The organism is Pseudomonas sp. S2_A10 (assembly GCF_054668465.1).
On record NZ_CP162773.1, the window covers coordinates 4,500,211 to 4,613,457 of the forward strand.

At 58.9% G+C, this 113,247-nt stretch carries 100 protein-coding genes, 4 tRNA genes, 8 pseudogenes and 2 riboswitches (2 of these 114 cut by a window edge); of the genes and pseudogenes, 59 read left to right on the forward strand and 53 right to left on the reverse strand.

From position 1 onward, the window contains the following. Positions 1–2,047, forward strand: the 3' portion of a protein-coding gene (locus AB4N41_RS20220) for an excinuclease ABC subunit UvrA (protein ID WP_252877988.1). It extends 587 nt beyond the left edge of the window; 2,047 of the gene's 2,634 nt are visible here — the last part of the coding sequence; its start codon lies off the left edge, out of view; its stop codon occupies positions 2,045–2,047. 122 nt (positions 2,048–2,169) lie between these two features. Here AB4N41_RS20220 and AB4N41_RS20225 read toward each other — a convergent pair whose 3' ends face one another. From AB4N41_RS20225 to AB4N41_RS20250, 6 genes are read right to left on the reverse strand one after another with little or no spacing between them, the layout of a single operon-like run. After that, the gene (locus AB4N41_RS20225) at positions 2,170–4,113 is read right to left on the reverse strand and encodes a response regulator (protein WP_041478681.1); all 1,944 of its coding nucleotides are present in this window, start codon (positions 4,111–4,113) and stop codon (positions 2,170–2,172) included. Further along, entirely contained in the window at positions 4,103–4,978 is an 876-nt protein-coding gene (locus tag AB4N41_RS20230) for a sensor histidine kinase (protein ID WP_041478682.1), read from the reverse strand. Before AB4N41_RS20230 ends, AB4N41_RS20225 begins: the two co-directional genes overlap by 11 nt. Continuing rightward, the gene (locus AB4N41_RS20235; RefSeq protein ID WP_252877989.1) at positions 4,971–5,984 is read right to left on the reverse strand and encodes an ATP-binding protein; all 1,014 of its coding nucleotides are present in this window, start codon (positions 5,982–5,984) and stop codon (positions 4,971–4,973) included. Before AB4N41_RS20235 ends, AB4N41_RS20230 begins: the two co-directional genes overlap by 8 nt. Next, positions 5,981–6,385: an anti-sigma regulatory factor gene (locus AB4N41_RS20240; RefSeq protein ID WP_016774465.1), complete on the reverse strand. Its 405-nt coding sequence runs from the start codon at positions 6,383–6,385 to the stop codon at positions 5,981–5,983. The genes AB4N41_RS20235 and AB4N41_RS20240 overlap by 4 nt, the downstream gene beginning before the upstream one ends. Then, positions 6,382–6,744: an STAS domain-containing protein gene (locus AB4N41_RS20245; RefSeq protein ID WP_056785183.1), complete on the reverse strand. Its 363-nt coding sequence runs from the start codon at positions 6,742–6,744 to the stop codon at positions 6,382–6,384. Before AB4N41_RS20245 ends, AB4N41_RS20240 begins: the two co-directional genes overlap by 4 nt. Positions 6,745–6,746: 2 nt before the next feature. Further along, positions 6,747–7,598, reverse strand: a complete 852-nt coding sequence (locus AB4N41_RS20250; RefSeq protein WP_252877990.1) for an STAS domain-containing protein — start codon at positions 7,596–7,598, stop codon at positions 6,747–6,749. Positions 7,599–7,858: 260 nt separating this feature from the next. Here AB4N41_RS20250 and AB4N41_RS20255 point away from each other — a divergent pair, with 260 nt between their 5' ends. Beyond that, the gene (locus AB4N41_RS20255) at positions 7,859–8,122 is read left to right on the forward strand and encodes a hypothetical protein (protein ID WP_110647015.1); all 264 of its coding nucleotides are present in this window, start codon (positions 7,859–7,861) and stop codon (positions 8,120–8,122) included. 56 nt (positions 8,123–8,178) lie between these two features. Here AB4N41_RS20255 and AB4N41_RS20260 read toward each other — a convergent pair whose 3' ends face one another. Beyond that, positions 8,179–8,700 carry a DUF4142 domain-containing protein gene (locus AB4N41_RS20260; protein WP_056785185.1) on the reverse strand — a complete coding sequence of 174 codons (522 nt, stop codon included), beginning with the start codon at positions 8,698–8,700 and terminating at the stop codon, positions 8,179–8,181. A 204-nt stretch (positions 8,701–8,904) separates the two neighbouring features. Here AB4N41_RS20260 and AB4N41_RS20265 point away from each other — a divergent pair, with 204 nt between their 5' ends. Beyond that, positions 8,905–9,159 carry a DUF465 domain-containing protein gene (locus AB4N41_RS20265; RefSeq protein ID WP_041478686.1) on the forward strand — a complete coding sequence of 85 codons (255 nt, stop codon included), beginning with the start codon at positions 8,905–8,907 and terminating at the stop codon, positions 9,157–9,159. A 98-nt stretch (positions 9,160–9,257) separates the two neighbouring features. Further along, positions 9,258–9,422 (forward strand): hypothetical protein, encoded by a 165-nt coding sequence (locus AB4N41_RS20270; protein WP_167351301.1) that lies wholly within the window; start codon positions 9,258–9,260, stop codon positions 9,420–9,422. 131 nt (positions 9,423–9,553) lie between these two features. Here the strand turns inward: AB4N41_RS20270 and AB4N41_RS20275 are convergent, their stop codons facing one another. From AB4N41_RS20275 to AB4N41_RS20285, 3 genes are all read right to left on the reverse strand, one after another. After that, positions 9,554–10,630: an SMP-30/gluconolactonase/LRE family protein gene (locus tag AB4N41_RS20275; protein WP_150635537.1), complete on the reverse strand. Its 1,077-nt coding sequence runs from the start codon at positions 10,628–10,630 to the stop codon at positions 9,554–9,556. Then, positions 10,627–11,772 carry a sterol desaturase/SRPBCC family protein gene (locus tag AB4N41_RS20280; RefSeq protein WP_252877991.1) on the reverse strand — a complete coding sequence of 382 codons (1,146 nt, stop codon included), beginning with the start codon at positions 11,770–11,772 and terminating at the stop codon, positions 10,627–10,629. Before AB4N41_RS20280 ends, AB4N41_RS20275 begins: the two co-directional genes overlap by 4 nt. Positions 11,773–11,883: 111 nt before the next feature. Beyond that, entirely contained in the window at positions 11,884–12,747 is an 864-nt protein-coding gene (locus tag AB4N41_RS20285; RefSeq protein WP_056785192.1) for a LysR family transcriptional regulator, read from the reverse strand. Between the two features lie 350 nt (positions 12,748–13,097). On the opposite strand from AB4N41_RS20285, the gene AB4N41_RS20290 reads away from it, so the two are divergent. Beyond that, positions 13,098–13,574 carry an MbcA/ParS/Xre antitoxin family protein gene (locus AB4N41_RS20290; protein ID WP_041478690.1) on the forward strand — a complete coding sequence of 159 codons (477 nt, stop codon included), beginning with the start codon at positions 13,098–13,100 and terminating at the stop codon, positions 13,572–13,574. Continuing rightward, positions 13,571–14,065: an RES family NAD+ phosphorylase gene (locus AB4N41_RS20295; protein WP_016774476.1), complete on the forward strand. Its 495-nt coding sequence runs from the start codon at positions 13,571–13,573 to the stop codon at positions 14,063–14,065. The genes AB4N41_RS20290 and AB4N41_RS20295 overlap by 4 nt, the downstream gene beginning before the upstream one ends. Positions 14,066–14,170: 105 nt before the next feature. Here the strand turns inward: AB4N41_RS20295 and AB4N41_RS20300 are convergent, their stop codons facing one another. Both AB4N41_RS20300 and AB4N41_RS20305 read right to left on the reverse strand, forming a co-directional pair. Then, positions 14,171–14,488 (reverse strand): SCP2 sterol-binding domain-containing protein, encoded by a 318-nt coding sequence (locus AB4N41_RS20300; protein ID WP_252877992.1) that lies wholly within the window; start codon positions 14,486–14,488, stop codon positions 14,171–14,173. Positions 14,489–14,551: 63 nt separating this feature from the next. Next, a complete protein-coding gene (locus tag AB4N41_RS20305) occupies positions 14,552–15,262 on the reverse strand; it encodes a histidine phosphatase family protein (RefSeq protein WP_252869341.1) in 711 nt (236 codons plus the stop codon). 208 nt (positions 15,263–15,470) lie between these two features. On the opposite strand from AB4N41_RS20305, the gene sohB reads away from it, so the two are divergent. Then, on the forward strand, positions 15,471–16,499 hold the full coding sequence (sohB, locus tag AB4N41_RS20310; protein ID WP_460138416.1) for a protease SohB: 1,029 nt from the start codon (positions 15,471–15,473) through the stop codon (positions 16,497–16,499). 65 nt (positions 16,500–16,564) lie between these two features. On the opposite strand, the gene AB4N41_RS20315 is transcribed toward sohB, so the two are convergent. From AB4N41_RS20315 to AB4N41_RS20325, 3 genes are all read right to left on the reverse strand, one after another. Beyond that, positions 16,565–17,059, reverse strand: coding sequence for a DUF934 domain-containing protein (locus tag AB4N41_RS20315; protein ID WP_041478697.1), 495 nt, complete (start codon positions 17,057–17,059; stop codon positions 16,565–16,567). Next, a complete protein-coding gene (locus AB4N41_RS20320; RefSeq protein ID WP_236168998.1) occupies positions 17,043–18,701 on the reverse strand; it encodes a nitrite/sulfite reductase in 1,659 nt (552 codons plus the stop codon). Before AB4N41_RS20320 ends, AB4N41_RS20315 begins: the two co-directional genes overlap by 17 nt. Positions 18,702–19,172: 471 nt before the next feature. Further along, positions 19,173–19,391 (reverse strand): DUF2970 domain-containing protein, encoded by a 219-nt coding sequence (locus AB4N41_RS20325; protein ID WP_016774481.1) that lies wholly within the window; start codon positions 19,389–19,391, stop codon positions 19,173–19,175. Between the two features lie 181 nt (positions 19,392–19,572). Between AB4N41_RS20325 and AB4N41_RS20330 the strand changes: the two genes are divergently transcribed. Beyond that, positions 19,573–26,865, forward strand: coding sequence for an NEL-type E3 ubiquitin ligase domain-containing protein (locus AB4N41_RS20330; protein ID WP_252877993.1), 7,293 nt, complete (start codon positions 19,573–19,575; stop codon positions 26,863–26,865). A 54-nt stretch (positions 26,866–26,919) separates the two neighbouring features. Here AB4N41_RS20330 and metH read toward each other — a convergent pair whose 3' ends face one another. Beyond that, positions 26,920–30,630, reverse strand: a complete 3,711-nt coding sequence (metH, locus tag AB4N41_RS20335; RefSeq protein ID WP_252877994.1) for a methionine synthase — start codon at positions 30,628–30,630, stop codon at positions 26,920–26,922. A gap of 155 nt (positions 30,631–30,785) precedes the next feature. On the opposite strand from metH, the gene AB4N41_RS20340 reads away from it, so the two are divergent. Further along, positions 30,786–33,080, forward strand: a complete 2,295-nt coding sequence (locus tag AB4N41_RS20340) for a fatty acid cis/trans isomerase (RefSeq protein ID WP_252877995.1) — start codon at positions 30,786–30,788, stop codon at positions 33,078–33,080. Between the two features lie 103 nt (positions 33,081–33,183). Beyond that, positions 33,184–33,768, forward strand: coding sequence for a Fe-S biogenesis protein NfuA (gene nfuA, locus AB4N41_RS20345; protein ID WP_003225494.1), 585 nt, complete (start codon positions 33,184–33,186; stop codon positions 33,766–33,768). Positions 33,769–33,912: 144 nt separating this feature from the next. Here nfuA and cobM read toward each other — a convergent pair whose 3' ends face one another. The 4 genes from cobM to AB4N41_RS20365 all read right to left on the reverse strand — a co-directional run bounded on the left by cobM (position 33,913) and on the right by AB4N41_RS20365 (position 36,058). Continuing rightward, the gene (gene cobM, locus AB4N41_RS20350; RefSeq protein ID WP_252877996.1) at positions 33,913–34,659 is read right to left on the reverse strand and encodes a precorrin-4 C(11)-methyltransferase; all 747 of its coding nucleotides are present in this window, start codon (positions 34,657–34,659) and stop codon (positions 33,913–33,915) included. Between the two features lie 78 nt (positions 34,660–34,737). Next, positions 34,738–35,151, reverse strand: coding sequence for a cobalamin biosynthesis protein (locus AB4N41_RS20355; RefSeq protein WP_056785220.1), 414 nt, complete (start codon positions 35,149–35,151; stop codon positions 34,738–34,740). Next, positions 35,148–35,849, reverse strand: coding sequence for a CbtA family protein (locus tag AB4N41_RS20360; RefSeq protein WP_122751413.1), 702 nt, complete (start codon positions 35,847–35,849; stop codon positions 35,148–35,150). Before AB4N41_RS20360 ends, AB4N41_RS20355 begins: the two co-directional genes overlap by 4 nt. A gap of 11 nt (positions 35,850–35,860) precedes the next feature. Beyond that, complete coding sequence (locus AB4N41_RS20365) at positions 35,861–36,058, reverse strand: CbtB domain-containing protein (RefSeq protein WP_016774486.1); 198 nt, start codon at positions 36,056–36,058, stop codon at positions 35,861–35,863. 123 nt (positions 36,059–36,181) lie between these two features. Then, a riboswitch (cobalamin riboswitch) is annotated at positions 36,182–36,400 on the reverse strand. Between the two features lie 874 nt (positions 36,401–37,274). After that, positions 37,275–37,486: riboswitch (cobalamin riboswitch) on the forward strand. Positions 37,487–37,585: 99 nt separating this feature from the next. Between AB4N41_RS20365 and cobW the strand changes: the two genes are divergently transcribed. The 5 genes from cobW (at position 37,586) to AB4N41_RS20390 (ending at position 46,310) form a co-directional block, all read left to right on the forward strand. Beyond that, positions 37,586–38,650, forward strand: coding sequence for a cobalamin biosynthesis protein CobW (gene cobW, locus AB4N41_RS20370; protein WP_225930814.1), 1,065 nt, complete (start codon positions 37,586–37,588; stop codon positions 38,648–38,650). A 3-nt stretch (positions 38,651–38,653) separates the two neighbouring features. Further along, on the forward strand, positions 38,654–42,502 hold the full coding sequence (gene cobN / locus AB4N41_RS20375; RefSeq protein WP_252877998.1) for a cobaltochelatase subunit CobN: 3,849 nt from the start codon (positions 38,654–38,656) through the stop codon (positions 42,500–42,502). Between the two features lie 216 nt (positions 42,503–42,718). Continuing rightward, positions 42,719–43,729 carry an ATP-binding protein gene (locus tag AB4N41_RS20380; protein ID WP_252877999.1) on the forward strand — a complete coding sequence of 337 codons (1,011 nt, stop codon included), beginning with the start codon at positions 42,719–42,721 and terminating at the stop codon, positions 43,727–43,729. Beyond that, the gene (locus AB4N41_RS20385) at positions 43,702–44,394 is read left to right on the forward strand and encodes a vWA domain-containing protein (RefSeq protein WP_252878174.1); all 693 of its coding nucleotides are present in this window, start codon (positions 43,702–43,704) and stop codon (positions 44,392–44,394) included. Before AB4N41_RS20380 ends, AB4N41_RS20385 begins: the two co-directional genes overlap by 28 nt. A gap of 356 nt (positions 44,395–44,750) precedes the next feature. Then, positions 44,751–46,310, forward strand: a complete 1,560-nt coding sequence (locus tag AB4N41_RS20390) for a TerC family protein (RefSeq protein WP_252878000.1) — start codon at positions 44,751–44,753, stop codon at positions 46,308–46,310. 136 nt (positions 46,311–46,446) lie between these two features. Here AB4N41_RS20390 and AB4N41_RS20395 read toward each other — a convergent pair whose 3' ends face one another. Continuing rightward, a complete protein-coding gene (locus AB4N41_RS20395) occupies positions 46,447–46,878 on the reverse strand; it encodes a thioredoxin family protein (protein ID WP_095179748.1) in 432 nt (143 codons plus the stop codon). 458 nt (positions 46,879–47,336) lie between these two features. On the opposite strand from AB4N41_RS20395, the gene AB4N41_RS20400 reads away from it, so the two are divergent. The 8 genes from AB4N41_RS20400 (at position 47,337) to kdgK (ending at position 54,032) form a co-directional block, all read left to right on the forward strand. Then, complete coding sequence (locus AB4N41_RS20400) at positions 47,337–48,185, forward strand: transporter substrate-binding domain-containing protein (protein WP_252878001.1); 849 nt, start codon at positions 47,337–47,339, stop codon at positions 48,183–48,185. Between the two features lie 51 nt (positions 48,186–48,236). Then, positions 48,237–48,899, forward strand: a complete 663-nt coding sequence (locus AB4N41_RS20405) for an amino acid ABC transporter permease (protein ID WP_024012746.1) — start codon at positions 48,237–48,239, stop codon at positions 48,897–48,899. Positions 48,900–48,908: 9 nt separating this feature from the next. Then, the gene (locus AB4N41_RS20410) at positions 48,909–49,571 is read left to right on the forward strand and encodes an amino acid ABC transporter permease (RefSeq protein WP_041478712.1); all 663 of its coding nucleotides are present in this window, start codon (positions 48,909–48,911) and stop codon (positions 49,569–49,571) included. Further along, positions 49,568–50,359 carry an amino acid ABC transporter ATP-binding protein gene (locus AB4N41_RS20415; RefSeq protein WP_041478713.1) on the forward strand — a complete coding sequence of 264 codons (792 nt, stop codon included), beginning with the start codon at positions 49,568–49,570 and terminating at the stop codon, positions 50,357–50,359. Before AB4N41_RS20410 ends, AB4N41_RS20415 begins: the two co-directional genes overlap by 4 nt. A 31-nt stretch (positions 50,360–50,390) precedes the next feature. Beyond that, positions 50,391–50,780, forward strand: a complete 390-nt coding sequence (locus AB4N41_RS20420; protein WP_016774497.1) for a RidA family protein — start codon at positions 50,391–50,393, stop codon at positions 50,778–50,780. Positions 50,781–50,927: 147 nt separating this feature from the next. Next, positions 50,928–51,692: an IclR family transcriptional regulator gene (locus AB4N41_RS20425; RefSeq protein WP_041478714.1), complete on the forward strand. Its 765-nt coding sequence runs from the start codon at positions 50,928–50,930 to the stop codon at positions 51,690–51,692. Between the two features lie 38 nt (positions 51,693–51,730). After that, complete coding sequence (locus AB4N41_RS20430; RefSeq protein WP_460137924.1) at positions 51,731–52,945, forward strand: amino acid deaminase; 1,215 nt, start codon at positions 51,731–51,733, stop codon at positions 52,943–52,945. 154 nt (positions 52,946–53,099) lie between these two features. Continuing rightward, positions 53,100–54,032, forward strand: coding sequence for a 2-dehydro-3-deoxygluconokinase (kdgK, locus tag AB4N41_RS20435; RefSeq protein ID WP_252878003.1), 933 nt, complete (start codon positions 53,100–53,102; stop codon positions 54,030–54,032). Between the two features lie 116 nt (positions 54,033–54,148). Here the strand turns inward: kdgK and AB4N41_RS20440 are convergent, their stop codons facing one another. Together AB4N41_RS20440 and AB4N41_RS20445 are read right to left on the reverse strand one after the other, a co-directional pair. Continuing rightward, positions 54,149–54,424, reverse strand: a complete 276-nt coding sequence (locus AB4N41_RS20440) for a peptidylprolyl isomerase (protein WP_007912322.1) — start codon at positions 54,422–54,424, stop codon at positions 54,149–54,151. Positions 54,425–54,476: 52 nt separating this feature from the next. Continuing rightward, entirely contained in the window at positions 54,477–57,014 is a 2,538-nt protein-coding gene (locus tag AB4N41_RS20445) for a hybrid sensor histidine kinase/response regulator (protein ID WP_460137925.1), read from the reverse strand. Positions 57,015–57,123: 109 nt separating this feature from the next. Between AB4N41_RS20445 and AB4N41_RS20450 the strand changes: the two genes are divergently transcribed. Together AB4N41_RS20450 and AB4N41_RS20455 are read left to right on the forward strand one after the other, a co-directional pair. Next, positions 57,124–58,233, forward strand: a complete 1,110-nt coding sequence (locus AB4N41_RS20450) for a PilT/PilU family type 4a pilus ATPase (RefSeq protein WP_095179759.1) — start codon at positions 57,124–57,126, stop codon at positions 58,231–58,233. 142 nt (positions 58,234–58,375) lie between these two features. Further along, positions 58,376–62,065 carry a hypothetical protein gene (locus AB4N41_RS20455; RefSeq protein ID WP_252878004.1) on the forward strand — a complete coding sequence of 1,230 codons (3,690 nt, stop codon included), beginning with the start codon at positions 58,376–58,378 and terminating at the stop codon, positions 62,063–62,065. Between the two features lie 18 nt (positions 62,066–62,083). Here the strand turns inward: AB4N41_RS20455 and AB4N41_RS20460 are convergent, their stop codons facing one another. The 10 genes from AB4N41_RS20460 to AB4N41_RS20505 all read right to left on the reverse strand — a co-directional run bounded on the left by AB4N41_RS20460 (position 62,084) and on the right by AB4N41_RS20505 (position 75,032). Continuing rightward, entirely contained in the window at positions 62,084–64,057 is a 1,974-nt protein-coding gene (locus AB4N41_RS20460) for an acetoacetate--CoA ligase (RefSeq protein WP_252878005.1), read from the reverse strand. A gap of 64 nt (positions 64,058–64,121) precedes the next feature. Next, complete coding sequence (hbdH, locus tag AB4N41_RS20465; protein WP_071172267.1) at positions 64,122–64,895, reverse strand: 3-hydroxybutyrate dehydrogenase; 774 nt, start codon at positions 64,893–64,895, stop codon at positions 64,122–64,124. A gap of 7 nt (positions 64,896–64,902) precedes the next feature. After that, the gene (locus AB4N41_RS20470) at positions 64,903–66,294 is read right to left on the reverse strand and encodes a GntP family permease (RefSeq protein ID WP_016774505.1); all 1,392 of its coding nucleotides are present in this window, start codon (positions 66,292–66,294) and stop codon (positions 64,903–64,905) included. Positions 66,295–66,569: 275 nt separating this feature from the next. Next, a complete protein-coding gene (locus AB4N41_RS20475; RefSeq protein WP_056785262.1) occupies positions 66,570–67,985 on the reverse strand; it encodes a sigma-54 interaction domain-containing protein in 1,416 nt (471 codons plus the stop codon). Between the two features lie 133 nt (positions 67,986–68,118). Further along, positions 68,119–69,693, reverse strand: a complete 1,575-nt coding sequence (locus AB4N41_RS20480; protein WP_252878006.1) for an ABC transporter ATP-binding protein — start codon at positions 69,691–69,693, stop codon at positions 68,119–68,121. Between the two features lie 9 nt (positions 69,694–69,702). Further along, entirely contained in the window at positions 69,703–70,725 is a 1,023-nt protein-coding gene (locus AB4N41_RS20485) for an ABC transporter permease (RefSeq protein WP_460137926.1), read from the reverse strand. Then, entirely contained in the window at positions 70,725–71,786 is a 1,062-nt protein-coding gene (locus tag AB4N41_RS20490) for a microcin C ABC transporter permease YejB (RefSeq protein ID WP_056785267.1), read from the reverse strand. The genes AB4N41_RS20485 and AB4N41_RS20490 overlap by 1 nt, the downstream gene beginning before the upstream one ends. Then, positions 71,786–73,654, reverse strand: coding sequence for an extracellular solute-binding protein (locus tag AB4N41_RS20495; protein ID WP_252878007.1), 1,869 nt, complete (start codon positions 73,652–73,654; stop codon positions 71,786–71,788). The genes AB4N41_RS20490 and AB4N41_RS20495 overlap by 1 nt, the downstream gene beginning before the upstream one ends. 131 nt (positions 73,655–73,785) lie before the next feature. After that, the gene (locus tag AB4N41_RS20500; RefSeq protein ID WP_041478733.1) at positions 73,786–74,067 is read right to left on the reverse strand and encodes a peptidylprolyl isomerase; all 282 of its coding nucleotides are present in this window, start codon (positions 74,065–74,067) and stop codon (positions 73,786–73,788) included. A 95-nt stretch (positions 74,068–74,162) separates the two neighbouring features. Beyond that, a complete protein-coding gene (locus tag AB4N41_RS20505) occupies positions 74,163–75,032 on the reverse strand; it encodes an esterase/lipase family protein (protein ID WP_252878175.1) in 870 nt (289 codons plus the stop codon). Positions 75,033–75,366: 334 nt separating this feature from the next. Here AB4N41_RS20505 and AB4N41_RS20510 point away from each other — a divergent pair, with 334 nt between their 5' ends. Then, entirely contained in the window at positions 75,367–76,446 is a 1,080-nt protein-coding gene (locus AB4N41_RS20510; RefSeq protein ID WP_252878008.1) for a hypothetical protein, read from the forward strand. Positions 76,447–76,500: 54 nt separating this feature from the next. On the opposite strand, the gene AB4N41_RS20515 is transcribed toward AB4N41_RS20510, so the two are convergent. After that, complete coding sequence (locus tag AB4N41_RS20515; protein WP_056785275.1) at positions 76,501–77,574, reverse strand: 3-deoxy-7-phosphoheptulonate synthase; 1,074 nt, start codon at positions 77,572–77,574, stop codon at positions 76,501–76,503. A 605-nt stretch (positions 77,575–78,179) separates the two neighbouring features. Here AB4N41_RS20515 and AB4N41_RS20520 point away from each other — a divergent pair. From AB4N41_RS20520 to AB4N41_RS20545, 6 genes are all read left to right on the forward strand, one after another. After that, entirely contained in the window at positions 78,180–78,623 is a 444-nt protein-coding gene (locus AB4N41_RS20520) for a GNAT family N-acetyltransferase (protein WP_252878009.1), read from the forward strand. Positions 78,624–78,750: 127 nt separating this feature from the next. Then, positions 78,751–79,392: a response regulator transcription factor GacA gene (gene gacA / locus AB4N41_RS20525; protein WP_024012761.1), complete on the forward strand. Its 642-nt coding sequence runs from the start codon at positions 78,751–78,753 to the stop codon at positions 79,390–79,392. 2 nt (positions 79,393–79,394) lie between these two features. Next, positions 79,395–81,218: an excinuclease ABC subunit UvrC gene (gene uvrC / locus AB4N41_RS20530; RefSeq protein ID WP_056785282.1), complete on the forward strand. Its 1,824-nt coding sequence runs from the start codon at positions 79,395–79,397 to the stop codon at positions 81,216–81,218. Between the two features lie 32 nt (positions 81,219–81,250). Then, positions 81,251–81,811 carry a CDP-diacylglycerol--glycerol-3-phosphate 3-phosphatidyltransferase gene (gene pgsA, locus AB4N41_RS20535; RefSeq protein WP_056785283.1) on the forward strand — a complete coding sequence of 187 codons (561 nt, stop codon included), beginning with the start codon at positions 81,251–81,253 and terminating at the stop codon, positions 81,809–81,811. A gap of 60 nt (positions 81,812–81,871) precedes the next feature. Continuing rightward, positions 81,872–81,947, forward strand: a tRNA-Gly gene (locus tag AB4N41_RS20540). A 46-nt stretch (positions 81,948–81,993) separates the two neighbouring features. After that, positions 81,994–82,067 (forward strand) — tRNA-Cys (locus AB4N41_RS20545). An 86-nt stretch (positions 82,068–82,153) separates the two neighbouring features. On the opposite strand, the gene AB4N41_RS20550 is transcribed toward AB4N41_RS20545, so the two are convergent. Next, positions 82,154–82,687, reverse strand: a complete 534-nt coding sequence (locus AB4N41_RS20550; RefSeq protein WP_164488345.1) for a GAF domain-containing protein — start codon at positions 82,685–82,687, stop codon at positions 82,154–82,156. A gap of 490 nt (positions 82,688–83,177) precedes the next feature. Between AB4N41_RS20550 and AB4N41_RS20555 the strand changes: the two genes are divergently transcribed. After that, a tRNA-Leu gene (locus AB4N41_RS20555) sits at positions 83,178–83,264 on the forward strand. An 82-nt stretch (positions 83,265–83,346) separates the two neighbouring features. Here the strand turns inward: AB4N41_RS20555 and AB4N41_RS20560 are convergent. Then, positions 83,347–83,769 (reverse strand): annotated as a pseudogene (locus AB4N41_RS20560) (tyrosine-type recombinase/integrase); the annotation flags it as partial. Between AB4N41_RS20560 and AB4N41_RS20565 the strand changes: the two are divergent. Beyond that, positions 83,759–84,397, forward strand: a pseudogene (locus AB4N41_RS20565) (phage minor tail protein L); the annotation flags it as partial. The pseudogenes AB4N41_RS20560 and AB4N41_RS20565 sit on opposite strands and share 11 nt — an antisense overlap. 1 nt (position 84,398) lies before the next feature. Next, positions 84,399–85,163, forward strand: a complete 765-nt coding sequence (locus AB4N41_RS20570; protein WP_460137927.1) for a C40 family peptidase — start codon at positions 84,399–84,401, stop codon at positions 85,161–85,163. A 139-nt stretch (positions 85,164–85,302) separates the two neighbouring features. Here AB4N41_RS20570 and AB4N41_RS20575 read toward each other — a convergent pair whose 3' ends face one another. Further along, positions 85,303–85,533, reverse strand: a complete 231-nt coding sequence (locus AB4N41_RS20575) for a hypothetical protein (protein ID WP_460137928.1) — start codon at positions 85,531–85,533, stop codon at positions 85,303–85,305. Positions 85,534–85,621: 88 nt separating this feature from the next. Further along, a complete protein-coding gene (locus tag AB4N41_RS20580) occupies positions 85,622–85,843 on the reverse strand; it encodes a hypothetical protein (RefSeq protein WP_460137929.1) in 222 nt (73 codons plus the stop codon). 233 nt (positions 85,844–86,076) lie between these two features. On the opposite strand from AB4N41_RS20580, the gene AB4N41_RS20585 reads away from it, so the two are divergent. The 10 genes and pseudogenes from AB4N41_RS20585 (at position 86,077) to AB4N41_RS20630 (ending at position 91,570) form a co-directional block, all read left to right on the forward strand. Further along, positions 86,077–86,709 (forward strand): AbiU2 domain-containing protein, encoded by a 633-nt coding sequence (locus AB4N41_RS20585; RefSeq protein WP_460137930.1) that lies wholly within the window; start codon positions 86,077–86,079, stop codon positions 86,707–86,709. A gap of 84 nt (positions 86,710–86,793) precedes the next feature. Continuing rightward, positions 86,794–87,138: a hypothetical protein gene (locus tag AB4N41_RS20590; protein WP_460137931.1), complete on the forward strand. Its 345-nt coding sequence runs from the start codon at positions 86,794–86,796 to the stop codon at positions 87,136–87,138. A 79-nt stretch (positions 87,139–87,217) separates the two neighbouring features. Further along, on the forward strand, positions 87,218–87,781 hold the full coding sequence (locus AB4N41_RS20595; protein WP_460137932.1) for a tail assembly protein: 564 nt from the start codon (positions 87,218–87,220) through the stop codon (positions 87,779–87,781). Between the two features lie 58 nt (positions 87,782–87,839). Then, positions 87,840–88,100 (forward strand): annotated as a pseudogene (locus AB4N41_RS20600) (hypothetical protein); the annotation flags it as partial. Between the two features lie 5 nt (positions 88,101–88,105). After that, positions 88,106–88,339, forward strand: a pseudogene (locus tag AB4N41_RS20605) (phage tail tip fiber protein); the annotation flags it as partial. 15 nt (positions 88,340–88,354) lie between these two features. Continuing rightward, positions 88,355–88,666 carry a hypothetical protein gene (locus AB4N41_RS20610; RefSeq protein WP_460138417.1) on the forward strand — a complete coding sequence of 104 codons (312 nt, stop codon included), beginning with the start codon at positions 88,355–88,357 and terminating at the stop codon, positions 88,664–88,666. Then, positions 88,666–89,346 (forward strand): annotated as a pseudogene (locus tag AB4N41_RS20615) (hypothetical protein). The gene AB4N41_RS20610 and the pseudogene AB4N41_RS20615 overlap by 1 nt, the downstream one beginning before the upstream one ends. A gap of 20 nt (positions 89,347–89,366) precedes the next feature. Beyond that, the gene (locus AB4N41_RS20620; RefSeq protein WP_460137933.1) at positions 89,367–90,629 is read left to right on the forward strand and encodes a hypothetical protein; all 1,263 of its coding nucleotides are present in this window, start codon (positions 89,367–89,369) and stop codon (positions 90,627–90,629) included. A gap of 5 nt (positions 90,630–90,634) precedes the next feature. Further along, a complete protein-coding gene (locus AB4N41_RS20625; protein WP_460137934.1) occupies positions 90,635–90,991 on the forward strand; it encodes a hypothetical protein in 357 nt (118 codons plus the stop codon). Between the two features lie 30 nt (positions 90,992–91,021). Then, the gene (locus AB4N41_RS20630; protein WP_460137936.1) at positions 91,022–91,570 is read left to right on the forward strand and encodes a glycoside hydrolase family 19 protein; all 549 of its coding nucleotides are present in this window, start codon (positions 91,022–91,024) and stop codon (positions 91,568–91,570) included. On the opposite strand, the gene AB4N41_RS20635 is transcribed toward AB4N41_RS20630, so the two are convergent. Beyond that, complete coding sequence (locus tag AB4N41_RS20635; protein WP_095179796.1) at positions 91,571–91,873, reverse strand: hypothetical protein; 303 nt, start codon at positions 91,871–91,873, stop codon at positions 91,571–91,573. A 67-nt stretch (positions 91,874–91,940) separates the two neighbouring features. On the opposite strand from AB4N41_RS20635, the pseudogene AB4N41_RS20640 reads away from it, so the two are divergent. Beyond that, positions 91,941–92,425 (forward strand): annotated as a pseudogene (locus AB4N41_RS20640) (lysis system i-spanin subunit Rz); the annotation flags it as partial. A 204-nt stretch (positions 92,426–92,629) separates the two neighbouring features. Then, complete coding sequence (locus tag AB4N41_RS20645) at positions 92,630–92,845, forward strand: hypothetical protein (protein WP_225930817.1); 216 nt, start codon at positions 92,630–92,632, stop codon at positions 92,843–92,845. Between the two features lies 1 nt (position 92,846). Here the strand turns inward: AB4N41_RS20645 and AB4N41_RS20650 are convergent, their stop codons facing one another. Next, positions 92,847–93,527: an SOS response-associated peptidase family protein gene (locus tag AB4N41_RS20650; RefSeq protein WP_460137937.1), complete on the reverse strand. Its 681-nt coding sequence runs from the start codon at positions 93,525–93,527 to the stop codon at positions 92,847–92,849. A 158-nt stretch (positions 93,528–93,685) separates the two neighbouring features. On the opposite strand from AB4N41_RS20650, the gene AB4N41_RS20655 reads away from it, so the two are divergent. From AB4N41_RS20655 to AB4N41_RS20675, 5 genes and pseudogenes are all read left to right on the forward strand, one after another. Continuing rightward, positions 93,686–94,066: a tail fiber domain-containing protein gene (locus AB4N41_RS20655; RefSeq protein WP_217850439.1), complete on the forward strand. Its 381-nt coding sequence runs from the start codon at positions 93,686–93,688 to the stop codon at positions 94,064–94,066. A 173-nt stretch (positions 94,067–94,239) separates the two neighbouring features. Further along, positions 94,240–95,268 (forward strand): acyltransferase, encoded by a 1,029-nt coding sequence (locus AB4N41_RS20660; protein WP_460137939.1) that lies wholly within the window; start codon positions 94,240–94,242, stop codon positions 95,266–95,268. 62 nt (positions 95,269–95,330) lie between these two features. Beyond that, a complete protein-coding gene (locus AB4N41_RS20665; protein WP_460138418.1) occupies positions 95,331–95,756 on the forward strand; it encodes a cell wall hydrolase in 426 nt (141 codons plus the stop codon). A gap of 18 nt (positions 95,757–95,774) precedes the next feature. Next, a pseudogene (locus tag AB4N41_RS20670) lies at positions 95,775–95,908 on the forward strand (lysis protein); the annotation flags it as partial. A 10-nt stretch (positions 95,909–95,918) separates the two neighbouring features. Then, positions 95,919–96,632, forward strand: a complete 714-nt coding sequence (locus AB4N41_RS20675) for a hypothetical protein (protein WP_460137940.1) — start codon at positions 95,919–95,921, stop codon at positions 96,630–96,632. Between the two features lie 241 nt (positions 96,633–96,873). Here AB4N41_RS20675 and AB4N41_RS20680 read toward each other — a convergent pair. Then, positions 96,874–97,083 (reverse strand): annotated as a pseudogene (locus tag AB4N41_RS20680) (hypothetical protein). Between the two features lie 194 nt (positions 97,084–97,277). Here AB4N41_RS20680 and AB4N41_RS20685 point away from each other — a divergent pair. Next, positions 97,278–97,413, forward strand: a tRNA-Leu gene (locus AB4N41_RS20685). Positions 97,414–97,557: 144 nt separating this feature from the next. Here the strand turns inward: AB4N41_RS20685 and AB4N41_RS20690 are convergent. After that, positions 97,558–98,484, reverse strand: coding sequence for a universal stress protein (locus tag AB4N41_RS20690; protein WP_406228987.1), 927 nt, complete (start codon positions 98,482–98,484; stop codon positions 97,558–97,560). A 255-nt stretch (positions 98,485–98,739) separates the two neighbouring features. Here AB4N41_RS20690 and AB4N41_RS20695 point away from each other — a divergent pair, with 255 nt between their 5' ends. The 4 genes from AB4N41_RS20695 (at position 98,740) to AB4N41_RS20710 (ending at position 102,385) form a co-directional block, all read left to right on the forward strand. Further along, positions 98,740–99,813, forward strand: coding sequence for an NAD(P)-dependent alcohol dehydrogenase (locus tag AB4N41_RS20695; RefSeq protein WP_252880042.1), 1,074 nt, complete (start codon positions 98,740–98,742; stop codon positions 99,811–99,813). A gap of 34 nt (positions 99,814–99,847) precedes the next feature. Continuing rightward, a complete protein-coding gene (locus AB4N41_RS20700) occupies positions 99,848–100,072 on the forward strand; it encodes a hypothetical protein (RefSeq protein ID WP_236168978.1) in 225 nt (74 codons plus the stop codon). 47 nt (positions 100,073–100,119) lie between these two features. Continuing rightward, positions 100,120–101,361, forward strand: a complete 1,242-nt coding sequence (locus tag AB4N41_RS20705) for an MgtC/SapB family protein (protein WP_460137941.1) — start codon at positions 100,120–100,122, stop codon at positions 101,359–101,361. Between the two features lie 100 nt (positions 101,362–101,461). Then, complete coding sequence (locus tag AB4N41_RS20710; RefSeq protein ID WP_460137942.1) at positions 101,462–102,385, forward strand: universal stress protein; 924 nt, start codon at positions 101,462–101,464, stop codon at positions 102,383–102,385. A gap of 53 nt (positions 102,386–102,438) precedes the next feature. Here AB4N41_RS20710 and AB4N41_RS20715 read toward each other — a convergent pair whose 3' ends face one another. Continuing rightward, positions 102,439–103,002 (reverse strand): GNAT family N-acetyltransferase, encoded by a 564-nt coding sequence (locus tag AB4N41_RS20715; protein WP_041478749.1) that lies wholly within the window; start codon positions 103,000–103,002, stop codon positions 102,439–102,441. A 223-nt stretch (positions 103,003–103,225) separates the two neighbouring features. On the opposite strand from AB4N41_RS20715, the gene AB4N41_RS20720 reads away from it, so the two are divergent. Beyond that, on the forward strand, positions 103,226–104,137 hold the full coding sequence (locus tag AB4N41_RS20720) for a universal stress protein (RefSeq protein ID WP_236168974.1): 912 nt from the start codon (positions 103,226–103,228) through the stop codon (positions 104,135–104,137). A 41-nt stretch (positions 104,138–104,178) separates the two neighbouring features. Here AB4N41_RS20720 and AB4N41_RS20725 read toward each other — a convergent pair whose 3' ends face one another. The 3 genes from AB4N41_RS20725 to fnr form a co-directional block, all read right to left on the reverse strand. Continuing rightward, a complete protein-coding gene (locus AB4N41_RS20725) occupies positions 104,179–105,084 on the reverse strand; it encodes an amino acid ABC transporter substrate-binding protein (RefSeq protein WP_460137943.1) in 906 nt (301 codons plus the stop codon). A 49-nt stretch (positions 105,085–105,133) separates the two neighbouring features. After that, positions 105,134–106,474 (reverse strand): putrescine-ornithine antiporter, encoded by a 1,341-nt coding sequence (gene potE, locus AB4N41_RS20730; RefSeq protein ID WP_056785572.1) that lies wholly within the window; start codon positions 106,472–106,474, stop codon positions 105,134–105,136. Between the two features lie 202 nt (positions 106,475–106,676). Further along, on the reverse strand, positions 106,677–107,417 hold the full coding sequence (gene fnr, locus AB4N41_RS20735; protein WP_130900925.1) for a fumarate/nitrate reduction transcriptional regulator Fnr: 741 nt from the start codon (positions 107,415–107,417) through the stop codon (positions 106,677–106,679). 233 nt (positions 107,418–107,650) lie between these two features. Between fnr and AB4N41_RS20740 the strand changes: the two genes are divergently transcribed. Further along, a complete protein-coding gene (locus AB4N41_RS20740) occupies positions 107,651–108,622 on the forward strand; it encodes a universal stress protein (protein WP_236168972.1) in 972 nt (323 codons plus the stop codon). Here AB4N41_RS20740 and AB4N41_RS20745 read toward each other — a convergent pair. The 7 genes from AB4N41_RS20745 to AB4N41_RS20775 all read right to left on the reverse strand — a co-directional run. Next, positions 108,616–108,828: a hypothetical protein gene (locus AB4N41_RS20745; RefSeq protein WP_224787233.1), complete on the reverse strand. Its 213-nt coding sequence runs from the start codon at positions 108,826–108,828 to the stop codon at positions 108,616–108,618. The two genes, AB4N41_RS20740 and AB4N41_RS20745, sit on opposite strands and share 7 nt — an antisense overlap. Positions 108,829–109,170: 342 nt before the next feature. Beyond that, complete coding sequence (locus AB4N41_RS20750; RefSeq protein ID WP_056785583.1) at positions 109,171–109,374, reverse strand: hypothetical protein; 204 nt, start codon at positions 109,372–109,374, stop codon at positions 109,171–109,173. 8 nt (positions 109,375–109,382) lie between these two features. Next, entirely contained in the window at positions 109,383–110,753 is a 1,371-nt protein-coding gene (locus AB4N41_RS20755; protein WP_460137944.1) for an ATP-binding protein, read from the reverse strand. Then, a complete protein-coding gene (locus AB4N41_RS20760) occupies positions 110,750–111,412 on the reverse strand; it encodes a response regulator (protein WP_016774538.1) in 663 nt (220 codons plus the stop codon). The genes AB4N41_RS20755 and AB4N41_RS20760 overlap by 4 nt, the downstream gene beginning before the upstream one ends. Before the next feature lie 11 nt (positions 111,413–111,423). Beyond that, positions 111,424–112,068 (reverse strand): tetratricopeptide repeat protein, encoded by a 645-nt coding sequence (locus tag AB4N41_RS20765; RefSeq protein ID WP_041478760.1) that lies wholly within the window; start codon positions 112,066–112,068, stop codon positions 111,424–111,426. Beyond that, positions 112,065–112,874: an SDR family oxidoreductase gene (locus AB4N41_RS20770; RefSeq protein ID WP_095179828.1), complete on the reverse strand. Its 810-nt coding sequence runs from the start codon at positions 112,872–112,874 to the stop codon at positions 112,065–112,067. The genes AB4N41_RS20765 and AB4N41_RS20770 overlap by 4 nt, the downstream gene beginning before the upstream one ends. Next, positions 112,861–113,247 carry the 3' portion of a TenA family transcriptional regulator gene (locus AB4N41_RS20775; RefSeq protein ID WP_460137945.1) on the reverse strand. Its footprint extends 288 nt past the window's final position, so the window shows 387 of its 675 coding nt (coding positions 289–675); the start codon falls outside the window, past its right edge; its stop codon occupies positions 112,861–112,863. The genes AB4N41_RS20770 and AB4N41_RS20775 overlap by 14 nt, the downstream gene beginning before the upstream one ends.

Genomic DNA, 113,247 nt, shown 5'->3' on the forward strand with positions numbered 1-113,247 from the left:
GACCATGGGCATCGATGTCGACATTCCGTGGAAAAAACTGCCGAAAAAGCAGCGCGACTGGATTCTCTTCACTGAAGAGACGCCGACGGTGCCGGTGTACGCCGGGCTGACCCCGGAGGAAACCCGCGTCGCCCTCAAACGCAAGATGGAACCGAGTTATCAGGGCACCTTCACCGGCGCCCGGCGCTACATCCTGCACACCTTCACTCACTCGCAAAGTGCGCTGATGAAGAAGCGTGTTTCACAGTTCATGCGCGGTAGCCCGTGCCCATTGTGCGAGGGCAAACGGCTCAAGCGCGAGGCGTTGTCGGTGACCTTTGCCGGCTACGACATTGGCGAGTTGTCGCAGATGCCGTTGCTGCAAGTGGCCGAAGTGCTGCGGCCTGTAGCGGCGGCGAATTATCTGGAACAGGCCGAGGAGAGCGGCGACACCCTCAGCCATGCGCAAACCCGCGAGGCGCGTCAGCAGCGGGTTGCCCATGGGGCCAGCGGTCACGCCAGCGCGCCGGACGTGCGCCATACGCCGAACCTGTCGCTGGAAAAGCGTCTGGCGGCGCAGCGCATCGCTGAGGATTTGCTGGAGCGGGTCAGCACCCTGACCGATCTCGGCCTGGGTTATCTGGCGCTGGAACGCAGTACGCCGACCTTGTCGTCGGGCGAGTTGCAGCGTTTGCGCCTGGCCACGCAATTGGGTTCGCAGCTGTTCGGGGTGATTTATGTCCTGGACGAGCCGTCTGCCGGTCTGCATCCGGCGGATGGTGAGGCGCTGTTCGAAGCGTTGCAGCGCTTGAAGGCGGACGGCAACACGCTGTTTGTAGTCGAGCATGATGTCGAAACCATGCGCCGTGCCGACTGGCTGATCGACGTCGGCCCAGCGGCGGGCGAGAAGGGCGGGCGCGTGCTGTACAGCGGTCCGCCTGCGGGACTTGCTGATATTGCAGATTCGCAGACCCGCGCTTATCTGTTTGCCGAAAACCAACGCCCTGAGCGCGCCGCGCGCAAGCCGAGCGGCTGGCTGAAGCTCGACGGCGTGACGCGCAATAACCTGAATAATCTTAGCGCCGAATTCCCTTTGGGCTGTTTCACCTCGGTGACCGGCGTATCGGGATCTGGCAAATCGAGTCTGGTCAGTCAGGCCTTGCTCGAACTGGTCGGCGCGCAGTTGGGCCGTCCGGTGGCCGAGGCCGAGTCAGAAGAGCCGAGCCTGGAAGATGACACTCCGCCGCCCAGCACCGGGCAGATCAGCGCCGGCCTGGAGTCGATCAAACGGCTGGTGCAGGTTGATCAGAAACCCATCGGACGCACGCCGCGCTCCAATCTGGCGACTTACACCGGGTTGTTCGACAACGTGCGCAAGCTGTTTGCCGCGACACCTGAGGCACAAGCGGCGGGCTATGATGCCGGGCAGTTTTCTTTCAACGTCGCCAAGGGCCGTTGCGCCACGTGTGAGGGCGAAGGTTTTGTCAGTGTGGAATTGCTGTTCATGCCCAGCGTGTATGCGCCGTGCCCAACTTGCCACGGAGCGCGATATAACCCGCAGACATTGGCGATTCTCTGGCAGGGCTTGAGCATCGCCCAAGTCCTGCAACTGACAGTCGATGAAGCGGTAGCGGTGTTTGCCGAGCAGGCGGGGATTCGTCGTTCGCTGGAAGTGCTGCGCGATATCGGCCTGGGTTATCTGCGCCTGGGACAACCGGCCACGGAGCTCTCCGGTGGTGAAGCGCAGCGGATCAAACTGGCGACCGAGTTGCAGCGCAGCCAGCGTGGCGCGACCTTGTATGTACTGGATGAACCGACCACGGGATTGCACCCGAGAGATGTCGATCGGTTGCTGGAACAACTCGATACGCTGGTAACGGCGGGGCACACGGTGATTGTGGTCGAACACGAAATGCGTGTCGTCGCGCAGAGCGACTGGGTGATCGACATCGGCCCCGGCGCCGGTGATCAGGGCGGCAGGATCGTCGCCGCCGGCACACCACAGAAAGTCGCCGCCAGCAAGAAGAGCAAGACCGCGCCGTTTCTTGCCCGTGCTTTAAGCCGATAACTGCAGCGCCTTGCTGGCCGCCATCGCTGGCAAGCCAGCTCCCACAGAAATTCAAGTTGTTGCCGAAAATCTGCGCACACTGATGCCCCTGTGGGAGCTGGCTTGCCAGCGATGGCGCCAGTTCAGGCGCCATCCAGCGTGCGGCGGACCTTGTCGAGCAGTTCGCTGATCTGGAACGGTTTGACCAGCATGTCCATGCCTGTACCGAGGAAGACCTGGCGGTTGAGCGCGGTTTCGGCGTAGCCGGTCATGAACAGGATCGGCAGCCCTTCGTGCCAGCCACGGGCAACATCCGCCAACTCCCGCCCGCTCATGCGCGGCAGGCCGACGTCGGTCAGCAGCAGGTCGATCGACGGGTCGTTCTGCAAGCGCTCCAGCGCCGATTCGATATCCGCCGCTTGCGTGCAGCGATAGCCGGCATCCTCCAGCACTTCGGTGACGAACAAGCGCACCGTGGCCATGTCCTCGACGATCAGCACATGCTCGCCACTGCCTTTCGCGTCAGGCACGGGCACAGGTGCGTCGGCCCCGGTCGGGTCGTTGGTGCCGGGCAGCATGATCGTCACTTCGGTGCCACGGCGGGCAACGCTGCGAATGTGCGCGTCACCGCCGGATTGGCGGGCGAAGCCGTAAATCGTCGACAGACCGAGCCCGGTGCCCTGGCCCAGCGGCTTGGTAGTGAAGAACGGCTCGAACACCTTGTCGATCACGTTGTGTTCGATGCCGGTGCCGTCGTCGCGTACCGACAATGCCACGTACGCGCCATCGGCCAGATTCGGATCGCCGTGGGAATAAGCGGCGTAAGTATTGACCCAGATATTGCCGCCGGAGGGCAGGGCATCGCGGGCGTTGATCACCAGGTTGAGCACCGCGCTTTCCAGCTGCACCGGGTCGACCAACGCAATCGCCGGTTTGTTGGTCAATTCCAGCTTGAGGGTGATGCGCTCACCGATGGTGCGCACCAGCAATTCTTCCAGCGAGCGGACATGCTCGTTGATGTCCACCGGCCGTGTATCGAGCGGCTGCTGGCGGGCAAATGCCAGCAGACGATGGGTCAATGAGGCCGCGCTCATGGCTGAGTTCAGCGCTGCTTCGGTATAGAACTGCACCTTGTCCAGACGCTCATCGGCCACGCGTTTCTGGATCAGTTCCAGGCTGGTGATGATCCCGGTCAGCAGGTTGTTGAAGTCGTGGGCGATACCGCCGGTGAGCTTGCCCAGCGCATCCATTTTCTGCACTTGCAGCAATTGCGCTTCGGCGTGCACGCGCTCGGCGACTTCCTTGGCCAGCTGCGTGGTGGTGTCATCCAGCCGCGCCAGATGCGAGCGCTCGCGATGGCGGTGCTCGGTGACGTCTTCAACAAACACCAGGCTCAGCTCTGGCGTGCGATATGGCGAAATCTGCCATTGCGTCTCGCGAATCTCGCCCTGCACGCGCATGTTCAGCGTGCCTTTCCAGCGCTCGCCGTCGACCAGACGCAGACGCAGTTCATCGAGGATCGAGCATTGATCTTCGGCGAAGCATTCACGCAGCGCCTGCGGATCGCGGTTATCGACGATCAATTGGGCGAATGCGTGATTGCATTCATGCACTTTCAGATTGGCATCGAGCACGGCGATCGGTGCCGAGACGTTGGCGAAAATCTCGCGGAAACGCGCCTCGCTTTCGCGCAGGGCATTTTCCGTGTCGCGCACCCGCAGCAGGGTACGCAGGGTCGCCAAGAGCACATCGGGGTCGACCGGGTGAATCAGATAAGCATCGGCACCCGCGTTGAGACCAGTGATGATATCGCCGGTCTGGATCGACGCCGCTGACACATGAATCACTGGCAGCAGCGCGGTGCCCGGGTCGGCGCGCAGCAGGCGGACGATGTCGAAACCGCTCATGTCCGGCAGGTTGACGTCGAGGATCAACGCATCGAGGGCTTCGCCCTCGATCAGGGCCAGGCCGTCGCTGCCGGTGCCGGCTTCGAGCACCGTGTAGCCATGGCGCTCCAGGCGCCGGCGCAGGGCGTAACGGGTGGCGACGTTGTCATCGACGATCAACAGGCGGATGTCACGATTCATCGACGTTCTCCAGAGCGATTGCCAGCGGGATGATGACAAAGAACGTCGAGCCGACGCCCGGCGTACTGTCTACCCCGACTTCACCGCCGAGCAGGGCGGCGAAACGCTTGCACAGTGACAGACCCAGACCGGTGCCGCGCAGACGTTTCTGCAATGGCGAATCGACTTGGGAGAAGTCTTCGAACAGCGTGTCATGCAGTTCGGCCGCGATGCCGATGCCGGTGTCGCTGACGGCAAAGCGCACTTTGTCTTCACCTTCCATTCGCGCCGATACCCGCACTTCGCCACGGGTGGTGAATTTCAGTGAGTTGGAAATGAAGTTGCGCAGGATCTGCCCGAGCTTCTTGTCATCGGTATACAGGCGCGGCAGGCCCAGCGGCTCTTCGAAGATCAGATCCACCGCCGAGGCGTCGACGATTGGCCGGAACATCCCGCGCAGGGCGGAGAACAGGTCGAACATGTCGAACCAGGCCGGGGAAATGCTGATGCGCCCGGCTTCGATCTTCGCCAGATCGAGCAGGTCATCAACCATGTCGCTGAGCTCGCGGGCAGCGGTGCTGACGAAGGCTACCTGCTTGTGCTGTTCAGGGCTGAGCGGACCGTCGAGTTCGTCAGCGAGCAGACTGTTGATGCTCAGTATCGAGCCCAGCGGCGTGCGGAATTCATGGCTCATGTACGACAGGAAGCGGCTCTTGAGATCCGATGCCTGACGCAGTTCTTCGGCCTGATTGTCGAGCTCGGCGTACAGCGCCAGAACACCCTGGTTGGTTTCATCGAGTTCTTCGCGCAGGGCAGTGGTTTCGCGCTGCAACTGAGCGATGAGCGCCGCCTGTTCGGCGTGGCTCAAGTGAGTCGATTCAGCCATGGGCGGCCTCCAGAGCCACGACCAGCACCGTCACGTCATCGCGACCACGGCAAAAGTCGCGGTGCAGGACGCTGGCTATCACGGCAGGATGGCGATGCACCAGGCCGGGGTAGTCTGCAAGATTCCAACGGGACTGTAGGCCGTCGCTGTACATGATCAATAAATGTCCGTTCACGTGAGCATAGTCAAAGGGTTTGGCTTTACGGTACTGGCCGCCAACGATACCGGGGTGTGAGGCCAGGCCGCGGGATTTGCCAGGCTCCAGTAGACTGGCGCCGATGTTACCGACACCGGCGAACGTCAGGCCGTCGCGCTGGCTGTCAAACTGCGCGAACGCCACGGCGCCACCGCGCGTGCCGAGCATTTCCTGATGCAGGTCTTCCATCAATACCACAGGATCGGCAAACGGTGCCCGGGCGAATGCCCGGGCACCGGCCAGGCCGGCACGTTCGGCGTCTTCGCCATGGCCGAGGCCATCGACCACCAGCGCGCTGATCCGCGAGCCTTCATACGCCAGATGCCAGACATCGCCGCAGGCTGGATCGGCATGCAGCGAATGCTGGCTGACGCCGAAGCGGATATCGGCCTGACGATCGCTGCGCGGAAAAATTCGCGCCAGCAACACCGCGCCACGGTGGTCGGCGTAGACATCGAAGACACTGGTCTGCCGCGATACGGCGCCGAGGCCGATGCCCTGCGTACCGCCAGTGGAAAAGCCATCCGCCAGACAGGCATCCAGGTCAAAGCCCTGGGCCCGATCCACGGTCTGCATTTCGATGCCGAAACCGCTATCCGGCCGAGCCAGTACACGCAGGTGAAATTCACCACGCTGGGCATGCTTGAGCACGTTGCTGGCCAGTTCGGTCGCGACCAGCGCCACGCGGCCGGCATCGTTTTCGTCGAAGCCATGCTGCTCGGCGAGTTTCTGCGCGGTGCGCCGCGCGTGGCCGATCTGGCTGCTGTCCTCGATCGGCAGAACCTGGGTCAACGACCCGGTGATATTCATGTCCATCGTGTGATCGTAATGCGCGTGCCTTTGCCGGGCTCAGTGTCGAGTTCGAATTCATTGACCAGGCGCTTGGCGCCAGTCAGGCCAAGGCCCAACCCGCTGCCGGAGGTCCAGCCGTCGGTCATCGCCAGTTTGATGTCGGGGATGCCAGGGCCTTCGTCGCGGAAGGTGATACGCAAACCGACCCGGCCGTTTTCCTCGAGAATCTGCCAGTCCATGTCGCCGCCGCCGCCATAGACCATGGTGTTACGCGCCAGCTCACTGACAGCGGTCACCAGTTTGGTCAGGTCGATCAGGCGCATGCCACATTCGGTGGCGAGCTTGCGCGTGGTCTGGCGGGCCAGCACTACGTCCTGTTCAATGAGAATGGGTTGCGTACCGCTACTGCGCACGGTCATTGTGCAAGTACTCGTTCCCGCAGCAGTTTCATCCCGCGTTCGACGTTCAGGGCGGTGCTCACGTCTGGCAAAGTCATGCCCAGCTCAACGAGCGTGATCGCCACTGCCGGCTGCATGCCGACCAGCACGGTTTTGGCGTCCATGATTTTCGACAGCCCGGAAATGTCGCCGATCATGCGCCCGATGAACGAATCGACCATGTCCAGCGCCGTGATGTCGATCAGCACGCCCCGGGCGGATGTCCGGCTGATGCGCTCGGACAGATCGTCCTGCAGGGTCAGGGCGAGTTGGTCATGCATGTCGACCTGAATGGTCACCAGCAAGATATCGCCCATTTGAAGAATCGGAATACGTTCCATGGTCAAGCCGTCTTGACGAGGCTGACACCCAAGCGGGTCAGGGCCAGTTTCAATGCGTCGGCCAGGTTGGCCTTGGTCACTACGCCTTGCAGATCCAGACCCAGGTGCACGATGGTTTGCGCAATCTGCGGACGCACGCCGCTGATGATGCAATCGGCGCCCATCAGACGGATTGCGGTCACGGTTTTCAGCAGGTGCTGGGCGACCAGGGTGTCAACGGTCGGCACGCCGGTGATGTCGATGATGGCGATTTCCGAACCGGTGTCGACGATACGTTGCAGCAGCGATTCCATTACCACTTGGGTGCGCTGCGAATCGAGGGTGCCGATCATTGGCAGGGCGAGGACGCCATCCCACAGCTTGACCACCGGAGTCGACAGTTCCAGCAGCTCTTCCTGCTGACGCTTGATCACCGCTTCACGGGATTTCTGGAAGGTGCCGATGGTGTGCATACCGACGGTGTCGAGCAATTCGGAGACTTCCAGCAATTGCTCGGCCAGCAGTGCCGGCTGGTCCTGATAATGGTTTTGCAGCAGGGCGAACAACGGGCCTTTCAGGGCAAAGATGAAATTGGCGGTTTGCTGGGAATCCTGGCCGAGCAGGGCGCGGCTCTGCGACAGCTTTTCAAGGAACTGACGGGTATCCTCCCAACCCGCAGCGGCAATCTTGCTGCCGTTGCCGTTTTCCAGACCCGCCAGGAGCAGGCCCAGCAAGTCGCGGGTTTGCTGAGCGACGTCGTGTTCCTTGAGGTTGCGTGTGGCGCCGCTGGCTTCGAGGCGTTTGGTCCACTCGCTCAACAGCTGAGTCTGGTTGTTCTTGATTGCTTCAACTGTGCTGTTCTGCAGTGCTGCCATGTGCGTGTCGCTCCGTTACGTATATGGGCCGGCTCGGCGAAATGACCGGCGCGATTTGACTGACATTTACCGCTTGAAATAGTTGTTCAGCTAGCGATGAATTTTTCTGCCTGCCGCGTCGAACGCCCCGCTAACTCTAGTCGGCGTGGCGGCAGGCAACGATCTTTTGAACGAATCTACGGCGTCAGGCTTCGAATCTGCATGCCCGACGTTTTCCAGTCGTGCTGGAAGAAGGAGGCAGGACTATGAATGAGGTGGATATGAACGAGCAAGCGCCGCAACAGCAAAATCAGTCCTCAGAGTCAATTAACCGCAACGACCCGGCCATCGACCCGCAAACGCCGGGGCAAAATACTCCCGCGCCGGTTGAAGAAGGGCAGGCGGACAGCGCGGCTGCCGAGGTCGATCAAAAGCAGCATCACAACGACAACAGCAACGACTTCAGCCCCGGCTTCAAGCCTGACCCTGACCGTCCTGAACCGGGCGAAAGCACCGACGCCGATATTGACACCGATGGCGGTTGATCGCTGAAACGCAAAAAGGCCGCATCGAAGGATGCGGCCTTTTTATTGCCGGCCGGTTACTTGCTCGGATGTTTGGCTTGCAGCTCTTTGGCGTGGGCCAGGTGTTTTTCCAGCGCTGGCAACATCTTCTGCGCAAACGCTTTCAGTTCAGTAGCGCCCTTGGCCTTGTCATCGGTCACGGTGTTCGCCTGCTTCTTGAACAGCTCGATGGTCTCTTCGTGAGCCTTGACCTGGTTGTTGGCGTAGGCCGCATCGAAGGATTCATCGCGCATGTCGAGAATCTTTTCCTTGGCCTGCTTGACCAGGGTGGTGTCGTCAGGGACTTCGATGTCATTGGTGGTCGCGATCTTCTTCAGCTCTTCATTGGCCTTGGTGTGATCAGCGATCATTTGGTTAGCGAAGGCTTTGATGTCGGCTGACTGGCTTTTTTCCAGTGCCAGCTTGCTGGTTTCGATTTCGGCGATGCCACCAGCGGCGGCATTGTCGACAAAGTCGTTGTCGGTTGCGGCAAAGGCGCTGCCCATGCCGGCAGACAGTGCAACAGCCAGAGCGAGATGACGCAGGTTGAATCCGTCCATTGGGTATCTCCACGCAGGTTTTTGTGAGCGTTATCCAATGGAGCGAGCGCAGACGCCAAAGGTTTTATCGCATTTACGACAGGGCGACGAACGGCAACCGCTGGTCTGACAGGGAGTCGACAGAAGTCATCGGGCAAGGCCATGCTGATAATGAGTCAGCGCATCGGTCGCGCTGGTTGTCGATCAAATTGATGGAGGTGTTTCATGCCGGTTTCACATGATCTGTATCAGGACCTGGGCTGCAAGAAGGAAGAGATCGAGCAAAAACGCTCCGAGGATCCGAAGCTGGATTCGCTGCTCAACAAATATTTCGACGTGGATAAAGCCGTGGTCGAAGCCGAGAACGCCCAGTCAGACGCCCCCACTGACGACGAATTGAAAAAGCTCAAAGAGAAGCGCGTGATCGTCAAGGAACAGATCGTTGCTCAACTCGCCGGGCAGCCGCTGACGGGACAGTAGTCCCCCGACCCGTGGTCATTTTTGAAGGGAACGGCTACGGCCAATGGCACCTCCAATGTGCAGAGTCTGCAAACCATCGACTCGTTGCGAGGTGCCATATGAACGACCCCAAATTCCCCAGTGAAGAGCAGGGTGGTTTCGACCCGATTCCTACCCGTCCTGAACCGAACAGCCCGGCGCATACCACTGCGCATCCGGAAAAAACCGTGAAGGAACTGCCGGAGGATGAAGATCCGGACAAGTTCGACCGGTCCGGCAACTGACAGACCGCTATCGCTGGCAAGCCAGCTCCCACAGGTTCATCTGGTGAACACATATTTGGAGTTCACACGGACACTGTGGGAGCTGGCTTGCCAGCGATATCGTCGGTCCATACGGTGAAAATTTTTCTGTTTTACTTAAGCGCCGCATCCAACCCCATTCGCCCCATATGCATGGCCTTCAACGAGCCGAAATACAACCACTGCCCATACTCGCGCACCGTGGTAATCGGCGAATAATTGCCTTCGCTCGCGTCCTGCAGATTGGCAATCACCTTGCCGTCCAGATCCAGTCCCAGCACAAACCCACGCTTTTCGACAGGCTTGGGTAAAACCGTCAAAGCCCGCACGATCATCTTGCGCACGAACGGGTGTTCAGCGGTGCCATCGAGCAAGGCATTGCGCGGCGCATACAGCGCTACCCAAAAGCGATTGCTGCCATTGAACGAGAGGTTGTCCGGAAGCCCCGGCAAGTTGTCGATGAACACATCATGGGTACCGGCCTTCGGCCCGCTCAGCCAGTAGCGACTGATGCGGTAAGCACCGGTCTCGTTGACCAGCACATAGGCCTCGTCCGGACCAAGAGTGACGCCATTGGCAAACTGCAACTTGTCGAGCAAGACGCTGGTCTTGCCGGTTTGAAAGTCGTAGCGCAGCAGACGTCCGTCGGCGCCGTGCTCAATGATCGCCTCGCCGTCATGACCATAGCCCCAACGGCTCGAGGCATCGCTGAAGTAGGCGTAGTGGCCTGACTTGTCGACCGCTACATCATCGGTAAATCCAAATGGCACGCCGTTGGCCTCGGTGGTCAACGGAATCACGCGGCCCTGCGCATCCAGCGACAGCAAGCCTTTGACCGCATCGGCAACTACCAGCATGCCGTTCGGATGACGGGCCAGGCCAAGTGGACGGCCACCGGTGTCGGCCAGGACCTTGCGCTGCGTACCGTCGAGGCTGCTACGGATGAGCCTGCCGTCATGCAATCCGGTGATGAGGAATTCGTCTTCCAGTAGCAACGCCTCAGGCCCTTCAATGTCGCTCGGCCCGACCTTCGCCACAGCTTTGAGGCGCTGGTTGTCCGCGTAGATGCCGTCTTTCAATGACGGCGCCAGTGGCGGCGTCCAGGCGACCGGTTCGACCTTGGTCGGCAGCAACAACAAGAAGGCGATCACGAGAACGATCAGCAGGCACAGCACATAACGTAATTTCACGCGCTGGCCCTCGCCGCGCCGATAAATTGCGCAGCCATGTCGCGCAGGGCGAGCATGGACGCGGCAGATTCCCGCTCGATGCGCCGCTTGAGCAACAGGCGATTGGCAAGACGCATGAGCAAACCGTCAAAGCGATATTCCAGCGTGCGCGAGAAACGCGTGCCGCCAGCCTCCACTGAGCACTCGTAAGTCAACCGCAGGGACAAGCCCTGATCACTTTGCGCGCGTGCGCACCAGCGCCGGCCCGGCAGATATTCAGTAACCTCCCAGCGCAAGTGACCGGCACGTCCGCCGGCATGGATGTCCTCTTCGAAACGTGCACCGGCATGCAGTGGACCTTGCGGACCGTCAATCTTCAATGAGGAGGGATGCCAGTCCGGCCAATGACTGACGCTGGCGGCATAAGCCAGCACGGCGACCGGTTCGCCGGCGATATCGATCTGGTGCTGCATGCGCGTCATGGGCATTTTTGAATAACTCAAAGGGGCGGGTTCCGGCTCGCGGTACAGCGTGCCGAACAGGTAGTCCATCAAGGGCAGAACGATGTTGAAATTGCGCTCCTGCATACGCTCGCGGCGGTGATGCAGTTCGTGCAGACGGCGCATCTGGCGAATCCACGGCAAACAAGTCAACGGATTCTGCGGTGGCAGATGTTGACAGGCATGGAATACCTCATAGAGCAGATAACCGAGCACCATGCACCCGGCAAACAGCCCGGCGACATTGGCGTTGACCTGCGCGAGCAGCCACCAGAGGGGCAGGGTGATCAATAGCGTATGAATGACGATCAGCCAGGCTGGAAACAGAATCACTCGCCAGTCCCGCGCGCTGTCGTAGGTCATATGGCCGGGGGTGAAAAAGCTGTGATGGTCGCCGGCATGTCGTGCGTAGAACATCTTTGCGAAAGCTTTTTTGCGATGGCCCAGATGACGATGGACCATGTACACGCCGAAGTTGAACAACAACAGGCTCAGCGGCACTGTCAGCCATTCCAGCCAGCTCACTGAATGCACCGTGCGCCAGAACGCAGCGACGGTGAAAATGCCGAACAGCAACACGAACGCGCCATGCAACCACGGATTGTATAAAGGATGAATGGCCGCACGGTAGCGGCTGCGGAATGCCTCGGTGGTCTGCCTCAACGCTTTCACCTGCGGGTATTGTTGTTATACCCGGCAGATTAGCCGATCCGCTGACTTGTGCAGGGCGAACCTTGCGGCCTTAAGCGCCATGCTCTGGACTGAAGCCGCCCGTCAGCTCAACGGGTTCCAGCGCTGCGACCAGTCATCATCGGTGCGGATCACCTCGCGCAACAGATCGAAGGCCTGTTGCAGCACTGCCGAGTCGCGATCGCGGGAATACACCAGATAGGTCGGATAACCGAATTCCGGGGCTTTGGTGACGGCTTCCAGCGCGCCGGTCTCCAGATAAGTGCGCACGACCCGGGTACGGAAATAACCGCTGCCACCATGTTCGAGGATGTATTGCAGGGCCAGTGGGCCAAGGTTGAAGCTCAGCGCGGCTTTGGCTTTTTCCGGCAGGGCGGCGTCGTGCTGACGACGAAAGTCCGGTCCCCAATCGATGTAGACGTAAGGCTCCGGACGCTCGGGCGCGCGCACCAGAATCAGTTTTTCCTCCAGCACTTGCTCGACCTGCAATCCCGGCCAGTATTCCGGTTGATAAACCAGCGCCGCATCGAGCACACCGAGTTCGAGCTGACGCAAAAGATTTTCGCCGTCGCGAATTTCCATGCGCAGTGCGTGGCCGGGGATTTTCTCCCGCAGTTCCGCCGCCCAACTGAGCATCAGCGGGTTGCACAGGCTGACCTCACCGCCAATGTGCAGAACGTTGTGATAACCCTCGGGCAGCGGCAAGTCGCGGCGCGCGGCTTCCCAGGTCTGCACCAGTTGATTGGCGTAGACCACGAACGCTTCGCCATTGGCCGTCAACTTCGCCCCGGCGCGATTGCGCACGAACAGCGTACTGCCCAGCTGGCCTTCGAGTTTCTGCACCCGTGCGGTGATCGCCGTTTGTGTGACGAACAGCTTCTGCGCGGCGGCGGCAAGACTGCCGTGGCGGACGATTTCGAGGAAAGTGCGGGCGAGGTCGATGTCCATGGGGCAGGGCCGATATCTGAAGGTGGGGCGCATTGTAAGTCAAAAGTCCCTCTCCCCAACTTGAAAGCAGCAATGGACTGAACCGCTGAAAATTGCGTTTCAGTCCTACGGAAACAGGAGCGTTTTGATCAGATGAGGGGATATTTCTGACGACTTTTTCAGGTTGGTCGTCGGACGCCGGATCTATAGGATCAGTCCTGACATTGAAGTCATCGAGCGCACAGATCGCTCTGGACCTGGACAAAGGATGGACTATGCGAATCCCACTGATTGAAAGCCATACGCCTGCTTACTCGCCTCGCCATTACTGGCGCGACGACCGCGCGAGATGCCCCTCGGAGGACGTTGCCATGCCGAGCGCCAAAGTGCCCCGGCTCACGGGCTTGAAGAGGCTTGAGGGCAAGCCTCTGGAATTGCTGTTGCGAGGGCAGGACACCGGCGACGATCCGATGCTCATCCTGCGCTGCACAAGCGAAGGATTTGAGCTGCTCGATGTGGTGAACATGATCGCAACCTCCGAGCTGTACCAACAGGGAGAGATGGTCAAACGTATCACCGGCAAATCTGTGAGAACCGTGCGACGTCTGCTCAAGGAAGGCGCGTCGGTGCGCCTGGACACGCCGCAGAGCATCATCGCCTACCAATATGCGGCAGCGCTGGAACTGGCCATCGAGGTGTTCGGGCGACAGGCCAAGGCCGAATCATGGCTGGAGCAACGCGCCACTTACTTCTACGGTTATGTGCCGCTCGATCTGGTTGGAAATGCGTTGGGCTTCAGGATGGTGGAGGAGTATCTGAACCAGATCAAATACGGGGTTTATCAATGAATCCCTTGCCCTGGGATGATCGCTGGTACGCGTGGCGGCTGGATCGCGAGGTGTACAGCGAGACCTGGGACAGCGGCCTGGGGTCGAAACGGGACGGCGGTCGCTGGAATACGCCCGGCCGCAGAGTCGTTTATGCGTCGGTCGACCCCTCCACGGCGATACTGGAGGTGGCCGCCCATGGCAGCTTCGATGCACTTGATCAGGAGCCCTACGTATTGACCTGTTTTGAAATCACCCACGACGCCAGCGTCAGAATCGTGCAACCGGAAGATGTGCCCAATCCGCATTGGCTCACCCCGATAAAAACCTCGCCCAACCAGCGAAAGTTTGCCGACGCACTGCTGGCTGAACATCCATTTGTTCTGGTGCCATCGGTGGCCACCCGACACTCGTGGAATTTGCTGGTGAGTTGCGATCTGGCGGAAGGTCAGTTCAGGATGGTTTCGCAAGAGCGGTTTGGGCTGGATACGCGGTTGTTGCAGGAGGGTTGATCGTACCTACGCGAACGGAGAGCGAAGCCGAGGCCTGCGCTGATCCCCTTGCATGAACGACAAATCCCGCCAAAAGGGCGGGATTTGTTTGAACCAGGCTGCTTCTTACGCAGGGAACAGCTCGGACAGTTTCATCGACAGCATCATGTCGCCTTCAACGCGCAGCTTGCCGCTCATGAAGGCCTGCATGCCGTCGGTCTCGCCGCTGACGATACCTTTCAGGGTTTCGCTATCCAGCACCAGCGTGCAGTTGGCGTCCGGGTTTTCGCCTTCCTGAATGTTGCAGGTGCCGTCTTTGACGATCAGTGCGTATTGCTTGTCTTCGTCGGTGATTTTGAAACCGAAGACCAGATCCAGACCGGCAGCGGCGGCTGGGTTGAACTTGGCTTGCATTGCTTTTACGGCATCAGCTACGGAGGTCATGGTTCGATCCTTTCTTGGTCATGGGAGCTGGGTGGTTACAGCCAGGGTCACAGTAAGCCGGACTCAGCGAAAAGTGATGAGTTCCGGGGCCTTCAGCAGTTGCAGGTGTGCGTGACTGTTGAAGGAAGCCAGAGCCACCTCGCGACCACGAAACTTCAGTTGGTTGAGCGAGGTGTTGACGATTTGCCAGTTCAATTCAAAGGCCTGTCTGGCAGGCATTTGCGTAATCAGGTGGAGCAGGGCAGTGATGGTGCCGCCGGAGGTAAACACGGCGATTTTCTGGTTCTTTTCTGCCAGATCGAGGATGCGGTGCAGCCCGGCCTGAACCCGTTCGACGAAACCCAGCCAGCTTTCCAGTCCGGGTGTGTCGTAGGTGCCGGCAAGCCAGCGCTCGACGATCAGGGCGAAGATGCGCTGGAATTCACCGCGGTTCTGCGCGGCGTTGCGCAGGATGTCGAGGGCTTCCGGCTCTTCCGGCAGCATGGCCGGGAGCAGGGCGCGGATCACCGCGTCGGCGTCAAATTCGTTGAAGGCGGAATCGGTTTCGAGGACTGGAACCGGCAGGCCTCTGGCGCTGAATTGCTCCAGTGCACTGGTGGCCGTGTGCTGTTGGCGACGCAGGTCACCGGCAAGGCAACGATCGAAGCTGATATCAAGGTCGGCGAGGTGCTGGCCGAGAATTTCTGCCTGACGCACACCGGTCGGCGACAGGACATCGTAATCGTCTGCACCAAAGGAGGCCTGGCCATGTCGTATCAAGTAGATGCTGCCCACGTCCGCGTCGTCCCGGTACGTTGAAGGTCAGGCGAGGTTATGAGGATGGCGTAAGGCTGTCAATGAAAAAACATACGCTTGTTTGAAATGCCCGTTACAGGCGTGTTGCCAGAGGTTTCACGGCTGGCCGACGAGCCGACGCATGGGTATGCTGGAGCCATTCCGCGTGTAATACACCGTCACGCATTGCTTTGAGGAGTCTCTGTGGATTTTTTTCACCGAATACGCCAGCTTCCTGGCCAAGACCGTCACACTGGTGATCGCCATTCTGGTGGTGCTCGCCAGTTTCGCCGCGTTGCGCAGCAAGGGCCGGCGCAAATCGGCAGGGCAGTTGCAGGTCAGCAAGCTCAACGATTTCTACAAGGGGCTGCGTGAACGCCTTGAGCAGACCTTGCTCGACAAGGATCAGCTCAAGGCATTGCGCAAGGGCGAGGCAAAAACGGAAAAAAGCGCGAAAAAACAGAAGAACAAGCCTGAGACCAAATCCCGGGTGTTCGTGCTCGACTTCGACGGCGATATCAAGGCTTCCGCCACCGAGAGCCTGCGCCACGAGATCACCGCACTGCTGACCCTGGCCACGCCGAAGGACGAAGTAGTCCTGCGTCTGGAAAGTGGCGGCGGCATGGTGCACAGCTACGGTCTGGCGTCTTCTCAACTTGCGCGAATCCGTGATGCGGGCGTGCCACTGACAGTTTGTATCGACAAGGTCGCGGCCAGCGGCGGTTACATGATGGCCTGCATCGGCGACAAGATCATCAGTGCACCGTTCGCCATCCTCGGTTCGATCGGCGTGGTCGCGCAATTGCCTAACGTCAATCGCCTGCTGAAAAAGCACGACATCGACTTTGAAGTGCTGACCGCAGGTGAATACAAACGCACACTGACCGTGTTTGGCGAAAACACCGAAAAGGGCCGCGAGAAGTTCCAGGAAGACCTCGACATCACTCATCGCTTGTTCAAAAACTTCGTGGCGCGGTACCGCCCGCAACTGGCGATCGATGAAGTGGCTACCGGTGAGGTGTGGCTCGGTATCGCTGCGCTGGAAAACCAACTGGTGGATGAGCTCAAGACCAGCGATGAATACCTGGCGCAGAAAGCCAAACAGGCTGAGGTTTATCACCTGCACTACGCCGAGCGTAAAAGCCTGCAGGAACGCATCGGCATGGCCGCCAGCGGTTCGGTAGACCGCGTGCTGTTGAGCTGGTGGAGTCGTCTTACTCAGCAACGTTTCTGGTAAACACCAGGCATAAAAAAACGCCGGTCAATGACCGGCGTTTTTGTGTCCGCAATAAACCCGCTGGCTTAGCGCCGACGGAACAGCGGCAGCGGTTCGTCACTGGCGGCCTGGTAGGTCACCGAGAAGTCCTTGAGACCTTCCAGTGCTTCGTACGGGTCTTTATCCGCGCGAATGGCAAAGGCGTCGAAGCCACAGCGGTGCATGTAGAACAGCTGGTCCCGCAGCACGTCGCCAATCGCGCGCAGCTCGCCTTTGAAACCATAACGGTCACGCAGCAGACGGGCATTGGAGTAACTGCGGCCATCGGTGAACGCCGGGAAATTCAGCGCGATTACCTGGAACTCACCGACGTCTTCACCGATTTCTTCGGCTTCCTCGTCAGCATCCAGCCACACGCCCAGACCGCCGTCGCGGGCCTTGAGCATGCGGCTGTGCTCGCGCCACAACTGCAGAGGAACGATCAGATCGTCGCAGTTGCTGATCTCATCGATGTTGAAATCCTTCGGCAACAGGTGCCAGGTTTCGTCGACGACTTCGTTGTTCTTAATGATTCGCTGCATAGACGCGTTCCTTGAAGAGGTCGATGCCAATACGCTGATAAGTGTCGATGAAGCGCTCGTCTTCGGTACGTTGTTCAACGTACACGTCGATCAGCTTCGAGATCACGTCAGGCATGGCTTCCTGTGCGAAGGACGGGCCGAGGATCTTGCCCAGGCTCGCATCACGGCTGGCGCTGCCGCCGAGGGAAACCTGGTAGAACTCTTCGCCTTTCTTGTCCACACCGAGGATGCCGATGTGGCCAACGTGGTGGTGACCGCAGGCGTTCATGCAGCCGGAGATGTTCAGGTCCAGTTCGCCAATGTCGAACAGGTAATCCAGGTCATCGAAACGGCGCTGGATCGATTCGGCAATCGGGATCGATTTGGCGTTGGCCAGCGAGCAGAAGTCACCACCGGGGCAGCAGATGATGTCAGTCAGCAGGCCGATGTTCGGCGTGGCGAAACCGCTTTCACGCAACTCGCCCCAGAGGGTGAACAACTGGCTCTGCTCGACATCGGCGAGAATGATGTTCTGCTCGTGGGAGGTGCGCAGTTGACCGAAGCTGTAGCGCTCGGCCAGATCGGCGACGGCGTCGAGCTGCTTGTCGGTAATGTCGCCCGGGGCAACGCCGGTCGGCTTCAACGACAGCGTCACAGCGACATAGCCCGGTTTTTTGTGCGCCAGGGTGTTGCGGCTGCGCCAGCGGGCGAAACCCGGATGCTCTTTGTCCAGATCGGCCAGTTGCGCGGTCTGGTTGTCGAGGGTCTTGTAGTCCGGATCGACGAAGTGCTTGGCGACGCGATGCAGTTCAGCCTCGGTCAGCGTGGTCTGGCCACCGCGCAGGTGCTCCATTTCCGCGTCGACTTTCTGCGCGAACACCTCAGGGGTGAGCGCCTTGACGAGGATCTTGATCCGCGCCTTGTATTTGTTGTCGCGACGGCCGTAGCGGTTGTACACCCGCAGGATGGCGTCGAGATAGCTCAGCAGGTCTTGCCACGGCAGGAATTCATTGATGAATGCGCCAACCACCGGCGTACGACCGAGGCCGCCGCCAACCAGCACGCGGAAGCCCAGCTCGCCAGCAGCGTTATGGACAGGTTCCAGACCGATATCGTGGACTTCAATGGCAGCGCGGTCACTGGTCGAACCGTTGACGGCGATCTTGAATTTGCGCGGCAGGTAGGCGAACTCCGGGTGGAACGTGGTCCACTGACGGACGATTTCGCACCATGGACGCGGGTCGATCACTTCATCGGCGGCGACGCCGGCAAACTGGTCGGTGGTGACGTTGCGCAGGCAGTTGCCGCTGGTCTGAATGGCGTGCATCTGCACGGTCGCGAGTTCAGCGAGGATGTCCGGGATGTCTTCAACCGCCGGCCAGTTGAACTGCACGTTCTGCCGCGTACTGATGTGGGCATAGCCCTTGTCGTAGTCGCGGGCGATCTTCGCCATCATGCGCACCTGACGCGAAGTCAGCTGGCCGTAAGGCACGGCCACGCGCAACATCGGCGCGAAACGCTGGATATACAGGCCATTTTGCAGGCGCAGGGGGCGGAATTCTTCTTCGCTCAGCTCACCTGCCAGATAGCGTCGGGTCTGATCACGGAACTGCTTGACGCGGTCCTCGATGATCCGCTGATCGTACTCGTCGTATACGTACATATAAGTCCTGTTCTCAGGCTTGGGCTTCTCGGAAAACGCTGCGTTTTCGCTTGCTGGAGTCCGATGTTGCCTCTGCAATTCTGCGCGCACGGCCGCGCACTCCGTCACGGAGCCGGGGCAATATACCCGTTTGCAGTTATGCGCAAAAGTGATGTTTGAGTATATGTAAAGAACCAAATCGCCTAACGCGAATGCCGGTCATCTAATCCACATTTGTCGTGCGGACAATCATCGTCTTAACTGTGATCGAGTCTTTGTGCAATCACCGATAAAACCGACAAGAGGCGATGCAATGAGCAACCCGACCAAAGCCAGAAAAAGCGACAGCAGTGTCGACGCGTGGGCCATTTTGTTCCTGATCATTCTCGTAGTAGGAACAGCGGTCTTCTGGGTCAGTCACCAGTAACATCCGCGCTCCGGGCCGTTCTCCCAAGGCCCGGATAACCTGTGGCAGATGCCTGTTCAGTGCCATCACACCCCGGCCAGATACAGCACCAGCTTGACGATGGCAAACAGCGTCAGGCCGAACACCGCCGTGAACAAAACTCCCAGAATCACAAAGTGACTGGGTTTGCCGTGGGTGAAATCCCTTTCCCGGTTCTTGCCGCTCTGAACCCCGAACGCCGCCGCCATGACGCTGTGCAGCATCTGCCAGAAACTCGGCGGTTTGTTGTCGACTGGATCGTCCATAAATCCCTCTGCGAAAAGTCATCCTCCTGAAGCATAGCCAATCCGCTGGGTCCGGGATGCCATCGAAGCGGCCCGGACAACTCTGAGCGACACCCGGCCGTCTCCTCTGAGCGATACCCGGATAACGCAGAAGCACTAACGCGACATGGTTTGCTGATCGCTCCATGAAAAAGGAGTGACCATGAACGTTATCCCGCCCAAACCAGTGTCGGCGCTGCCTGCGTCGACCGCTCAGCCGGCAGACCCCGGTCGGTCAGTAAAGCTCATTGCAACGCAAAGCCTGCACGGCGAGTTTCTCGAGACATCGATCCCGCAGTGGTTGACCAACGCTTTGCCGCATCGGCGCGAGGCGCTCAAGGCGGTTCCGACCGCGTTACCGGCCTGGTATCAGAATGCGACGCCGGCCCAGCGCAAAACCCTCGATGACACTTTCAAGGCCAGTGTCATTGCCCAGAACAGTCTCGACAAAAGCATGGCGAAATTCGTGGATGTCGAAACATTCGCCAGGCCGTTATTGATCAAAGCCTTGAAGGGCCAATACGCGCTGGAAATCGATGTAGACAAAACTCTGTTATGTCTGCGGCGCCCGGTCGAAATGGGTATTCAGAGAACCGTATTGGCCTCGTTCGAGGTTCTCAAGATCACGCTGCTGGAAGCCTCGCTGCACAACTTCGAAGCTGACGAATGCGAGGGGACCTATCATTCGAGCTCCGGTTTTGTTGTGGCGACGCCTGCTGTGGACACATTCAAGCACGTCGACACAGGCCTCACGGTCAGCCAGTTTTTGCACCTTTGCCGCAATCTGGATATCGGCCAGCAATACCAGACATACCTGGAGGGTTTTTTTCATCCGGGGGACGCGGTGGCAGAGGCGGTGCTCAGCGAACGCTTCATCGCCAGCCAGAAGGCAGCGATGCGCGCCGCAGCCGAACAGGCGCTATTGCGCAATGACATCGAGGCGGCAGATCACGCGATGATCCTCTCGGTCATCGACGGCGAAATGCACCCGTGGATGGGGCGCAAGCAAGTCTGGTTCCAGGACCTCGGCCTGATGAAAAAAAGGCTGACCGGGTGCGTGGCTTTCGTCATCTGCGAAAAATATCGTTACACCGATGAACTGATCCTTTACATCCCCAACGACCCGGAACATCCGCTCAAGCGCTACACGTTCGAGCAAATGCGCGAAGAGCTCGAGCGCTTGCTCACCGCACGTGATGCGTCGCAACAGACCAGCGCAGAGCCCACCGCCTACCAGCGTTTTTTCAGTCAGTTCCTGCCCTATGATCAGCGCCCCTATTATTTCAGCCAGTTCAGGCAAAAGGCAGCCGACTCACCTGGCGATGCCTGGGACGTTCTGCGTTCCCCTTGGCTGGCCTTCGTACAGGGTTTTACCAGTGGTTCTACATTCACCACCATCGAACAGATTCCGCCCGAACGCACGGTCAAGTGGGAGCCGGCGGTTGATCCGTACATCGCGCCTTCGACAGTCGAACGCAAGGGCAGGGGGCTTTGGGCGCCCAACGAGGACTTGTGGCAATACCTTTATGCGCAGAATCGCGCCAAGGTGTTGGCCGACGCGCGAAGCCACGCGGTACCCACTGCCGATGTCGATGCGAACGCACGAGATGCCAAACTGGCCCATCTGATGCAGATCGGCATGCTGGGCTTGAATCTGGTGTCTATGTTCGTGCCTGTGCTGGGCGAAACAATGATGGTCGTGATGGCGGGACAACTGCTGTATGAAACCCTTGAAGGCGCTATCGAGTGGAGTGAAGGTGATCGCAGGGCCGCCAGGGATCACCTGGTCGACGTGGCCGAGAATCTCGCTCAGGTTGCCGTGATGGCGGGTGTTGGAGCAGGTGTAAGGAAGTTCTCGGCCGCCAGGGCTGTACCGGTCATCGAACAGTTGAGTCCGGTCACGTTACCCAATGGCGAAACCCGCCTGTGGAAACCTGATCTCAGCGGCTACGAGGCCGCTGTTGTCCTTGACGCACACCTGACCCCGAATCCTTCCGGGCAGTATGCGGTGGATGGCAAAACCTGGATCCGTCAGGACAACAAGGTGTATGAGCAGGTCTTCGACGACTCGATCAACCAGTGGCGCATCAAGCACCCGACCGATCCTGCAGCCTATCAACCTGTTCTGCAAAGTAATGGCCATGGAGCGTGGCGCCATACCCTGGAACGTCCTCTGGAATGGGATCGTCTGACGCTGTTGCGGCGCATGGGCCACATCTGCGAGCCGCTATCCGCTACGGAGCTGCTCAACGCGATGGATATCAGCGGCGTCAGCGACGATATGTTGCGCAAGATGCACCTCGACCATGGAGTGCCGCCACCGGAGCTGATTCAGGCCATGCGCTTGTTGAAAACCGATGCACAAGCCGCGCAAGTCATTGAGCAACTGGAGGGTGGGGCGCCGGTCGATGACAAGTATCTGTATGCCCTGCCACTGGTCACTGACATGCCGCGCTGGCCGGCCAATCGCGTACTGGAAGTCTTTGAGGGGACGCAACTGACCGGCAGATCCGTCAAGTATGGCGGCGGATATCGGGTGCGGGGTGTCGGGGGCAAGGCACCGATCCGGATTTCCCGGGCGGACGTCCTCAGCGGCGACCTGCCGCAGCTTGTTCTGGGCGGACTGGATGAATCGGAAATCGTCCACCTGCTCGGAGGTGAAGGTGCGCGGGTTCGAGAAGCGAGACCTGCAGAACTCGCCAAGCAAATTGCGGCCTATGCCCAAACCCGCCAATCGGCCATTTACGACAGTATTTATCAGGGCACCGAGCCTGTCGCCGATCAGGTCAGGCAATTGCAGAACGCCTGTCCGGGACTCAGTGAGTCAGCTGCACAGCAAGTGCTGGCGCAGGCGCGGCCGGATGAACTGCAACGGCTCGGCTCAACTCGTCCCATACCGCTGCGCATGCTGGAGGAAGCTCGCTGGTATGCGCGCCGCAGCCGGCAGGTGCGGGCATATGCGGGGCTGCGCAGCGAGAATATTGCCTCGGCGGACAGTCGATGCCTGGCGTTGCACACGCTTGAACGGTTGCCCGGCTGGCCGGACAACTTGCGCCTTGAAATACGCGAGGGCAGCGACAGCGGTCCGTTGCTTGAGAGCATTGGCAGCCAGACGGCCTTCGAGAGAAAGTACCTGATCAAAAGCGGCCAGCAATTTCAGGCATTCAACGACCGAGGCGAAACGCTCAACAGCCTGCCACGCCACGGCGACAACTTTTATGCCTCTCTCATGCACGCTCTGCCGGATCACGCGCGGCGCGCCCTGGGGGTGCCCGAGGTCAGTCAGTCGGCCGAACTGCAAAAGAAAATCATCGCCCACGCTGACCAGCACCACGGCATGGCGGCCGCATTGCTGGAACAGCCAGTGCAGTGGATGAGACCGCCGGTACGGGTAAACGAAGCGTTGATCGGCTATCCCGCCAGCGGAAGAGCGGGTTGGCTGGAGCGCAATCTGGTTGCCGACCTGCGCGACCTCTACCCGGGCCTCACCGATCAGCAGGCCAGTGGATTGATCCTTGAGCAGGTGCGTGCGGGCAGAAACAACCGGGAGATTTTTCGGTGGTTGCAGTCGCGACGCGAAGAGTGGCAACAACTTGAGGCAACACTGGACGAGTGGGCGGGGACCAACGCGATGGCTCCCTGGGAACCTTCCGGTACTGTTCAGAATCTGCTGGTCGCGCAAGCGCTTAAAACCAGTTGGCGCAATGCCCTTTTGGTCGATGAAGTGCCCAATGCGGATCAACTGCGCCTGGTGACTTACGATGCTTTGCCCGCGCTGACAGCAGACTTTTCCCACGTGCGTAAATTATCCCTTCGCGGAGATGGCATTACTGATGGCAATGCCGACGCTTTTCTTGCCCTGTTTCCCGGCCTGGAAAAACTCTCGCTGGGTGAGCGCGAGAGTTATTTTGATTTGGGTATGCACCAGCAGTCGCTGTCCTCTCTGCCCGCAAGCTTAGCCAGGATGCCTGCATTGAAAACGCTCAAGCTGAGGACCTCGGCCCCGGCAATGGCCACAGATTTCCCTCAGCGGGTGAAAATGTTGACCTCGCTCGAAGCCCTTGAACTCGATTTTCAAGGATTCATTGACGAGAACCCGCCGGCACTGGAACTGGCCGCGCTCAAACACCTGAAACGACTCAAGATCGAAGCCCCCGGCATGACGCAATGGCCAGCATTCGTACAAGCGCTTCCCGAGCTGCAGAGGCTGGATCTGTTTCGGACGTCAATCGCTTCCATTCCTCCAGCGCTCTATACCGGCCATGAAAAACTGTGGGCGGGCCTGTCACTGAATTGGTCGAACTTCTCCCATGAGGCATTCAAACCTGCATTCGAGTACGTCAAAAATTATTCGGGGTCCATGGGGCATCTGATGGACCTGAACTTGATGGTCCGCCAGTACTGCCTCGGTGAACTGAAATTCCTGACGGGTGAAGGCCGCTTTCTCGATCCGTTGCCTGAGCACATCATGACTGTCTGGAATACCCCGGAAACCCGGTTGAAAGCGATCGAACTGCTGCGCCTGGAACACGCCGGGATCTTCCGTCGGTTTTATCAACCGACGACGTCCGATGGCCTGCGTGGCGCTGCACGCGAGCCGCGCTGGCAGTCGCCGCCGAACAGCGCGGTGGTGCGTGAGCTTGAGGAAAACTGGCGCGCGAGCGTACGCAAACGCTATCGCCTGCTCGACCTGGGGGACGATTCTCTGGTATTCGAGCTGTCTGACACAGACGGTTTGAACCATGGCGCGGCCATCAGCGAGCTTGTGCCATTGCCGGCCGGTACATTTTCCCATGTGCAGACCTTACGTCTGGATCGGTTGAACGTGCCGGCTGGACAGATTCAGGCTTTTCTGCAAGCGTTCAGCGGCGTGCGGACACTGCAAATCACTGGCTGCGGATTGACCGAGTTGCCGGTGAAACCGGCGGATTTTGCGCAGCTGACGCGGCTGGACCTGTCCAGCAACCAGATCACCTCTACGGGGGAAATTCAAAGCCAGTTCGCCGAGCTCAAGGCGCTTGAGTTTCTGAACTTGCGGCGCAACCGTTTGACGGCGCTGGACGTGACGGCCATGCCGAAGCTCGAAGTGCTGGATTTGAGTGGCAATAGCCTTCAAACGTGGCCAGCGGGGGCGGAAAATCTGTCCGGGTTGAAGTGGCTGGATCTGCGAGACAACAGCCTCGATTCGCTGCCCGAGCGCGTTCTTGCCATCGACAGCGTATTGCTCAAGAGCCATCTGACCGGGAACCCGTTCAGCGCTGAGGCAGAGGCAGCTCTGACGGCGGCGCGCGGGCGTATCGAGGCGAGCAACGGTTTGCCTCGAGGTGCATTGAAAAGCTATGAAAGTCAGCCGGCCGGCTACCTGGTCGCTGCGAACACCTCGGTGCCAGGCACCGCGTTTTCCCGGATCCACGAGTTTCTGTTACCACTGCGTACTGCGTCATCTGCGGCTGAAGGTAGCGCAGGTCTGGTCAGGCGGTTGCGGGAATTGAATCCGGACCTTTCCCAGGAACAGGCCCAGCACTGTATTGCGCGGTTGGGCGGCGCAGGGTTGGATGAAGCGCAGATTGATGCCCGGATCAAGGACTGGCGAGAGAGTGACGAGGCGCTGACGCGTCAGTTGAACGGTTGGATCTTCAAGCCGGCGGCCGCGAGGGTTTCGACGCAAGACAGAGTCTTCACGGCGATGAGAATCCGTGATTGCTGGGTCGATGGACTGACCCGTCATACCGAAGAAGCGGGTCGCAAGCTCGACCTCAGCGGCTTGCACATTGTTGAGTTGCCGCCTCTGTCGAACGCGTTTACGCAAGTACGAACGCTCGACCTGACTTCGGTAGGGTTTTCCTTGCAGAGCCTGAATGATTTTTGCAGCGCTTTCCCTGAACTGACCACGCTGGTGCTTAACTCCAACAATCTGGAGGGGCTACCGGAGGCTGTCGGTACATTGCACAGGCTGGAGCATCTGGAGCTACGCATTAACCATTTTGCTGAAGCGCCTGGCGTTTTGCAGCAAATGGGCAATCGCCTGCGTTCGCTGGATCTGAGTCATAACCAACTGAGCCAATTCAACGCCAGCGCACTCACCCGGATCGAGCGCCTGAATCTGTCTCTCAATTCGATAAGCCACTGGCCTGATGGGGTACAGGCACTGGAGCATTTGCAAACTCTCAATCTTCTTGGCAACCGTATTTCCCTATTTCCCGACACGCTGCTGGATGGCAACCATGAGCGACTGGTGGCAGGCACCGACCTGCGCGGAAACCGACTGCCTCTCGAGAGTCTGGAACAGCTCAGGGACTACAGTGCGGCTAACGCGAACCGTGGCGTCATGGGGTATTCGTTTGCCTCTCTCGAGCGCGCAATTACCGAGTATGAAACGACGTCCGAAAGCGAGCCCGATACGCCTTTTGATTCCGACAGTAGCGATAGCGATGACAGTAATGCCGGCGGTGCCGGACGCGTGGACAGGCATGAAGCCGTAGAAGCAGACGAAATCATCGCCAATCCGCAGCAAGACGTAGATGAGCAGGCAATGAACACCTGGCTCAATTACACCCGGACCCAGACGCGCGAAACGCGGCAAGCGCTATGGCTGCAATTGGCGCGCGAACCCAACCATGAGGCGTTCTTTCACCTGCTGTCGATGTTGCACGACACTGCCGATTTCAGTGTGTCGGGCGCTGATCTGACGCAACGGGTATGGCGGGTGATAGAAGCGGCAAGCGAAAACACGGAGTTGCGCGAGTTGCTCTTCTTCAACTCCGCGACTCACGGCACCTGCCCCGATGGCCGAATACTGTCGTTCAGTGAGCTGGAAACGCGGGTCTATGAATACACCGCATTGCGCGACATCCCACGCCATCTGCCTGATCAGCGCGGCATGGCGTTGGTCGAGCTGACGCGGCGCCTGTTCCGACTGGAAAGGGTCGACAGGCTGGCGGAAGCAGCTGGCAGGTTCCAGGATCGGGCCGAAATCCGTCTGCAGTACCGAATCGGCATGACGCGCGGCTGGCCCGACGGGTTAGAGCTGCCTGCGCAACCGGATCACATGTTGTACAGGACACCGATCGAGGGACAACTGCTGAGCGAGGCACGCGCTTCTGTGCTGGCCGACGAAGCGTCAGACCTGTTCCTCGAGGACTTGATTGCCCGCGATTACTGGATTCGCTACATGCGCGACCGACACGCCGCCATCTTCGATGAGCTTGAACGCAGCGCCACACACCGTCAGGAAGAAGTCGAGGATGCGCATCCAGACAAGTGGAACGACGAGGACTCGCGAAGACTGTACGTGGAAGCGATGAGCCAGTTGGAAATCGAGCTGGCGCAGGCACGCACCGACAAACTCAAGGAGCTGTCTCGCCAGGAACTGGTAAACCTTGCGCGGGTCGCTGCGGGGGATTCGCAGACACGCCCGGCGTCACCGCAACCGGGGCCGTCCTCGCGTCGGGACTGAGGAGCTGACCCGATCCGGGAATCGCAAACTCCCGGATCGGCTTTGCAACAAGCCTCAGCTGTCGTAACCCAGATTCGGCGCCAGCCAACGCTCGGTCACGCTCAGATCCTGTCCCTTGCGTGCGGTGTAGCTTTGCACCTGATCCTTGTCGATCTTGCCCACCGCAAAGTATTGCGCTTGCGGATGGGCGAAGTACCAGCCGCTGACCGCTGCGGCGGGGAACATCGCGTAGTGTTCGGTGAGGAACACGCCACTGCGCCCGGCGCGCATTTCCGTAGCCTCTGGATCGAGCAGGGTGAACAGTGCCGCTTTCTCGGTGTGATCCGGGCAGGCCGGGTAGCCGGGAGCGGGGCGGATGCCACGGTATTGCTCTTTGATCAGTGCATCGTTGTCGAGGGTTTCATCCTTGGCGTAACCCCAGTGTTCTTTACGCACTTGCTGGTGCAGCCATTCGGCGCAGGCCTCGGCCAAGCGGTCGGCGAGGGCCTTGACCATGATCGAGTTGTAGTCGTCGCCAGCGTCCTGATAAGCCTTGGCCACTTCTTCGGCGCCGATGCCGGCGGTGGTAATGAAGCCGCCGACGTAGTCGGTGACTTCGCTGTCTTTGGGCGCAACGAAGTCGGCGAGGCAGAAGTTCGGCTTGCCGTCGGTCTTGATGATCTGCTGGCGCAAGTGATGCAGCTTGGCCAACGGCTTGCCGTTATCGTCGTACAGCTCGATGTCGTCTTCGTTGACCTGATTGGCCGGCCAGAAACCGAACACCGCACGGGCGCTGATCAGCTTTTCGTCGATCAGCTTGGTGAGCATTTCCCGGGCGTCCTTGTACAGCGCAGTGGCGGCCTCACCGACCACTTCATCTTCGAGGATGCGCGGGAACTTGCCGGCCAGGTCCCAGGAAATGAAGAAAGGCGTCCAGTCGATGTACTCGGCCAGCACGTTCAAATCGATATTGTCGAGCACCTTGCTGCCGGTGAAGGTCGGTTTCACTGGCTGATAATTGGCCCAGTCGAATTGCGGCTTCTTGGCGATGGCGGCGGCATAGCTCAGGCGTTCGGTGCGGGCGCTGCGATTGGAAGTGCGCTCGCGCACGTCGATGTATTCCAGGCGGGTCTTCTCGACGAAACCGGCCTTGAGTTCCTTGGACAACAATTGTGTCGCCACGCCGACGGCGCGCGAGGCGTCGGTCACGTAGACCACGGCATCGTTGCTGTACTTCGGCTCGATCTTCACCGCAGTGTGCGCCTTGGAGGTGGTCGCGCCACCGATCATCAGTGGCAGGTGGAAGTCCTGACGCTGCATTTCGCGGGCAACGTGGACCATTTCATCCAGCGACGGAGTGATCAGGCCGGAGAGGCCGATGATGTCGCACTTTTCTTCTTTGGCGACCTGCAGGATTTTCTCGGCCGGGACCATCACGCCAAGGTCGACGATGTCATAGCCGTTGCAACCGAGCACCACGCCAACGATGTTCTTGCCGATGTCGTGCACGTCGCCCTTGACCGTGGCCATGAGGATCTTGCCCTTGGCTTCCGGCTTGTCGCCTTTCTCCAGTTCGATGAACGGGATCAAGTGCGCCACGGCCTGCTTCATCACGCGGGCGGATTTCACCACTTGCGGGAGGAACATTTTGCCGGCGCCGAACAGGTCGCCGACGATGTTCATGCCGGACATCAGCGGGCCTTCGATCACTTCGATCGGCCGCGCAAACGACTGGCGGGATTCTTCGGTGTCTTCGACGATGTGCGTCGTAATGCCCTTGACCAGCGCATGTTCCAGACGTTTGTTGACGTCCCAGTTACGCCACTCTTCGGTCTCGGCTTCCTTGACGCTACCGTCGCCCTTGTACTTGTCAGCGATGGCGAGGAGGGCGTCGGTGCCGTCCGGGGTGCGATTGAGGATCACGTCTTCGACCGCGTCGCGCAGCTCGACCGGGATCTGATCGTAGATCTCCAGTTGACCGGCGTTGACGATGCCCATGGTCAGCCCGGCGCGGATCGCGTAGAGCAGGAACACCGAGTGAATCGCCTCACGCACCGGGTTGTTGCCACGGAACGAGAACGACACGTTGGACACGCCGCCGGAGCTCAGCGCATACGGCAGTTCGTCGCGGATGTAGGCGCAGGCGTTGATGAAATCGACTGCGTAGTTGTTGTGTTCTTCGATGCCGGTGGCGACGGCGAAGATGTTCGGGTCGAAGATGATGTCTTCCGGCGGGAAGCCGACTTCGTTGACCAGAATGTCGTAGGAGCGTTTGCAGATCTCTTTCTTGCGCGCTTCGGTGTCGGCCTGGCCGGCTTCGTCGAAGGCCATCACCACCACCGCAGCGCCGTAGCGCTTGCACAGCTTGGCGTGATGGATGAATTGCTCGACGCCTTCTTTCATGCTGATCGAGTTGACGATGCCCTTGCCCTGAATGCACTTGAGGCCGGCTTCGATGACTTCCCATTTCGACGAGTCGATCATGATCGGCACGCGCGAGATATCCGGTTCGCCGGCGATCAGATTGAGGAAGGTGACCATGGCCTTCTTCGAATCGAGCATGCCCTCGTCCATGTTGATGTCGATGATCTGCGCGCCGGCCTCGACCTGCTGCAGCGCGACTTCGAGGGCTTCGGTGTAGTTGTCTTCACGGATCAGGCGGGCGAATTTTGCCGAACCGGTGATGTTGGTGCGCTCGCCGACGTTGACGAACAGCGAGCTGCGATCGATGGTGAACGGCTCCAGACCGGAGAGGCGGCAGGCCTTGGGAATGTCCGGAATCTGACGTGGCGCGTAACCGGCCACGGCTTTGGCGATGGCTTCGATGTGCCCCGGCGTGGTGCCGCAGCAGCCGCCGACGATGTTGAGGAAACCGCTCTGGGCGAACTCTTCGATGACTTTCGCGGTTTGCGAGGGCAGTTCATCGTACTCGCCGAACTCGTTCGGCAGGCCGGCGTTGGGGTGCGCGGATACGTGGGTGCTGGCCTTGTTCGACAGCTCTTCCAGGTACGGGCGCAGTTCGCTGGCGCCGAGGGCACAGTTCAGGCCTACGGAAATCGGCTTGGCGTGCGCTACCGAGTTCCAGAACGCTTCGGTAGTCTGCCCCGACAGGGTTCGGCCGGAGGCGTCGGTGATGGTCCCGGAAATCATGATCGGCAATTCGACGTGCAGCTCTTCGAACACACCTTGTACGGCGAAGATCGCCGCTTTGGCGTTGAGGGTGTCGAAAATGGTTTCGATCAGGATCAGGTCGGCGCCGCCCTCGATCAGGCCTTTGGTGGCTTCGGTGTAGTTTTCCACCAGCTCATCGAAGGTGACGTTGCGGTAGCCGGGGTTGTTGACGTCGGGCGACAGTGAGCAGGTACGGCTGGTCGGGCCGAGCACGCCGGCAACGAAGCGCGGCTTGGCCGGGTTTTCGGCGGTCTTGGCGTCGGCAATCTTGCGCGCCAGACGTGCGCCTTCTACGTTTAACTCGTACGCCAGCTCTTCCATACCGTAATCGGCCATGGAAATGCGCGTGGCGTTGAAAGTGTTGGTTTCGAGAATGTCGGCGCCGGCGTCCAGGTAGGCTTTTTCGATGCCGCCGATCACGTCCGGACGGGTGATCACCAGCAGGTCGTTGTTGCCCTTGACGTCGCTCGGCCAGTCCGCGAAGCGTTTGCCGCGATAATCCTGCTCTTCGAGCTTGTAGCTCTGGATCATCGTGCCCATCCCGCCGTCGAGAATCAGGATGCGCTCTTTGAGGGCTTGCTTGAGAGCTTGAAGGCGGACGCTGCGATCGGACATGTGGACTACTCGGAAAGGCCATTACGAAGGAGCGCGATCATAGCAAACCTGTGCGCTTTTGGAGCATGTGCAGCTTTTGCATGAATATCGCTCATGTTGGTACGAGCGTCAAAACGGTAGAATCGCAGCCTTTTTTTACCATCGAGATCAGCAGCATGCCGCACCGCTTCATCAGTTTATGGTTGCTGGTCCTGAGCGGGAGCGTTGCGGCGCAAGATTCCGCCATTTCTTCTTCCATCTCCTACACCCGGGATATCCAACCGATCTTCACCGAGAAGTGCGTAGCCTGCCATGCGTGCTATGACTCGGCCTGTCAGCTCAATCTCGGCAGTGGCGAAGGCGCCGCCCGTGGTGCGAGCAAGATGCCGGTGTACGACGGCGAACGCACCCAGGCGGCACCGACCACGCGCTTGTTTTACGACGCGTTCGGCAAGCGCGCCTGGCAGCAGAAAGACTTCTATTCGGTGCTCGATGCCCAGGGCAGTCAGGCCGCGCTGATGGCACGCATGCTTGAACTCGGCCACAAGACGCCGCTGACGCCGAACGCCAAACTGCCGGAAGACATTGTTCTAGGGCTCAATCGCAACAATCTATGCGCAATGCCTGCGGAGTTCGACGGATATGCCGGCGCGCACCCGAAAGAGGGCATGCCGCTGGCGGTCACTGGCCTAACCGACCAGCAATACCAGACCCTGCAGCGCTGGCTGGCGTCTGGCGCGCCGATTGACGAGCAGAGCCTGGCGCCGAGTGCCAAAGAGGCCATGCAGATCCTGCAGTGGGAAAACCTGCTCAACGCCCCCGGTGCGCGGCAAAGTCTGGTCGGGCGCTGGCTGTTCGAGCACTGGTATCTGGCGCACATCTATTTCAAGGACGGCGAGCCGGGGCATTATTTCCAGTGGGTACGTTCGCGCACGCCGAGCGGCCAGCCGATCGACCTGATCGCCACGCGCCGCCCCAACGACGACCCGGGCACGCAGGTGTATTACCGCTTGTGGCCGGTGCAGGGGGTGATCGTGCACAAGACGCACATCACTTATCCGCTGAGCGCAGCCAAAATGGCGCGGATCAAGAGCCTGTTCTACAACGGCAACTGGCAGGTCAATGCGCTGCCGGGTTACGGCCCGCAAAGCCGTGCCAATCCGTTTGCCACTTTCGAAGCGATTCCGGCGCAGGCGCGCTATCAGTTCATGCTCGATAACGCTGAATACTTCGTCCGCACCTTCATTCGCGGGCCGGTGTGCCGTGGGCAGATCGCGACCGACGTGATCCGCGACAACTTCTGGGCGCTGTTCCAGGCGCCGGAACATGATCTCTACATCACCGACCCGAACTACCGTGGCCAGGCTACGCCGCTGCTGGCGATGCCGGGGCAGAACGACGATGTCGGCAGCGTGCTGAGCCTGTGGCGCAACTACCGCGACAAGCGCAACGAATACGAGGCACTGCGCCGCGACAGCTATGCCGATCTGCCGGCGCCGAGCTGGTCGACGCTGTGGGCCGGCAACGACAACGCCTTGCTGAGCATTTTCCGCCATTTCGACAGTGCTTCGGTGACCAAGGGGCTGATCGGTGAGGTGCCGCAAACCATGTGGCTGTTCGATTATCCGCTGCTGGAGCGCACCTATTACCAGCTCGCGGTCAATTTCGACGTGTTCGGCAACGTCTCCCATCAGGCGCAGACCCGTCTGTATTTCGACCTGATCCGTAACGGCGCCGAGCAGAACTTCCTGCGCCTGATGCCCGCTGACTCGCGCGAGGATTACCTCAACGATTGGTACCAGGACGGCGGCCAGTTCAAGATGTGGCTCGATTACGAGGCCATCGATGACGACAAACCGACCGCGCTCAAACTCGACGAAAAAGACCCGAAACACGATTTCGCCATGCAGTTGCTGGCGCGCTACGGTGATCTGAACGCGCGGCCGGACCCGATCAATCGCTGCGACGGCGCTTATTGCTCGCGACCGAATATCGATCCGGCGTTGCAGAACGCCGAGCAGGCCCTGAGCCGTCTGGCCTCGCGACCGGCCGCAGGGTTGAAAGTCATCGACCAGTTGCCCGAAGCGACCTTGCTGCGCGTCGAAACCGCCAGCGGCAAGCGCGAGGTCTACAGCGTGCTGCGCAACCGCGCGCACAGCAACGTGGCGTTTTTGCTCGGTGAGTCGCTGCGCTATCAACCGGGCCTCGACACATTGACGATCTCTCCGGGCGTGCTCAGCAGTTACCCGAACTTCATCTTCAACGTACCGGCCGAGCAGGTGCCGGCGTTCGTCGATGCGATGGAGAATGCCAAGGATGCCAATCGGTTCGACAAGATCGTCGAACGCTGGGGCATTCGTCGCAGTCATCCGCAGTTCTGGCTGTATTTCCACGATCTGAGCCAGTACATACACGAAACCGATCCGGTGGAAGAGGGTGTGCTGGATATGAACCGGTACGAGAACCTTTGAGCATTCGCAGGCATATGCCGGGATTCTTTCCCGACAAAAATACTAGGACTTTGTCAGCCGCGCCGATTGGCGTAAACTGCGCCCAAGCCTGCGAGGAGTTTTTATGACCGCTATTACCATTACCGACGCCGCCCATGATTACCTGGCCGATCTGCTCTCCAAGCAGAACACCCCGGGCATCGGCATCCGTGTCTTTATCACCCAGCCTGGCACCCAGTACGCCGAAACCTGCATTGCCTACTGCAAGCCGGGCGAAGAGAAACCTGAAGATACCGCGCTGGGGCTGAAAAGCTTCACCGCTTACATCGATTCCTTCAGCGAAGCGTTTCTTGACGACGCCGTTGTCGACTATGCCACCGACCGTATGGGCGGCCAGCTGACCATCAAGGCGCCGAATGCCAAAGTGCCGATGGTCAATGCCGACAGCCCGGTCAACGAGCGCATCAACTACTACCTGCAAACCGAAATCAACCCGGGGCTGGCCAGCCACGGCGGTCAGGTCAGCCTGATCGATGTGGTCGAGGACGGCATCGCTGTTTTGCAGTTTGGTGGCGGTTGCCAGGGCTGCGGCCAGGCCGACGTGACCTTGAAGGAAGGCATCGAGCGCACTCTGCTCGAGCGCATCCCGGAGCTCAAGGGCGTTCGCGACGTGACCGACCACACGCAGAAAGAAAACGCCTACTACTAAGGCGTTCGCTGCGAACATGAAAAACGGCGCCCCGTGAGCGCCGTTTTTTTATGGGTAACTTTTGCCGCCCCCATTCGCGAGCAGGCTCGCTCTCACAATTAAATGCAATCACCTGTGGGAGCGAGCCTGCTCGCGAAGGCGTCTTCAAGGGCGATAAAGATGCGCATGCCCGGCGCGATACAACGATGATTCGCCAAACACCTCGCTGCCCAGCACCCTGCCAACCAGAATCAGCGCCGTACGCCGAAAGCCTTTGGCCTCGACCTTGTCGGCAATGTCCGCCAATGTACCTACCACCCAGTCCTGATCCGGCCATGTCGCGCGGTGAATAACGGCAATCGGGCAGTCCGCGCCGTAATGCGGCAGCAGTTCGACCAGTATCTTTTCCAGATGATTGACCCCCAGATGAATGGCCATGGTCGCGCCGTGCTGCGCCAGGCTCGCCAGTTCTTCGCCGGCGGGCATCGCGGTCTTGTCGGCGTAACGGGTCAGGATCACGCTTTGCGAAATGTCCGGCAGGGTCAACTCGGCGCCCAGCAGCGCTGCGCATGCCGCTGTGGCGGTCACGCCCGGAATGATCTCGAAAGGAATGTTCAGCTCACGCAAGTAGCGAATCTGCTCACCAATCGCGCCGTACAGACCTGGATCCCCCGAATGCACACGGGCAACATCCTGGCCTTGGGCATGGGCAGTCCTGATCAAATCGATGATCTGTTCCAGATGCAGTTCAGCGCTGTTGACCACGGTTTCGGCTTGATGACCTTCCAGCACCGCTGCGGGTACCAGCGAGCCGGCATAAATGATCACCGGGCAGCTGCGAATCAGCCGTTGGCCTTTGACGGTGATGAGTTCCGGGTCGCCTGGGCCGGCGCCGATGAAGTAGACGGTCATCGTTGAATCCTTGTGAAGAGGCGCAGGCACACTGCAGATGAAGCGTGCTCATGATCAATGGCGGGGATTATCGGGATTTTATGCAGCGCCGGCCAATGCCAGCGTGGCCTGCGCATATTTCTGCCGGGGAATCAGCAGTTTCGCCGGCGCCTGAATCAACTGCTCGGCCAGCGCCAGCGCGGCGCTTTCCGCCACGCCGTAGCAGCCGGTGCGCTCAAAGGCGATTTGCGATTGATGGCTGAGGCGCTGCTGATAGGGCGCCAGCTCGGCACTGTTGAAATACTGCAGCGGCAGATTCAATTGTGTGGCCAGTTCCAGCAACCCCGGTTCGTCGCGCTTGAGATCGATACTCGCCAGAGCCTTGACCGCTCGCAGCTCGATGCGGTGCGCCTGCAATGCTTGATCAAGTAACGCACGCAGCGTACTGGCCGGACAGCCGCGCTGGCAGCCAAGGCCGACCACGAAGGTCGGCGCTGCGCGGTCATCGGTCATGCCTGATATGGGCCTGCGCTTTTGCGGCGGAACAACCAGGCACTGATCAGGCCCAGAGCCAGCCAGAACGCGACGTTGGTCAGCTGCGAAGCGATTTTGAACTGGGTTTCCAGTGCCTCTGGAGCGAGCATCGAATGCACCTGCGGTTGCGGCGCGCCGATCACATGCGGCACGGCGAGAATCGCTACACCAAGAAGCTTCATCAGCCAGTGACGACTGAAGGCGATCAGTGCCAGGCCGACGGCGGTCGAAGCGGCAGTGCCGATCCACCAGATCTGCCGCGATGCCAGATCGGCAGCCGCAGTGCCCGGCAATTCAGGTGGCAGGCCCAAGGTCGGCGCGAGAACGAACGTGGCGTAACCGGCCAGACCCCAGAGCAGCCCTTGCGAGGTCTTGGTCGGCGCGCGCAAGGTGTACAGGCCGGCGAGCATCAAGGCGAAACCCACTGCCACCACCAGATTACCGCCAGTGGTCGAGACCACGCGCTGCCAGCCGTCTTCCGGCTCCCAGGCTTCGCCATCATGGCTGTGGGCGGCGGTGCCGGCGGCGTGTTCGTGGACTTGCGCGACCGGTTCGGATTTCTCGAAGGATTCGGCCTGCAGAATCAACGGTGATACCCAGAAACTCTGCAGCAGGGTCAGCAGCAGGGCGGCCAGCAAGCCGGTGAAGCCTGCGGTTTGCGCGATACGCTTGATCATTTCGGCAGGCCTCAGTGGCACGGGAACGCGGCGCTGTGGCGGGTATCGTGGGCGGCGTTGTGCACCGCTTCGATGTGCGAGAAACCGGCGAACCAGACCAGGCTGGCACCGAGGATCGAGGCGAAGAGGGCGGCGGCGACGCGTTGGCCGAGTGTGGTGCTGCTGGAGATGTGGTCAGTGTGGCTGACGGTGTTACTGATGATCGACATAGCGCTTCCCTCTGAAATGTCAGCGGGTAAACAGAGCGCATGAAAATCCCTGCGGGCCGGGCACGCAGGAATTTCGAACAGCGCCCGCCCACCGCGGGTTTGTTTGTGTTCAGCGGCGCTTGCGCGCGCTGGGTGTTGCGGGCCGGTCTCCGGGCTCGCGAGGGGTTGGCTGGTCGCCGACCTGCAAGCATCACCTTCCCATGCCGGGGCACAGTGGATCTGACGCTTCGCTCGCTTACCGTTGCGGGGGCAGCACCGGACTGACATGGCTTTGAGTAAAGCACATGATTCACCGGTTTCCCGTTTCACCCTGTGAAGGGCACCCGTAACAAGGTGTGCAGGAGAACATGGGTTTGGGTTTTTAGTCAATTTCCGGGAGTTTTCGGTACTGCGATGTGGGCATTTTTCTGATGTTTTTGTGTGTATATCCGTTGCTGCGGGTGTTGCTGATTACGGTTTCGCCCTTACGGCGAGGCACTTTTTCCAAACGCCGAAAAAGTACCCAAAAAGGCTTGCTCCTACGTTCGGCCCTCGCAGGCTCGGGTTCCTTCGCTCCGGGACTGATCCGGGCGCAGCGGCTCCGGTTTGCTTCGCTGCACCTACACTCGCTGTGTACGACTGCGTCGTACGGTCGCTGCGCTCCCACGCCCGGATCAATCCCTCCACTCAGCCTTCCGACGTCGCCGGTGGATCAAGATCAAGAGCACTCGAGCTTGCGCTCATTGTTGAGTGGGGCGGCTGCGCTGCTTTACTTTTGCTTTTGTGGGAGCGAGCCTGCTCGCGAAGGCGGCCTGACAGCCGACCTGTTCTTGAGCTGGTGCGCGATCCAACTGTAGGAGCTGCCGAAGGCTGCGATCTTTTGCTTTTGCCTTTGCCTTTGCTTTTGCTCTGGCTTTTGATCTTTTGCCCCTTCGGCAGGCTTCGTTACGGGATCGATCCGGGGGTGGGAGCGCAGCGACCGTGCGACGCAGTCGTACACAGCGGAAGGAGGTGCAGCGAAGCAAACCGTAGCCGCTGCGCCCGGATCGGTCCCGTAACGAAGGTACCCCGAGCCCCAGCGAGCGGGCCGTACGCCGGGGCAAAGCCTTTTGGTTCCTTTTTGGCGTTTGAAAAAGGGACTCGCTGTAAGAGCGAAACCATAAGAAGCCGTTACCGCAGCAACGGATATGCCCCCGAACTCAAACTCAACGCCCATTGACCCACGACGGACCCATGCGTAGCCTTGCGCTTTCGAGGTTCTTCGGCACTCGCCGAAGCTAAGAAGGGAACGCGGTCAAAGCCGCGGCTGCCCCCGCAACTGTGAACGGTGATGTTCGTTGCCACGCCACTGCCAGCTCAACCGATGAGCCAGCGGGAAGGCGCAATGGACGCCAGGCCCAACGCCTGAACGCCGTCAGCCAGGAGACCTGCCTCGTCACAGATTCTCACTACAACCGGGCGGGGTGATCCGGTGGCGAATGCTTCCGGCGTGCATGCGCGCTGCCGGTTCTCGTCCCGTATGCCCGCCGCTTGCCAAAGGGCATACCGATGAAAACACTGGCCAAACTCCCCGTCACCATCGTCACCGGTTTCCTCGGTTCGGGCAAAACCACGCTGCTGCGGCACATGCTCGACAACGCTCAGGGCCGGCGCATTGCGGTGATCGTCAACGAGTTTGGCGAGCTGGGCATCGACGGTGAAATCCTCAAGCAATGCACCATCGGCTGCACCGAAGAAGAGGCCAGCGGCCGCGTTTATGAGCTGGCCAACGGCTGCCTGTGCTGCACCGTGCAGGAAGAATTCTTCCCGGTGATGCGCGAGCTGGTTGCCCGTCGCGGCGATCTCGACCACATCCTTATTGAAACCTCGGGCCTAGCCCTGCCAAAACCGCTGGTGCAAGCCTTCCAGTGGCCGGAAATTCGCAGTGCCTGCACCGTCGACGCAGTCATCACCGTGGTCGACAGCCCGGCCGTCGCTGCTGGCACCTTCGCCGCGTTCCCGGATCAGGTCGATGCCCAGCGCAAACTCGATCCGAACCTTGATCACGAGTCGCCGCTGCATGAACTGTTCGCCGATCAACTGGCCAGCGCTGACCTGGTGATCCTCAACAAAGCTGACCAGACCAGCCCGCAAGACCTGGCTCGCGTACGCGCTGAAGTAGCCGAAGAGCTGCCGCCAGCGGTAAAAATCGTCGAAGCCAGCAATGGCCGCCTGCCGCTCGACGTGCTGATCGGTCTCGGTGCCGGCTCTGAAGAGCATATCGACAGCCGCCACAGCCACCACGATCACCACCATGACGGTGATGACGACGACCACGATCACGACGCCTTCGATTCGATCTCCATCGAATTGCCGCAAGCCGACGAAAGCCTGCTGCTCGATGCGCTGACGCAACTGGTGGTGCAGCACGGCATCCTGCGGGTCAAAGGCTTCGCGGCGATTCCGAACAAGCCGATGCGCCTGTTGATCCAGGGCGTGGGCACGCGTTTCGACAAGCATTTCGACCGCCAGTGGGGTGCCGACGAAGCGCGGGTGACGCGTCTGGTGCTGATCGGTCAGGAGCTTGATGCGGCACAACTCGAAGCGCAATTGCGCGCTGCGCTCAGCGTTTAAGCCATGCACCTGCTCAGGACCCAGCCCGGCGGATTCGTCTCGGACGACAACATTGCCGACCTCGGACAAACCCCCGCCGAGCTGGTGATCCTGTGCAGCGGCGATTCCAGCCTGGCGCTGCTCGCCGAGGCTGCGCAGCAACTGCCCGATGATTATCCGAGCCTGCGTCTGGCCAACCCGATGCAGGTGCAGAATCATGCCTCGGTCGATCTGTATGTCGACGAAGTGCTGCGCCACGCCAAGGTCATTCTGATCTCCCTGCATGGCGGCATTGCCTATTGGCGCTACGGTGTCGAGCGGCTGGTCGAGTTGTCCGAACGCGGCGTGCAACTGATTCTGGTGCCCGGCGATGACCGCCCGGATCCCGAACTCAGCGACTTGAGCACGGTCAGCGCCGAAGTGCGCGATCGACTCTGGCAATTCCTGCGTCAGGGCGGCATGGGTAACGCGCTGGATTTCTTCCGTTGCCTGGGCAACCAATGGTTCGCCCGCGATTACCCGTGGAGCGAGCCGCAAACCCTGCCGCGCACGGCGATTTATCACCCACAGAAAAACAGCGCTGCCCTGAGTGACTGGCAAGCCGAATGGCTGCCCGATCAACCGGTGGCGGCGCTGTTGTTTTATCGCTCGCATTTGCAGGCGGCGAACACGGCGTTCATCGATGTGTTCTGCCAGCGCTTACAGGCAGCCGGGCTCAATCCGCTGCCGATCGCGGTGGCCAGTCTGAAGGAGCCCGGTTGCTTGTCGGTGGTCGAGGACTGGCTGGATGAAGTCGAGGCGGGGGTGATTCTCAACACCACCGGTTTTGCCCAATCGAGTCCCGAGGCGCCGCACCTGCGCCCGTTTCGCCGCAACATCCCGGTGATTCAAGCGATCTGCGCCCAGGACAATGAGCCCGGCTGGCGCGACAGCGAGCAGGGCCTCGGGCCGCGCGATCTGGCGATGCACATTGCTTTGCCGGAGCTTGACGGGCGCATTATCAGCCGACCGATCAGCTTCAAGGATCTGGCCTGGCGCAGCGAGCGCAGTCAGTCCGATGTGGTCTGCTATCGCGCCCAGCCCGAACGCATGGATTTCGTTGCCGAACTGGCGCGGCGCTGGGTTGATCTGGCGCGTGTGGCCAATGGCGAAAAACGCATCGCGCTGATCCTCGCCAACTACCCGACCCGCGACGGCCGCATCGGCAATGGTGTCGGCCTCGATACGCCAGCGGCGGCGCTGAACATCCTGCGCGCGTTGCGCGAAGAGGGTTATCCGGTCACGGCCGAGTTGCCCGACAGCGGCACCGAACTGATCCAGCAACTGCTCGGTGGTGTCAGCAACGACCTCGACAGTCTCGATCTGCGCCCGTGCCAGCAGAGCCTGGCGATGGACGATTACCTGGCAATGTTCAATGCGTTGCCGGAGGCGAATCGCGCCGCGGTACTCGAGCGCTGGGGATCGCCACACAACGATCCGATGTGTCGCGACGGTCGGCTGATGATTGCCGGTCTGCGTTTCGGTCTGACCTTTGTCGGCATCCAGCCGGCGCGGGGTTATCAGGTCGATCCGAGCGCGGTGTATCACGACCCGGATCTGGTCCCGCCGCACGGCTATCTGGCGTTCTATTTCTGGTTGCGCAACACCTACGGCGCCCACGGCGTGATCCACGTCGGCAAGCACGGTAATCTCGAATGGCTGCCGGGCAAAGGGGTGGGGCTGTCGGAAGGCTGCTGGCCCGACGCGCTGCTCGGGCCGTTGCCGAATATCTATCCGTTTATCGTCAACGATCCGGGCGAGGGCGCCCAGGCCAAACGGCGCACGCAAGCAGTGATCATCGACCACCTGATGCCACCGCTGACCCGCGCCGAAACCTACGGGCCGCTGCGCAATCTGGAGCTGCTGGCCGACGAATATTACGAGGCGCAACTGCTTGATCCGCGCCGTGCCCGCGAGTTGCAGCGCGACATTCTGCAATTGGTACGAGACACGCAAATCGACCGCGAATTGCAACTGGATGCCGCGCTGGACAGCGATGCCGATGCGGCGATCTGGTTGCCGCGTCTGGACACTTATCTGTGCGATCTGAAGGAATCGCAGATTCGCGATGGGTTGCACATCTTCGGCGAATCACCGAGCGGGCGTTTGCGTATCGACACGTTGCTGGCGTTGCTGCGCATCCCGCGCGGTGACGGCAAGGGCGCGCAGTCGAGTCTGCTGCGAGCACTCGCCAAAGCATTTGAACTGGGTTTTGATCCGCTGGATTGCGCGTTGGCCGAGCCGTGGAGCGGCCCGCGTCCGACCGAGTTGCAGGCCATCAGCGAAGAAGTATGGCGCACCGCCGGCGACACCCGCGAACGCCTCGAACTCTTCGCCGCAGACCTGATCTTCCGATCACTGAATGTCCCCTGTGGGAGCGAGCCTGCTCGCGAAAGCGGTGCGTCAGGTAAATCATTGTTGAATGACACACCGAGTTCGCGAGCAGTCTCGCTCCCACAAGGGGCGGGTTGGGCTGAGGTTGATTCGATACTCGACCATCTGCGCGAAGTCGTCGCCCCGCGCCTCGACGCTTGCGGCCCCGCCGAAATGCGCGGTCTGCTCGACGCCCTCAGCGGTCGTTTCGTCCCGGCCGGCCCCAGCGGTGCGCCCAGCCGTGGCCGCCTCGACGTGTTGCCCACCGGGCGTAATTTTTATTCAGTCGACGTGCGCAATCTGCCAACAACTACCGCGTGGCGCATCGGATTCCAGTCGGCAACGCTGATTCTCGAACGACACCTGCAGGATCACGGCGATCACTTGCGCCACCTCGGCTTGTCCGTCTGGGGCACCGCAACCATGCGCACCGGCGGCGACGACATCGCTCAGGCCATGGCGTTGATGGGCGTGCGTCCGGTCTGGGCCACGGGCAGTCAGCGCGTGGATGATTTCGAGATTCTGCCGCTGAGCCTGCTCGATCGTCCGCGAGTCGATGTGACGCTGCGGGTTTCGGGGTTTTTCCGTGATGCGTTTGCCAATCTCATCCGCCTGTTCGACGCCGCCGTGCAAGCGGTGGCCGCACTGGACGAGCCGGATGACTTGAACCCACTCGCCGCCAAGGTGCGTGCCGAACGCGAGGCGTTAGTGCAATCGGGCGTCGATGAGGATACCGCGCGGCGTCAGGCCGGTTGGCGCATCTTCGGCGCGAAACCGGGGGCGTATGGCGCCGGTGTGCAAGGCGCTATCGACGGACGTCTGTGGCAGTCGCGCGAAGACCTCGCCGAGGTCTACCTGAACTGGGGCGCCTATGCTTACGGCGGTGCCGACGAGGGCACGGCCGCCCGCGCGCAATTCAGCCAGCGCCTGAGCCATGTGCAAGCGGTGCTGCAAAACCAGGACAACCGCGAGCATGACTTGCTCGATTCCAACGATTACTACCAGTTCCAGGGCGGCATGCTCGCGGCGGTGGAGACTCTGCGCGGCGAAGCGGCGGCCAGCTATCACGGCGATCACAGCCAGCCGGATCTGCCGAAGATTCGTACCTTGAAGGAAGAACTGAACCGCGTGGTGCGCTCGCGCGCGGCGAATCCGAAGTGGATCGCCGGGGTCAAGCGTCACGGCTACAAAGGCGCGTTCGAACTGGCGGCGACGGTTGATAATCTGTTCGCCTTCGATGCGACTACGCAATTGATCGACGACCATCAATATGCGTTGCTGGCGGAGGCATATTTGCTCGATCCGGCGACCCGGGATTTTGTTCGTGAGCATAATCCCCATGCGCTGCGCGACATGACCGAACGCATGCTCGAAGCGCAGCAGCGCGGGATGTGGCAGGAGCCTGGGGCTTATAAAGAAGCGCTGGAGAATTTGCTGTTGGATATCGAGGAAGATATGTAGCCGCTAAAAAGCTACCCTCACCCCACCCCTCTCCCGGAGGGAGAGGGGGCCGATTTTTAGCGCTGTCGAAATTTGCGTCGACCCGATGCATCACGTCGACAGAACTCGAGAGGCCATCACGGTCTGTTCCCTCTCCCTCTGGGAGAGGGCTAGGGTGAGGGCAACAACTGACACACCACAACGTCACGACCATCCACGACCACGAAAGAGAAACCCATGACCGACACCCCGCATTTCCCGCTCTCCGCCGTGGTCGGCGCCGATGACCTGAAGCTCGCCCTGTGCCTGACCGCCATCGACCCGAAAATCGGCGGCGTACTCATAGAAGGCCCGCGCGGCATGGCCAAGTCGACCCTGGCCCGGGGCCTGGCGGACCTGCTCGCCAGCGGCCAGTTTGTCACTTTGCCGTTGGGCGCCACTGAAGAGCGCCTGGTCGGCACCCTCGATCTCGACGCTGCCCTGAGCGGCGCTCGCGCGCAGTTTTCGCCCGGTGTCCTGGCCAAGGCTGACGGTGGCGTGCTCTATGTCGATGAAGTCAATCTGCTGCCCGATCATCTGGTCGACCTGCTGCTCGATGTCGCCGCCAGCGGTACCAACCTGATCGAACGTGACGGCATCTCCCATCGACATTCGGCGAAATTCGTCCTGATCGGCACCATGAACCCGGAAGAGGGCGAGCTGCGGCCGCAACTGCTTGACCGCTTCGGCTTGAACGTTGCCCTCAGCGGCCACACCGCGCCCGCCGAACGTGGACAGATCATTCGCCGGCGGCTGGATTTCGACAGCGATCCACAAGGGTTCTGCGCGCAGTGGGCGAGCGAGCAACACATCCTGCGTTCGCGCTGTGAAAGCGCCCGCGAGCGCCTGGCAGCCATTCCACTGGATGACGCGGCATTGGCGTTGATTACCGAGCGCTGTTTCGCTGCTGGCGTCGATGGCTTGCGCGCCGATCTGGTCTGGTTGCGCGCGGCCCGCGCCCATGCGGCATGGCGTGGGGCCGATGCGATTGCTGGAGAGGATATCGACGCGGTGGCCGAATTTGCCCTGCGCCATCGCCGTCGCGAACAACCTTCATCCAGCGCCCAATCACAAGCGCAATCTCCGTCAGGCACAGACAGCAAATCCGGCGAAGGCCAGGGCCAGTGGGGCGAGATGCCGGCAACGGCGCAAGCCACCGGTGCCCGCCGCGAAGTTCCGAGCTGGCCGCCACAGGCAAAAAAGCCCTAGGCATTCGCCCCCGATCCGACGCGGGGGCGAATGCCAGACCCCGTGCCGGACAACTCGACAATGGCCGCCAGGGCCAACGCCAGAGCGCCAGCTGCGGTTCGGTGAACTGGCCGGGCACGCTGCTCAATGGCCGCCCGCAGCGCCGCGCCGATTTGCTGTTTCAACAGCGCACCCGTTCGCCCCATGAAATCTGGCTGGTGATCGTCGACGCGTCGGCTTCGACCCGTCGCCATCAGGCCTTGAGCGATGCCAAGGGCCTGCTCGCGCAGTTGTTCGACGATGCTTACCGCCAGCGGGCGCGGCTGGCGTTGCTGACCGCCAGTGGTTCTGCGCCGAAATGGCAGGTGCAAGGCTTGAAGGCCTCAAGCGGCCTGAGCACCTGGCTTGACGGTCTGGGCGCTGGTGGCGGCACGCCGTTGCTCGCGGCGCTGGAGCAGGCGCAGCAATGGCTGACGGTTAGACGCAAGCGCTTTCCCGCCGAACAGCAACGCTGTCTGATCGTGACCGATGGTCGCTTGAAAGAGCTGTCGGGGTTGCCGGTGCTGGCGTGCCCGGGATTGCTGATCGACATCGAACGCGGGCCGATCCGACTGGGCCGGGCGAAGGATCTGGCGACCGCGCTGCAAGCGCAGTATCAGCATATCGATGAGCTGGGTCTACGCTGAATCCGCCGCACCGCTCGCACCCTGTGGGAGCGAGCCTGCTCGCGAAGGCTTTTTCGGCAACGCTGAAAATCTTCGGTTACATTGATTCATACAGATCTTGAAATGATTTACCGCTGTGGAGCAGGTCGGTCGACGCTGTACGCTCGAAGGCCATTTTTCATTCAGGATCTACATGAACACCCTCTCGGAGCCTCCCAGTCAGCATTCTCCAGCGCAATATTGCGCGGTCTTGATCCATTCGCAGCATCCCGTCTTCCGACTCCCGACTATGGTTGATAACGCGGCCCTTGAGCCTTCGCGTTGCACTTCGCCGTGTCCGGCCGCCTGAATTCACTGTAGAGAGATCGAGACGTTTTATGGAATGGTTAGCGGATCCCACGGCCTGGTTAGGCCTGTTGACTCTGATCGTGCTGGAACTGGTACTGGGTATCGACAACCTGGTGTTCATCGCAATTCTTGCCGACAAACTGCCGCCGCATCAGCGTGATCGTGCGCGCATCATCGGCTTGTCGCTGGCGTTGATCATGCGCCTGGGCCTGTTGGCGAGCATTTCCTGGCTGGTTACGCTCACGCAACCGTTGTTCGAGGTGTTCGACAAGAGCTTCTCCGGTCGTGATCTGATCATGCTGTTCGGTGGCGTGTTCCTGTTGTTCAAAGCGACGATGGAGTTGCATGAACGCCTCGAAGGCCACGTCGGCGAGCGCTCGACCAACACGACCTACGCGCTGTTCTGGCCGATCGTGGCGCAGATCGTGGTGCTCGACGCCGTGTTCTCGCTCGACGCGGTGATTACCGCCGTGGGCATGGTCGATGAACTGGCGGTGATGATGATCGCCGTGATCATTTCCATCGGCCTGATGATCGTCGCCAGCAAGCCGCTGACCCGCTTTGTCAACGCGCACCCGACCGTGATCATGCTGTGCCTGGGCTTCCTGATGATGATCGGTTTTGCCCTGACCGCCGAAGGTCTGGGCTTCCATATCCCGAAAGGTTATCTGTACGCGGCCATCGGTTTTTCGATCCTGATCGAAGTCTTCAACCAGATCGCCCGGGCGCGGCGCAAACGTTCGATTCAGGGCGTGCGGCCGATGCGTGAGCGCACGGCCCATGCGGTGATGCGTCTGCTCGGCGGGCGCAAACTGGCGGCGGAGGAGGTTGGCGAGGAAATCTCCGACCTGCTGGACGACGGTGAAGCGCCGGTGGCCGAGCTGTTTGATCGTCGTGAGCGGGTGATGATCAGCGGTGTGCTGCAACTGGCGGAACGGCCGATTCGCAACCTGATGACGGTGCGCGCCGACGTTGACCTGATTGATCTTGCGGATGACGCCGAAACCATTCGCACGAAGTTGATGCATTCGTCCTACTCGCGCTTGCCGCTGATTCGCGATGGCGCGGTGGACGAGCCGCTGGGCTTCGTACACAAGAAGGAACTGCTCAAGGAATATCTGGCGGGCAACGAGCCGAACCTGGAGCATCTGGCTCGCAAGACCGTCAATCTGCTCGACAGTTACTCAATCCTCAATGCCCTGGAGCAGATGCGCGCGGCGTCAACGCACATTGCCTTCGTGGTCAATGAATTTGGCGATTTTGTCGGCGTACTGACCATGACCGACATCCTCGAATCGATCGCTGGCGAACTACCCGATGCCAGCGAAATCGAAGGCCCGGACGTGGTCGAAGAGCGCGGCGGGTTTCTGGTCAGCGGCGCGCTGCCCTTGGCTCGCGTTCGCCAGCGTACCGGCTTCGATGCCGAGCCGACCGAGGATTATCAGACGATGGCCGGGTTGGTGATGAGTCTGCTGGATCGCTTGCCGATGACCGGTGATCGACTGGAATACGAGGGCTGGCAACTGACTGTCAAAGCGGTGGAAGAGCGGCGGGTGACGCGGGTGTTGCTGGAGCGCGCTGCCGCGTAATACTTGCGCTTTCTAAAAGCTGTGCCTGCCTTTTTGCGAGCGGGCTAGCTGCCACATTGCAACGCGGTCCAATGTGGCAGCTAGCCTGCTCGCGAAGGCAATTTGGCAGGCACTCCATTCCTCTGAGGAGGCTCGATCAGTACATCCTCCGTAGGCGCCCATGTGGAACGGTACGCAAAGTACGAAGTGTCTGACGCAGCCAAGGCAGATCATGCTTCCGTTTACGCGCGGCAAAGGGGGCTTTGGTCTTGCCGATGTGCACGGCGAAATCCCGTGCGAGGGTTTCTTCAGTGCCGATACCTTTGAGCTTTTTCATCAGCCTGCCGTTTTTATAGAACAGCACGGTTGGCGTGCCCGTGACATTCGGGTGCTTGGGCGATTGGCTGGTGTTGAGCATATAGATGTTGGCGCGCAGTCGGTAAGGCTCGGCAATCTGCCGAAAGATCGGCCCGGACCATTCGCAGGCGGGGCAATGTTCATTGGCGAAATAAAGAATGACCGGACGCCAGGTTTTCAGGGCTTTGCGGTAAACCGGGGCCAGCGCGGAAGTTGTGTTGGTGACGTTCATCGAAGGGTCCTTTTCAACGAGCGGATAGGTTGCTTGACGTTAAAGGAGTAGGCATGTCGGGGTCTACTGTCAGAAATTACAGGTGGACTGCGTAACCACGAGAAGTGCTGTCGTCACGGTGATAGCCGTCGCGAAACGGCAGGGTGGTGATGTCTACAGGCAGGCGCTAAAGCGCTGATACCGGGTTTTGCTCAACTGTCACCCTGATTCGCACCACAACGGCGCGATCTGACCCAAGTTGGGAACGCATTACCCCTTTCCTGGCTTTGTCAGGTGTTTCCTTCGCTCCTGGTCGGGCCAAACCCTTTGGTCCACGAAACATATCTTGTTGATTCCAAAAGCTTTCAACGCAGTTACAGATTTCGCGAGATTCCTGTGGCACACTTTCTGCTGTCTATTCCGTAGTAACAAACCGTGTTCCGGTATAGCGGAATAAACACAATTCTGGAGTGCTTGCCATGCGTCGCCATCCTTCGTTGTTCAAAGCGTGTGTTTTTGTCCTTGCGGCTTCTTCCTCGGTCATGGGTCTGGCCCAGGCGGCCGACAGCAAGCTCGACAGTGTTCTCGCCCGTGGCAAGTTGATCGTGGGCACCGGCAGCACCAATGCGCCGTGGCACTTTCAGGGCGCGGACGGCAAGTTGCAGGGTTTTGATATCGACATCGCCAGGATGGTGGCTAAGGGACTGTTCAACGACCCGAGTAAAGTCGAGTTCGTGGTGCAGTCGTCCGATGCGCGGATTCCCAATCTGCTGACCGACAAGGTCGACATGAGCTGCCAGTTCATCACCGTCACCGCCAGCCGTGCCCAGCAAGTGGCATTCACTCTGCCGTACTACCGCGAAGGCGTCGGCCTGCTGTTGCCGAACAACAGCAAGTACAAGGAAATCGAAGACCTGCAAGGGGCAGGCGATGACGTTACCGTTGCGGTGCTGCAAAACGTCTACGCCGAAGAATTGGTGCATCAGGCATTGCCCAAGGCCAAGGTCGATCAGTACGACAGCGTCGACCTGATGTATCAGGCAGTGAACTCTGGCCGTGCCGATGCCGCCGCAACCGATCAGTCGTCGGTCAAATACCTGATGGTGCAGAACCCGGGCCGCTACCGCAGCCCAAGCTACGCCTGGAGCCCGCAAACCTACGCGTGTGCGGTGAAACGCGGCGATCAGGACTGGCTGAACTTCGTCAACACCGCGCTGCATGAGGCCATGACCGGGGTTGAGTTCCCGACCTACGCCGCCTCCTTCAAGCAATGGTTCGGTGTCGATCTGCCGTCGCCCGCGATCGGTTTCCCAGTCGAATTCAAATGATCCCGTGAGAGTGGGGCGATTTCAGTCGCCCCGCTCAAGGTACTGCTGACCATGAATTATCAGTTGAACTTTGCCGCCGTGTGGCGCGATTTCGACACCTTGCTGGCAGGGCTCGGGCTGGGCTTGCAGCTGGCGCTGGTGTCGATCGCCATCGGCTGCGTGATCGGCCTGCTGATGGCGTTTGCATTGCTCTCCAAACATCGCGCCTTGCGGGTGCTGGCCTCGGTGTACGTCACGGTGGTGCGCAACACGCCAATCCTGGTGTTGATTCTGTTGATCTACTTCGCACTGCCCAGCCTTGGCATTCGTCTGGACAAGATTCCTTCGTTCATCATCACGCTGTCGCTGTATGCCGGCGCGTACCTGACCGAAGTCTTCCGTGGCGGCTTGTTGAGCATTCCCAAAGGCCAGCGCGAAGCCGGGCTGGCAATCGGTCTCGGTGAATGGCAGGTCAAGGCTTACGTCACCGTGCCGGTGATGCTGCGCAATGTGCTGCCGGCGCTGTCGAACAACTTCATTTCGCTGTTCAAGGACACCTCGCTGGCGGCTGCGATTGCGGTGCCGGAGCTGACCTATTACGCGCGCAAGATCAACGTCGAGAGCTACCGGGTGATCGAAACCTGGCTGGTGACCACGGCGTTGTATGTCGCGGCCTGTTACCTCATTGCCATGCTGCTGCGTTACCTCGAGCAGCGTCTGGCGATCCGCCGATAGGAGGCTGCGATGTACCAATCCCCCAGTTGGTTGCATGAATTGTGGCTCGCGCGCGAGCCTTTGTGGCAGGGCTTTCTGACCAGTGTGCAGGTCTCGGCGCTGGCCATCGTCTTGGGCACCATGCTCGGCGTGGTTGCCGGCCTGGTCCTGACTTACGGCAGATTCTGGATGCGCGCGCCGTTTCGGCTGTACGTCGATCTGATTCGCGGCACGCCGGTGTTTGTATTGGTGCTGGCCTGCTTTTATATGGCGCCGGCGCTCGGTTGGCAGATCAGCGCGTTTCAGGCCGGAGCCTTGGGCCTGACGCTGTTCTGCGGCTCGCACGTCGCCGAAATCGTCCGTGGCGCCTTGCAAGCCCTGCCGCGCGGGCAGATGGAGGCGGGCAAAGCCATCGGTCTGACGTTCTACCAATCCCTCGGCTACGTACTGTTGCCTCAGGCGCTGCGGCAGATTTTGCCGACCTGGGTCAACTCGTCCACCGAAATCGTCAAGGCTTCGACCTTGCTCTCGGTGATCGGCGTCGCCGAATTGCTGCTCAGCACGCAACAGATCATCGCCCGAAACTTCATGACCCTGGAGTTCTACCTGTTCGCCGGTTTTCTGTTCTTCGTCATCAACTACGGCATCGAATTACTCGGCCGGCACATTGAAAAGCGGGTGGCCTTGCCATGACTCAAGCTCAAGTTGCTTCACAGAATCAGGCGCTGCTGGATATTCGCGGTCTGCACAAACAGTACGGCGCGGTGGAAGTGCTCAAGGGTGTCGACCTGAGCATGCAGCGTGGCAACGTCGTTACGCTGATCGGCTCCAGTGGCTCGGGCAAGACCACGCTGCTGCGTTGCGTGAACATGCTCGAAGAGTTTCAGGGCGGGCAGATTCTGCTCGACGGCGAATCCATCGGCTATGACGAGGTCAACGGTAAACGCGTACGTCACCCGGAAAAGGTCATTGCCCGCCATCGCGCGATGACCGGCATGGCGTTCCAGCAATTCAACCTGTTTCCGCACCTGACCGCCTTGCAGAACGTCACCTTGGGCCTGCTCAAGGTGAAGAAGATGCACAAGGACGAAGCCGTGGTGCTTGCCGAAAAATGGTTGGAGCGTGTCGGCCTGCTGGAGCGGCGCAATCACTTTCCCGGTCAGTTGTCCGGCGGTCAGCAACAGCGCGTAGCGATTGCCCGAGCGATTGCGATGAACCCGAGCCTGATGCTCTTTGACGAAGTCACCTCAGCCCTCGACCCGGAACTGGTTGGCGAGGTGCTCAACGTGATCAAGGGGCTGGCCGAGGACGGCATGACCATGTTGTTGGTGACCCACGAAATGCGTTTCGCTTTCGAGGTCTCGGACAAGATCGTTTTCATGAATCAAGGGCGAATCGAAGAGCAGGGGCCTCCCAAGGAACTGTTCGAACGCCCGCAATCGCCGCGTCTGGCGGAATTTCTCAAAAGCACGCGGTTTTGAATCTGCACTTTTGCAATCAGGAGAAACACCCATGAGCATTACGCGTTACGGCACCGGCAGCACCGCCGCCGGCGGCCAGCCTCGTCCATTCGCCCGCGCTGTTGAAGCGGATGGTTGGCTGCATGTGTCCGGCCAGGTACCGGCGGTGGATGGCGAGATCATCGTCGGCGGCATCGTCGAACAGACCCACCAGACCATGAAGAACCTGATCGCCATTCTCGAAGAGGCTGGCTATGGCCTCGAGGACGTGGTCCGCGCTGGCGTCTGGCTGGACGATCCACGGGATTTCAGCAGTTTCAACAAGGTCTTCGCCGAGTATTTCAAACCCGAACACGCCCCGGCGCGGGCCTGTGTGCAGGCGAGCATGATGGTTGATTGCAAGGTTGAGATCGACTGCATTGCCTACAAGAAGAAGGCCTGAAACAAGTGCAGCCCTCTTCGCGAGCAGGCTCGCTCCCACATTTGGAATGCGTTTTCCTGTGGGAGCGAGCCTGCTCGCGAAAGCGATGTAACAGGCGACACTGGACTCTCGGTAAACTCCCGGCGACTTTGAATGGAAACCACTGACATGACCGAAGACACCATCAAGCGCCGGGCACGTGGTCTGGACCGGGCGTTCGATATCCTCGATTTTCTCAAGGAAATCGGCCAGCCCTTGCGCCCCAATGACATCGCCAACGGCATCGGCGGCCCGAAATCCACGGTCTACGAGCTGGTCGCATCCTTGCTGGAGCGGCGGATTCTGGAACCGGTGGGCAAGGACGGCCACGTCTATCTCGGCCGCCAGTTGTACTTCCTCGGCCAAGCGCATCTGCGCCATTTCGACCTCAGCCGCGAGGCCGATCACGCCTTGCAGGAGATCGTCAGCCAGACCCGCGAAACTGCGCAGATGTGCCTGCTCAACGGGCGCAAATACACGGTGGCGTTGATGAAGGAGGGCGAGCGGCATTTCCGCATCTCATCGGATATCGGCGAAAACGCGCCGATCCCGTGGACCGCCTCCGGGCGCCTGCTGCTCGCGCATTTAAGCGATCAGCAGATCATCGACCTGATCGACGAGGACGACTACATCCTGCCCGACGGCGAACGTCTGCCACTGGAACGCTTTCTGGCGGAGATTCGTCAGGCCGGTATCGATGGCTTCTTTTCCTTCGACAGCGTCGCCGACACGTTCACCCATTGCTTCGCCGCGCCGGTGAAAGACCCGCAAGGCGTGGCCATTTGCACGTTGTGCATCGTCGCCCCTCGGGCCGATGCGAAAAACAATTACAACGACTATCGCCGGGTGCTGATCGAGAGCGCCAACAGCCTCGCCCGGCGGATCAACGAATAACCGCGGCTGCCTGCGGCCGCGACTGTGAGGACTGGACCATGACCACTGCCATCAACTCTGCCGTAGAAAAAGGTGACGCCACCCTCGGCGCGCAATTGACCCGCGACGTCAGCCTGCCAGCGCTGGTGCTGCACCGCGAGGCCCTGGAGCACAACATTCGCTGGATGCAGAAATTTGTCAGCGACAGCGGCGCCGAACTCGCGCCTCACGGCAAAACCAGCATGACCCCGGCACTGTTCAAGCGACAGCTCGACGCCGGCGCCTGGGGCATCACCCTCGCCAGCGCTACCCAGACCCGCGCCGCTTATGCTCACGGCGTACGTCGGGTGTTGATGGCCAATCAATTGGTCGGCACGCCGAACATGGCGTTGATTGCCGATCTGCTCGCCGATCCGACGTTCGATTTCTATTGCATGGTCGATCACCCGGACAACGTCGCCGACCTCGGGGCTTACTTCGCTTCCCGTGGGGTCAAGCTCAACGTGATGATCGAATATGGCGTGGTTGGCGGGCGCTGCGGGTGCCGCAGCGAGCAGGAAGTCATCGAGCTGGCCAAGGCCATCGATGCGCAACCGGCGCTGGCACTGACCGGCATTGAAGGTTACGAAGGCGTGATTCATGGCGATCATTCGGTCAGTGGCATTCGCGAATTCGCCGCGTCGCTGGTTCGCCTCGCGGTGCAGCTACAGGACAGCGGCGCCTTTGCCATCGCCAGACCGATCATCACTGCGTCGGGTTCGGCCTGGTACGACCTGATCGCCGAATCTTTCGAAACCCAGAACGCCGCTGGCCGTTTCCTCAGCGTGTTGCGCCCGGGCAGTTACGTGGCCCACGACCATGGTATCTACAAAGAGGCGCAGTGCTGCGTGCTCGACCGTCGCAGCGATCTGCACGAAGGCCTGCGCCCAGCGCTGGAAGTCTGGGCTCATGTGCAGTCGCTGCCGGAACCGGGTTTCGCGGTGATCGCTCTGGGCAAGCGCGACGTCGCATTCGACGCCGGTTTGCCGGTGCCGTTGTTGCGCTACAAGGCCGGTGTGGTGCCGGCGACAGGTGATGATATCGGTGCGTGCAAGGTCACGGCGGTGATGGATCAGCATGCGTTCATGACCGTGGCGCCGGGTGTAGAACTGCGGGTCGGCGACATCATTTCCTTTGGTACTTCGCATCCGTGCCTGACGTTTGACAAATGGCGTGTTGGGTTGCTGGTGGATGAGCAGTTGGCGGTTATCGAGACCATGGAGACTTGTTTCTAAGGCTTGAGACCGAGGCGCGGCCAATCGCTGGCAAGCCAGCTCCCACAGGGCCGGAGGTGATTACCCAATTTATGTTCACCTTGACTTTGTGGGAGCTGGCTTGCCAGCGATGACGCCCCAACAGCCACCACCGAACGACCAGAGACCTTACCAGATGACCACGCTCAGCCCTCTGGGGCCCTACACCCCACGCATCGCCCTGATCGGCGAATGCATGATCGAACTGCAACAACGTGCCGACGGCAGTCTGCAGCAAAGCTTCGGTGGCGATACCCTCAATACGGCCGTGTACCTGTCCCGCGCCCTGGGCGACAAGGCGCAAGTCGACTACGTCACCGCGCTGGGCGATGACAGTTTCAGCGATGCGATGTGCCAGATCTGGCGCAGCGAAGGCATCGGCCTCGATCTGGTGCAGCGCTTGCCCGGTCGGCTTCCCGGTTTGTATTGCATACAGACCGACGCCAACGGCGAGCGGCGCTTTCTGTACTGGCGCAACGAAGCGGCGGTACGCGATTGCTTCACTACCCCTGCGGCCGAGCCGATTCTCGCGGCCTTGCCGGACTACGACGTGCTGTATTTCAGCGGGATCACCCTCGCCGTACTTGGCATGCAAGGCCGTGCCCGCCTGATCAAGACGTTGAGCGAAGCCCGGCAGCGCGATGCGCGCATCGTTTTCGACAACAACTACCGCCCACGCTTGTGGGCTTCTGTGGAAGAGGCCCGCGCGGCATATCGCAGCGTCTTGCCCTATGTCGATCTGGCGTTGCTCACCGTGGATGACGAACAGGCGTTGTTCGGGTTTGCCGATTGCGCTGAGGTGTTTGCGACGTATGCGCAGATTGGCACGCCAGAAGTGGTGCTCAAGCGTGGCGCCGAGGCGTGCCTGATTCGTTGTCAGGGGGAGGCGTTTGAGGTGCCGGCGCAAAAGGTCGACAAGGTTGTCGACACCACGGCGGCGGGGGATTCGTTCAGTGCGGCGTATCTGGCCCGGCGCTTGCTCGGCGGCAGCCCGGCAGAGGCGGCCCAAGCGGGACATGAATTGGCCAGTCGGGTGATACAGGTGCCAGGGGCGCTGATCCCCAGGTAGTCAGAGAATGGCCGCTTGCTGCGCAATCGGTTCGCGAGCAGGCTCGCTCCCACAATGAAAACCCGGTCGAAATGTGGGAGCGAGCCTGCTCGCGAAGAAGCCCGGCAGCCAGCCGATCAATCCCGATAAAACACCTGCACCAGGTGATAACCAAACTTGCTCTTGATCGGTCCATGCACGGTGCGCAGTGGTTTCTTGAAAATCACCGCATCAATCGCGCCGACCATCTGTCCTGGACGTACTTCGCCCAGATCACCGCCGCGTTTGCCGGACGGGCAGGTGGAAAACTTCTTCGCCAGCACATCGAATGCTTCGCCCTTGGCGATGCGCTGTTTGAGTTGTTCGGCCTCTTCGGCGGTTTTCACCAGAATGTGGCGGGCTTGGGCTTTCATCGTGCAATACCTGATAACGGGGTGACAGCGGGGCGCGCGATTATGCCTCAAGTCACGGGGTCGGGTTGCTCAACTTGCGAATCTTGCTCGCCAACACTTCCAGGACAAAAGGCTTGGCGACCATGTCCATGCCCTCTTCAAGAAAGCCCTGGCGCTCGGCAGCAATCTGCGCGTAACCGGTCATGAACAGCACTTTAAGGCCGGGACGATGCTGGCGCGCAATTTCCGCCAACTGGCGACCGTTCATGCCGGGCAGCCCGACATCGGTGACCAGCAGATCGACACGTTGCGCGGACTCGAACAAGGGCAGGGCGATTTTGGCGTTTGCCGCTTCGAAGGTTTTATAGCCCAGCTCCCTCAGCAGATCGAGCACCAGCATGCGCACCGCCGCGTCATCCTCGACCACGATTGCGGTTTCGCCAGAAGATGAAGCAGCAATCGGTTCGGCTTTCTTCACAGATGAGGTTTCCGGCGCCGGCTCAAGCAAGCGCGGCAAGTACAGGCGCACGCAAGTACCTTGCCCCGGTACGCTGTCGAGGCTGACGTGACCACCGGACTGCTGGGCGAAACCGTAGATCATCGACAGCCCGAGCCCGGTGCCCTGGCCGATCGGCTTGGTGGTGAAGAACGGATCGAACGCTTTGGAGCGAATTGACGGAGTCATGCCGGTGCCGTTATCGCTGACCGCGAGCATGACGTATTCCCCGGCCTTGACCGGTTCGAGAATGGTGATGTCGCTGCTGTCGAGGTAGACGTTGGCAGTCTGGATCAGCAACGTGCCGCCTTCGGGCATCGCGTCGCGGGCGTTGATCACCAGATTGAGCAAGGCATTTTCCAGCTGGCTGACGTCGGTGCTCACCGGCCAAACGTCTTCGGGCAGGCGCAGTTGCAGGTCGATCGGATCGCCTTTGGTGCGGCGGATCAGATCTTCCAGCGAGTGCACCAGCTCATTGACGTTCAGTTGCTTGCGGTCCAGCGACTGGCGCCGCGAGAACGCCAGCAAGCGATGCGTGAGCGCCGCCGCGCGATTGGCCGATGACACGGCCGCTTCGGTAAAACGGCCGATCTCGTCGGCACGACCATTGGCGATGTAGCGCTGCATCAAGTCCAGACTGCCGATAATGCCGGTGAGCATGTTGTTGAAGTCGTGGGCGATGCCACCCGTGAGCTGGCCGACGGCTTCCATCTTCTGCGCGTGGCGCAAGGCATCTTCGGCGCGCTCGCGTTCGAACATCTCGTTCTGCAAACGCTCGTTGGCCTGAGCCAGTTGCTCGGTGCGCGCGCTGACCCGCTCTTCGAGGGTCTCGTTGAGATTACGCAGGGCTTCTTCGGTTTTCTTGCGCTCGGTCTCGTCGATGACAAAGATGTAGAAGCCGTTCACTGCACCGTCCGCACCATGTCGCGGCAGATAATTCATGAGGGCATGACGGGTGCTGCCATCGCGGTGCGGTGTGTAGAAACTGAAGGAACAGGCGCGCCCGGCCAGCGCTTCGGCGATGTACGGTGCACGCAGGAAATACGCCTCTTCGCCGATGACTTCGCGAATCTTGCGCCCGTACAACTCTTGCGGTGTGAGGCCGTACCAGTCGAGATACGCTGCGTTGTTCAAGCGAAAACGTTCTTCGGCGTCGACATAGCTGATCAGGATCGGCATGGCGTTGATGATCAACTGCAATTCGGTCTGGCTCTGACGCAGCGCTTGTTCGGTGTGTTTGCGTTCGGTCAGGTCCAGCGCCGCGCCGAGAAAGCGCATCGGCCGACCATGATGATCCTTGTAGCAACGCCCGCGCGCGAACACCCAGCGCAGCGTGCCATCGGCCTGCAACAAGCGATATTCCTCAGCGTACTCGGTGCCGTGGGTGATGCAGTGCTTGATGCCGCGCGCAACCATTGCGCGGTCTTCGGGGTGCACCCCGTGCATATATTCGCTGATCGGCAATTGCCCGGCCTTGCTCGGATCAACGCCATGCAGTTCGGCAAAATGCGCATCGGCAATGAATCGGTCTTCGCCAATGTCCCAGTCCCACGTTCCGACGGCGTCGGCGGCGGCAAGGGCCAGTTGCAGACGCTCTTCGGACTGGCGCTGAGCCTTGAGGCTTTCCTCGGAACGGCGCTGCAATTCCAGGGCAATGCGGCGGCGCTCGTTGGTCTCAATGGCAGTGATCAGAATTCCGGCGACCTGTGCGGTTTCATCGCGAATCGGACTGTAGGTCAGATCCAGCCAGAAATCGGTTTTTTTGCCGTCGCGCTGCACGCTGAAACGTTGCTCGCTGAAGCTGCGCACCTGGCCCTGCAGCACCGCTTGGTAGATCGGCTCGGCAAAATCCCGTACTTCCGGCCAGATCTCATGCGTTGGCTGGCCGAAGGCTTCGGGATGCTTGCTGCCGGCGAGCAGGGCAAAGCCATTGTTGTAGAGCTGCGTGAGTTGCGGCCCCCACAACAGCAGCATCGGCATCGGCGAATGAATCACGATGTCCACCGCTGTGCGCAGACTCTGCGGCCAGGTACCGGCGGCGCCCAGCGGACTGCGGCTCCAGTCGGTGCGGGCGATCAGGGCCTGGGCGTCATCGGTGGTGGGTACAGCATTCATGTTTCAATCCTGAGCGTGGTTCGGTGAGACGGGGTCTATCATTGTTGCAGGAGCCGCGCCAAGCGTAGGCCAAATCTGCTCATTCAATGCTTCGCGGGTGCTTTCAGCCATGGAAATCGATGCACTGTTGTCAACATTGTCGCAAAAAAACGGTTCGGATCTCTTCCTTTCCACCGGCGCACCACCGAGCGCTCGCATTGATGGTGTGCTAACGGCGCTCAGCGATCAGCCATTCAAACCTGGCGAAACCGCGGCCATCGCCACCTCCCTGATGGACGCCGAGCAGCGCCGGGAGTTCGACCGGGATCTTGAAATGAACCTGGCAATCTCCCGAACGGGCGTCGGCCGGTTCCGGGTGAACATTTTCAAGCAGCGCAACGACGTTTCGATCGTTATCCGCAACGTCAAGCTCGACATCCCGCGGTTCGAAGACTTGAAACTGCCGCCGGTGTTGCTGGAAACGGTGATGCTCAAACGTGGCCTGATTCTTTTTGTCGGCGCTACCAGTTCGGGCAAGTCGACCTCCCTGGCGGCGCTCATCGATCATCGCAACCGTCACAGTGCCGGACACATTGTTACCATCGAAGACCCGATCGAATATATCCATCGGCACAAGCGCTCGATCATCAATCAGCGTGAGGTTGGCGTCGATACGCGCAGCTTTCATGCTGCACTGAAGAACACTTTACGCCAGGCACCGGACGTCGTCCTGATTGGTGAGATCCGTGACCGCGAAACCATGGAGCACGCGCTCTCGTTTGCCGATACAGGGCATCTGGTGTTGTCGACATTACATGCGACCAACGCCAATCAGGCGCTGGATCGCATCATCAATATGTTTCCCGAGGAGAAGCGCGAGCAGCTGTTGCAGACATTGGGCAACAACCTGAAAGCCTTTATCTCGCAGCGCTTGGTACGCACTGTCGACGGCCAGCGCAGGGCGGCCGTGGAAGTGTTATTAGGTACGCCGACTGTCGCTGATGCGCTCCGCCGCAATGAGTTGGCTGAGTTGAAAAGTATCATGGAGAAATCCGAAGACTCAGGCATGCAGACATTCGATGCTGCACTGTTACAGTTAGTCCTTGCGCGTGTTATTACAGTAGAAGAAGCTTTGAAAAACGCGGATTCGACAAACAACTTACGGTTAGGCATCAAGCTTAAACTTGATTCTCCAATCAACGAAAAAGCATCGACAGGGGATTGGGGGTTGGTGGAGTAAGTTGTCGTGTCTGTAGGCGGCTGAGCGGTCAGGTGATAGATGTTTGAAATCTAGACTAATACTTGGTTAGTTGTGGTTTCGCCTGTTTTTATTAGATTTGCGATCTCGATAGCAAGTCCATGTAAATAAACAGGTCAATAAAATGAAAAATCGATGTGGTGCAGGTGCTCTTTCCAAATTGAGCGCTGCCGATAATGTGCGTTGTTCTGCCGCAGATGAATTAGAGCGAATGGCACTTCTAGGCCAGTTGAAAAGATTTCTTGTCGAAGCTCCGGAAGACGTTGCACGGGATATTTCAAACGATGACCAAAAGATCATCTGGCTCTCGCCTGAATCCTCTTTTGGACGTTTACAGAAACCGGCCAGCGAGATGCTTCAGGATCTGATGAGCTTACTCGGTTCCGGCACCTACAGTAGAGTTACGTCTTCGGGTGAAATTCACATATACGTTACTCATGAAGGGTGGATGGATGTATCGGATAACGTCAAGAGTAATCCCGGCGCGAATGAGAAGTTCGAGAAGTTAGTTGCTATTGCAGCAGGTCTTGGTGGATTCGTTCACCTTGATAACGCAGTGCTGTTGTCGCAGTGGTTGCGTTTTCACGGGTTCAACGTGCCGGATGACAGAGAAAAACTAGAAAGCTTGATTGGCTTTTTGGAGTGGAAGTGGCCTGAAGGAGATGATTTTGGTAATTACTGGGGGCAGATAACTGGGCTAAATGATACGTCGATCACCTTGACACCACAGCAGTGTGCAGAGATTCGCGCGGTGACGAGTAAACTGTTCCCTGCGAATGAGAATCTACTTAACACAATCTTCAGAAGCGTCAGACCGTATAACGTTACTACCGTTAATTGGGACAGCGCTAACGAGGTCGTTGCAATGCTGGTTCGTCATCCAGCGTCGCAGAAAATTGCCAAGGAATACGTCATCGCACTGGACTGGTGGGGGGCGAAGGATTCCGAGGAAATCAGTAGTGACGATCTAGCTCAGGTGTTGCTCACTGCAATAATTTTGCAGTTGGATTCATCCATAGGCGTTACTGGCAAGCGCAACTGCATCGGAACCTTTGATATATACGATTCGAGCACCATGGCTGATAGGCCGTTATATGCCATACGTGAAAATTTTGAGGCTTACCTTGTAGCAAAGGGCCATTCGCACTCGATTATTCCTCTCGCTTCCCACCTGCTCCTGGCTCATGTAGCGCCTTGTCTCTTGGTTAAAAATCTGCCCCAAGAGCTTTACGCTGGCTCGATCGGCTGGGTGACGTTTTGCCAGGCGGTGAGCTTTATCGAGATCAATTGTCGAGGCGTCTCTCGCTTCATGACATATGAACAAGTCATGAAGTTTGCAAGCATGGAAACGGTCAGCCCGGTACTGGGGGAGCTGCAAGGTATTACTGCGATCGACCCTATCATTGACTGGGCATTGATGAATGAAGTCATCACTCATGAGCAACTGAGCACGTCTGCTCTTACAGCAGCTCAAGACGCTTTGAATGCGTATAAAACGCACGTGGATGATATTGTTTTGGGAATCAAGGCATTTGGGGCGGCTCCGCCCAATCGGAAACGACTGGCGATGACTGCATTGAAGCAGGCGGTTGCTGATTTTGATGTTATTGAACAACCTCTTTTGCGTCCTGAGACTTATTCTGCAATGAGAGTGTCGATGCTTGATCTTCATATCGAAGGGTTGCTGGCGTCCGGAACATGGGATTGGAATAAAGAGCCCGGCATTTTCGATAAGTATCCGCAGCTTTTGGCCTTGCCTGCCATCAAACCAGCATTCGAAGCTGAGCTCGTTAGCTATCACTGCAATATTCATAAGGCGATGGCTTCAAACATAAAGCTGGCGATAGCAGGAATGCCTCGAGCCGATCGAGATGTCTTTGCCTCAAGCAAGATCACGTTTTTTACTGTACGTCCTTCGGTTGCAGAGATTTACTATCCGTCATCGGCTAATTATAACTTGGTCGGCGCGGGTAATCAGCCACCCAAAAATATCGAAGTTCAGCTCAAGAAAGACCAGGCGGTGGGGCGGTTCGGTGTAATTATGATAGCTTCCTTCGGGAATAATCAGACTTTATGCTATGAAATGTTTACCTTGCTGGGAGAGTGCAGAAGAAACGATGAGCTAGGCAAATTGATTATTTATACCCAAAAAATGAACATGCCTGGAAGGGTTGAATATACAGGGAAGCCCAATGATGCATTTTTCCCTTTGCCCCCCACGCATAACGTTCCAACTGATTTCGATAGCTACATTGTCGGAAAAAAGCCGTCGCCGAATGCCTCTGGGATTATGGTTATAGAGAAACTTGGCACTGTTATGGCTCCGACTTCTGCGTCGCGGGTCGTTCGTAATCATTATCAGTTTTTCGTAAATGAGCATATCGAAAATATTGCCCAATTTGTTGTGAAGAACAGACCATTGGGCAGCCTCCAGGATTTCAGGGAAGTCTTCACCGAATACACTGATAAAGAGCGTGCGGAGAACACTTATAACGAGGTGCTGACGTATATTATTGACCTGTGTGTCCCGTTCAAGAAATGTATCGAAGACTTGGCTTCCGGAAATAGAAATCAGGTGGTTGACGGAATTTACGCGTGCACGATGGATGCTATCGGTATTTTCTTCACTGTACTGGGTGCCCCGGCTAAAATTCTGCATATCGCAGCCAAAACAGTTTCGTTAACGGCAAAAATCGGCAGCCTCGTCAGGTTTGGCATTTCTCTGACAGTCTCGACTTTCAATCCGATTGATGGATTGCCAACTGCTGGATACCAAGCGTCAAAAGCATTGTTCAAAAGCGTCATGCATTTGGGCGCGTCGGGCGCAAAAGTCGTGGAATCTGCCGTTGTCCAGATGAGCAGACTGACCGGTACGGCGCGGGAATTTCACAAGCTGGCGAATGCTACCGATGTTGGTTTCGGGAGGTGGCGCCCGCTTGGAAGCACCGCGTCTTCTTTCAATGTCTGTGCCATCAAGAAAAGCAGTGAGTGGTACGCGGCCAATCGGCTAGGTAAGCCGTGGGGAAAACGACTCGTCAATTTCGACCTGCAAGAGAAGTTTAGTCTGCCATTACTGCAGAAACCGGTTCCGGGTGTTTTTACAGCTCACATTCTCGAGCGCAGTCTGCCACTGGCCCGTTTCAAAATAGACAGCGCAATTGAAGTGCTGGGCGCGCCGGCGCTGAATTTCAAAACCGACCCCACGATTGGATTGTTTTTTGGCAGTACCGCGGCGGCGCGTGACGAATTGTCCAATCTGCTAAGCGCCATCAGGCTGGATTTCGGCGGAACGTCCGCCAGCAATTTCCTGTTGGATAGCCTGAAACTAGATGATGGCGTCATTGAGGTAAATCCATTCGATTACAGCAAATGGAAGAGCGCAGGAGCTACAGATAAAAAGCGTGTTCAGTACATGACGGTCAATACACGTAACTTCAACCAGCGATTCAGCCTGACAGGTTACGGCGAAATCGCTGATGACCTCATCCACGAAATGATTCGGGTCAACCCCGCCAAGACCAGTCTGATCACTGCCGAGGGGGCGACCCGAGATGGTAAGGTCGGTTTGGATGTGGCGCCTTTACTAAACTTGGCAAAGGGACGCTTGCCCCGGTCTGAGCCTATCACTGGCAGTTTTCACGAAAGCGCTCAAGCGCTCCTCAATGCAGACTCGCTGATGCTCGTTATTGCCTTGCTCAGTTTGTTGAAAACAAACGAAGCGTTGTTTTCGCTGAATCTCAGCATCATGCGCGCAGCGATCGAAGCCAGTGGAGATCAGCCCCTCACCGGTGAAGTTGTAATACAGCTGAATTGAGGCTGCGCCAGACGAAATTCAGTGTTGAATAACTTCGGTCATGGCCAGTTCGCGCCGATCCCGAAACTGCTCCAGCGCTTCGGGATTGGCCAGTGCATCGGTATTTTTCACTGGCCTCCCATGCACGACATCGCGCACCGCCAGCTCTACGACTTTGCCGCTGATGGTGCGCGGTATATCGGTTACTGCGACGATGCGTGCGGGAACATGCCTGGGTGTGGTATTGGCGCGGATCACTTCGCGGATTCGCTGTTCAAGCCCTTCATCCAGCTCGACGCCGTCGCGCAAACGCACGAACAACACGACGCGCACATCCTCCTGCCATTGCTGACCGATGGCGACGCTGTCCAGCACTTCACTGATTTTCTCGACCTGCCGATAAATCTCCGCCGTGCCGATGCGCACGCCGCCCGGATTCAACACCGCATCCGAGCGGCCATGGATCATCATTGCGCCATCGGACAATTGCTCGGCGTAATCACCCTGCGCCCATACACCGGGGAACTGGCTGAAATAAGACTGGTGCAGTTTTGAGCCGTCGGGGTCATTCCACAAGCCGATCGGCATCGCCGGGAAGTGCCGCGTGCAGACCAGTTCACCTTTCTCACCGATCACCGGCTGGCCAGCGTCGTTCCACACCTCGACGGCCATGCCCAGGCTCTTGCCCATGATTTCTCCGCGACGTACCGCTGACAGCGGGTTGCCATTGACGAAGCACGAAACGATGTCGGTGCCACCGGACATCGAGGCCAGACACACCTCGGTTTTGAAGTCGCGATAAACGAAATCGTAGCTTTGCGGTGACAAAGCCGAGCCTGTGCACAGCAGGGTTTTCAAACTGCTCAAATCATGGCTTTCCCGTGGCCTGGCGCCGCTGCTTTCCAGCGTCGCGAGGAATTTCGGACTGGTGCCAAACACGCTGATGCGTTCATCGTCGATCAGGTCGAGCAGGCGCTGGTGATTCGGGTGGAACGGCGAGCCGTCGTAGAGCACCACGGCGCTGCCCACTGCGAGTGCCGAGACCAGCCAGTTCCACATCATCCAGCCGCAGGTCGTGTAGTAGAACAAGCGGTCACCGGGACCGAGGTCGCAGTGCAAACCATGTTCCTTGACGTGTTGCAGCAGCACGCCGCCGGTGCTGTGGACGATGCATTTCGGCACGCCAGTGGTGCCGCTGGAGTACAGCACGTAGAGCGGATGATTGAACGGCACCGGGGTGAAATCCGGTTCACCACCGGGTTGATAAAAATCTTCCCAGAAGCAGACATCGGCTAGGGTTCGGTAATCCTCGATGCGAGCTTGCGGGCGAGCGTACGGGACGATGATCAACTGCTGCAGTGACGGCAGTTGTGCAAGGATTTCGTTGAGCTTGGCGGTCTGATCCAGGGTTTTTCCGGCGTATTGATAGCCGGCACAGGTGAGCAGCACTTTCGGTTCGATCTGGCCAAAGCGATCGATCACGCCGTGGGTGCCGAAGTCGGGCGACGAGCAGGACCAGATCGCGCCGAGGCTGGTAGTGGCCAGCATCGCCACCAGGGTTTGCCAGGTGTTGGGCATGCACGCCGCCACGCGATCACCCCGGCCAACGCCCGCCGCGCGCAGGCTCGCCTGAAACCCGGCGACCTGTTCGGCCAGCTCGGCCCAGGTCAGTTGTTCGCGCTGACCATTCTCTGCAACTGCGATCACGGCCACGGCATCGTCGCGTCGGCGCAACAGGTGTTCAGCGAAGTTCAGGGTCGCGCCGGGGAACCACTCGGCGCTGGGCATTTCTGCACCTTCACGCAAGACGGCGTCGGGCTGAGTGTGGAAGCGGATGTCGAAGAAATCGACGATCGCCTGCCAGAACGCCGGGCGCTGATCGATGCTCCATTGGTGCAGGGCAGGGTAGCCGTCGAGCTTGAGCGAATGCCGCTGATTGATATCGCGCCGGAAGGCATCCATACGCGAACCGGCGATACGCTGGGTGTCGGGTTGCCAGAGAATATCGGACATGGGCTTGCCTCTTCTTATCGGATTCGTACAGGCCAGGGAGATCGTTCCCACAATGGCCAGGTGTTTATTGCGCCAGCCAGCCACCATCAATGTTCCACGCCGCGCCGCGCACCTGGCTGCCGGCTTCGCTGCACAAGAACAGCACCAACTCACCCAGATGCTGCGGTGTGACGAACTCCAGCGAGGGTTGTTTTTCCGCCAGCAGATCATGCTGCGCCTGCTGCGGATCGACCCCCTTGGCCGCGCGATCGTCGATCTGCTTCTGCACCAGCGGCGTCAACACCCAGCCCGGACAGATCGCATTGCAGGTGACATTGCTGGTCGCGGTTTCCAGCCCGACCACTTTGGTCAGGCCGATCACGCCATGCTTGGCGGCAACGTATGCGGCTTTGCCGGTGGAGCCGACCTGGCCATGCACCGAGGCGATATTGATAATGCGCCCCCAGTTCTTGCGGCGCATGCCCGGCAGACTCAAACGGGTGCTGTGGAACACCGATGACAGGTTGATCGCAATGATCGAATCCCAGCGCTCAACCGGAAACTCTTCTACCGCCGCAACGTGCTGAATGCCAGCGTTGTTGACCAGAATGTCGACGCCGCCAAACTCGCGCTCGGCGTAGGCGACCATGTCGGCAATCTGCGCCGGGTCGCTGACATCGGCGGGATGATGGCCGACCTTGCCGCCGAACTGAGCGACTTCGGCGATCACCTTCGAGGCGTCGCCGAAGCCATTGAGGATCAGGTTGGCGCCGGCCTTCGCGAGAGTCAGCGCGATGCCCAGGCCGATGCCGCTGGTGGAGCCGGTCACCAAAGCTGTCTTGCCGGAAAGAGTGGTCATGAATACCTCACACAATACCAGTGGCGTAGAAAGTGCCGATCACCACGAAAACCGCCAGCGTCTTGATCAGCGTAATACAGAAAATGTCTTTATAGGCTTCGCGGTGGGTCAATCCGGTCACCGCCAGCAGGGTGATCACCGCGCCGTTGTGCGGCAGGGTGTCCATGCCGCCACTGGCCATCGCGGCCACGCGGTGCAGCACTTCCAGCGGGATATTCGCCGCGTGCGCCGCGCTGATGAACTGCTCGGACATCGCCGCCAGCGCAATGCTCATGCCGCCCGAGGCCGAACCGGTGATGCCGGCGAGCAGCGTCACGGTGATCGCTTCGTTGACCAACGGATTGGGAATCTGCTTGAGCCAGTCGGCCAGCACCAAAAAGCCCGGCAGCGAAGCGATTACCGCACCAAAGCCGTATTCAGACGCCGTGTTCATGGCTGCGAGCAACGCACCGCTGACTGCGCTTTTGCTGCCTTCGGCGAGCTTGCTTTTAATCGCCTTAAAGCCGAACGCCAGCACCATGAGAATGCCGACCAGCAACGCCGCCTGCACCGCCCAGATCGCCGTGAGCTTGGCGATTTCGGTAGTGACCGGCGCGGCCATGCCCGGCAGTGCGAGGCTGTGGGTCTTGCCGTACCACTGCGGAATCCATTGGGTGAACAGCAGGTTCATGATGCCCACGGCCAGTAATGGCGACAGGGCAATCCACGGGTTGGGCAGTTTCAGGTCTTCGGCAGTTTCCGGTTCGTTGCGCAGTTCAGTGCCGTAGCCTTCGCCGGCACGTTGCGCCTTGTTGCGTTGGCGCTGCAGAAACAGCATGCCGGCGCAGAACACGAAAATCGTGCCGATCACCCCCAGCCACGGCGCCGCCCATGCGGTGGTGTTGAAGAAGGTGCTGGGAATGATGTTCTGGATTTGCGGCGTGCCGGGCAGGGCGTCCATGGTGAACGAGAATGCACCGAGGGCAATGGTCGCCGGAATCAAACGCTTGGGGATATTGCTCTGGCGGAACATCTCCGCTGCAAACGGATAAACGGCGAAGACAACGACGAACAACGACACGCCGCCATAAGTGAGCAGGGCGCACACCAGCACGATCACCAGCATTGCTTGTTTGGTACCGAGCAGGCGAATCGCAGCGGCGACGATCGAGCGCGAGAAACCGGACAGTTCGATGAGCTTGCCGAACACCGCGCCGAGCAGGAATACCGGGAAGTAGAGCTTGATGAAACCGACCATCTTGTCCATGAACACCCCGGTGAACGCGGGGGCAACGGCGGACGGATCGGTGAGCAGCACCGCGCCGAGGGCGGCGATCGGGGCGAAGAGGATGACGCTGTAGCCACGGTAGGCGGCGAGCATCAGCAGCGTCAGGGCTGCCAAGGCAATGATCACACTCATGGTGTGTCTCTCCAGGATTGTTATTTTTGTGGGTGAAACGGATGTGGAGAGGTGTTAGCGAGATTTGTGCCAATCTTCTAACTGTTTGAAATATAAGGAAATTAGATCTCGGTCGAGTTCTCGAAGCTGTTTTTGTCTCTTAGTTGAGATTTTCTTTGAATGGGCCGGAGGCTTCGCGAGCAGGCTCGCTCCCACATTTGACATGCATTCCCCTGTGGGAGCGAGCCTGCTCGCGAAGCTTTTGTTTTGTCTTCATACAGAGATTCGATATCTCTTTATGTAGACTCGGCAATCCCCAGCGCAGCCATTTTCTTGTACAGCGTCGACCGCCCCAGACCCAGCCGAACCGCAGCCTCCGGTACCTTCCCCGCGCATTGCGCCAGGGTCGATTCGATCAACTGCCGATCAAAGCGCGCCCGCGCCTGCGCGAATGTCTCCCGAGCCGATGCGTGCGTGCTCGGCTCGGACGTCCGCGCAACGGGAGTAAACGTGCCAATCGCCCCGCGAATATCCTGCTCGGTCAGCATGAGGTCATCACTGAGCAACGCCGCCCGCTCCAACACATTGCGCAACTCACGGATGTTGCCCGGCCAGGCATGCTGGCCCAACAGCGCCAGCGCATCGCGGTGCAGTTCATGCTGGCTGCGCAGTTCTTCGAGAATCGCCTCGCTCAGCGCCGGCAGATCATCGAGACGTTCGCGCAGCGGCGGCACCTGGATCGGCAGCACATTGAGGCGGTAGTACAAATCGGCGCGAAATTCGCCGCGCTTGATCGCTGCCTGCAAATCCGTCGACGTCGCGGCGATTACCCGCACATCGCTCTGAATCACTTCATTGGAGCCGACCGGCTCGAACTCCTTTTCCTGCAACACGCGCAACAGTTTGCTTTGCAGCGGTAGCGGCATATCGCCGATCTCGTCGAGAAACAGCGTGCCGCCCTGAGCGATTTGTAATTTACCGGTGCGGCCCTTGCGGTCAGCGCCGGTGAAGGCGCCGGGTGCCGTGCCGAAAAATTCGGCTTCCAGCAGCGCCTCTGGAATTGCCGCGCTGTTGATGCTGACGAAGGCTTTGTGTGCACGTGGCGAAGCGCTGTGAATGGCTTGTGCGAGTAGCTCTTTGCCAGTGCCGGTTTCTCCCAGCAGCAACACGGGCGAATCAGCGCTGGCGCTTCGTCGCGCACGTCGTTTGACTTCAAGGCTGGCGGCGCTGGTACCGATGAAATGGGCGAAGTTGTATTTGGTCTGCCGCGCACGCAGCAGTGAGCGGGTCGAGGCCAGTTCCTCCTGCATGCTCAGGTAACGCTTGAGCATCGGCGACAGCGTGCGCAACTCGTCGAACAGGGCAAAACCGATGGCGCCGATCACGCTGCCGGCATCGTCGTGGATCGGCAGGCGCATCACCACCAGCGGTTCCTTTGGGGTGTCCTGCATGTCCAGCAGAATCGGCCGACCGGTGCGCACCACCTCGCGCAGCAAACTCCCGGGGATCACGCTTTCGCAAGGCTTGCCGATAGCGCCTGCCGCCGATTCGAGACCAAAGCGCCGGGCATAGCGTTCGTTCATCCAGACGATGTTCGCATCGCGATCGACAATCACCGTGCCCTCACTGGATTGCTCGATGATCTCGAACAGCGAACGGATCGCCAGAGTGCGCACCCGTTGGTAGTCCTTGAGGCTTTCGGTGGTGTTCATGGAGGCTGATCCTGATTGTTTGTTGCCGGTACCGATCCCTTCGCGAGCAGGCTCGCTCTCACAGGGGCCTGCATTCCAAATGTGGGAGCGAGCCTGCTCGCGAATGCCGCGCCGCGAATTAGCAGAAAAAAACCTACCCCGGATGCGCCGCCGCCAACAGCTCTTTGGTGTAGGGATGCTGCGGGTTGTCAAATACGTCGTGACTGGCACCACGCTCGACCACCTGACCGTCCTTGATCACGATCATGTCGTGTGCCAAAGCGCGCACCACCGCCAGATCATGGCTGATAAACAGGTAGGTCAAACCGTATTTCTCCTGGAGATCACGGAGCAGGGCGACCACTTGTTTCTGCACGGTGCGGTCAAGTGCGGAGGTTGGCTCATCGAGCAGGATCAGCGCGGGTTTGAGCACCAGAGCCCGGGCGATGGCGATGCGTTGGCGTTGGCCGCCGGAAAATTCATGCGGGTAGCGATGGCGGCTTTCCGGGTCGAGGCCGACTTCCCTGAGCACGCGAATCACTTGCTCATCACATTCATTAGCGGTCGACTCGCAATGCACTTCCAGACCTTCGCTGATGATCTGTGCCACCGACATGCGCGGGCTCAGGCTGCCAAACGGGTCCTGAAACACCACCTGCATCTGCCGCCGCCACGGCCGCAGCTGCTTTTGATTGAGGCCGTCCAGCGCTTCGCCCTGAAAGCGAATGCTGCCCTCGGAATCCAGCAAGCGCAGGATCGCCTGACCCAGCGTCGACTTGCCCGAACCGGACTCGCCAACAATGCCCAAGGTCTTGCCGCGCTGGATATTCAGGCTGATGCCATCGACAGCGCGCAGATACTGCTTGCGCCTGAACAGCCCGCCGCTGACCTGGAAATTGACGCGCAAGTCAGCGACTTCCAGTACATTTTCACGTTCGTCACGGGGCAGGGCTTCACCTTCCGGCTCAGCGTTCAACAGCACGCAGCTGTAAGGGTGTTTGGGTTCGGTGAACAGGGTTTCGCAGGGTGCCTGCTCGACGATCTCACCTGCTTTCATCACACACACCCGCTGCGCGATGCTGCGCACCAGATTGAGATCGTGACTGATCAGCAGCAGCGACATGCCCAGGCGCTGTTGCAGGGACTTGAGCAGCAAGAGAATCTTGCGTTGCACGGTGACATCCAGTGCCGTTGTCGGCTCGTCGGCAATCAACAACTCCGGTTCGCAGGCCAGGGCCATGGCGATCATCACCCGTTGCCGTTGCCCGCCAGAGAGTTGATGCGGATAGGCTTTCAAGCGTTCCTTGGGCTTTTGAATGCCGACCAGTCCGAGCAATTCGAGAATGCGCTGCTGCGCTTGCTTGCCGCCGAGGCCGCGGTGCAGCAACAGGGTCTCGCCGATCTGCTTTTCGATGGTGTGCAGCGGATTGAGCGAAGTCATCGGTTCCTGAAAGATCATGGCGATGCGATTGCCGCGCAGTTCTCGCAAGACCTTCGGATCAGCACCGAGCAGTTCCTGCCCGCGATAGCGGATGCTGCCACGGGTTTGCGCCTCGCTCTCAGGCAGCAGTTGCAGGATCGAATGCGCGGTCACCGATTTCCCCGAGCCCGATTCGCCCACCAGAGCCAAGCACTCACCGGGGCGGATATCCAGGCACAGGTCACGCACCACAGTCTGACCATGGAAGGCGACATTGAGGTTGCGGATTTCAATCAGGTTTTCAGTCATGGTCACGCTTCAGGATCGAGGGTCAAAAGCGTCACGTAACGCTTCGCCGATGAATACCAACAAGGAGAGGATCAGCGCCAGGGTAAAGAACGCGGTCAACCCGAGCCACGGTGCTTGCAGGTTCTGCTTGCCCTGACCGATCAGTTCACCCAGCGAAGCGCTGCCGGCCGGCATGCCGAAGCCGAGGAAATCCAGCGCGGTCAGCGTCGAAATCGCTCCGGTCAGAATGAACGGCAGGTAACTCAGCGTCGCGTTCATTGCGTTGGGCAGAATGTGCCGGAAGATCACCTTGCGGTCAGTCAGGCCCAGGGCACGTGCGGCTTTGACGTATTCCAGATTGCGCCCGCGCAGGAACTCGGCGCGCACCACGTCCACCAGCGCCAACCAGGAAAACAGCGCCATGATCCCCAGCAGCCACCGGAAATTCGGCTCGACGAAACCGGAGAGGATGATCAGCAGATACAACACCGGCAGCCCCGACCAGACTTCCAGCACGCGTTGTCCAAGCAGGTCGACCCAGCCACCGTAATACCCCTGCAACGCGCCGGCGGCGATACCGATCAGCGCACTGACAAATGTCAGCATCAAGGCAAACAGAATCGACACCCGAGCGCCAAAGATGACCCGCGCCAGCACATCCCGCGCCTGATCGTCGGTGCCCAGCCAGTTCACCGAAGTCGGGGGACTTGGCGCCGGTTTGTTCAGGTCATAGTTGGGGGTGTCGTCGCTGAACGGAATCGGCGGGAACAGCAACCAGCCACCGTCCTTGCGTATCAGATTCTGCACGTACTCGCTGCGATAATCGGCCTGAAACGGCAGTTGCCCGCCGAACTCCTGTTCGGTATGGCGCTTGAACACCGGGAAGTACCACTGGCCCTGATAACTGACCATCAACGGTTTGTCGTTGGCGATCAACTCGCCACCCAGCGTCAGGATGAACAGGCCGATGAACAGCCACAGCGACCACCAGCCACGACGGTTTTTCTTGAAACGTTCGAAACGGCGACGACCCAAAGGCGAGAGCTTGAACATCAGGCATTCCTCGCGGCGAAGTCGATACGCGGGTCGACCAGGGTGTAGCACAGGTCGCCGATCAGTTTTATCAGCAGGCCGAACAGGGTGAAGATGAACAGTGAACCGAACACCACTGGATAATCCCGCGATACCGCTGCTTCGTAACTCATGCGCCCAAGGCCATCGAGGGAGAAGATCACTTCGATCAGCAGTGAGCCGGCGAAGAACACACTGATGAACGCCTGAGGTATCCCCGAGACCACCAACAGCATGGCGTTGCGAAACACGTGTCCGTACAGCACGCGGCGTTCGCTCAAGCCTTTGGCGCGGGCCGTTACTACGTACTGTCGGGTGATTTCATTGAGGAACGAGTTTTTTGTAAGGATCGTCAGCGTCGCGAATCCACCGATCACCAGCGCCGTGACCGGGAGCACCAGATGCCAGAAGTAATCGGCGATCTTGCCCAGTGTCGACAGCGATTCGAAGTTGTCCGACACCAGCCCGCGCACCGGAAACCAGTTCAGCGAAGTGCCGCCGGCGAATACGACGATCAGGAACATCGCGAACAGAAACGCCGGCATGGCGTAACCGATGATGATCGCCGTGCTGCTCCAGATATCGAAATGGCTGCCGTGGTGCACAGCCTTGCGGATGCCCAGCGGGATCGACACGAGATAGGTGATCAGCGTCGCCCACAGCCCGAGCGAAATGGTCACCGGCATCTTTTCCAGAATCAGGTCGGTGACTGTCGCGCCACGGAAGAAGCTCTTGCCGAAGTCCAGTTGCGCGTAATTCTTCAGCATCAGCCACAGACGCTCGTGGGCCGGTTTGTCGAAGCCGTACTGCTTTTCGATGTCCTTGATCAGCTGCGGATCAAGGCCACGGCTGGCGCGCGAGGCAGAGCTCGAGGTCTCGCTGGCACCGCCGCCGACACTGGCACCGCCAATGCCTTGCAGGTGGGCGATGGCTTGTTCCACCGGTCCGCCGGGCGCGGCCTGAATGATCACGAAATTGACCAGCAGGATGATCACCAGCGTCGGAATGATCAGCAGCAGGCGCCGCAGTATGTAACCCCACATCAGTGCGGTCCTCCGGGTCTGCCGCGACTGATTTTCTCAGCGGTCATCTGTTGATTGGTCAGTGGCGTGCGGCTGATTTCCCACCAGCTCTCGATGGCTTCGTCATTGCTCGCCTGCACCGTGGGAATGCCGAAGCGGTTCCACCAGACGGTCGAGGTGCCTGGCGGGTAGTAATTGGGAATCCAGTAGTAGTTCCATTGCAGCACCCGGTCCAGCGCATGGGCGTAATGCAGCATGTCTGATTGGGTCGAGGCGCGGATCAGGCCGTTGATCAAAGTGTCGACTGCCGGATTTTTCAGCACCATGTAATTGTTCGCGCCCGGATCGTTGGCCGCTGCCGAGCCGAAGTAGTTGAGCAACTCGCCGCCCGGAGAAGTAGTAACGGGGTAGCCGGTGACGATCATGTCGTAGTCGCGACTCATCAGGCGATTGACGTATTGCGAGGCGTCGATGCGGCGAATATTGAGCTCGATGCCGATCTGTTTCAGCGTGCGCTTGTAAGGCAACAGCAGGCGGTCCATTCCATTCTGGCTGACCAGAAAAGTGAAGCTCAGCGGTTCGCCGGCGCTGTTGACCAACTGGTCGCCATCCGGTTTCCAGCCGGCCTGCTCGAGCAGTTCCAGGGCTTGCAACTGCTTGTCACGGATGATGCCGCTGCCATCGGTCTTCGGTGCTTCGAAGACTGTGCTGAACACTTCCTCAGGCACCTGACCGCGCAGCGGTTCAAGGATTTTCAGTTCCTGTGCGTCGGGCAACTGTCGGGCGGCGAGGTCGGTGTTGGAGAAGTAACTCTGCTGGCGGATATAGACGTTACGCATCATCTGCCGGTTGCTCCATTCGAAATCCCAGAGCATCGCCAGTGCCTGGCGCACGCGGCGGTCCTGGAACATCGGCTTTTGCAGGTTGAACACGAAACCCTGGGCCGATTGCGGCGCTTCAGTGGCGAGGTGGGCCTTCTGCAAACGGCCATCGCTGAGGGCAGGGCTGTCGTAGCCGATCGAGTAGCCGGTCGCGGAAAACTCGCGGTTGTAGTCATAGGCGCCACCACGCAGTACCTGGCGGGCGACATCGGTGTCGCCGAAGTACTCGATGCTGAAATGGTCGAAGTTGTACAGGCCGCGGCTGACCGGCAGGTCCTTGCCCCACCAGTCGCCATTGCGTTCGAACGTGATACTGCGCCCGGAGTCGACCTTGCCAACCCGGTACGGCCCGCTGCCCAGCGGCGGTTCATAACCACCGCCGCCGGCGAAATCGCGGCTCTTCCACCAGTGTTCGGGGAATACCGGCAAGGTCGCGATGTCCAGCGGCAAAGTTCGGTTTTCGTTACTTTTGAAGTCGAAGCGCACGGTCAGCGGTGCCTCGATTTCGACGCCTTTGACGTCGGCGAACTGGGTGCGATAACGCAGGCTGCCCTGGGTCATCAGAAGGTTGTAGGTGTAGCGCACGTCTTCGGCGGTAATCGGTTTGCCATCGGCAAAGCGCGCCTTCGGGTTGATGAAGAAACGTAGCGAAAGACCATCGTCCGAACGTTCCATCTTCTGCGCAACCAGACCATAGACGGTGTAAGGCTCGTCCAGCGAGCGCTGGGCCAGCGGCGAGTACAGCAGGCCGTCGATCTGCGTCACGCCGATGCCTTTGTCTATATAAGGCAGCAAATGGTCGAAGTGGCCGATCTCGATGGCCGAGCGCCGCATCGTCCCGCCCTTCGGCGCTTGCGGATTGGTGTAGTCGAAATGGCTGAAACCGGCGGGGTATTTGGCCGGTTCGCCGTAAACGGTCAGTGCGTGTTGCGGGGCAGCGTTCACGCCAGCGGCGCCAATGAGAAAGGCGAGGGCGGTGAGCATCAGTGTGGGAAAAACCAGTCGCATCGTCAGCCTTGGAACGCAAAATCGATAAGCGCAAGTTGTACGCGAGCCGCGCGCCACTCGCCAGCCGTATATGTAACTGAAACACAACGGCCCACCAGAAGGCGGGCCGTTGTCAGCAATCGGACGACGAATCAGTCCTGACGGCTGGTGACTTCCAGCAGGTGATAACCGAACTGGGTTTTTACCGGGCCTTGCACGACGTTGATCGGCGCGCTGAATACCACGGTGTCGAATTCCTTGACCATCTGGCCTGGACCGAACGAGCCCAGATCGCCGCCCTGACGGCTGGACGGGCAGGTGGAGTTGGCTTTGGCGACTTCAGCGAAATCGGCGCCGGCTTCGATCTGAGCCTTGAGTTCGTTGCACTTGTCTTCGCTGGAAACCAGGATGTGGCGGGCAGTGGCTTTGGCCATGGGGAATTCTCCGAACTGTTTCAATAAAAGGTGGAGCGTACCGGAATCAGTCGGCGAATTCTCGGCAAAGTTCCATTCTGCGTTCCTTGCCCGATTCATAGATCCGCCGCTTGCAGACGCTGGGCATGTTCGACGTACAGGTCGATCGGATCCGGCGAGGGCGCTTTTGTGCCCGCGCTCCGCCGCAGGCTGGCCAAATGATCCATTGGGTAATCGGAGCGGATCACTTGGCCGAGATGGCTACTGAAGCGTCCGACGAAACCATCATTCTGCTGGGGTTCGGTGGCGAAATATTGCGACAGGACCCGGCAGGTTGCTTGAACCGGATCCAGCACTGGCAACGTGGATTGCGCAACAACCCCGCTCCACGAGTAGTAGCGCACGCCGTTGACTTGCTCAGGACCATGCCCGCCCCAGGTTTGCGGCAGTCCCTGGGGAAATTTGTCATTGAATTTACCGACGCCGACCGTGGTCAATGCGTTGAGTGCGGCTAACGCATTCTGCGGCAATGTCGCGCTGCCGCTCAGTAGCGACAGTAAGTCGGCGAAGTGCGTTGCGACATTCTGTGCGACGGCTTCGGGAAGCTTGCCCGGAATCAGTGCCCTGCGCAGGAAGTCGGCGAGCTCCGAGCCATGGTTCGGGCCACTGACGGAGGTGACCGAAGCGACGACGTCTGGTGCAAGCGCCGCCGCATAGCGTGCAGCGAGTGCGCCTTGACTGTGTCCTATGAGGTTGACTTTCTTCGCGCCTGTGCCTCGTAGCACGCAAGCAATCTGTGACAGCAATTGCTCACCCCGCTTTTCATTGTCGTGGGTGGCCGAAAGGTGTGGAACAAACAATCGACATCCGGCGGTTTTCAGCGCGGACTTGACGTCATGGAACAGCTCGAAATGACCGATATGCTCGAACCCGAACAGACCGTGGACCAACAGGATGGGATAACGAGTTGTAGCATTCCGTTGCATGTTCTTACCTTTTTCGTAGAAGTTCATCGGGAAATCACCGGGCCACTCTAAAACACTCATCCCGTTGAAGAAGTACGAAGAGGCTTCACATTGCGTTTGAAAATGGACTACGAGGCGTACGAAATTTCGGAGAGCTGTGAAATCCGAATCGGAAGTTCAGTGGGTCGTTTGTCGGCATAACCGCGTGATCTCTGCTGTTGCCTACTTTGCGAGTAGCGGTTACGCCGTTGTCGCGGTGGATTCGGCTGACATCCGGAACGTTCAAATAGGTCCTCAATGTAGATGTCAGTGTCGTCATTCGGGGCGGCACGTTTTCCAGGGAGTGGAAGCGAAAATGAATAGCCATGAAATCGAGTTTTGCTGGCGGATGCGCCAGCCGATGGTTGCCGAAGTGTCTATCGAACCTCTGGTCGCGCCAACGATTGACGGGCTCCAAGGGAGCGTGTTGGATCCTTCGCTGGCCAAGGCCATCGTTCGCATTTCCCCTTATGCCAACATGAGCTGCGGCGATCAGATCGTGCTGTCTTGGGAGGGGCTGGATATCGAAGGCTTTGCCTATCAATACGAGAGTGTTCGATTCATCAGCCAGGTCCAGGTTGGCAAAGACGTCATCTTCGTCATCAAGGCGATGCATGTCGCTGCGCTGGACGGGGGCTCGCTGGAGGTTTACTGGACACTGCAAAGTGCGTCCGCGCCCAAGGCAGTGGAATCTGCTCGCCTGCAACTGTCTGTCGGGGACGTTGGACCGCATCTGTTGGCGCCGCAAATAGAAGGCTCGGTAAACGGAGCGCTGGAGCCGTCGCGAGTGGTCGAAGGCACCCTGGTGACCCTGCAGCCTTACGCTCGGATGTCAGCGGGCGACCGGATCATGCTGTCGTGGCATGGAGATGCTTCGCCTGAAATATTCACCGACTCGTTGAAGGTCGAGGCCTGCGCCGTCGCGCAAAGCCTGTCCTTCTGGGTGCCGGCCAGCTACGTCGAAGCGCATCGTGGTGGCGAGGTGGTGGTCGCCTACCGTGTTGAACAACGCTGTGGAGCCAGCCGAACCTCGGAGCCTGCGACGGTTTTCATTGGGCCGGCAGTGCGTGCTGAACTGGCCGCGCCGGATATTGTTGGGACGATCGGTGATGTGCTGTCGGTGAAGGACTCGATAGAGGGGGTTTCCATTCTGATTGAAGACCCGCTGGTGCAGGAAGACGAGTTGGTCTATCTCAAGTGCGATGGTGATTTTTTCAGTCATCGCGATGATCTTGAAATCACTCGGGAGGCGGCCGGGCAACCGGTGAGTTTCATTGTTCCCCATCGGTTCTGGCGCGAGCACCACGGCACGACGGTGGAGATTGCCTACACCATCGAACGTCTGGACGATACCAGTCAGCAATCTGCCGTGAGGCGGATCAGCATAGTGGCATAACCTGGGGAAGGTCAGCCCTCCGCGCTTCGTATGGAACGGGAGGGCGATCTGCGATCAGGCCCTGGCGTTAGCGAGGCGCCGTGCGGCGTCGGTCAGCAACTGTTCCGTTGCGTCAAAGCCGAGGCAGCCATCAGTTATCGATACGCCGTAGCGTAGAGAGGTGCTCAGCGGCTGGCAGCCTTCGAACAGATGAGATTCCAGCATCGCGCCGATCAGCGAGTGGTTGCCACGCAGGCGTTGTTCAAGCACCTCGTTGAACACGGCTGGCTGACGCAGTGGATCCTTGCCGCTGTTGGCATGGCTGCAATCGACCATGATCCGGCTGGGAATCTTCAGTCGGCTGAGTTCGGCGCTGATGTTGGCTACGCTGGTTGCGTCGTAGTTTGGCCCTTGATGGCCACCGCGCAGCACAATGTGGGTGTCAGCGTTGCCGGCTGTCTGCACGATCGCCGGATGCCCTTGGCTGTCGACGCCGAAGTGTCGATGCGGATGGCCTGCCGAGCGCATGGCGTCGACAGCAATGGCGGCGCCGCCGTCGGTGCCGTTCTTGAAGCCCACGGGCATGTTCAAGCCACTGGCCATTTCGCGGTGGATCTGCGACTCGGTGGTGCGGGCTCCAATGGCCACCCAGCTCAGCAGGTCATCAAAGTAGCTGGCGGCCATGGGTTGCAGGAGTTCGGTAGCGACCGGTAGTCCGAGCTGGATCATTTCCAGCATCAGTCCGCGCGACAGCGTCAGACCGGCAGCCATATCGTCAGTGCCGTCCAGATGCGGATCGTAGGCCAGACCTTTCCAGCCGACCGTCGTACGCGGCTTTTCGACGTAGGCGCGCATGACCAGCAGCATTTCACTGCTGACATCTTCGGCCAGGCGAGCGAGTTTGCTGGCGTACTCAATCGCTGATTGCGGGTCATGGATAGAGCAGGGGCCAACGATGACCAGCAGGCGTGGGTCTTCACCGTCAAGGATGGCGCGCACCGCCTGGCGATGAGTGTTGACCTGTTGATGCAGGGAATGGCTGAGCGGCAATTGCTGTTTGAGCTGCAACGAGCTGGGCAGACGCAGGGTCAGTGCTTCGTTGGCAGAATCGAGGGTGGACAGCGGCAAAGCGGAAACTGAAGAGTTCATGTTCGGTCTTCCTGGGCGGATGGCGGGTTTTTCCCGCGCACTCGGCCCTACTGGGGTGTTCGACAAATGGCCGTACTGGCTAGGCATGTGTGTTTGCCACCTGTGGGTGACCGATCGGAGGCGGCAGGCTGTCCCGAGCGGAGGCTGGTAAATCGCCAGGCGCTAAAGCTGTCGTAACGGTAATAAGTGGCGTGGTTCATGGTGTAATCCTCGAAATGTGGTGTGTCGCTGAAAGTGATGGGCCTGAAAAAACAAAACCCCCGGTCGGGAGGCCGACCGGGGGTTGAGAAATCTCTGGTAGGCGACCCGTTATCATGGGCGCCGTTTGGGTATCAGGCGCGCCAGTGGCTAAACCAATACCCAAAATAAAAATTGTCAGGAGCGCAAGTGTGATTCACCCGGGCAGCCGCGACCGAGCGCAGGGCGCTGGTGGTGCAAGACTGTGGAAGGGTGTTGAACATGTGCTGTCTCCGTTGAATGCGCCGAGCTTACTCGACGCTGATACGCATCAGCAATCAGAAAATGCTATTGCCCGCCGCTCGAAACGCCTATCACTGGCAAACCATGCGGGTGAAGGGCAACTTTGCAGTCATGGAGAAAGCTGAATGAGTTATCGAATCCGGCATGCCACCCGTGATGATCTTGCTCTTGCGCGGGATCTGACCTGTCGCAACATGCTGCGCTATTACATTGACCACGACCTGTTGTGGCAGGACGAGGCGTTCGACGCAGGCTGGCAGTATCGTGACAACTGGATGATCCTCCAGGATGAACTGGCGATCGGTTTTTTCAGTCTGAGCCAGGATGCGCGGGCGCTGTACATACGCGAATTGCAGATTGATCATCTCTGGCAAGGGCAGGGCGCCGGTTCCTGGGCCATTGGTCAAGTTACCGAAATGGCTCGTCAGGCAAGACGACCGGCACTGCGACTGACAGTGTTTGACAATAACCGGGCGCAAAAACTGTATGCACGCAAAGGACTGCGCATCGTGGGCAGGGATGAGTGTTTCCTCAGGATGCAGCTTGATTTGAGTACAGCTGTGCTCTGAAACCCACAGCCGGCAAGCCCTGAATGATGAATTGAAACTTTTTAAATGCGGCTTTCCGCTAGGTCTGTCTGGCACTTTTTGCTAAGGTGTCCGGCATCCCAATAAGACCATATCGCGAGGTGTCTGCTTGATTAGGGTGCTAGTGGTCGACGACCATGATCTCGTTCGCACAGGCATTACACGAATGCTGGCCGATATCGATGGCCTGCAAGTGGTGGGTCAGGCCGAGTCAGGTGAAGAGTCCCTGATCAAGGCCCGTGAATTGAAGCCTGACGTAGTGCTCATGGACGTCAAGATGCCTGGCATTGGCGGCCTCGAAGCCACGCGAAAGCTGCTGCGCAGCCACCCGGACATCAAGGTGGTTGCCGTTACGGTGTGCGAGGAAGACCCTTTCCCGACGCGTTTGCTGCAGGCCGGGGCGGCTGGTTACCTGACCAAGGGCGCGGGTCTGCCGGAAATGGTTCAGGCCATTCGTCTGGTCTTCGCCGGGCAGCGTTACATCAGTCCGCAGATCGCTCAGCAGTTGGCAATCAAATCATTCCAGCCCACCAATGATTCGCCGTTCGATGCGTTGTCCGAGCGGGAAATCCAGATTGCGTTGATGATTGTCGGTTGCCAGAAGGTCCAGATCATTTCCGACAAGTTGTGCCTGTCGCCGAAAACCGTGAATACCTACCGCTACCGCATTTTCGAGAAGCTTTCGATCAGCAGCGACGTCGAGTTGACACTGCTCGCGGTGCGTCACGGCATGGTGGATGCCAGCGCCTGACCATGACCGAGACATTTGATTCCAGTGCTTTCCTGTCGACCGTCAGCGGTCGGCCCGGCGTCTATCGCATGTTCGACAGCGAAGCGCGCCTGCTCTATGTCGGCAAAGCGAAAAACCTGAAGAAACGTCTGGCGAGCTACTTTCGCAAGACCGGGCTGGCGCCGAAGACGGCCGCACTGGTCGGCCGTATCGCTCAGGTCGAGACGACCATCACCGCCAACGAAACCGAAGCGTTGTTGCTTGAGCAAACGCTGATCAAGGAGTGGCGCCCGCCGTACAACATCCTGCTGCGCGACGATAAATCCTATCCGTACGTGTTTCTCTCCGACGGGCAGTTTCCGCGACTGAGCATCCATCGCGGGGCAAAAAAGGCCAAGGGCAAGTATTTCGGCCCATATCCGAGTGCCGGTGCCATACGCGAAAGCCTGAGTATCCTGCAAAAAACCTTTTTCGTTCGCCAGTGCGAAGACAGCTATTACAGGAACCGCACCCGTCCGTGCCTGCAATACCAGATCAAACGCTGCAAGGCGCCGTGCGTGGGGTTGGTCGAGCCTGACGTCTACGCCGAAGACGTACGCCACTCGGTGATGTTCCTCGAAGGTCGCAGCCATGCGCTGACCAACGAGCTGTCCACGGCGATGGAAGAGGCAGCGATCAATCTCGAGTTCGAGCGCGCGGCCGAATTGCGTGACCAGATCGGATTGCTGCGCCGGGTACAGGACCAGCAGAGCATGGAAGGCGGCACCGGCGATATCGACGTTATTGCCGCATTCGTCAACCCCGGCGGCGCCTGTGTCCACCTGATCAGCGTGCGCGGCGGGCGAGTGCTGGGCAGCAAGAATTTTTTCCCGCAGGTCGGCATCGAGGAAGACGTTTCCGAAGTCATGGCGGCGTTTCTCGGCCAGTACTACATCAGCAGCCCCGAACGCGATTTGCCGAGCGAACTGATCGTTAACGTGGTTCATGAAGATTTCCCAGCGTTGATCGAAGGGATTCATACCTTGCGCGGCCGCGAATTGGCCATCAGTCACCGGGTGCGCGGTACCCGTGCGCGCTGGCAGCAACTGGCCGTGACCAACGCTGAGCAAGCGTTGGGCGCGCGTCTGGCCAACCGTCAGCACACCGCCGCGCGATTCGACGCGCTGGCCGAAGTGCTGAATCTGGATGAGCCGCCGCAACGTTTGGAATGCTACGACATCAGTCATTCCAGCGGCGAAGCGACGGTTGCCTCCTGCGTGGTGTTCGGGCCGGAAGGTGCGATCAAGTCGGATTACCGCCGCTACAACATCGAAGGCGTCACTGCCGGCGACGATTATGCGGCCATGCACCAGGCGCTGACCCGCCGGTTCAGCAAACTCAAGGACGGCGAGGGCAAGTTGCCGGACATCCTGCTGGTCGACGGTGGCAAGGGCCAATTGTCGATGGCCCGCGATGTGCTCAACGAGCTGGCCGTACCGGATCTGATCCTGTTGGGCGTCGCCAAAGGCGCCACGCGCAAGGCCGGTTTCGAAACGTTGTATCTGAATGATGCAGCGCACGAGTTCACCTTGCGCGGCGATTCGCCCGCGTTGCACCTGATTCAGCAGATCCGCGATGAGGCACACCGCTTTGCAATTACGGGGCATCGCGCCCGTCGCGGCAAGACCCGCCGAACCTCGACGCTTGAGGGTGTCGCAGGGGTAGGGCCGACGCGCCGCCGTGACCTGTTGAAACATTTTGGTGGATTGCAGGAGCTGTCTCGTGCAAGCATCGAAGAGATCGCCAAAGCCCCGGGGATCAGTAAAAAGCTCGCTGAGTCGATTTATGCGAACCTGCATAGTGAGTAGAATGCCCCTTCACCTCGTAGCCAGTTGTGCCGATGAATATCCCTAATCTGATTACCGTTCTACGCGTCCTGCTCATCCCGATCTTTATTTTGCTGTTCTATCTGCCCTACGAATGGAGTTACATGGCCTCCGCTTCGGTGTTCGCCTTCGCGGCCGCAACGGACTGGCTCGATGGTTATCTGGCGCGCCGACTGGAGCAAAGCACACCGTTCGGGGCCTTCCTCGATCCGGTCGCCGACAAGCTGATGGTCGCTGTTGCCCTGGTCTTGCTGGTGCAGGAGCACGGCAATCTCTGGCTTACGCTGCCCGCAGCAGTCATCATCGGTCGCGAGATCGTGATTTCGGCGCTGCGCGAATGGATGGCCGAACTCGGCGCCCGGGCACAGGTGGCCGTTTCCAATCTCGGCAAATGGAAAACAGCGGCGCAAATGCTCGCGTTGGTGATTCTGCTGGCTCATCCAAAGGCATTGAGCTTCTGGGTCGTGCTCGGTTATACGCTGCTGATCGTCTCGGCAGGGCTGACCCTGTGGTCGATGGTTCAATACCTTCGCGCCGCCTGGCCGCACCTGAAGACTGATGTAGAAAAGAAATAAAAGTTTTTTGAATCAAGGGGTTGACGGGGCTTCTTAATTCTATAGAATGCGCCACACCAAGCGGGAATAGCTCAGTTGGTAGAGCACGACCTTGCCAAGGTCGGGGTCGCGAGTTCGAGTCTCGTTTCCCGCTCCAATTTGTACAGTGTTTGTTGTTGCGCTACTGACAGCAAATACTTTGAGGCCGAGTAGCAAAATGGTTATGCAGTGGATTGCAAATCCACCTACGCCGGTTCGATTCCGACCTCGGCCTCCACTATCAAAAACCCCGTAGATCAATGATCTACGGGGTTTTTTGTTGCTTGTGGGAAAAGTGTGGTGTTCCGCATCGTTTATGGAGGGTCACTCAGTCAGACACGCCCCGGTCTTGATATGGCTGGCACCTTCCACCGTCAGATTCGAGAAAAAGATGCAGCCAATAAGGCGTGCGAATAACGTCAGTGTGTCCGCAAGATCCGGGTTATCAAACAGAACGGCCCTTGAATCCAGAGCACATAGGGCACCCCAGAGTCTTCCGTCCGGCAGGAAAACAGGCGCGCCTGCGTAGCTTTCAATTGAATACTGCTTCACCACAGGACGTGACGAAAGTCGTCCATCCTTGCTGATTTGTGGAAGGAAGAGGGCTTGAGGATTTCGTCGAAACTCACTGCAGAGCGTAGTTTCCAGATCCAGCGTATCGCCGACGTTTATTCCCAGTTCAATCGGATCGTATGCCGAACAGACGATCCATTCCGTTTCCGTGAATTTTGCGATTCCGGCAAAGCGTGTACCGGTCAGGCGGGTGACAAGCTGCAGGATATTGGTGGTCGCTTCGATCTCGGCGATCGCCGAGCGCTCCTCTTGGCTTAAAGACGCTTTTAGAACGGTGTCACTCATTTGCATGGAATCAAATCTCCTGATTGCTTGTACATCCCTGAGCTCTGCTCTGGTGACGTTCTGTGAGGCGTGATCGTGGTTGAAGGGGGGCGTGCTGATACCCTTTGATTATTGATTTCGGCGCCAACCTTTAGCGTAGACATCCCGTCCAGACTTGGGTTGCCTGCTCATAATCTCAATCGATGAAACATCTGTCACCCGTGCAGCCAAGGTGATGGTGAGCATCTGAATCTTTTGAGTTTATCGCCACAATTTCCAGTCTGGTTGCTGCGATTTGCCAGTTACCTCGGCCTCTACTTCAAGCAAACTCCGTAGCTCCCTGATTTCTGAGGCTTTTTGATTTTCTGCGGTCAGCGATATTTAGTTCTCAAATCGCGCACTCCAAACTTGCTTCACCGGGACGTGATGTATATATTCCCCGCTCGGCTTTTCAAGCGGTCATCCTGTCAGGATCCAACCGCAAGGCTGAGCAGAGCAATACCGCGCTACCGCCCGAATGGCGAAACTGGTAGACGCATGGGACTTAAAATCCCCCGCTCGTAAGGGCGTGCCGGTTCGATTCCGGCTTCGGGCACCATCTTAAATCAAGGGTTTGCGGGCGAAAGCTGATGCAAACCCTTGTTTGTTTCTGGTCCGCTATTTTGAACTTGGTCCGCAATTCACTTGGTAGGCATGACCTTTTTGCCTTTTCGATTGCGGATGTACTGCTCGGTCATAACCACCGTCGTATGCCCAAGTTGATCTCTGGCTTGCAAGATATCGCCACTGGATTCAGCCTTGTCGGTACCCGCCTTGGCGCGCAAGTCGCGCATCTGAAATTCAGCTTTCGGCACGCCGGCCGCCTCCCTGGCCAAGTCAAACCTCCTTCGCAACATCGCCACCGTCATCGGCGTGCCGTCCTCAGTAACGATCAGCCGCGTCGAGCGGACCTTGTGTTCTGACTTCCGAGACATGATTCGATCAATCAAAACCTTCAGCTCTCCCGTTATGTCGATTCGACGCTTCGCCTTTGTCTTGCCCTGCAGCACCCAAATCTGCCCGTCGCGCACGTCGCGCTCGTCCATCAGCCGGGTACCGCACACGCCGGCCGAGTTGATTGCCGCCGGCGACGATGCCGACCAGCTGCCGGCGAAGGCGATCTACTGGCAGGGCAACGAGTACAGCGCCTGGCCCATGCAGATCGACGGCATTGAGGCGAACGGCGACGGCACAGCGGTCCGTCCAACTCTGTCCGTGGGCAACGTGAATGGGCGTATCACCGCGCTCTGTCTGGCGTTCGAGGACTTGCTCGAGTTCAAGCTGACGATGCGGCACACGCTCGGCAGTTACCTCGACGCGGCGAACTTCCCCGCCGGCAATCCTACGGCCGACCCAACCCAAGAAACGATCGAGGTCTGGTACATCGACCAGAAAACGAACGAAGACGGGGAGACTGTCAGCTGGGAGTTGGCCAGCCCTGGCGATGTCGGTAATGAGTCGATCGGGCGGCAGGCCACAACCCTGTGCCATTGGTGCCTCACCGCCGGATATCGCGGGCCGAACTGCGGTTACACCGGGCCGTACGTCACGAAGGACGGTGTCATCACTGACAACCCTGAGCTGGACGAGTGCGACGCCACGCTGGGCAAGGGCTGCATCCCGCGCTTCGGCGAGGGCAATCCGCTGCCGTTCGGTGGCTTCCCCGCTGTATCCCTGATCGCAAGGAGCTGACATGCGAAAGCACATCTTGAACGCGATCCAGGCGCACGCGGCGGCCGAGTACCCGAAAGAGTGCTGCGGGCTGCTGCTGGCGATCGGGCGCAGGCAACAGTACTTCCCCTGCAGCAACATCTCGACCGAGCCGAACGAAGAGTTTCGAATCGATCCGGAGCAATACGCCGCAGCCGAAGACGTCGGCGAGGTGATCGGCGTTGTGCACTCGCATCCGGATGCAACCAGTCGACCGTCACCGCGCGACCTCGCCATGTGCGAAGCGACCGCGATGCCTTGGCATATCCTGAGCTGGCCGGAAGGTGACCTGCGCACCATCGTGCCGATCGGCGAGGTGCCGCTGCTGAAACGGCCATTTGTGCACGGGGCGTGGGACTGCTGGCAGGTGTGCGCCGATTGGTACAAGCGCGAGTGGGGGCTGGAGTTCGAAGCCTTCAAGCGTGCCGATGGCTGGTGGGAGAGCAAGGACAACACCAGCCTGTACGAGGCGAACTACGAGGCGGCCGGCTTCTACCGCGTCGACCAGCCGCAGCGCGGCGACATGATCGTGATGGAAGTGGGGCACACGGTTTACCCGAACCACGCCGGGATCTTTCTCGGCACTGATCCTGCGCTGCCGGGTGAGGATGCCGCCACGTTCGGCCCCGGCCCGTTCCTGCTGCACCACCTGTACGGAAGACCGTCCGAGGTGATTGTCTTCGGCGGGCCGTGGCTCGACAGAACACGCCTGATTCTCAGGCACAAAGATGCACAGCCAACCATATGATGTGGTTTGACCACTGGAGAAGAGCAATGAAAATTATATTTGTGACCACCGAGTCTGGTGGTGTAGCAGTTGCTGGGATTGGACTTGGACCCGGGCAAGACAACGCGTCGACGCCGTGTGCGTCGACGCCAATCGGCTATCAGGAGATGCGGGACTGCAAGAAGGAAAGCATGTCCAAATAGTTGGCTTGACTGCCACCCTGAATCTGAGTCGCTTTGTAGGACTCCAGCTCATCCCAGAGTGCTTGCCTGTCAACAGAATCAAGCTTTGTAGTCGCATTGATAACTGCACCCAGTGCATTCAGTGTCACTGCCGATACCGTGTTCGCTGCTTGCTCAAGTTGAGCCAGGCGGTGTTCTACATTTTGCATTTGACCTCCAGGTCATAAACGCGCCGATATTGGCGCAATCCCAGTCCTTGGGCTTGCAGGCAATGGACTGGGACATCGATCTACGCCTTTACTCCTGCTCGTCGCGCTCAGGCAATTCCCAGTTGATATGCAGTGTGTTGGTATTTTCGTCAAACCTGACGCTTAAGTCAGATTCGGAGAAGTGATCAATAATTGCATCTGCGAACTCAGCGTTACTTTCGCTCAGCGTATAAACCGTGCTGGACAATCCGGCGCGAGCTTGGTCGTTGATGTCGTAATTAATGGAATCCATCAAGTCGCGGAATTCCATGTTCTTTTTTCCGTCTTCGGTACGGCGACGGAGCTCATCTGCATCTGGCGGCATTCTTTAGATCTCGAATATGTTATGGAATAGCCATGCGCAGCGCATGGCTTCATAACGCTACTACGGCTGGATCCAATTTCGCTACTGTGCTTTCGTCCACACTGGATGGGTGGACAGGCATTGAGGTGTTATAAGCACCGTGACATGCTTTCGGCACGGAATGGCCATTGGATCGGGAAATGTTGAGTCATAAAGAGGTTAGAGCGCAGTGCGTGGCGGCCATGGGAGCGGACTTGGGCAGCATGTATTGCGACCTTAACGACCACCTGCTAGATATTCTGCTGCTATGGAAGCAGTACGAGGCCCTTTTTGGCGTAGATCAGGATACTGTTCGTGTTCTTAACGATGCTGCCCCGACATTCTTCAGCGTCGTGCAGGCGCAGCTCTGGGACGGCGTAATGCTGGGCATTTCGAGACTGACCGACCCACCGGTTAGCGCTGGGAAGAAAACACTCTCGATCAGAGCCATTCCGGATCTTGTGACCGACCAGGCTGTTAAAGCCAAAGTAGAAAGCGCCATCAACTTAGCGTTGAGCGACGCGGAGTTCACTAGGGCACACCGTAATAAGCGGATCGCGCACAACGATTTAGTGCGTATTCAGAACCAGATCGCAAATCCACTCCCCCCAGCAAGTCGTCAAAAAATCAAGGCCGGTTTGAACGCCATCTCTGTAGTGCTGGAGGTTTTGAATGGGCACTATCGTGAGTCGACAATGCTTTACGACGATCTTATTTTCGACGGGGGCGCTGGTAGTGTTGTGCATTTGCTGAGAGACGCATTGAAGCATCGACATAGCGAGCTTGAACTCTGATTGAAAACCCCACCCCTAGCCGGGCTTTTCATTTCCGCGCCGGTCCGGTGATATCGTGCATCCTTTCCCACAGGAGTGACCTGCATGAAACTGATCGTAGGAGCGCTGGCGGTAGCGCTGTTGGCTGGGTGTGTATCCCCTGGGGATCTTCAGAAAAATGACCCGAGCTTCAAGGCAGCAACCGCGAAAGATCCCAAGCGTTATGCGCTGTGTGTTTTCCCGAAATGGCAGGACGCCAGAAGCGATGCCTCAATGTCCGAGACAGAAAACGGATACAGATTGTTGGTCGCGAGCAACAATATGACCGACGAGCTGCTGGATATACGCAAAGCACCGAAGGGCAGCACCGTAACGCTGTATCAGCGCATGGCATGGTCGCCGGGCTATGGCCGCGGAGACATGAAGCAGGCGATAAAAGATTGCCTTTGAACACCCAAAAAACAGCCGCCGAAAGGCGGTTTTTTTATGTCTGGAGAAAACCGTGACAGCAACTGCACATTGCCGGCCAATGATGACGACCATTCTTCTATCGGGTCCGCTGATTAAACTGTTCGGCCGAGTTCACTACCGCGAACTGGGCAGTCGTTCCGTAGGGGAGGCGTTCAAGGCGCTGAAGTGCACGCTGGAGGGGTTCGACGCAGCGATCAAAGACTTGGAGCGGCGCGGTCTGCGCTTCGCCATTTTCCGGAACAGAAAGAACGTGCCTGAGAAGGATTTCGCGCTGGGCGGCGCTCAGGAAATCCGCATCGTGCCGGTGGTTGGCGGCAGCAAGCGTGCTGGCCTGCTTCAAACGATCATCGGCGCAGTCCTGATTGCTGCGTCGTTTATTCCGGGGTTTCAGGCTTTGGCCCCGGTGTGCATTGCCCTCGTTGCCGGCGGTGTCATCCAAATGCTCAGTCCGCAAGCCTCAGGCTTGAAGCAAAGCGCATCCCCCGAAAACTCACCGTCCTACGCCTTCGGCAGCGCCAAGAACACCACGGCCAGCGGCAACCCGGTGCCGATCTGCATCGGCGAACGCCGCTGGGGCGGCATGATCATCTCGGCCTCAATCCTGGCTGAAGACAAAGTGTAATGAGTACAGCAGCACACCGACCGCCCGCGAGGCGGTTTTTTTATGCCTGGAGGAAAGCATGGGCGCAGCAGCACAGATCGATATCCACGGCGAGAAGGGCGGCAGCAGCAAGCCTAAATCGCCGACCGAAGCCAGCGACAGCCTGCGCTCGACCAACCTGGCTAAGCTGCTGATCGCCGTGGGCGAAGGTGAGTTCGACAGCGTCCCGACCGATTACGACATCTACCTGGACAACACCCCGATTCGCGATGCCAGCGGCAACTACAACTTCCCGAACGTGAAGTGGGACTGGCGCCCGGGATCGGTGGATCAGACGTACAGGTGTTCATGAATTCGGCGTTCATCGCCGACGGTACGATCACCAACGCCAAGATCGGCAGTTACATCAGCTCGACCAACTACATTGCCGGCGTACAAGGCTGGATCCTCAACAAAGACGGAACGCTTGAAATCAACGGCATCGTGCCCGGTCAGGGGCGGCTGGTGATCAACTCGCTGAACGTCTCGGTCTACGACGCAAACAATGTACTGCGTGTCCGTCTTGGCTATCTGGGGTGAACTATGGCTTATGGAATGAGGATCTGGGGCGCTGATGGCGTACTTCAGATCGATGAGAATTCATTCACCATTCGGGTGCTGTTCTCCACGCTGGTCACGTTCGCTCTTGGGGCCAGCAAAGGGAATCAAGATTTCTCGGTTCCTGGCATATCGCCGGGCAACGGGACGGCAATCGTGGTTCCCATCGGCGCATACCCAGATTCGCAAATGCAATTTGAAACTGAAGTCCTCGACGGCTTGGTGCGGGTTTACAACCACACGCGCACCTATGCCGCCAGCTTCACGTCGTCTGGCACTATGCGGTTGATCGTAATGAGGTGGGGTTGATGGCTTTTGGACTGCAATACACCAACAACACCAACACAGTGGTCATCGATTCTGAGTTCGCCAGGCTAATGGTGATCTCCACCGGCAGGTTTGCTCCCACGGAAGAGGGAGGTCTTGGGTCGACGACTTATTTCGTTCGCCCCGTGACTTCGCAGGAGCCACCCTTGGTGTTCGTGCGACCCGACACTGTTGGCGGCGTTGCTGGCCTGTGCAGGGTGCGGCTTATCGGTTCGGCGGGGAACTGGATCGGCTTTTATGTTCGGGCGTATGACGCAAATACCGCTCAACCGAACGGGCGCTACTTCGTTGCAGCTTTCGCTGCGCAGCCGGTGGCGCAATACGGCATGCGTCTCTGGGACGGTGCGGGGAAGTTGCTTTTTGATTCGGGCACACCCAACGCGACATTCAGCCGGGCTTTCCAGAACTGGAACTACGTCAAATATGACACCACCCCACAAGGGCTGACACGAATCTACTACTAGGTACCGTTCAACTTTCCGCAAAACGAATACATGCTGCTGAACAACTTCGGCATGCCGATGACTTCCGGCAGCGGTATTCCCCGAGAACTCTATTGCTGGTGGGACTTTACCAATAGCACGCTCTACGCAATCACCATTGCGGCTTCGAACCCGTCTGCGTTCTTCCTGCCCGCCGTCTTCGCAAAAATCGCTGCTTAAGCCCTCAAAGGAAAATATCCATGACCTGGTACAAATCAGGAACGGTCTCTGTTGCCCAAAATTCCAATGCGGTGATGGGTGTCGGCACGGCTTTCATCGCGAACTCACGTGTTGGTGATGCTTGGATCGGCCCAGATAGCGGGCTGTACGAGGTCACCAACATCGCGAGCGATACCGCTCTATCGATCTCGCCGCCGTACAAAGGGTCTACGGTCGCGGGCGGAACCTACGCCCTCGCACCGATGCAGGGCTATTTGAAAGCCACCGCCGACGCGCTCCGTCAGGCATCGCTTGAGGTGGGCGATGCGCTCGATGGATTGGAGGAGAGCGTGCAGTCGGCGGCTGAGTCGGCTGCGGCCGCGCTTTCTTCCAAAAACACGGCAGCTCAGTTGGCAGCCGCTGCTGGTCAATCCGAAACTGCATCGTTGGATTATAAAAATGCGGCGGGTCTTTCGGCAAACGCGGCGGCGCAGTCCGAAGCGGCATCGCTTAACTATAAGAATGCTGCCGGTACGTCCGCAACCAACGCCGGACAATCGGAACAGGCTGCCCTTGGTTACAAGGACGCTGCGGCAAACTCAGCACTCAGCGCCGCAGCGTCGGCCGGAGCAGCTGCAGCGCTCGGCGTTGGCCGGGGCTACATCGACGGACTAACGCTCGGCTGGGTGTCAGCTACGTCGATCAGCGTCGGCGCGGGCAGTGCGTACATCCCTTCGGTCAACAAGGTTGTCAGTTACGCAGGCGGCACTTTCACGCCATCGGGGGCGGCTAACAGCTTCATTCACGTTTACCTGACCGCTGCTGGTGACATTGAGCAGGCCGCGACCGTGCCATTGCGCTACTACAACCAAGCACACCAGAAAACAGGGGACAACTCACGCCGTTACATCGGCTCGCTGCTGGTAGGGGCGGCGAGCAACATCTACAAATTTCACCACCATCCGCTCGATTCGTCGATGAGTTATACCTTCGGCAACCCATCCGTAGCACCGTTCCGAATTCTCAATGGGGTAACAGGGATCGGCAGCGTCAGCACAGCGGCAAGCTGCCCGACGACAGCGCACACGTTGGCAGGTTCTTTCCAGACAAGCTCGGGCGGTATCGCGCAGTTCACGCTATCCGACGCTGGCACGGCGGCATCGGTAGGGTGGCAGGTGTTCGTTTCGGCGGGGACGGTGCAGAACGGAACCTGCCGTATCGCTGACGATAGGACCATCACCTATTGGACGTCTTCTTCGAACCTCGCCTACATCTACACGCTCGGCTACTACTTCGACAGGTGACGAATATGCCTTATGCAATTACAGCTACCGGCTGGAGAGCGATTAACCCCGACATGGAGTTGCAGGACGGGGAAACTTTCGCTGAGGAGATTCCGCAGTGGCTCATAAATGCGAGTGCCGCGGCGGATGCGCTGCGCGAGGCATCACGCATCGAGGAGGAATGGCGAGCTACCGAGATTTTGGAGATCAACGACCAGTTGATGGCGCTGGAGGAGGGGGCCGAAGCGCTCCCGGGCACGCGTGAGCAGTGGCTAGCCTATCGAACCCGAGTCAGGAACTGGAAGGAAGGGGCAGAGGGATTCCCCGAGCCAGCCAATAGACCGTGGCGCCCAGCCGGATCAACCAACCGCAACCCGCCATAGAGCGGGTATTTCTTTGCCTGGAGAAAACAGATGCCTATCACCCAACAGCAACTGCTGCAGATCCTCCCGAACGCCGGCGCAAGAGCCGGCGTTTTTGTTCCTGTCCTCAACACGGCGATGCAGCGCTACCAGGTCGTCGGTGCCAAACGGGTGGCTGCGTTCATTGCCCAGATCGGGCATGAGTCCAGCCAGTTGCGGTACGTCCGGGAGATTTGGGGGCCGACACCGGCCCAGGCACGGTACGAGGGGCGGGCAGACCTCGGCAACACCAAGCAGGGCGACGGCCTCAAATACCGCGGCCGTGGCCTGATCCAGATCACCGGCCGGGCGAACTATGCCGCATGTGGCGAGGCGCTGGGCCTGGACCTGATCAATCAGCCGGAACTGCTGGAGCTACCGCAGCATGCTGCGATGTCGGCGGCATGGTGGTGGGCCACGCATGGGCTGAACACTCTGGCCGATGCCGGCGACAACTCGAACATCGGCAGCATCATCAACACTGGTCGGCGCGGGCGCACTCCAAACGGCGCAGATGAGCACCAAGCTTTGTACGAGAAAGCTTTGAATGTTCTCGGCTGATCATGCCGTTTTTGGCATGTAACCAACAACATGGTAGTCGCTCCAACCTGCCTCACCTTTATCACTGGGTTTCACACCAGGTTCAGCCACAAGCACATACCCCCAGGCTGAAGCGTCGATATGCGGCCGGTAAATTCTCAGTGCGAATTGGTCGAGGCCTTCCTCGTTCAGGATGATGCTGATCCCCCGATTATCGATCCTGATATTGGTATTGCCGATGGTGAATTCAGCAGGCGCATGTTTGGCATCGGCACCGAGCGCCGCGCCGATCCCTGCGATTGTAATTTCCCTTTTGGTAGGCATTTCCAACTCCGTAGGTTATCGATTCCGGAACTCTTATATAGCAGAGGATTAGCGTGTGTTCAGTTACATGAAGCTTTTAGGCGTCATCGCAATGATCGGTATCGGCTTCGGGAGCGCCTGGCAGTTTCAAGATTGGCGCTACGGCAAGCAATTGGCCGAGCAGTCCCAGCTGCATACCGAGACCCTGAACCAGTTGACGAATGCCGCGGCAGCTGCGCAGCAGGTCGAGCAGGACAAGCGCATGGCGCTCGAGCAGCGGCTGGCGAGCAGTGAAAAAAACACTTCGAGAAAATGACCGATGCCCAACGTGAACAAGATCGCTTGCGCGATCGCCTTGCCACTTCTGATCTGCGGTTGTCAGTCCTCCTCGACGCAACCGACGCTGCCAAAGGCTGTGGGATGCCAGCCACCGCCGGCGCCGGCGGCTTGGATCATGCAGCCGTACGAGCCCAACTTGACCCGGCGCATGCTCAACGAATTATCGCCATCACCGACACCGGCGACCGTGGGCTGATCGCGTTGCAGGCGTGCCAGGACTATGTGCGAAACTTGCAATATTGCTGGCCCTCCGCCACGCTTGCGGAGGCTCAACTCCTGAACCATCATTCCTTTTTGATGATGGCGTTATGTACGTGGACAAGCGACTTGCAGGGCTTTCGTTCTTGATGACCCTCGTTTGGGTTACGGTCGTCCTGGCAGTGATGTATTGGATGTCGCAGTGAATATAAAGGGTGAATCGCTGTGGAAGGCGTAGTGATGGGCGACAAAATGCAGCGAGAGGTCGATCGTCTCCTGGCGCAAATCGTCCGGACGGACTCGATGATCACAGCGGTGAAGGCGGGAGCGCGGGCGGAGGGCTTCGTCCTTGGGCTTGAAACTGCCGGCGCGTTGCGCTCCGGCGATGCTGAAAGGCTTCACATCATTTTCGAAGCCGCGCTAGTGGAGCACCTGAAAACCTTGTCGCAACGATGAATCATTCGGCCGACTCGATCAGTTCCGGCCCCTGATTGCGTACGTTACCCACGGCGCGGTCAACCTTGAACCACTCGAAAGCCTCGGATGGTTCGCCCTCATGCAACACCATCTGTTCAGCGCGTTCTTTAGGCGTGGCCGGGTCCAACCATTCCCGCGCGAGCTCTGGCGAGAGAACCACCGGCCGCCTGTCGTGAATGTCGACCATCCCGCCGGCGCTATCGGCAGTGATGATCACAAATCCGTCGTGCTCGCCAGGTTCGTGCTCCTCGTTCGGGTATTGGCCGATTGCGGCGCAAAGGATTGGGGATTGGTCGCGGTGCCGGATCAGGTAGGGCTGCTTTTTCGGCCCGCCTTCGTCTACCCATTCGAACCAGTTGTTGATCGCGATGACTGCCCGATGCGGCCAAATCGCGCGGAAGAACGGTCCGTGGGCGACTTTCTCCACGCGGGCGTTAATTGGCGCGGCGCGGTCTTTCGCCCAATGCGGGCGCCATCCCCAGCGAACCATGTCCGCGTGCAGAAACTCGCCTTCCTGGTGGAAGAGGGCCAATTGAGTGGTCGGCGCGGCGTTGTACCGCTCAAAGGGCTGCTCGCCGGTCGAGTTGATTAGCGCGTTCGGCATGCTGAGCGCTGCCACGAAGTCGTGGATTCCGCTGTACTGGGAAAGTCGTCCGCACATTGCGCCTTAACAATTCCACGACGCTTTCGAGTTCTGCAGGTTATTTAATTTCCAGTTCTGTTTTCTTTCCGCCAGGTTATCGGTCGAGTAGCGGTACCGGGCAATCTGGATCGAACCACTGGAATCTTTTCTGGGCTGGGTCCGGGATGTAGGTTTGGGTGGATGGATCGAACACCGGCACGATCCAATACACCGCCTCGGATGAGCGCATCAAGGAGGAAATCAATTACGTTCAAGACACCTCAGGCGACCTTTCGCTAGTCGAGTCCTTGAGGCCTGTTACTTACAGATTCTCACAGCGTGGGCCGGTTTCTCAGTCGAGCGTAAAACGAGGGTTCATCGCTCAGGACGTGATGCTTTCGGATTCTTCATTGGTAACGGGTGAGATCATCGAGGGCGAAACGAAGGATAACATTACGTCAATTCTCTCCCTTGATTCGCTCGGTCTCGTTTCTTACTTGGTTGGCGCGGTTCAAGAGCTTTCATCGAAAAACCATCAGCTCGAAAGCCGAATCAGGGCGCTTGAACAAGTCCAATAGATTACCGTTTTGATACGCCCGCCATCGACGAGCAGGTCGAAGTGATACGGGGATGGGCGGCAGCTTGAGTGGGTTATTAGCCCATATGTACCGCCGCCCCTCACCTGAAAATAGAAATGACAACAAAATATTGGGCGAGTACCATCCACTGAATTTGAAATCAGGGATTGAGCATGGACACAAGAAGCAGACAATTTTCCGTAGGCTTAGATATAGCTCGAGTGGTAGCTTGCATACTGGTTGTAGTTGTACATATATCCGCAAATGATTTTTTTGTGTTCAGTGAAAAATGGTTTTCGGCCAATTTCTTTGATTCTCTGGCTAGGGCTTCTGTACCCATATTCTTCATGATTACAGGAGCATTGCTCGTATCGAGAGATGAGGGGGTATTTCCATTTTATAAGAGTCGGGTTGGTAGGGTTCTTCAACCATTGATATTCTGGTCAGTCATTTATGCTGCGGTATATTGGAAAGAATATCCAGGGATTTTCGGCAGCATTAAGTTGCTGCTGACTGCGCCTTCGAATGGGCATCTTTGGTATTTTTACTCTCTTCTCGGCATTTACGTATTACTGCCTTTCTTGGGGAAGATATTTAGAAATTCAACTAATAATGAGCGGTTGATGTTTCTCGGTGCTTGGTTCCTGTGTAACTGTGTTTGGGGTACGTTAGGGCAGTTTGTAGTCCCCGGAGTCGATCCCATAAAGCTATATTCGCTGTTCAGCTTTACTGGGTATTTCGGTTTTGTCTTCCTCGGAGCCTATCTCTTTGACAGAAACCAAAACAAAGGCGGCATGGGATGGCTGGCACTAAACCTCTTCCTAGCTTTTGTTGGGTCCGCAGGCACGTGCTATCTGACATATCTCGTTTCCGTACGAGCCGGTCACCCTTTGCAAACCTTCTATGTTTATCATTCACCACTCATAGTCCTCGCGGCTTGCGCTGTTTTTAATATTGCTTTGATGATTCGATCGGTTCCTGCTTTCATTAGGCCGATCGTTTCTGCGATCTCTGCTTGTTCACTTGGGATATATGTATTTCACCCGCTCGTGATGGACGTCCTAATACGATATTTCGATCTCAACAATCCTGATGTTTCCGGATGGATAACGATCCCGGGATTGGTTTTCCTTACAATGGCAATTTCGCTTGTTATTGTGTGGGGGTTCCGAAAAATATCAGTTTTTAGAAGAGTCTTTTAACGACTGAATTAACGTTTGAGTACCCGCCATCGAGCGGGTATTTTTTTGCCCGGAGAAAAGTGATGCCAGTAACCGAGAAAGACCGCGACATCCTCGCCCGCACGATTTGGGGCGAGGCGCGAGGTGAGGGACCGGCCGGCCAAGTCGCCGTGGCCTGGACGATCCGCAACCGCGTGTTCGATGGAAAGGAGAGGTCGTGGTGGGGTGAAGGTTACGCCGTAGTCTGCCAGAAGCCGTACCAGTTCAGCTGCTGGAACAAGACTGACCCGAACTATCAGTTCCTGATCGGCGTGAAGCAGATCCCGTTCCGCGAGCTCGCCCAGTGTCGTATCGCTGCTGACCAGGTGATCGACGGCAAGGTTCCAGACCCAACCGGCGGCGCTACGCACTACTACGCGACCGCCATGCCGAAGCCACCGACCTGGGTGAAAGGCGCCACTCAAACCTTGAAGCTGGGCCATCACGTCTTCTTTAAGGATGTGCCGTGACCCCAGCCACGTGAGGCGCATGGAGCAGCACGGGCCCGACTTGCCTTAGCGCATGCTCAACGAGTTGTCGGCCTCACCGACGCCGGCGACCAGGGCTGATTGCACTGGCGGCTTGCCAATCCTATGTGAGAGAGTTGGTCTTTAAAAACTAGAGTTTTGATAATGGAAAATTATTTTATTCAAGGGATTGTGTTGCCGGAAAGAGCTAAATTTGAATTGAAGTGGTCTGTGAAAGGTACACATTTGGCGAGTGGGAAGTTTTACTCTGCAGATATAACGATTGTTTGTAATCAGGTCGCAATTTGGTTGGAGTCGGGTGTTGAAATTCAAGCGCTCGATCTGAAGCATTTAGTAAATTACATAGTGGTCAATCAGCTGTCGGCGGTTTCGTATCTTGTTGGTTGTGTTTTTGATTTTCAAGTAACAAGGGTTATCAACAGAAATAGGGAGATCGACTATGTGTATGGCATTGAGAACAATGTTATTTATGGAAGGCGCAGCCAGGAAGGGTTCGAATTAGATTTGGCGAAAATCCGAGACCTACAATTAGGCATGCATGGAATGTTGATTCATCGATGCCTAGTCGATTTGACATCGGCAATGCGATATCGCGAAGACACTCCATTCTATTGTTATAGGGCAATAGAAAGCCTAAAGCATCACTACTGCTTGATGAATGATATATCTACTAGAAATGATGGGGAGCGGTGGGCTAAATTTAGAGAAGGGTGCGGTTTTAGCAAGGATCAGATTATATGGGTTTCGGAGCTGGCGAAGGATTTGCGTCATGGCAATATCTCGATTATTAATAGCGAGCAATGTGGTGAGCTGCTCAGGAGAACGTGGGATATTGTTGATTCATATTTAGGCATTTAATAACGTTTGTTCAGGCAGTTAGGCTCGTGATTATGAATTTTACCTGCAGTTCGATCAGAGTTGAATAGTGCGCGGTGACTGACGTGAATCAGGCAGACCGCGCACTATTCGAAAGCGCGCAAATTATGGCAGCTTGGGCGATTTAGACACTGTCTACAAGCGCCCGGGGCGAAATGTACGAATATTGGTCGTATTCGCAGGAGTCGAGGTGATATCGCTGGGCGACGACATGTAGATCGTATCAATACGACGCCATCATTAGGGCGAGCGTCATCTTGATGAACTCTTCGTTCTTGTCGATGGTATCCAAGGCGCCTCGGACGTTGTCGGCGACGTCAGCCGAGCCGCGCGCCTCAACCTAGTTAGAAAGCTCCAGGATGGCGGCCTCAAGGGCGAGCTGGTTTTCGTTGATTTTGAACAGTAGGGAAGGGAGCAGATCAGAGTTTGGCATTGGTTTCCTCCTTGGACGAAACCAGAGTAGCAGGGGGATTCAATGTCGGCAGAACGCCGGAGAAGGGCAAAGCGCTGGATTATGCAGAGTCGGCATAATGCCAGCTTCTCGGTGCCCGATAGCATTTCAATCTTTACGTGAAATTTGAGGTATTTTTTCGGGCCGCAATCATTCTGCGGTATGCGAAAACAATGGGCCGAATGGCAGTCTCTCGAATCGAATTGCGGCCCAAAAAATCGCATCCAAGCCGCAGCCCGCTTGATTCTGGCACGGGACTTAAAATCCCCCGCTCGTAAGGGCGTGCCGGTTCGATTCCGGCTTCGGGCACCATAAATATCAAGGGCTTGCATGACATATGTCATGCAAGCCCTTATTTTTTGTGCCGTGGAAATGTTTTCCACGCTCCTGACTGGCCATTCCGTCGCCGTCTGGTGCCTGGAGATCCACTCCTTTCTTCAGCGTCGACTGCATCCATCAGCGAGTAAGCGTTTCCGGCGCTACGACCCATACGCTACAGGGCATTTTGTACAACAGATGCTCGACCGTGCTGCCAACCAGTCTGCCTATTCCTCGATGAGTGACGCGGCCCATTACGATCACATCGATGTCGTAAGCATCGGCATAGCTGGAAAGCACCTTGGCGGGATCGCCCACAATCATGTGCTGGTTTTCTGCCGGAATGTTGTTGCGCGCAGCCAGCGCCTGGAAAGCTTCGCCTTGGGCATCGAACAGTTTCTTGGCTGCGCTGGAAGAAAAGATCGCGGACGCGTTATTGAAGCCGAATTCGGCAGCGCTGATCGATGACAGGTCATGGGCATAAATCACGTCCAGGCTGCCATTGCAGACACTGGCCAGTCTTGCTGCTTCGCGCAGGATCCGGTCGTTGAGGCCCTGGTATTGGCCATCACGATGGAAGGGGTCGACCGCCGCGACGATTCGGCGTGGCAGTGCGTTTTGAGCGTGGCTGACAAAATGCAGCGGCACCGGGCATTCGCGCAACAGGTGGATGTCCAGCGGGGTGAACATCAGTCGCGACAGAACTGATTCGTGCTCCAGAGCCTTTACAAGGGCGGCCATCGGCTGTTCCTTCAAATGGATGAGGATCTCCTTCAAAGGATTGTCCACCCAGACGACCTCGGTGGTGACGGTCACTCCGATCTTGCGCAGCGGCCGGGCCTGGTCTTCGAGCCATTGATGATGGCGTTCGACATAGCCCAGACGCATCTGCTCCAGGGCTTGCTCGTTGACCATTCCTGCGGTCGCCAGGCCCTCCAGATAATCAAACGCGACAATATGCAGTGCGGCATCCGACGCTTTGGCCAGTGCGGCGGCGCGGTCGAATGCGGGACTGTTTTTCATCAGCGGCGACACGACCAGCATGAAACGCGATTGCTCAGACATCACAGAACTCCCGAGGTAGTCACCCAAGCATTGCGCTGCATGCCAGGAGTGAGTAGTGGCGCATGCGCTTATCCTGGAGCGAGCCAGCAGGGCGGGGTTGATATTTATCAACCAGACATCAGCGCGTGGTCGTGAGCGGATGTACGGTCGAGCAAGACTACTGATCCTCGGATAGTTGACCATTATCAACTACGACCCTGTCGCCGCGGCTCAAGCTCTGCTCTGCACTCACCTGTCGGCGGAGGGAAAGTCATCATGGCCACCATGAAAGCCGCAATATTCGTTGAAAAAAACCGCATCGTGCTCGATGACAAGCCAATCCCCGAAGTCGGTCCGCTGGATGCGTTGATCCGCGTGACCACCACCACCATTTGCGGCACCGACGTGCATATCCTGCGCGGCGAATACCCTGTGGCAAGAGGACTGATCATCGGCCACGAACCGGTCGGCATCATTGAGCGATTGGGCTCGCAAGTACGCGGTTTTATCGAAGGGCAGCGAGTGATCGCCGGTGCCATCACCCCCAGCGGGCACAGTTACGCGTGCCTGTGTGGCTGCGGCTCGCAGGACGGCCCCGACACCCGGCACGGCTTCAAGGCCATTGGCGGCTGGAAGTTTGGCAACACGATCGACGGTTGCCAGGCCGAGTACGTATTGGTGCCGGATGCACAGGCCAACCTGTGCCCGATCCCCGATGAGTTGAGCGATGAGCAGGTCCTGATGTGCCCGGACATCATGTCCACCGGGTTCTCGGGGGCGGAGCGGGGCGAGATCGCCATCGGCGACGCTGTCGCAGTATTTGCATTGGGTCCCATCGGCCTCTGCGCCGTGGCCGGAGCGCGCCTGAAGGGCGCCACCACGATTATCGGTGTCGACGCGGTGCCCGAACGCATGGCCATGGCGCGCCAACTGGGCGCGACCCATACCGTCAATTTCAAGGACGGCAATGTGGTGGAGCAGATCATGGCGTTGACCGATGGCCGTGGCGTGGATGTGTCCATCGAAGCGCTGGGCACCCAAGGCACGTTCGAGTCGGCATTGCGGGTGCTGCGCCCGGGTGGGCGCTTGTCCAGCCTCGGGGTGTATTCCAGCGATCTGCACATCCCGCTCGGCGCGTTTGCCGCCGGATTGGGCGATTACAGCATCGTTTCCACCCTGTGCCCCGGCGGCAAGGAGCGCATGCGGCGCCTGATGGCGGTGGTGCAGAGCGGCGCCGTCGATCTGTCACCGCTGGTGACTCACCGTTTCAGACTGGACGACATCGAGCAGGCGTATGAGTTGTTCGCTCATCAACGCGACGGGGTCATGAAAGTCGCAATCACTCCTTGAAAGCCATTGGCAGGCCGCTGAAGCGGGGGTTTCCATGAACATCAAGATCACTGAAAAACACGCTCCCCATGGCTGGGTCGTGCACATGGATGACTGGGATGTGGGCTTCAGGAGCCTTAAGGCTGCGCAGGAATTTGTCGAGGTGCTTGAGGCCCGTATCAACGCTCCTCATGAGTGGCCGAATGCGTTTGCCCAGCCGTTGCCAGCGAGGCCGGCAACGGCTCGCCGCATCAGCGCAAGTGCTGAATGCTCGCCATAAGCCAAGTGCAGAGCAGGGTGCGCAAACCCTGCGGGACGCTACCCATCATGAATGAGGTTTTTGATCTGTCCGGCGCCGCTGCGGCGCTGGGGATCGGCATGCTCATCGGTCTTGAGCGTGAACGGCACAAGGGCACCGGCGATGCGCGACACTGCGCCGGTTTGCGCACGTTCGCCATTACCGCGCTGTTGGGGTATGTCGCGCTACAGGTCGGCGGTGGCCTGCTGCTGGGGATTGTCGCCGGCTGTGTCACGTTGCTGACCAGCGTTGCGTACTGGCGTAGTCAAAGCGACGACCCTGGGCTGACCAGCGAGGTGGCGTTGATCGCGGTGCTGATCCTGGGCGCGTTGTGCGCAACTGCGCCGGCGCTGGCCATTGCCCTTGGCGTGGTGATTGCGGGCCTTTTGGCGTATCGCCAGACGCTGCATCACTTTGCCAACAGCCAGTTGTCCGACGCGGAAATGCGTGATGGCCTGATCTTGCTGATCGCAGCGCTGGTAATACTGCCATTGGCACCGGACCGATATATCGGCCCGTACGCCGCGATCAATCTGCGCACCATTTGTACCGTGACGGTGTTGCTGATGCTGGTCGGCGCGTTCGGCCACATTGCCGTGCGCGCTTTGGGCTCGCGCTATGGCTACGTCATCAGCGCGATTGCATCCGGCTTCGCCTCCAGTACCGTGACGATCGCGACCATGGGCCAACGCCTTGCCCATGAGCCGGGCAATATCCGCATCCTCAGCGCGGCCGCGATTTTCTCCAATCTGGCAACGGTGATACAGGTCGGACTGATCCTCATGATGGTTGATCCGAATCTGCTGAACAGTATATGGACGCCTCTGCTTTTCGGCCTGATCGCTACGTTGTTGTACGGCGCCTGCCTGATGTTTCCCGACCCCACGCGAGGGAGCCGCAGCAAACCGGTCGATACGGCAGGGGCGTTCAATCTGAAACTCGCGGTCATCGTGACATTGACGCTTACCGGCATCACATTCGTCTCCTCGGCCATGCTCAGCCACTTTGGTCAGGCAGGCTTGTGGCTTACCGCAATGCTTTCGGGCTTTGCCGATGCGCACTCTGCCACAGCGTCCATCGCAAGCCTGGCCAAGGCGGGCCAGGTGCCTTATGACTCGATAGTCGTGCCAGCGCTGATTGCCGTCAGCAGTAACTCGTTGAGCAAATGCGTGGTGGCGTGGGTCAGCGGCGGCAGGCGTTTCGCTGCCTGCGTGATCCCGGGCCAGGTATTGCTGACCTTGGCCATGTGGGCGGGCACTGTGCTGTTTTGAGCGCAATCGGTGCTCTTGCTGACAAAGATCAAGCTGCCAGTGGCCACAGCATTCACCCTGAAGACTGTTTCTCCTGGCTGGCCGCATGCCGAGGTATCCCATGTCACAGATTCCGCGTTTACTGTTGATCGCTCCTTCAGCCATGGAGCACACGCCAGCGTTCGAGCGCGCGGCTGCGCTGGCCCAGGCCATGCAATTGCCGTTGCACATCGTGGCCTTCGACTACTTGCAGGCGCTGGCAGTGGCAGGGCTGTTTGCCCCCGAGCAGATCCGCCTCGCCCGCGATGGTTATCTGCGCACTCACCGGCAGTGGCTCACAGAGCAGGCTTCATTGCTGGCGAGGCATCAGATCATGGTCACCAGCGAGGTGATGTGGGTTCAGGATCCCTTCGCCGAGATCCTGCAGTTCATCAACGAGATGCCGTTGCTATTGATCATCAAGGATGTGCAGCACGAGTCCGTGCTGGAGCGTATTTTCTACACCCCGCTGGACTGGCAACTGTTACGCGATTGCCCGGTGCCGGTGCATTTGGTGACCGACGACACTCATCCGCGCCCACGCCGTGTGCTGGCCATCGTCGATGTCTTGCGCAGCGAAGAGCAGGACTGCCTGTTCAACGATCAAATCATCGATGCCGCCACCCAACTGGCCGCGCAGTGCGATGCCAGTCTTGATGTGGTGCACGTTTACGACTGGACGGCGGCTTACGCCACGGACATGGGGTTCGGCGCACTGCCATTGGCCACCGGGATCCATGAAACGCTGGGCACTGCGCAGCATGAGGCATTTACGGCCCTGGCCGAGCGCCACGGCGTGCCGGCCTCATGCCGGCACTTCATCGAGGGCGCGCCGGTGCGCAGTATCTGCGAGTTCGCCATCAACAAGCAGATCGACGTCATTGTCATGGGCACAGTGCAGCACCACGGCTTGAGCAAGTTGTTAGGCAGCACCGCCGAACAGCTGCTGCATCGGGCACCTTGCAGTGTGCTGGCGATCAAGCCGCAACCCACACTGCAATCCTGAAACACGAACGCCCCGAGGTGAATCGTTGGCCGACTCACCTCGGGGCGATTCATTTACAGGTCAAGACGATGAATGACCTGGCGTGCGTCGTCCGGATCATTGTGGGTTTCGAAGCCCAGGCTTTTGGCCAGATCGCGCATCGCCGCGTTACTGGCGGCATCGACCGAGTACATCTGGCGAAATCCGTTGTGGCGGGCTGCCTTGATCAAGTGTTCCATCAGCAACGTGCCCAAGCCCAAGTGCTGCCATTCATCGGCGACCGTCACCGCGCACTCGCATTGATGTCCGCCTGTGCCGGCATAGCGGCTGATGCCGATTTCGATCAACTTGCCGTTCTCGTGAACCAGTGCAATGAAGGCGGTGCGCTGTTTGTTATCGGTGTCCATCAACTGGTCGAGCAGAGCAGTGCCGGGTTCGCCGATCTGGGCGAGAAAACGCATGTGCCTGGATTCGGGGGACAGGCGCTTGATGAAGTCGTATTCGCGCAGGCGATCCTTCTCCGTGAGCGGCCGGATCAATACATGGCGACCGTCCTTGAGCGCCTCAATCCAGTATTGACCGGAAACCGCCGCGTAAGCGGCCACGGCCTGATCGTTGTGGTCTTTGACGGTGAGCATGGTCATTCTCCATCCGGTTCAAAAGGCTGGCGGGCGTTGAAAAAGCGTCCGCTTGCCTCCCTTCTACGCGGTTGCCCATGGCGACATCTGATCTACATCAGACAGCTGCCATGCGCCTCGTTGATTGACCCGGGTTTGATGTAAATCAACGCCCGGCCAGGGCGAGCGGGCGCAGTCTTGAAGCCTGCCGGCCCACCGCGCCGGTGCCGAGCGGAGGTGTGTGATGGGCCAATATGAACGTCTGTTGCTGGTCGCCGACCAGACGCTGCATCAATCGGCGGCGATGCTGCGTGCCATCGCGCTGGCCAAGGCGAGCGGGGCGGCACTGGATGTGCGGGCCTTCGTCGAGCCGGTGCCGATCACCCATCTGTGGGAGGAAAAAATCGATGACGTGGATGCTCAGCGCTATCAGCGGCGCTACCGTCGCTGGGTGGCCGATGAGCTCGAGCAGCTCAGCAACCAGGGGCTGGACGGCACCGTTGATGTGGTCTTCTCCAGCCATCCGCTGCTGGACATCCTCAAGACCGTCCATGTGCTCAAGCCCGACCTGTTGATCAAGGATGTGCGACTGGAACCGGCGCTCAAGCGCGTGTTCATCACGCCGCTCGATTGTCACCTGCTGCGTGAGTGTCCGATCCCCGTGCATCTGGTCAATCAGATTCGCTATGCGTTGCCGCATCGTGTCGTCGCGGCCGTTGATCCGTTTGATCCAGATACCCAAATCAATGGCTTGAACGACGTCATCATACGATCGGCGAACGCTTTGGCGTTGCAATGCGACGTGCCGTTGCACCTGCTATGCGCCTACGATTTGTCCGCCGCTTTCAACGGCGATGCACCAATGATCAACGGTGGCTGGAACGAAGATCTGGCGAACGAGCTGCGTCAGACACTGCATCAGGCTTTTGTCGCGCTAGCCGATCGTCACGGTGTGCCACCTGAGCGTCGACACTTCGTCATGGGCCATCCAGTGCAGGTCATCAATGAGTTTGTCGAGCAGTACCTGGCCGACGTGGTGGTGATGGGCACGGTTCATCGCGTGGGCATCGAACGCGTGATCGGCAGCACCACCGAGCGCGCATTGTATTCGCTGCCGGGGAGCATTCTGGCGGTGAGGAAAGAGCCTGTGCGGTGAGCATGATCGCAGCGTAGCGAGCCAGCCTGTTCGCTGGCCCGCTACGGTATTGCATAGATCTTGAACAGCTTCCTGGCCGCATCGCCGGCGCCGCCCAAATGTTTGTCGAATGCCTGTTCAATTTCGCCGGATCGGTACATTTCACTCAGCGCCGTGTCGACCAGCAGACGGAAATCCTCATCCTCTCGATCCACTGCCATCGCCGTCGGTGCGTACTCGAAAATCCGCTCCAGCAGCACCAGGTTGCCCGATGGATAATTTCTGGTCAGCAGATGCTTGAGCAGCATGCGTTCAGCGAAAAACGCATCGGCTTTGCCATTGGCAACCAGATTCAGACCGGCTTCTGCGTTCTCTACGGTGACCAGCGTGGCTACCACACCCAGCAATCGCATCTGCTGTTGTATCCACGTCTCGGTGACCCCGCCGGCGATGGCGGCATACGTCTGATTGGCCAGACCACGGTTCACCGTGGCTCGCCACGTTGGCCCGGTATGGGCCACTTTGCCGTTCAGCACATTGAGCAAGGTTTCGGAAGCATCCTGGCGCACCACGGCCGAGAGACCGGCGGTGTAAATCGGCACCGAGTAGCTGACGACCCTGCGCCGCGCCAGCGTGGGTGGGGTCGGCGTACAAAGAATGTCGATCTTGCCGGAACTGACGGCGCTCATCTCGTCGTTGAGCGAGACCGGTTGGTAATTGATTTTCAACGCCGGCAGATTCAGATCGATCCTGACCTTCTCGGCTATTTTCAGACAGAGATCGATGGCATAGCCGCTGGCTTTATCGGCGGCCTGATCACTGAAAGGCATGAAGTCAGGCACGTAGCCAAGGGTGATCGCTTGACTGGCCCGGATGCGCTCCAGCGTGTTGCCATGGGCGATTACCGGTAGCAGCGTAAGCATGCAGACGAGCAGCAGGTGGTGGGCTCTGGTCAGTTTCACGTTCATGCGCGCGGTTCCTCGAATTCAGATTTCTGTGCTGTACCGAAGACTTCGATCAAGGGTTATCAGGCCGGGGGCCGACAGGCGCAGGGGCATCGACAAAACGTTTGGCAAGGAAACCGTAAAGCAGGTAGCCGAAAACCAGGACCAGGATGCCGCCGAATACCGCGTCCTTGCCGCAGGCATACAGCGCATACAAGGAATAGGCCACGGCAACCACTAACAGCAGGGTATTGCGCGTGTATACGGCTGCGCTGACTCTGGCTTTGTACATCATCACCAGCAGCCCGGTGGCTGCCGTCACGTAGGGAATCAGGTTGGTCACCGCGGCGAGGCTGACAAGTTTTCCAAACTGCGCGCTCGCGTTCGGCGAAATGGTCGACAGCGCCATCAAGGTCTGCAGGACGCCGCAGACCAGCATCCCGACGATGGGGGCGTTGCGTGCGCTGACCTTGCAGAACAGTTTTGGAAACATGCCCTGATCAGCGGTCACCTTGGCCGTTTGCGCCAACGTGAACTGCCAGCCCAGCAGCGAGCCAACACAGGCCATTACCGCGAGCGCCATGATGATGTTGCCGACCAGGGGATTGAACATATGTGCATAAACGAGCGCGAAAGGAGCAGATGAGTTGGCCAGTTCGGCGTTGGGAATAATGCCCTGAATGACCGTCGTCGAGAGCACATAGACCACCGCGGCGCCCAATGTCCCGAACAGACAGGCCAGCGGTACGGTGCGCTTGGGGTTTTCCACCGCATCTGAGGCCTGGGCTGCCGACTCCATGCCGAGAAACGCCCAGAGTGTCAGGGGAATCGCTTTGCTGATGGCCTCGGATATCGGCAGTTGATTCGGGTTCCAGGCGGCGATGATCAGATCGGGTTTGAACCAGAACCAACCGATGATGCTCAAGCCCGCTACAGGAATGATCACCCCCCACACCGTAACCGCACCAATCCTGCCGGTGATGCCTGGGCCGCCGAAATTCGCCACGGTGGTCAGCCAGAGCAGGCCGACCGTTCCAACGAATAAAGGAATGGCGCCGCTTCCCAGCCAAGGCATGAACGACGTCATGTAGCCCACTGCGGAAATGGCCACCGCCACGTTGGCGATGGCCAGCGACAGGAAGTACAGGTAAGAGCACAGAAAAAAGCCTGACTTTGCATGCGCCTCTTCGGTGTAGGCGGATAGCCCGCCAGAGCGCAGGCAGAAGATGCCGCACTGGGAAAAGCAATACGCGATGGCCATCGAGCCGACAGCGGTGACGATCCATGACAGCAATGAAACAGCCCCGAGTTGGGCCATGCTCGTCGGCAACATGATGATGCCTGAGCCCATCATGTTCACCGTCACCAGTGTGGTGAGCCCCATGAGGCTCATTTTCTTGCTTGAGTCGGCCATCGGAGTTCCCTCGATTTGCGCAACGCGTCACCGCTCAGCCAACGCACAAGGTTTTGCCGGCATCGGCAGTACGCAGCTTTTCAAGCGACGTTCAACGGTTAGAAAGACAGGTGATTTCAAGTGCATCGAAACAGCGCGCCCATCGCTTCGATATGGCTTGCCCGAGGGATGGCGAAGGCATGGCAGGAACTCATGGACGGGCTCAATGCTGCTGGCGGTTGCAGCCCGACACCATCTGCTTGAGGCCGTCCATGTTGCGGATTTTTACGTCGCGTGCGGTGATTTCCACCAAACCCTGATCGCGCAAGTGGGCAATGCCGCGGCAAATGGTTTCCAGACGCAGCCCAAGGTAGGAGCCGATTTCTTCGCGGCGCATTTTCAGCACGAACTCTTTCGAGGAATAGCCACGGGAGCTGAGGCGTTGTGAAAGGTTGAGCAGGAAAGCCGCGAGGCGCTCATCTGAGTTCATGTTGCCCATGAGCATCAACATGCTGTGATCGCGCACGATTTCCCGGCTCAGCAACTTGTTGAGGTTGTGCTGCAGCGATGGCAGGCTTTGCGCGAGTTTTTCCAGCTGTGCGAAGTGAATCGGACAGACTTCGCTGTCTTCCAGCGCATATGCAGTACACGCGTGTTGATCGATGCTGATGGCGTCCAGCCCGAGCATTTCGCCGGGAATATGAAAACCGGTCACTTGCTCGCGGCCATCGACGGAGACCACGCTGGTCTTGAACGAGCCTATTCGCACGGCGTACAGCGAGCGTAGCGGGTCCCCCGTCCGGTAGAGAGCAGCACCTTTCTTCACCTTGTATCGCTGCACGATCAGCGTGTCGAGCCGCTCGACCTCCGGGCCCGTCAAACCGAGCGGCAGGCACAACTCAACCACGCTGCAGTTGGAACAGGCAGTTTTGAGAATCGGCGGGGGCGAGTGGGCTTCAAGCATGGATAAGCAGCCTCCAATGAGTGTGATAAGCATAGAAGTCTTCGCAGCGCACGTACTTTTCGTTTGGCGTGCCAGCGTGATTACGGACGAACGGCGGGGAGGGAACTCACAGAGGCGTCGGGCTCTTCGCCGCTCTTGTATTGCAGGGTTAATGGGGAAACTTGATGCATATCAAGCGTGGCGGTTGGCAGAGTTGCAGAATCGTCCGATGGCGCTGACTGGAAACACTCGTGATGTTCAGGCTCAAACGCATTCTGTTGATCGCACCTGCCGAAATGACCCGCACCCCGGCGTTTGATCGCGCCCAGGCGCTCGCTCGGGCCAGTGGCGCGTTGTTGCACATCGTAGCGTTCGATCATGTCCAGTCCCTGGCGTTGGCCGGCCTGATCGACCACGACGCCATGGCGCAAGCGCGTGAAGGCTATTTGCAGATGCATCGCCAGTGGCTGGAGCAGCAGGCCCGGTTTCAACGTGGCGCCGGCGTGCAAGTCAGCACCGAAGTGGTCTGGGCCAGGGCCACCCCGGCGCATGTGCTTGAGTACATCAATGACATTCATGTCGATCTGGTGATCAAGGATGCTCACCATGTTTCAGCGCTCAATCAAACGTTTCATCCGCCATTGGACTGGCTATTGGTACGAGATTGTCCCGCCTGCGTGCATCTGGTCACCGAGGCCGCACATCCGAAACCCTTGAAGATCCTGGCGGCCATTGACCTGTCGCATCTCGAGGATCTGACCCAAGGGCTCAATGACCGGATACTTGGCGTTGCATCGACATTGGCAGCTAAATGCGATGCATCGTTGCACTTGTTGAACGTCGCCAATTGGTCAGTGGTGGGTGATGCGGCGATGAGTGTGCCGAACTTGAGTCTGGATCACAGTTTGCGCGATGCGATCAACGACACTCAGCAGGAAGCCTTCGATACGCTGGCCGAGCGCTATGGTCTCGATGAAGAGCATAGCCACCTGCTCTCAGGTGTCCCGTACCGGGTGATCGAAGACTTCGCCCGGCAGCACGCGTTCGACCTGCTGGTGCTCGGTATCTGTCACCATCAAGCGCTCGACGGCTTCATCGGCGGCACGGCCGAATGCCTGATGAACCGGGCTTCTTGCAGTTTGTTGATGGTCAAGGCAATGCCTGCCACAGCCTGCCCGGTCATCGCAGCAGTTGATGGTAATCGGTTGGGGATAATCCATCAGTGACTGCGCCCGCCGTGTGCGTATTGCCATTGTTGCCAGGCGTGCCGATATTTCTCATCGGCGCGTTTCCTCGCTTCAGTGAACTTGTGCATGGTGTCTGTAGAAAACGGCTCTTCAAGGACGGCATAGGCCCGTTCGCTGAGCCGATCGGCTTCGTGAAACAGTGCGCCACTGTCATCGATCGCGTCGGGGACATTGGCGGTTGTCATGGCTGAATCATTGATGACCATATCGTGAACCTCGCAAAGCAAGAATGAGGGTGGGTTGCGGACCTGCCACCCTGTGGCCGCATCTGTAACTTTCACGCGTTCGAGCAGCTTGTGACTGTCCCTGATCCGAGATGCGGGCGCAGCCGAGTCATGAATCTATTTCGATCCAGTTTGTCGTCGCAGCGATTGATCCAGATCAATGTCGCTCGCCAGTTTCATCGCCGCTTTGTCGGTTTTCCAGGCGCTTGCGCAAGGGGGGTGGACAAGCCTCGATATTCAGGTTTTTCACTGTACCAGGACCCCTGCAGCGTACTGGCGGTCTAGCGAAAACGCTGGTGCACCTTACAAAGTCAGCGTTCCGGCCCACAACATCCGGCCAGCGTAAATCGCGGCGGCCCAGATGATGATCAACACACCCGTTTCCGGACCGCTGAGCGGCTGACCCTGACGTGTTTTCAGCGTGCCCAGGTAAATCAACGATCCAAGCGCGTAGAGCAGAGCGCTGAGCAGCAGGTATTTGGGGCCGGCGGCATACAGCTGAATCAATCGGATGATTATTCCCCTGCCGGAATCGATAACGTCGCCCTCAATCCGCCCTCTGCCCGGTTCGCCAGTTCTATCTGACCGTTCAGCTGCATCGCGATGGTGTTGACAATGGTCAACCCCAACCCGGCGCCATGCGCCGTGCCACGGCTGTAGAAACGCTCGAACAATCGCTCTCTGTCCGATTCATCGATTCCCGGCCCTTGATCGTCGACCGTCAAATGACAGACGCCATCAGACTTGCTCAGGTGCACGGTGATCGCACCGTGTTCGGGGGAGAAATTCGCCGCGTTGGTGATCAGGTTATTCAGCGCGATATCGATGGCGGCGGGGTCGGCGAGGACATGAAACGGTTGGTCGCTGACCTCGAAGATCAATTCAAGGTGTTTGCTCAGCAACCACGGTGTCAATTGCACCAGGCTGTTGCGTACGGTTTCGCTGAGATCAATGCGTTGCAGTGGCGGCGGGTTGGGTTTGGGTTCAAGACGCGCCATGGTCAGCAGCTGATTGACCAGTCGGCTCGTGCGGTCGACTCCGGAGATCAGAAACTCAAGTGACTCACGACGCTCCTCTTCGGTACCGGCCTCCTGCAGATTTTGCGCATGCACCCGCAGCACCGCCAGCGGCGTGCGCATTTCATGCGCGGCATCGGCGATAAAGCGACGCTCCCGGCCGAGCACTTCCTGAATCTGCGCGAGCATGCGATTGAGCGCTGCCTGCATTGGCTCCAGCTCACTGGGCAGGGGCGTCAGTTGCAGCGGCTCAAGTGAACCACTGTGACGGGCGCGCAGCGTCGCCGCCATGTCTGCCAGCGGCTTGAGCCCCCAGCCAATGGCCAGCCAGATCATCGCGGCGAGGATCAGGCTGCCGAGCATGTTCGGCCACAGCGTGTGGCGTACGATGCGGTCGACCAGGTCGGTGCGCACATCGTCGCGCTCGCCGACCCAGATGCGCAGGCCGTTCTGCTTGTCTTCCAGCATGAACGCTCGCCATTGCCGACCTTTCAGATCGACCACATCGCTGAACCCCGTTCTCGTCGGCGGCGCAGTGAAGGAGGGCGCACTGGCGGTATGTACCAGCACCTCGCCTTGCGGGTTCCACACCTGAAAGGCGATTTTGCTTTCGTAAGGATGTCCGTCAACCCGGGGCTTGGCTTCCCCGAGAGCCTGATTGAACGCCTGATACAACTGCGCGTGCTCGGTACTCGCCATCGGCATACGCATTACGCCCTGCAACAGGCGTGCGTTCTGCGCCAATTGCGCGTCGTAGACCTCGGCGATTTCGTGGTTGCTGTCATGCACGTTGAAGAGGCTGAGTACCGCCAGACCGGCCAGTAACAGGCCGATGATCAGGGTCAGCGTGCGCCGGCGGATCGAGGTCATCGACGCTCCTCCACCAGATAACCCACGCCGCGGATGGTGCGGATCAGGTCGGTGGAGAACTTCTTGCGCAGGTGATGAATGTGCACTTCCAGGGTGTTGCTTTCCGCTTCTTCATTCCAGCCGTAAAGCAACTGGATCAATTGATCGCGAGTCATCACCCGCCCCGGCGGCGACAGCAGTTCGTGCAGCAACTGATATTCCTTGGGGGTGAGCGCGACCGGTTGGCCTTGATAACTGACCTGCTGGGTGCCGGGGTTGAGGCTGATACCGGCGTGCTCGATCAGCGCCTGAGCGCGCCCGGCACTGCGGCGCAACAAGGCGCGCAGGCGGGCTTTGAGTTCGGCGAGGTCGAACGGCTTGACCAGGTAATCGTCAGCACCGGCGTCGAGTCCGGCAATGCGGTCTTCAGTGGCATCGCGAGCGGTGAGAATCAACACCGGCAGGTTCGATCCGCTGTCACGCAGACGACGCAACACTTCGAGGCCATCCATGCGCGGCAGGCCGAGGTCCAGCACGGCGACGTCAAACGTTTCGCTGAGCAGGGCATGCAAGGCGCTGCTGCCGTCCTTGAGCCAGTCGACGGTGTATCCCTCACGGCCCAGCGCCTGATAGATGCCTTCACCCAGCGCCACGTCATCCTCGATCAGTAATAAACGCACGCGCACTCCTTTCAGTCGAGTTTCTTGTTCACGTCCACCAGCAAGGCGTCGATCTCTTTACGACGCCCGGCATCGGCACTTTCGCGGCCCGCACGGGGTGCGGCTTGTCTGGCCTTGATCAGCGCTGCCTTGGCTTCAGCGTAGCGCTTCTGACGGTAGAGATGGTCGCCCCAGAAGTACAGACTGTCGATGCCATCGGGGTTGAGCTGCAGGGCTTGTTTGAGCAATTGCTCGGCCTTGTCGCTGTCGCCGAAGCCGATCGGCCAGCCCGGTACCCGGTCGTACAATGCAGCGAGGCTGGTGTATGCCGAGCCTTGCAGGGCTTTAGGGTCAAGCGTCAGGGATTTTTCCAGGTCCGCTTTGGCGTCCTTGGCTTTGCCCAGGGCACCGAGCCCGCCCTCGGCACCGGCCCAACTGCTGGTGACGATGCCTTTCCAGATCCAGGCTTCGGCCACATTCGGACGTTGCGTGGTGAACGCGTTGGCTTCGCTGGCCAATTGCTCGAACGCCGCGGCGCGCTGCTTTTCCGCGACCTCGTATTGAATGTGCGCCCAGTTCTGCTGGATGCCGGTGAGACGTTGCTGATCAGCCGGCTCAAGCGCCCAGACACTTTGACTGAGGGCGGCAAACAGCAGGCATGTGGAGAGTTTTTTCATGGCTTTGAAGCCTCGTTGTCAGGTTTTTCACTGAGACGGCGGATCAGTGGCAATTGCTTGCGCAGACCGCGATCCACCAGATGGGGAAGTAAGCTGTTCAAACGGACGAAAAATCGCTCCGGCCAGCCTAGGTACAGATCACGACGGTCGCCGGCAATCGCATGCATCACTGCCGACGCCACGGTCTGCGGATCGTCAACGCTGGCCTTGAGGGCATCGTTCAAGGCTTGCGCAGCGGCGCTGTTCATCGAGGTGCGGGTGGCCCGGGGCGCGACATACAACACGCTGACCCGCGTGTCGGCCAGCTCGCGGCGCAACGCCTCGGAGAATCCGCGCAGGGCGAATTTGCTCGCGCAATAACTGGCGTAACCTGGGTAGCCGATCGAGCCATAGGTCGAGCCGACGTTGACCACCATCGCACTGTCAGCCTGCTTGAGCAGCGGCAACAGCATTTTGGTCAGGCAGATTGGCGCGCTGATGTTCACCGCCAGCATCGCGTTGATGTCACTGTCATCGAGCTGTTCGAGCATGGCGAAGTGATTGACCCCGGCGGCGTTGATCAGCAGGTTGATGCCGCCGATGGCGTCGGCGGCGGCCAACACTTTGCGCCGATCGCTGAGGAAGGTCAGGTCGGCGGCGACCCAGCACAGGTTCTGCGGATACCGCTCAAGCAGCGGCAACAGCGCCTCCTGATGCCGCGCCACGGCCAATACCCTGGCACCGGCGGCGCACAAGGCACTGGCGATGGCCAGGCCGATGCCGCCACTGGCACCTGTCAGCACCACGCGGGCTTCATGCAGCTGCATATTGGGCCTCAGCGTCGCGGGGCAGATCACGGAACATGTCGGTGTAGAGCCGATAGACGACTTTCGAAGCATGAATGACCGCCGCTTGATCGTCAGGGTCTTCCAGCTGATTCATCAACCGCCGATAGGTCTGCATGTGCTCGATGTCGAGCGCGCCGTGGGAGCTCAGATAGCTGAATGCCGTTTCCGGCAGCGCCAGGCGATCGCGAATGCTCCCCGCCGCGTGGGTCGCCAGGGCAATGCTGGTGCCTTCGAGCACGTTTACCATGCCGAACAGACCCACCGGATTGCCCCGGGTGATCAGATCGTAGAGAAAACTGACCATCAGCTCGATTGACAATGACGGCTGACCATCGCGCACGGCGTCGCGATC

What these genes read in the sequence shown, in the direction of transcription:
- fnr (WP_130900925.1), bottom strand. Translation starts at nt 107,417, where the DNA reads ATGCTTGAAGCCCACTCGCCCCCGCCGATTCTCAAAACTGCCTGTTCC.
- AB4N41_RS20380 (WP_252877999.1), top strand. Translation starts at nt 42,719, where the DNA reads ATGACCGACACCCCGCATTTCCCGCTCTCCGCCGTGGTCGGCGCCGAT.
- AB4N41_RS20390 (WP_252878000.1), top strand. Translation starts at nt 44,751, where the DNA reads ATGGAATGGTTAGCGGATCCCACGGCCTGGTTAGGCCTGTTGACTCTG.
- AB4N41_RS20270 (WP_167351301.1), top strand. Translation starts at nt 9,258, where the DNA reads ATGAACGACCCCAAATTCCCCAGTGAAGAGCAGGGTGGTTTCGACCCG.
- AB4N41_RS20625 (WP_460137934.1), top strand. Translation starts at nt 90,635, where the DNA reads ATGCCTTATGCAATTACAGCTACCGGCTGGAGAGCGATTAACCCCGAC.
- AB4N41_RS20455 (WP_252878004.1), top strand. Translation starts at nt 58,376, where the DNA reads ATGAAAAATCGATGTGGTGCAGGTGCTCTTTCCAAATTGAGCGCTGCC.
- AB4N41_RS20445 (WP_460137925.1), bottom strand. Translation starts at nt 57,014, where the DNA reads ATGAATGCTGTACCCACCACCGATGACGCCCAGGCCCTGATCGCCCGC.
- AB4N41_RS20475 (WP_056785262.1), bottom strand. Translation starts at nt 67,985, where the DNA reads ATGAACACCACCGAAAGCCTCAAGGACTACCAACGGGTGCGCACTCTG.
- AB4N41_RS20700 (WP_236168978.1), top strand. Translation starts at nt 99,848, where the DNA reads ATGAACATCAAGATCACTGAAAAACACGCTCCCCATGGCTGGGTCGTG.
- AB4N41_RS20570 (WP_460137927.1), top strand. Translation starts at nt 84,399, where the DNA reads ATGCGAAAGCACATCTTGAACGCGATCCAGGCGCACGCGGCGGCCGAG.
- AB4N41_RS20225 (WP_041478681.1), bottom strand. Translation starts at nt 4,113, where the DNA reads ATGAATCGTGACATCCGCCTGTTGATCGTCGATGACAACGTCGCCACC.
- AB4N41_RS20710 (WP_460137942.1), top strand. Translation starts at nt 101,462, where the DNA reads ATGTCACAGATTCCGCGTTTACTGTTGATCGCTCCTTCAGCCATGGAG.
- AB4N41_RS20255 (WP_110647015.1), top strand. Translation starts at nt 7,859, where the DNA reads ATGAACGAGCAAGCGCCGCAACAGCAAAATCAGTCCTCAGAGTCAATT.
- AB4N41_RS20480 (WP_252878006.1), bottom strand. Translation starts at nt 69,693, where the DNA reads ATGACTGAAAACCTGATTGAAATCCGCAACCTCAATGTCGCCTTCCAT.
- AB4N41_RS20295 (WP_016774476.1), top strand. Translation starts at nt 13,571, where the DNA reads ATGAATCCCTTGCCCTGGGATGATCGCTGGTACGCGTGGCGGCTGGAT.
- AB4N41_RS20395 (WP_095179748.1), bottom strand. Translation starts at nt 46,878, where the DNA reads ATGAACGTCACCAACACAACTTCCGCGCTGGCCCCGGTTTACCGCAAA.
- AB4N41_RS20715 (WP_041478749.1), bottom strand. Translation starts at nt 103,002, where the DNA reads ATGCTCACCGTCAAAGACCACAACGATCAGGCCGTGGCCGCTTACGCG.
- AB4N41_RS20235 (WP_252877989.1), bottom strand. Translation starts at nt 5,984, where the DNA reads ATGAATATCACCGGGTCGTTGACCCAGGTTCTGCCGATCGAGGACAGC.
- AB4N41_RS20510 (WP_252878008.1), top strand. Translation starts at nt 75,367, where the DNA reads ATGAATAGCCATGAAATCGAGTTTTGCTGGCGGATGCGCCAGCCGATG.
- AB4N41_RS20415 (WP_041478713.1), top strand. Translation starts at nt 49,568, where the DNA reads ATGACTCAAGCTCAAGTTGCTTCACAGAATCAGGCGCTGCTGGATATT.
- AB4N41_RS20315 (WP_041478697.1), bottom strand. Translation starts at nt 17,059, where the DNA reads ATGCAGCGAATCATTAAGAACAACGAAGTCGTCGACGAAACCTGGCAC.
- AB4N41_RS20665 (WP_460138418.1), top strand. Translation starts at nt 95,331, where the DNA reads ATGCCAGTAACCGAGAAAGACCGCGACATCCTCGCCCGCACGATTTGG.
- AB4N41_RS20695 (WP_252880042.1), top strand. Translation starts at nt 98,740, where the DNA reads ATGGCCACCATGAAAGCCGCAATATTCGTTGAAAAAAACCGCATCGTG.
- AB4N41_RS20440 (WP_007912322.1), bottom strand. Translation starts at nt 54,424, where the DNA reads ATGAAAGCCCAAGCCCGCCACATTCTGGTGAAAACCGCCGAAGAGGCC.
- AB4N41_RS20425 (WP_041478714.1), top strand. Translation starts at nt 50,928, where the DNA reads ATGACCGAAGACACCATCAAGCGCCGGGCACGTGGTCTGGACCGGGCG.
- AB4N41_RS20520 (WP_252878009.1), top strand. Translation starts at nt 78,180, where the DNA reads ATGAGTTATCGAATCCGGCATGCCACCCGTGATGATCTTGCTCTTGCG.
- AB4N41_RS20630 (WP_460137936.1), top strand. Translation starts at nt 91,022, where the DNA reads ATGCCTATCACCCAACAGCAACTGCTGCAGATCCTCCCGAACGCCGGC.
- AB4N41_RS20550 (WP_164488345.1), bottom strand. Translation starts at nt 82,687, where the DNA reads ATGAGTGACACCGTTCTAAAAGCGTCTTTAAGCCAAGAGGAGCGCTCG.
- AB4N41_RS20505 (WP_252878175.1), bottom strand. Translation starts at nt 75,032, where the DNA reads ATGCAACGGAATGCTACAACTCGTTATCCCATCCTGTTGGTCCACGGT.
- uvrC (WP_056785282.1), top strand. Translation starts at nt 79,395, where the DNA reads ATGACCGAGACATTTGATTCCAGTGCTTTCCTGTCGACCGTCAGCGGT.
- AB4N41_RS20410 (WP_041478712.1), top strand. Translation starts at nt 48,909, where the DNA reads ATGTACCAATCCCCCAGTTGGTTGCATGAATTGTGGCTCGCGCGCGAG.
- cobW (WP_225930814.1), top strand. Translation starts at nt 37,586, where the DNA reads ATGAAAACACTGGCCAAACTCCCCGTCACCATCGTCACCGGTTTCCTC.
- metH (WP_252877994.1), bottom strand. Translation starts at nt 30,630, where the DNA reads ATGTCCGATCGCAGCGTCCGCCTTCAAGCTCTCAAGCAAGCCCTCAAA.
- hbdH (WP_071172267.1), bottom strand. Translation starts at nt 64,895, where the DNA reads ATGACCACTCTTTCCGGCAAGACAGCTTTGGTGACCGGCTCCACCAGC.
- AB4N41_RS20690 (WP_406228987.1), bottom strand. Translation starts at nt 98,484, where the DNA reads ATGTCTGAGCAATCGCGTTTCATGCTGGTCGTGTCGCCGCTGATGAAA.
- AB4N41_RS20675 (WP_460137940.1), top strand. Translation starts at nt 95,919, where the DNA reads ATGGAAAATTATTTTATTCAAGGGATTGTGTTGCCGGAAAGAGCTAAA.
- AB4N41_RS20755 (WP_460137944.1), bottom strand. Translation starts at nt 110,753, where the DNA reads ATGACCTCGATCCGCCGGCGCACGCTGACCCTGATCATCGGCCTGTTA.
- AB4N41_RS20355 (WP_056785220.1), bottom strand. Translation starts at nt 35,151, where the DNA reads ATGACCGATGACCGCGCAGCGCCGACCTTCGTGGTCGGCCTTGGCTGC.
- AB4N41_RS20720 (WP_236168974.1), top strand. Translation starts at nt 103,226, where the DNA reads ATGGGCCAATATGAACGTCTGTTGCTGGTCGCCGACCAGACGCTGCAT.
- AB4N41_RS20635 (WP_095179796.1), bottom strand. Translation starts at nt 91,873, where the DNA reads ATGCCTACCAAAAGGGAAATTACAATCGCAGGGATCGGCGCGGCGCTC.
- AB4N41_RS20650 (WP_460137937.1), bottom strand. Translation starts at nt 93,527, where the DNA reads ATGTGCGGACGACTTTCCCAGTACAGCGGAATCCACGACTTCGTGGCA.
- AB4N41_RS20725 (WP_460137943.1), bottom strand. Translation starts at nt 105,084, where the DNA reads ATGAACGTGAAACTGACCAGAGCCCACCACCTGCTGCTCGTCTGCATG.
- AB4N41_RS20470 (WP_016774505.1), bottom strand. Translation starts at nt 66,294, where the DNA reads ATGAGTGTGATCATTGCCTTGGCAGCCCTGACGCTGCTGATGCTCGCC.
- AB4N41_RS20745 (WP_224787233.1), bottom strand. Translation starts at nt 108,828, where the DNA reads ATGACAACCGCCAATGTCCCCGACGCGATCGATGACAGTGGCGCACTG.
- AB4N41_RS20420 (WP_016774497.1), top strand. Translation starts at nt 50,391, where the DNA reads ATGAGCATTACGCGTTACGGCACCGGCAGCACCGCCGCCGGCGGCCAG.
- AB4N41_RS20320 (WP_236168998.1), bottom strand. Translation starts at nt 18,701, where the DNA reads ATGTACGTATACGACGAGTACGATCAGCGGATCATCGAGGACCGCGTC.
- kdgK (WP_252878003.1), top strand. Translation starts at nt 53,100, where the DNA reads ATGACCACGCTCAGCCCTCTGGGGCCCTACACCCCACGCATCGCCCTG.
- AB4N41_RS20705 (WP_460137941.1), top strand. Translation starts at nt 100,120, where the DNA reads ATGAATGAGGTTTTTGATCTGTCCGGCGCCGCTGCGGCGCTGGGGATC.
- AB4N41_RS20575 (WP_460137928.1), bottom strand. Translation starts at nt 85,533, where the DNA reads ATGCAAAATGTAGAACACCGCCTGGCTCAACTTGAGCAAGCAGCGAAC.
- AB4N41_RS20365 (WP_016774486.1), bottom strand. Translation starts at nt 36,058, where the DNA reads ATGTCGATCATCAGTAACACCGTCAGCCACACTGACCACATCTCCAGC.
- AB4N41_RS20585 (WP_460137930.1), top strand. Translation starts at nt 86,077, where the DNA reads ATGTTGAGTCATAAAGAGGTTAGAGCGCAGTGCGTGGCGGCCATGGGA.
- AB4N41_RS20740 (WP_236168972.1), top strand. Translation starts at nt 107,651, where the DNA reads ATGTTCAGGCTCAAACGCATTCTGTTGATCGCACCTGCCGAAATGACC.
- AB4N41_RS20495 (WP_252878007.1), bottom strand. Translation starts at nt 73,654, where the DNA reads ATGCGACTGGTTTTTCCCACACTGATGCTCACCGCCCTCGCCTTTCTC.
- cobN (WP_252877998.1), top strand. Translation starts at nt 38,654, where the DNA reads ATGCACCTGCTCAGGACCCAGCCCGGCGGATTCGTCTCGGACGACAAC.
- AB4N41_RS20285 (WP_056785192.1), bottom strand. Translation starts at nt 12,747, where the DNA reads ATGGACATCGACCTCGCCCGCACTTTCCTCGAAATCGTCCGCCACGGC.
- AB4N41_RS20770 (WP_095179828.1), bottom strand. Translation starts at nt 112,874, where the DNA reads ATGCAGCTGCATGAAGCCCGCGTGGTGCTGACAGGTGCCAGTGGCGGC.
- AB4N41_RS20610 (WP_460138417.1), top strand. Translation starts at nt 88,355, where the DNA reads ATGAGGATCTGGGGCGCTGATGGCGTACTTCAGATCGATGAGAATTCA.
- AB4N41_RS20265 (WP_041478686.1), top strand. Translation starts at nt 8,905, where the DNA reads ATGCCGGTTTCACATGATCTGTATCAGGACCTGGGCTGCAAGAAGGAA.
- AB4N41_RS20245 (WP_056785183.1), bottom strand. Translation starts at nt 6,744, where the DNA reads ATGGAACGTATTCCGATTCTTCAAATGGGCGATATCTTGCTGGTGACC.
- AB4N41_RS20515 (WP_056785275.1), bottom strand. Translation starts at nt 77,574, where the DNA reads ATGAACTCTTCAGTTTCCGCTTTGCCGCTGTCCACCCTCGATTCTGCC.
- AB4N41_RS20590 (WP_460137931.1), top strand. Translation starts at nt 86,794, where the DNA reads ATGAAACTGATCGTAGGAGCGCTGGCGGTAGCGCTGTTGGCTGGGTGT.
- AB4N41_RS20300 (WP_252877992.1), bottom strand. Translation starts at nt 14,488, where the DNA reads ATGACCTCCGTAGCTGATGCCGTAAAAGCAATGCAAGCCAAGTTCAAC.
- AB4N41_RS20645 (WP_225930817.1), top strand. Translation starts at nt 92,630, where the DNA reads ATGGGCGACAAAATGCAGCGAGAGGTCGATCGTCTCCTGGCGCAAATC.
- pgsA (WP_056785283.1), top strand. Translation starts at nt 81,251, where the DNA reads ATGAATATCCCTAATCTGATTACCGTTCTACGCGTCCTGCTCATCCCG.
- AB4N41_RS20580 (WP_460137929.1), bottom strand. Translation starts at nt 85,843, where the DNA reads ATGGAATTCCGCGACTTGATGGATTCCATTAATTACGACATCAACGAC.
- cobM (WP_252877996.1), bottom strand. Translation starts at nt 34,659, where the DNA reads ATGACCGTCTACTTCATCGGCGCCGGCCCAGGCGACCCGGAACTCATC.
- AB4N41_RS20595 (WP_460137932.1), top strand. Translation starts at nt 87,218, where the DNA reads ATGATGACGACCATTCTTCTATCGGGTCCGCTGATTAAACTGTTCGGC.
- AB4N41_RS20240 (WP_016774465.1), bottom strand. Translation starts at nt 6,385, where the DNA reads ATGACCGTGCGCAGTAGCGGTACGCAACCCATTCTCATTGAACAGGAC.
- AB4N41_RS20460 (WP_252878005.1), bottom strand. Translation starts at nt 64,057, where the DNA reads ATGTCCGATATTCTCTGGCAACCCGACACCCAGCGTATCGCCGGTTCG.
- AB4N41_RS20290 (WP_041478690.1), top strand. Translation starts at nt 13,098, where the DNA reads ATGCCGAGCGCCAAAGTGCCCCGGCTCACGGGCTTGAAGAGGCTTGAG.
- AB4N41_RS20620 (WP_460137933.1), top strand. Translation starts at nt 89,367, where the DNA reads ATGACCTGGTACAAATCAGGAACGGTCTCTGTTGCCCAAAATTCCAAT.
- AB4N41_RS20660 (WP_460137939.1), top strand. Translation starts at nt 94,240, where the DNA reads ATGGACACAAGAAGCAGACAATTTTCCGTAGGCTTAGATATAGCTCGA.
- AB4N41_RS20490 (WP_056785267.1), bottom strand. Translation starts at nt 71,786, where the DNA reads ATGTGGGGTTACATACTGCGGCGCCTGCTGCTGATCATTCCGACGCTG.
- AB4N41_RS20230 (WP_041478682.1), bottom strand. Translation starts at nt 4,978, where the DNA reads ATGGCTGAATCGACTCACTTGAGCCACGCCGAACAGGCGGCGCTCATC.
- AB4N41_RS20430 (WP_460137924.1), top strand. Translation starts at nt 51,731, where the DNA reads ATGACCACTGCCATCAACTCTGCCGTAGAAAAAGGTGACGCCACCCTC.
- AB4N41_RS20500 (WP_041478733.1), bottom strand. Translation starts at nt 74,067, where the DNA reads ATGGCCAAAGCCACTGCCCGCCACATCCTGGTTTCCAGCGAAGACAAG.
- AB4N41_RS20400 (WP_252878001.1), top strand. Translation starts at nt 47,337, where the DNA reads ATGCGTCGCCATCCTTCGTTGTTCAAAGCGTGTGTTTTTGTCCTTGCG.
- potE (WP_056785572.1), bottom strand. Translation starts at nt 106,474, where the DNA reads ATGGCCGACTCAAGCAAGAAAATGAGCCTCATGGGGCTCACCACACTG.
- AB4N41_RS20485 (WP_460137926.1), bottom strand. Translation starts at nt 70,725, where the DNA reads ATGTTCAAGCTCTCGCCTTTGGGTCGTCGCCGTTTCGAACGTTTCAAG.
- nfuA (WP_003225494.1), top strand. Translation starts at nt 33,184, where the DNA reads ATGACCGCTATTACCATTACCGACGCCGCCCATGATTACCTGGCCGAT.
- AB4N41_RS20330 (WP_252877993.1), top strand. Translation starts at nt 19,573, where the DNA reads ATGAACGTTATCCCGCCCAAACCAGTGTCGGCGCTGCCTGCGTCGACC.
- AB4N41_RS20765 (WP_041478760.1), bottom strand. Translation starts at nt 112,068, where the DNA reads ATGAAAAAACTCTCCACATGCCTGCTGTTTGCCGCCCTCAGTCAAAGT.
- AB4N41_RS20405 (WP_024012746.1), top strand. Translation starts at nt 48,237, where the DNA reads ATGAATTATCAGTTGAACTTTGCCGCCGTGTGGCGCGATTTCGACACC.
- AB4N41_RS20360 (WP_122751413.1), bottom strand. Translation starts at nt 35,849, where the DNA reads ATGATCAAGCGTATCGCGCAAACCGCAGGCTTCACCGGCTTGCTGGCC.
- AB4N41_RS20340 (WP_252877995.1), top strand. Translation starts at nt 30,786, where the DNA reads ATGCCGCACCGCTTCATCAGTTTATGGTTGCTGGTCCTGAGCGGGAGC.
- AB4N41_RS20250 (WP_252877990.1), bottom strand. Translation starts at nt 7,598, where the DNA reads ATGGCAGCACTGCAGAACAGCACAGTTGAAGCAATCAAGAACAACCAG.
- AB4N41_RS20260 (WP_056785185.1), bottom strand. Translation starts at nt 8,700, where the DNA reads ATGGACGGATTCAACCTGCGTCATCTCGCTCTGGCTGTTGCACTGTCT.
- AB4N41_RS20325 (WP_016774481.1), bottom strand. Translation starts at nt 19,391, where the DNA reads ATGGACGATCCAGTCGACAACAAACCGCCGAGTTTCTGGCAGATGCTG.
- AB4N41_RS20450 (WP_095179759.1), top strand. Translation starts at nt 57,124, where the DNA reads ATGGAAATCGATGCACTGTTGTCAACATTGTCGCAAAAAAACGGTTCG.